General features: G+C 68.0%; 112 protein-coding genes, 1 tRNA gene and 4 pseudogenes (1 of these 117 only partly in view). 49 read left to right on the top strand and 68 right to left on the bottom strand.

The features are described 5' to 3' along the window. On the top strand, positions 1–589 hold the 3' portion of the coding sequence (locus A5705_RS08065; RefSeq protein WP_067883660.1) for a family 1 encapsulin nanocompartment shell protein. Its footprint begins 209 nt before the window's first position; the window shows 589 of its 798 coding nt (coding positions 210–798); the start codon falls outside the window, past its left edge; the stop codon is at positions 587–589. 12 nt (positions 590–601) lie between these two features. On the opposite strand, the gene A5705_RS08060 is transcribed toward A5705_RS08065, so the two are convergent. Then, the gene (locus tag A5705_RS08060; RefSeq protein ID WP_067883659.1) at positions 602–1501 is read right to left on the bottom strand and encodes a LysR family transcriptional regulator; all 900 of its coding nucleotides are present in this window, start codon (positions 1499–1501) and stop codon (positions 602–604) included. A gap of 159 nt (positions 1502–1660) precedes the next feature. Here A5705_RS08060 and A5705_RS08055 point away from each other — a divergent pair, with 159 nt between their 5' ends. Next, on the top strand, positions 1661–2401 hold the full coding sequence (locus A5705_RS08055; protein WP_067883658.1) for an SDR family NAD(P)-dependent oxidoreductase: 741 nt from the start codon (positions 1661–1663) through the stop codon (positions 2399–2401). Positions 2402–2410: 9 nt separating this feature from the next. On the opposite strand, the gene A5705_RS08050 is transcribed toward A5705_RS08055, so the two are convergent. Beyond that, positions 2411–4114 carry an MOSC and FAD-binding oxidoreductase domain-containing protein gene (locus tag A5705_RS08050; protein WP_067883657.1) on the bottom strand — a complete coding sequence of 568 codons (1704 nt, stop codon included), beginning with the start codon at positions 4112–4114 and terminating at the stop codon, positions 2411–2413. 30 nt (positions 4115–4144) lie between these two features. Then, positions 4145–5095 (bottom strand): SDR family oxidoreductase, encoded by a 951-nt coding sequence (locus A5705_RS08045; RefSeq protein WP_231982384.1) that lies wholly within the window; start codon positions 5093–5095, stop codon positions 4145–4147. Here A5705_RS08045 and A5705_RS08040 point away from each other — a divergent pair. The 8 genes from A5705_RS08040 (at position 5054) to A5705_RS08005 (ending at position 12137) form a co-directional block, all read left to right on the top strand. After that, positions 5054–5926, top strand: a complete 873-nt coding sequence (locus tag A5705_RS08040) for an alpha/beta fold hydrolase (protein ID WP_068276687.1) — start codon at positions 5054–5056, stop codon at positions 5924–5926. The genes A5705_RS08045 and A5705_RS08040 overlap by 42 nt on opposite strands. 74 nt (positions 5927–6000) lie before the next feature. Continuing rightward, positions 6001–6693, top strand: coding sequence for a TetR/AcrR family transcriptional regulator (locus A5705_RS08035; protein WP_067883654.1), 693 nt, complete (start codon positions 6001–6003; stop codon positions 6691–6693). Then, positions 6686–7342, top strand: coding sequence for a TetR/AcrR family transcriptional regulator (locus A5705_RS08030; RefSeq protein ID WP_068276764.1), 657 nt, complete (start codon positions 6686–6688; stop codon positions 7340–7342). The genes A5705_RS08035 and A5705_RS08030 overlap by 8 nt, the downstream gene beginning before the upstream one ends. 164 nt (positions 7343–7506) lie before the next feature. Then, complete coding sequence (locus A5705_RS08025) at positions 7507–8553, top strand: zinc-binding dehydrogenase (protein WP_068276684.1); 1047 nt, start codon at positions 7507–7509, stop codon at positions 8551–8553. Positions 8554–8608: 55 nt separating this feature from the next. Continuing rightward, positions 8609–9496: a DUF427 domain-containing protein gene (locus tag A5705_RS08020; protein WP_068276681.1), complete on the top strand. Its 888-nt coding sequence runs from the start codon at positions 8609–8611 to the stop codon at positions 9494–9496. A gap of 2 nt (positions 9497–9498) precedes the next feature. Further along, positions 9499–10185: a haloacid dehalogenase type II gene (locus A5705_RS08015; protein WP_068276678.1), complete on the top strand. Its 687-nt coding sequence runs from the start codon at positions 9499–9501 to the stop codon at positions 10183–10185. A 26-nt stretch (positions 10186–10211) separates the two neighbouring features. Continuing rightward, positions 10212–11666 (top strand): NAD(P)/FAD-dependent oxidoreductase, encoded by a 1455-nt coding sequence (locus A5705_RS08010; RefSeq protein WP_068276675.1) that lies wholly within the window; start codon positions 10212–10214, stop codon positions 11664–11666. Positions 11667–11669: 3 nt separating this feature from the next. Continuing rightward, positions 11670–12137 carry a cupin domain-containing protein gene (locus A5705_RS08005; protein ID WP_067883649.1) on the top strand — a complete coding sequence of 156 codons (468 nt, stop codon included), beginning with the start codon at positions 11670–11672 and terminating at the stop codon, positions 12135–12137. Here the strand turns inward: A5705_RS08005 and A5705_RS08000 are convergent. Both A5705_RS08000 and A5705_RS07995 read right to left on the bottom strand, forming a co-directional pair. After that, positions 12131–12529, bottom strand: coding sequence for a VOC family protein (locus tag A5705_RS08000; protein ID WP_067883648.1), 399 nt, complete (start codon positions 12527–12529; stop codon positions 12131–12133). The two genes, A5705_RS08005 and A5705_RS08000, sit on opposite strands and share 7 nt — an antisense overlap. A 104-nt stretch (positions 12530–12633) precedes the next feature. Continuing rightward, a complete protein-coding gene (locus A5705_RS07995) occupies positions 12634–12879 on the bottom strand; it encodes a hypothetical protein (RefSeq protein ID WP_067883647.1) in 246 nt (81 codons plus the stop codon). 299 nt (positions 12880–13178) lie between these two features. Here A5705_RS07995 and A5705_RS07990 point away from each other — a divergent pair, with 299 nt between their 5' ends. Next, positions 13179–13649, top strand: coding sequence for a hypothetical protein (locus tag A5705_RS07990; RefSeq protein ID WP_067883646.1), 471 nt, complete (start codon positions 13179–13181; stop codon positions 13647–13649). Positions 13650–13815: 166 nt separating this feature from the next. Beyond that, a pseudogene (locus A5705_RS28460) lies at positions 13816–14241 on the top strand (hypothetical protein); the annotation flags it as partial. A gap of 38 nt (positions 14242–14279) precedes the next feature. Here the strand turns inward: A5705_RS28460 and purQ are convergent. From purQ to A5705_RS07975, 3 genes and pseudogenes are all read right to left on the bottom strand, one after another. After that, a complete protein-coding gene (gene purQ, locus A5705_RS07985) occupies positions 14280–14954 on the bottom strand; it encodes a phosphoribosylformylglycinamidine synthase subunit PurQ (protein ID WP_067883645.1) in 675 nt (224 codons plus the stop codon). Continuing rightward, positions 14951–15190, bottom strand: a complete 240-nt coding sequence (gene purS, locus A5705_RS07980; RefSeq protein WP_067883644.1) for a phosphoribosylformylglycinamidine synthase subunit PurS — start codon at positions 15188–15190, stop codon at positions 14951–14953. Before purS ends, purQ begins: the two co-directional genes overlap by 4 nt. A gap of 48 nt (positions 15191–15238) precedes the next feature. Continuing rightward, positions 15239–15971: pseudogene (locus A5705_RS07975) on the bottom strand (ATPase). On the opposite strand from A5705_RS07975, the gene A5705_RS07970 reads away from it, so the two are divergent. Further along, positions 15948–16586 carry an MBL fold metallo-hydrolase gene (locus A5705_RS07970; protein WP_067883642.1) on the top strand — a complete coding sequence of 213 codons (639 nt, stop codon included), beginning with the start codon at positions 15948–15950 and terminating at the stop codon, positions 16584–16586. The pseudogene A5705_RS07975 and the gene A5705_RS07970 sit on opposite strands and share 24 nt — an antisense overlap. A gap of 64 nt (positions 16587–16650) precedes the next feature. Here A5705_RS07970 and A5705_RS07965 read toward each other — a convergent pair whose 3' ends face one another. Both A5705_RS07965 and A5705_RS07960 read right to left on the bottom strand, forming a co-directional pair. Further along, positions 16651–18327: an FAD-binding dehydrogenase gene (locus A5705_RS07965; protein ID WP_068276669.1), complete on the bottom strand. Its 1677-nt coding sequence runs from the start codon at positions 18325–18327 to the stop codon at positions 16651–16653. Positions 18328–18375: 48 nt separating this feature from the next. Next, complete coding sequence (locus A5705_RS07960) at positions 18376–19080, bottom strand: DUF2334 domain-containing protein (protein ID WP_068276666.1); 705 nt, start codon at positions 19078–19080, stop codon at positions 18376–18378. Positions 19081–19276: 196 nt separating this feature from the next. Here A5705_RS07960 and A5705_RS07955 point away from each other — a divergent pair, with 196 nt between their 5' ends. After that, complete coding sequence (locus A5705_RS07955; RefSeq protein ID WP_067883639.1) at positions 19277–20893, top strand: DHA2 family efflux MFS transporter permease subunit; 1617 nt, start codon at positions 19277–19279, stop codon at positions 20891–20893. Positions 20894–20899: 6 nt separating this feature from the next. On the opposite strand, the gene A5705_RS07950 is transcribed toward A5705_RS07955, so the two are convergent. Then, positions 20900–21463, bottom strand: coding sequence for a TetR/AcrR family transcriptional regulator (locus tag A5705_RS07950; protein ID WP_068276663.1), 564 nt, complete (start codon positions 21461–21463; stop codon positions 20900–20902). A 91-nt stretch (positions 21464–21554) separates the two neighbouring features. On the opposite strand from A5705_RS07950, the gene A5705_RS07945 reads away from it, so the two are divergent. Continuing rightward, positions 21555–22010, top strand: a complete 456-nt coding sequence (locus A5705_RS07945) for a DoxX family protein (protein WP_067883637.1) — start codon at positions 21555–21557, stop codon at positions 22008–22010. Here the strand turns inward: A5705_RS07945 and A5705_RS07940 are convergent. Both A5705_RS07940 and A5705_RS07935 read right to left on the bottom strand, forming a co-directional pair. Further along, positions 21939–24101, bottom strand: coding sequence for a S9 family peptidase (locus A5705_RS07940; protein WP_068276660.1), 2163 nt, complete (start codon positions 24099–24101; stop codon positions 21939–21941). The genes A5705_RS07945 and A5705_RS07940 overlap by 72 nt on opposite strands. Continuing rightward, complete coding sequence (locus A5705_RS07935; protein ID WP_068276655.1) at positions 24098–24991, bottom strand: phosphoribosylaminoimidazolesuccinocarboxamide synthase; 894 nt, start codon at positions 24989–24991, stop codon at positions 24098–24100. Before A5705_RS07935 ends, A5705_RS07940 begins: the two co-directional genes overlap by 4 nt. 50 nt (positions 24992–25041) lie before the next feature. On the opposite strand from A5705_RS07935, the gene A5705_RS07930 reads away from it, so the two are divergent. Beyond that, on the top strand, positions 25042–25662 hold the full coding sequence (locus A5705_RS07930) for a hypothetical protein (protein WP_067883717.1): 621 nt from the start codon (positions 25042–25044) through the stop codon (positions 25660–25662). Positions 25663–25688: 26 nt separating this feature from the next. On the opposite strand, the gene A5705_RS07925 is transcribed toward A5705_RS07930, so the two are convergent. From A5705_RS07925 to purB, 3 genes are read right to left on the bottom strand one after another with little or no spacing between them, the layout of a single operon-like run. After that, positions 25689–26678 (bottom strand): tellurite resistance/C4-dicarboxylate transporter family protein, encoded by a 990-nt coding sequence (locus A5705_RS07925; protein WP_067883634.1) that lies wholly within the window; start codon positions 26676–26678, stop codon positions 25689–25691. Next, positions 26675–27922, bottom strand: coding sequence for a cytochrome P450 (locus tag A5705_RS07920; protein ID WP_067883633.1), 1248 nt, complete (start codon positions 27920–27922; stop codon positions 26675–26677). Before A5705_RS07920 ends, A5705_RS07925 begins: the two co-directional genes overlap by 4 nt. Further along, complete coding sequence (purB, locus tag A5705_RS07915; RefSeq protein ID WP_067883632.1) at positions 27919–29337, bottom strand: adenylosuccinate lyase; 1419 nt, start codon at positions 29335–29337, stop codon at positions 27919–27921. The genes A5705_RS07920 and purB overlap by 4 nt, the downstream gene beginning before the upstream one ends. 104 nt (positions 29338–29441) lie before the next feature. Here purB and A5705_RS07910 point away from each other — a divergent pair. After that, positions 29442–30225: pseudogene (locus A5705_RS07910) on the top strand (DUF429 domain-containing protein). On the opposite strand, the gene A5705_RS07905 reads toward A5705_RS07910, so the two are convergent. Continuing rightward, entirely contained in the window at positions 30173–30796 is a 624-nt protein-coding gene (locus A5705_RS07905; protein ID WP_067883631.1) for a TetR/AcrR family transcriptional regulator, read from the bottom strand. The pseudogene A5705_RS07910 and the gene A5705_RS07905 sit on opposite strands and share 53 nt — an antisense overlap. Positions 30797–30857: 61 nt before the next feature. Between A5705_RS07905 and A5705_RS07900 the strand changes: the two genes are divergently transcribed. Both A5705_RS07900 and A5705_RS07895 read left to right on the top strand, forming a co-directional pair. After that, positions 30858–31775 (top strand): alpha/beta hydrolase-fold protein, encoded by a 918-nt coding sequence (locus tag A5705_RS07900; protein ID WP_067883630.1) that lies wholly within the window; start codon positions 30858–30860, stop codon positions 31773–31775. 70 nt (positions 31776–31845) lie between these two features. Beyond that, a complete protein-coding gene (locus tag A5705_RS07895) occupies positions 31846–33432 on the top strand; it encodes a gamma-glutamyltransferase family protein (protein WP_067883715.1) in 1587 nt (528 codons plus the stop codon). Between the two features lie 6 nt (positions 33433–33438). Here the strand turns inward: A5705_RS07895 and A5705_RS07890 are convergent, their stop codons facing one another. The 3 genes from A5705_RS07890 to purD form a co-directional block, all read right to left on the bottom strand. Next, entirely contained in the window at positions 33439–34761 is a 1323-nt protein-coding gene (locus A5705_RS07890) for a S9 family peptidase (protein ID WP_067883629.1), read from the bottom strand. Next, positions 34758–35501, bottom strand: a complete 744-nt coding sequence (locus A5705_RS07885; RefSeq protein ID WP_197517074.1) for a TetR/AcrR family transcriptional regulator — start codon at positions 35499–35501, stop codon at positions 34758–34760. The genes A5705_RS07890 and A5705_RS07885 overlap by 4 nt, the downstream gene beginning before the upstream one ends. A 111-nt stretch (positions 35502–35612) precedes the next feature. Next, complete coding sequence (gene purD / locus A5705_RS07880; RefSeq protein ID WP_067883627.1) at positions 35613–36881, bottom strand: phosphoribosylamine--glycine ligase; 1269 nt, start codon at positions 36879–36881, stop codon at positions 35613–35615. 99 nt (positions 36882–36980) lie between these two features. Here purD and A5705_RS07875 point away from each other — a divergent pair, with 99 nt between their 5' ends. Then, entirely contained in the window at positions 36981–37292 is a 312-nt protein-coding gene (locus A5705_RS07875) for an aldo/keto reductase (RefSeq protein ID WP_067883626.1), read from the top strand. A gap of 9 nt (positions 37293–37301) precedes the next feature. On the opposite strand, the gene A5705_RS07870 is transcribed toward A5705_RS07875, so the two are convergent. From A5705_RS07870 to A5705_RS07855, 4 genes are read right to left on the bottom strand one after another with little or no spacing between them, the layout of a single operon-like run. Next, the gene (locus tag A5705_RS07870; RefSeq protein ID WP_068276652.1) at positions 37302–37736 is read right to left on the bottom strand and encodes a carboxymuconolactone decarboxylase family protein; all 435 of its coding nucleotides are present in this window, start codon (positions 37734–37736) and stop codon (positions 37302–37304) included. Then, on the bottom strand, positions 37736–38593 hold the full coding sequence (locus A5705_RS07865; RefSeq protein ID WP_067883624.1) for an NAD(P)-dependent oxidoreductase: 858 nt from the start codon (positions 38591–38593) through the stop codon (positions 37736–37738). Before A5705_RS07865 ends, A5705_RS07870 begins: the two co-directional genes overlap by 1 nt. Beyond that, positions 38590–39339: an SDR family oxidoreductase gene (locus tag A5705_RS07860; RefSeq protein WP_067883623.1), complete on the bottom strand. Its 750-nt coding sequence runs from the start codon at positions 39337–39339 to the stop codon at positions 38590–38592. Before A5705_RS07860 ends, A5705_RS07865 begins: the two co-directional genes overlap by 4 nt. A 14-nt stretch (positions 39340–39353) precedes the next feature. Next, complete coding sequence (locus A5705_RS07855; protein WP_067883622.1) at positions 39354–40823, bottom strand: aldehyde dehydrogenase; 1470 nt, start codon at positions 40821–40823, stop codon at positions 39354–39356. A 212-nt stretch (positions 40824–41035) separates the two neighbouring features. On the opposite strand from A5705_RS07855, the gene A5705_RS07850 reads away from it, so the two are divergent. The 9 genes from A5705_RS07850 to A5705_RS07810 all read left to right on the top strand — a co-directional run bounded on the left by A5705_RS07850 (position 41036) and on the right by A5705_RS07810 (position 49564). Beyond that, on the top strand, positions 41036–41662 hold the full coding sequence (locus A5705_RS07850) for a TetR/AcrR family transcriptional regulator (RefSeq protein WP_067883621.1): 627 nt from the start codon (positions 41036–41038) through the stop codon (positions 41660–41662). Further along, the gene (locus tag A5705_RS07845; RefSeq protein ID WP_067883620.1) at positions 41663–42880 is read left to right on the top strand and encodes a cytochrome P450; all 1218 of its coding nucleotides are present in this window, start codon (positions 41663–41665) and stop codon (positions 42878–42880) included. After that, positions 42881–43708 (top strand): SDR family oxidoreductase, encoded by an 828-nt coding sequence (locus A5705_RS07840; protein ID WP_067883619.1) that lies wholly within the window; start codon positions 42881–42883, stop codon positions 43706–43708. Continuing rightward, complete coding sequence (locus A5705_RS07835) at positions 43705–45060, top strand: cytochrome P450 (RefSeq protein WP_068276649.1); 1356 nt, start codon at positions 43705–43707, stop codon at positions 45058–45060. The genes A5705_RS07840 and A5705_RS07835 overlap by 4 nt, the downstream gene beginning before the upstream one ends. Before the next feature lie 8 nt (positions 45061–45068). Beyond that, positions 45069–45275 carry a ferredoxin gene (locus A5705_RS07830; RefSeq protein WP_067883617.1) on the top strand — a complete coding sequence of 69 codons (207 nt, stop codon included), beginning with the start codon at positions 45069–45071 and terminating at the stop codon, positions 45273–45275. 3 nt (positions 45276–45278) lie between these two features. Next, the gene (locus tag A5705_RS07825) at positions 45279–45833 is read left to right on the top strand and encodes a hypothetical protein (RefSeq protein WP_067883616.1); all 555 of its coding nucleotides are present in this window, start codon (positions 45279–45281) and stop codon (positions 45831–45833) included. 151 nt (positions 45834–45984) lie between these two features. Next, positions 45985–47112, top strand: a complete 1128-nt coding sequence (locus A5705_RS07820; protein ID WP_068276646.1) for an NDMA-dependent alcohol dehydrogenase — start codon at positions 45985–45987, stop codon at positions 47110–47112. Between the two features lie 12 nt (positions 47113–47124). Beyond that, on the top strand, positions 47125–49122 hold the full coding sequence (locus A5705_RS07815; RefSeq protein WP_067883614.1) for an FAD-dependent oxidoreductase: 1998 nt from the start codon (positions 47125–47127) through the stop codon (positions 49120–49122). A gap of 13 nt (positions 49123–49135) precedes the next feature. Beyond that, the gene (locus A5705_RS07810; RefSeq protein ID WP_067883613.1) at positions 49136–49564 is read left to right on the top strand and encodes a ketosteroid isomerase family protein; all 429 of its coding nucleotides are present in this window, start codon (positions 49136–49138) and stop codon (positions 49562–49564) included. Positions 49565–49570: 6 nt separating this feature from the next. Here the strand turns inward: A5705_RS07810 and A5705_RS07805 are convergent, their stop codons facing one another. Both A5705_RS07805 and A5705_RS07800 read right to left on the bottom strand, forming a co-directional pair. Then, positions 49571–51001 carry a hypothetical protein gene (locus A5705_RS07805; protein WP_067883612.1) on the bottom strand — a complete coding sequence of 477 codons (1431 nt, stop codon included), beginning with the start codon at positions 50999–51001 and terminating at the stop codon, positions 49571–49573. A gap of 110 nt (positions 51002–51111) precedes the next feature. Further along, positions 51112–51759: a dihydrofolate reductase family protein gene (locus A5705_RS07800; protein WP_068276643.1), complete on the bottom strand. Its 648-nt coding sequence runs from the start codon at positions 51757–51759 to the stop codon at positions 51112–51114. Between the two features lie 97 nt (positions 51760–51856). Here A5705_RS07800 and A5705_RS07795 point away from each other — a divergent pair, with 97 nt between their 5' ends. Beyond that, positions 51857–52261: an HIT family protein gene (locus A5705_RS07795; protein ID WP_068276759.1), complete on the top strand. Its 405-nt coding sequence runs from the start codon at positions 51857–51859 to the stop codon at positions 52259–52261. Here A5705_RS07795 and A5705_RS07790 read toward each other — a convergent pair. Beyond that, positions 52233–53691, bottom strand: a pseudogene (locus tag A5705_RS07790) (sensor histidine kinase). The gene A5705_RS07795 and the pseudogene A5705_RS07790 overlap by 29 nt on opposite strands. 23 nt (positions 53692–53714) lie before the next feature. Next, a complete protein-coding gene (gene phoP, locus A5705_RS07785) occupies positions 53715–54434 on the bottom strand; it encodes a two-component system response regulator PhoP (protein ID WP_067883609.1) in 720 nt (239 codons plus the stop codon). A 157-nt stretch (positions 54435–54591) separates the two neighbouring features. Here phoP and A5705_RS07780 point away from each other — a divergent pair, with 157 nt between their 5' ends. Both A5705_RS07780 and A5705_RS07775 read left to right on the top strand, forming a co-directional pair. Further along, complete coding sequence (locus A5705_RS07780) at positions 54592–55320, top strand: hypothetical protein (protein ID WP_068276641.1); 729 nt, start codon at positions 54592–54594, stop codon at positions 55318–55320. A gap of 28 nt (positions 55321–55348) precedes the next feature. Then, positions 55349–55420: transfer RNA gene (locus A5705_RS07775), tRNA-Thr, on the top strand. Between the two features lie 628 nt (positions 55421–56048). Here the strand turns inward: A5705_RS07775 and A5705_RS07765 are convergent. The 4 genes from A5705_RS07765 to A5705_RS07755 all read right to left on the bottom strand — a co-directional run bounded on the left by A5705_RS07765 (position 56049) and on the right by A5705_RS07755 (position 59699). Next, on the bottom strand, positions 56049–56702 hold the full coding sequence (locus A5705_RS07765) for a site-specific integrase (protein WP_255382935.1): 654 nt from the start codon (positions 56700–56702) through the stop codon (positions 56049–56051). A gap of 302 nt (positions 56703–57004) precedes the next feature. Then, positions 57005–57982, bottom strand: coding sequence for a potassium channel family protein (locus A5705_RS27055; protein WP_082956352.1), 978 nt, complete (start codon positions 57980–57982; stop codon positions 57005–57007). A gap of 387 nt (positions 57983–58369) precedes the next feature. Beyond that, positions 58370–58534 (bottom strand): DUF3761 domain-containing protein, encoded by a 165-nt coding sequence (locus tag A5705_RS28455; protein WP_231964587.1) that lies wholly within the window; start codon positions 58532–58534, stop codon positions 58370–58372. A 934-nt stretch (positions 58535–59468) separates the two neighbouring features. Further along, positions 59469–59699 carry a deoxyribodipyrimidine photolyase gene (locus A5705_RS07755; RefSeq protein WP_067883605.1) on the bottom strand — a complete coding sequence of 77 codons (231 nt, stop codon included), beginning with the start codon at positions 59697–59699 and terminating at the stop codon, positions 59469–59471. Positions 59700–59860: 161 nt separating this feature from the next. On the opposite strand from A5705_RS07755, the gene A5705_RS07750 reads away from it, so the two are divergent. Next, entirely contained in the window at positions 59861–60658 is a 798-nt protein-coding gene (locus A5705_RS07750; RefSeq protein ID WP_082956350.1) for a DUF4383 domain-containing protein, read from the top strand. Positions 60659–60986: 328 nt separating this feature from the next. Here A5705_RS07750 and A5705_RS07745 read toward each other — a convergent pair whose 3' ends face one another. The 12 genes from A5705_RS07745 to A5705_RS07690 form a co-directional block, all read right to left on the bottom strand. Then, positions 60987–61748, bottom strand: a complete 762-nt coding sequence (locus A5705_RS07745) for a DUF732 domain-containing protein (protein ID WP_067883603.1) — start codon at positions 61746–61748, stop codon at positions 60987–60989. Positions 61749–61795: 47 nt separating this feature from the next. Next, positions 61796–62782 (bottom strand): alpha/beta hydrolase, encoded by a 987-nt coding sequence (locus tag A5705_RS07740; RefSeq protein ID WP_369803390.1) that lies wholly within the window; start codon positions 62780–62782, stop codon positions 61796–61798. A 30-nt stretch (positions 62783–62812) separates the two neighbouring features. Next, positions 62813–64153 (bottom strand): PE domain-containing protein, encoded by a 1341-nt coding sequence (locus A5705_RS07735; RefSeq protein ID WP_068276755.1) that lies wholly within the window; start codon positions 64151–64153, stop codon positions 62813–62815. A 141-nt stretch (positions 64154–64294) separates the two neighbouring features. Then, on the bottom strand, positions 64295–66628 hold the full coding sequence (locus A5705_RS07730) for a hypothetical protein (RefSeq protein ID WP_068276630.1): 2334 nt from the start codon (positions 66626–66628) through the stop codon (positions 64295–64297). Positions 66629–66782: 154 nt separating this feature from the next. After that, positions 66783–67562 carry an enoyl-CoA hydratase gene (locus tag A5705_RS07725; protein WP_067883601.1) on the bottom strand — a complete coding sequence of 260 codons (780 nt, stop codon included), beginning with the start codon at positions 67560–67562 and terminating at the stop codon, positions 66783–66785. 93 nt (positions 67563–67655) lie between these two features. Next, on the bottom strand, positions 67656–68576 hold the full coding sequence (locus A5705_RS28065; RefSeq protein WP_197517073.1) for an MAP_0585 family protein: 921 nt from the start codon (positions 68574–68576) through the stop codon (positions 67656–67658). A gap of 34 nt (positions 68577–68610) precedes the next feature. Next, the gene (locus tag A5705_RS07715; protein WP_067883599.1) at positions 68611–69081 is read right to left on the bottom strand and encodes a lipoprotein LpqH; all 471 of its coding nucleotides are present in this window, start codon (positions 69079–69081) and stop codon (positions 68611–68613) included. A 132-nt stretch (positions 69082–69213) separates the two neighbouring features. Then, positions 69214–69855: a S1 family peptidase gene (locus A5705_RS07710; RefSeq protein ID WP_067883598.1), complete on the bottom strand. Its 642-nt coding sequence runs from the start codon at positions 69853–69855 to the stop codon at positions 69214–69216. Between the two features lie 152 nt (positions 69856–70007). Then, positions 70008–70688 carry a rhomboid family intramembrane serine protease gene (locus A5705_RS07705; protein WP_067883597.1) on the bottom strand — a complete coding sequence of 227 codons (681 nt, stop codon included), beginning with the start codon at positions 70686–70688 and terminating at the stop codon, positions 70008–70010. A 67-nt stretch (positions 70689–70755) separates the two neighbouring features. Next, on the bottom strand, positions 70756–71007 hold the full coding sequence (locus A5705_RS07700; RefSeq protein WP_068276627.1) for a hypothetical protein: 252 nt from the start codon (positions 71005–71007) through the stop codon (positions 70756–70758). Between the two features lie 61 nt (positions 71008–71068). Then, positions 71069–71662: an HdeD family acid-resistance protein gene (locus tag A5705_RS07695; protein ID WP_067883595.1), complete on the bottom strand. Its 594-nt coding sequence runs from the start codon at positions 71660–71662 to the stop codon at positions 71069–71071. Positions 71663–71664: 2 nt separating this feature from the next. Then, positions 71665–72069: a hypothetical protein gene (locus A5705_RS07690; protein ID WP_067883594.1), complete on the bottom strand. Its 405-nt coding sequence runs from the start codon at positions 72067–72069 to the stop codon at positions 71665–71667. A 388-nt stretch (positions 72070–72457) separates the two neighbouring features. On the opposite strand from A5705_RS07690, the gene A5705_RS07685 reads away from it, so the two are divergent. Next, positions 72458–73639, top strand: a complete 1182-nt coding sequence (locus A5705_RS07685) for an AI-2E family transporter (protein ID WP_068276625.1) — start codon at positions 72458–72460, stop codon at positions 73637–73639. 37 nt (positions 73640–73676) lie between these two features. On the opposite strand, the gene dmpG is transcribed toward A5705_RS07685, so the two are convergent. Genes dmpG through A5705_RS07665 form a run of 4 tightly spaced genes read right to left on the bottom strand, consistent with a single transcriptional unit; the run spans position 73677 to position 77126 of the window. Beyond that, positions 73677–74702 (bottom strand): 4-hydroxy-2-oxovalerate aldolase, encoded by a 1026-nt coding sequence (gene dmpG, locus A5705_RS07680; protein ID WP_067883592.1) that lies wholly within the window; start codon positions 74700–74702, stop codon positions 73677–73679. A gap of 1 nt (position 74703) precedes the next feature. After that, positions 74704–75651 carry an acetaldehyde dehydrogenase (acetylating) gene (locus A5705_RS07675; RefSeq protein WP_197521247.1) on the bottom strand — a complete coding sequence of 316 codons (948 nt, stop codon included), beginning with the start codon at positions 75649–75651 and terminating at the stop codon, positions 74704–74706. A 15-nt stretch (positions 75652–75666) separates the two neighbouring features. Then, positions 75667–76476: a 2-keto-4-pentenoate hydratase gene (locus A5705_RS07670; RefSeq protein ID WP_068276622.1), complete on the bottom strand. Its 810-nt coding sequence runs from the start codon at positions 76474–76476 to the stop codon at positions 75667–75669. Continuing rightward, positions 76473–77126, bottom strand: a complete 654-nt coding sequence (locus tag A5705_RS07665; protein ID WP_231964581.1) for a TetR/AcrR family transcriptional regulator — start codon at positions 77124–77126, stop codon at positions 76473–76475. Before A5705_RS07665 ends, A5705_RS07670 begins: the two co-directional genes overlap by 4 nt. Before the next feature lie 89 nt (positions 77127–77215). On the opposite strand from A5705_RS07665, the gene A5705_RS07660 reads away from it, so the two are divergent. The 4 genes from A5705_RS07660 (at position 77216) to A5705_RS07645 (ending at position 82333) form a co-directional block, all read left to right on the top strand. Next, complete coding sequence (locus A5705_RS07660; RefSeq protein ID WP_067883590.1) at positions 77216–78763, top strand: bifunctional 3-(3-hydroxy-phenyl)propionate/3-hydroxycinnamic acid hydroxylase; 1548 nt, start codon at positions 77216–77218, stop codon at positions 78761–78763. A gap of 11 nt (positions 78764–78774) precedes the next feature. Continuing rightward, positions 78775–79620, top strand: a complete 846-nt coding sequence (locus A5705_RS07655; protein WP_068276619.1) for an alpha/beta fold hydrolase — start codon at positions 78775–78777, stop codon at positions 79618–79620. 27 nt (positions 79621–79647) lie between these two features. Then, positions 79648–80661 (top strand): VOC family protein, encoded by a 1014-nt coding sequence (locus tag A5705_RS07650; RefSeq protein ID WP_068276617.1) that lies wholly within the window; start codon positions 79648–79650, stop codon positions 80659–80661. Between the two features lie 121 nt (positions 80662–80782). Beyond that, a complete protein-coding gene (locus A5705_RS07645; RefSeq protein ID WP_082956348.1) occupies positions 80783–82333 on the top strand; it encodes a bifunctional phosphatase PAP2/diacylglycerol kinase family protein in 1551 nt (516 codons plus the stop codon). Here A5705_RS07645 and A5705_RS07640 read toward each other — a convergent pair. The 3 genes from A5705_RS07640 to A5705_RS07635 form a co-directional block, all read right to left on the bottom strand. Beyond that, positions 82298–83173: an alpha/beta fold hydrolase gene (locus A5705_RS07640; RefSeq protein WP_197521246.1), complete on the bottom strand. Its 876-nt coding sequence runs from the start codon at positions 83171–83173 to the stop codon at positions 82298–82300. The two genes, A5705_RS07645 and A5705_RS07640, sit on opposite strands and share 36 nt — an antisense overlap. A 49-nt stretch (positions 83174–83222) precedes the next feature. Beyond that, positions 83223–83369, bottom strand: coding sequence for a hypothetical protein (locus A5705_RS28060; RefSeq protein ID WP_197521245.1), 147 nt, complete (start codon positions 83367–83369; stop codon positions 83223–83225). Positions 83370–83622: 253 nt separating this feature from the next. Beyond that, entirely contained in the window at positions 83623–84768 is a 1146-nt protein-coding gene (locus tag A5705_RS07635; RefSeq protein WP_067883587.1) for a TDT family transporter, read from the bottom strand. Positions 84769–84863: 95 nt separating this feature from the next. On the opposite strand from A5705_RS07635, the gene A5705_RS07630 reads away from it, so the two are divergent. Next, positions 84864–85106, top strand: a complete 243-nt coding sequence (locus A5705_RS07630) for a hypothetical protein (protein WP_067883708.1) — start codon at positions 84864–84866, stop codon at positions 85104–85106. A 709-nt stretch (positions 85107–85815) separates the two neighbouring features. Then, on the top strand, positions 85816–87378 hold the full coding sequence (locus tag A5705_RS07625) for an LCP family protein (protein ID WP_082956347.1): 1563 nt from the start codon (positions 85816–85818) through the stop codon (positions 87376–87378). Between the two features lie 38 nt (positions 87379–87416). Here A5705_RS07625 and A5705_RS07620 read toward each other — a convergent pair whose 3' ends face one another. Next, positions 87417–88208: an SDR family NAD(P)-dependent oxidoreductase gene (locus A5705_RS07620; protein WP_068276612.1), complete on the bottom strand. Its 792-nt coding sequence runs from the start codon at positions 88206–88208 to the stop codon at positions 87417–87419. A 47-nt stretch (positions 88209–88255) separates the two neighbouring features. Here A5705_RS07620 and A5705_RS07615 point away from each other — a divergent pair, with 47 nt between their 5' ends. Beyond that, entirely contained in the window at positions 88256–89146 is an 891-nt protein-coding gene (locus A5705_RS07615; RefSeq protein ID WP_068276609.1) for an NAD(P)-dependent oxidoreductase, read from the top strand. On the opposite strand, the gene A5705_RS07610 is transcribed toward A5705_RS07615, so the two are convergent. The 4 genes from A5705_RS07610 to A5705_RS07595 all read right to left on the bottom strand — a co-directional run bounded on the left by A5705_RS07610 (position 89129) and on the right by A5705_RS07595 (position 92498). Next, positions 89129–89959 carry an SDR family oxidoreductase gene (locus tag A5705_RS07610; protein ID WP_068276746.1) on the bottom strand — a complete coding sequence of 277 codons (831 nt, stop codon included), beginning with the start codon at positions 89957–89959 and terminating at the stop codon, positions 89129–89131. The genes A5705_RS07615 and A5705_RS07610 overlap by 18 nt on opposite strands. Positions 89960–90033: 74 nt before the next feature. After that, entirely contained in the window at positions 90034–90957 is a 924-nt protein-coding gene (locus A5705_RS07605; protein WP_068276602.1) for an enoyl-CoA hydratase, read from the bottom strand. Between the two features lie 57 nt (positions 90958–91014). After that, positions 91015–91833, bottom strand: coding sequence for an iron export ABC transporter permease subunit FetB (fetB, locus tag A5705_RS07600; protein ID WP_068276599.1), 819 nt, complete (start codon positions 91831–91833; stop codon positions 91015–91017). Positions 91834–91838: 5 nt separating this feature from the next. Further along, the gene (locus A5705_RS07595; protein ID WP_068276743.1) at positions 91839–92498 is read right to left on the bottom strand and encodes a phosphate ABC transporter ATP-binding protein; all 660 of its coding nucleotides are present in this window, start codon (positions 92496–92498) and stop codon (positions 91839–91841) included. A gap of 121 nt (positions 92499–92619) precedes the next feature. Between A5705_RS07595 and A5705_RS27710 the strand changes: the two genes are divergently transcribed. From A5705_RS27710 to A5705_RS07585, 3 genes are read left to right on the top strand one after another with little or no spacing between them, the layout of a single operon-like run. Continuing rightward, entirely contained in the window at positions 92620–92784 is a 165-nt protein-coding gene (locus A5705_RS27710) for a hypothetical protein (RefSeq protein ID WP_156738578.1), read from the top strand. Then, positions 92785–94302 carry a trehalose-6-phosphate synthase gene (locus A5705_RS07590; protein WP_067883581.1) on the top strand — a complete coding sequence of 506 codons (1518 nt, stop codon included), beginning with the start codon at positions 92785–92787 and terminating at the stop codon, positions 94300–94302. A gap of 30 nt (positions 94303–94332) precedes the next feature. After that, complete coding sequence (locus A5705_RS07585) at positions 94333–94911, top strand: hypothetical protein (protein WP_068276597.1); 579 nt, start codon at positions 94333–94335, stop codon at positions 94909–94911. Between the two features lies 1 nt (position 94912). On the opposite strand, the gene A5705_RS07580 is transcribed toward A5705_RS07585, so the two are convergent. The 12 genes from A5705_RS07580 to A5705_RS07525 form a co-directional block, all read right to left on the bottom strand. After that, the gene (locus A5705_RS07580; RefSeq protein WP_067883579.1) at positions 94913–95413 is read right to left on the bottom strand and encodes a mammalian cell entry protein; all 501 of its coding nucleotides are present in this window, start codon (positions 95411–95413) and stop codon (positions 94913–94915) included. Then, positions 95413–96153 carry a mammalian cell entry protein gene (locus A5705_RS07575; protein WP_068276595.1) on the bottom strand — a complete coding sequence of 247 codons (741 nt, stop codon included), beginning with the start codon at positions 96151–96153 and terminating at the stop codon, positions 95413–95415. Before A5705_RS07575 ends, A5705_RS07580 begins: the two co-directional genes overlap by 1 nt. An 11-nt stretch (positions 96154–96164) precedes the next feature. Then, a complete protein-coding gene (locus A5705_RS07570) occupies positions 96165–97889 on the bottom strand; it encodes a virulence factor Mce family protein (protein ID WP_068276593.1) in 1725 nt (574 codons plus the stop codon). A 9-nt stretch (positions 97890–97898) separates the two neighbouring features. Continuing rightward, complete coding sequence (locus A5705_RS07565) at positions 97899–99065, bottom strand: virulence factor Mce family protein (RefSeq protein WP_067883576.1); 1167 nt, start codon at positions 99063–99065, stop codon at positions 97899–97901. Then, positions 99062–100507, bottom strand: coding sequence for a virulence factor Mce family protein (locus A5705_RS07560; protein ID WP_068276589.1), 1446 nt, complete (start codon positions 100505–100507; stop codon positions 99062–99064). The genes A5705_RS07565 and A5705_RS07560 overlap by 4 nt, the downstream gene beginning before the upstream one ends. Further along, positions 100504–101568 carry a virulence factor Mce family protein gene (locus tag A5705_RS07555; RefSeq protein WP_068276586.1) on the bottom strand — a complete coding sequence of 355 codons (1065 nt, stop codon included), beginning with the start codon at positions 101566–101568 and terminating at the stop codon, positions 100504–100506. Before A5705_RS07555 ends, A5705_RS07560 begins: the two co-directional genes overlap by 4 nt. Next, positions 101558–102610: an MCE family protein gene (locus A5705_RS07550; RefSeq protein ID WP_067883573.1), complete on the bottom strand. Its 1053-nt coding sequence runs from the start codon at positions 102608–102610 to the stop codon at positions 101558–101560. The genes A5705_RS07555 and A5705_RS07550 overlap by 11 nt, the downstream gene beginning before the upstream one ends. Beyond that, positions 102610–103812, bottom strand: coding sequence for an MCE family protein (locus A5705_RS07545; protein ID WP_068276583.1), 1203 nt, complete (start codon positions 103810–103812; stop codon positions 102610–102612). The genes A5705_RS07550 and A5705_RS07545 overlap by 1 nt, the downstream gene beginning before the upstream one ends. A gap of 19 nt (positions 103813–103831) precedes the next feature. Beyond that, positions 103832–104674 (bottom strand): ABC transporter permease, encoded by an 843-nt coding sequence (locus tag A5705_RS07540; protein WP_067883571.1) that lies wholly within the window; start codon positions 104672–104674, stop codon positions 103832–103834. Positions 104675–104690: 16 nt separating this feature from the next. Then, positions 104691–105455: an ABC transporter permease gene (locus tag A5705_RS07535; protein ID WP_067012245.1), complete on the bottom strand. Its 765-nt coding sequence runs from the start codon at positions 105453–105455 to the stop codon at positions 104691–104693. A gap of 238 nt (positions 105456–105693) precedes the next feature. Further along, positions 105694–106605, bottom strand: a complete 912-nt coding sequence (locus A5705_RS07530; RefSeq protein WP_067883570.1) for a 3-oxoacyl-ACP reductase — start codon at positions 106603–106605, stop codon at positions 105694–105696. A 13-nt stretch (positions 106606–106618) separates the two neighbouring features. Beyond that, positions 106619–106810, bottom strand: coding sequence for a ferredoxin (locus A5705_RS07525; RefSeq protein WP_067883705.1), 192 nt, complete (start codon positions 106808–106810; stop codon positions 106619–106621). 236 nt (positions 106811–107046) lie between these two features. Between A5705_RS07525 and A5705_RS07520 the strand changes: the two genes are divergently transcribed. The 5 genes from A5705_RS07520 to A5705_RS28955 all read left to right on the top strand — a co-directional run. Continuing rightward, positions 107047–108228, top strand: coding sequence for an acyl-CoA dehydrogenase (locus tag A5705_RS07520; protein WP_067883569.1), 1182 nt, complete (start codon positions 107047–107049; stop codon positions 108226–108228). 49 nt (positions 108229–108277) lie between these two features. Beyond that, the gene (locus A5705_RS07515; protein WP_067883568.1) at positions 108278–109375 is read left to right on the top strand and encodes an acyl-CoA dehydrogenase family protein; all 1098 of its coding nucleotides are present in this window, start codon (positions 108278–108280) and stop codon (positions 109373–109375) included. A 4-nt stretch (positions 109376–109379) separates the two neighbouring features. After that, positions 109380–110897 carry a long-chain-fatty-acid--CoA ligase FadD17 gene (gene fadD17 / locus A5705_RS07510; RefSeq protein ID WP_068276577.1) on the top strand — a complete coding sequence of 506 codons (1518 nt, stop codon included), beginning with the start codon at positions 109380–109382 and terminating at the stop codon, positions 110895–110897. 12 nt (positions 110898–110909) lie between these two features. Beyond that, complete coding sequence (locus A5705_RS07505) at positions 110910–111620, top strand: serine hydrolase (RefSeq protein ID WP_068276572.1); 711 nt, start codon at positions 110910–110912, stop codon at positions 111618–111620. A gap of 146 nt (positions 111621–111766) precedes the next feature. Further along, on the top strand, positions 111767–114165 hold a 2399-nt coding region (locus A5705_RS28955), incomplete at its 3' end, for a PE family protein (RefSeq protein WP_156763059.1).

Here is a 114165-nt window from a genome sequence, read left to right as displayed (position 1 = left end):
GGAGAGCAAACCCCTTGTCCGCCTGCGTGTTCCGTTCAACCTCTCGCGGTACGAGATCGACAACGTCGAACGCGGTGCGCAGGACTCCGACTGGGACCCCGTCAAGGCCGCGGCCAAGAAGCTGGCGTTCGTCGAGGACCGCGCCATCTTCGAGGGCTACGGCGCCGGGTCGATCGACGGCATCCGCGGCTGCAGCTCCAACCCGCCGTTGCAGCTGCCCGAGGATCCCCGCGACATGCCCGACGCCATCTCGCAGGCGTTGACCGGGCTGCGGCTGGCCGGCGTGGACGGCCCGTACTCGGTGCTGCTGGCCGCCGACGTGTACACCAAGGTCAGCGAGACCACCGAACACGGGTATCCCATCCGCGAGCACCTCAACCGATTGGTCGACGGGGACATCATCTGGGCGCCGGCCATCGACGGCGCCTTCGTGCTGACCACCCGGGGCGGCGACTTCGATCTGCAGCTGGGCACCGACGTCGCGATCGGATACCTCAGCCACGACGCCGAGACCGTTCAGCTGTATTTGCAGGAGACCCTGACGTTCTTGTGCTACACGGCCGAGGCGTCGGTCTGCCTGGCCCCCTAGTACCGCACGCCGTCAGCTGTCCTCCGGCAGCTCGAACGAGGCGATGAGACGGCCGATATCGCGGCGCCGCGAGTCGGCCGGCCACACCACCCAGGTACGGCGCACCAAGGGCCGTCCTACCAGCGGGGCCCACGTCACGTTGTCGGGCAACGGTTGCAGCTGGTCCTCCGGTGCAAGCGCGAAGGCATGCCCACCGCTCACGGCGGCGAACTTGACGTCGGCGATCAGCACGTGGCCATCCGGCGCCGGCGGCCCGATTTCGATGCCATGGCCGCGGAGCGCCGCCGTGAGCTCGTCGTACCACGCGGGGCTGCTCGACCGGGGAAAGCCCGTCCAGCGGAGGTCACTCAGATCGTGCAGTGCGATTCCCTCGGGACCGACCCGGTCGGCGGCAACCGCTGAATCAAGCAGGACCCCAAGGCTTTCCCGCGACACCAGTAATGCGTCGAATTCGGACCCGGTGGGACGTTCGCGCACCAGGCCGACGTCGAGTTCGTCGTTGTGCAAAGCGGCAAATTGCGCGGCCGTCGACAGGTGGCGCGGGACGACTCGCGTCTCGGGGACGTCTGCCGCGAACTTGGCGAGGACACCCGGCAACATGCGCGGAGCCAGCTCCAGCGGGATGCCCAGCCGTATGGCCCCGTCGGCTTCGCCGCGATAGCTCGCCATTGCTCGCACCGCCTGTCGGTATCGAGCGAGGACGCCGCGGGCTTCCTCGAGCAGGGCAACGCCGGCGTCGGTGGGTCGTACGCCGGTGCTGACCCGCTCCAGCAGCTGAACCCCCAGTTCGCGCTCGAGCGCGCTCACCGTCTGTGAGATCGCCGACTGGCTCACGTGTAGTCGGCGAGACGCCGCCGACATGCCGCCCTCTTCCACGACGGCCACGAAGGCACCAAGTTCTCGCAACTCCATAGCCGATGGCCGGTCCCCTGCTTCTCCCGATACCTGCTCAGCTTAGTTAATGGCCGCCATCGACAAAGCCGATAGCCACTCGGCGACGCCGGAATTAAATGGGTGCGCGGGGGCGCTATGCGCTTCGGCATGTGCAGCAATTCGTCGAGGAGAACTGGTATGGAAACAACACTTGAGGGCTCGACCGCGCTGGTCACCGGTGCCACGTCGGGCATCGGGCGCGCGGTCGCACTGCAACTCGCCGCGCTCGGCGCCGAGGTGGTGGTGCACGGGCGCAGCGCCGAACGCGGTGCCAAGACGGTCCAGGAGATCGAAAATTCCGGAGGGAAGGCACGTTTCGTTGCGGCCGACCTGGCCGAGGCCGACGACGTTCGGCGCCTGGCGGCCGCGGTGGGCCCGGTCGACATCCTGGTCAACAACGCAGGCGTGTACAAGTTCGGGACGACCGCCGACCTCGACGACGGGGTCTTCGACGAACACATGAACATCAACCTGCGCGCGCCCTATCTGCTGGTCCAGCAACTGGTGCCCGGCATGGCCGCGCGGGGCAGGGGCGTCGTCGTGAACATCAGCACCATCGCCGCCGCCGTCCCGGCGAAGATGGCCGGCGTCTATGGCGCCAGCAAGGCGGGTCTCGAGCTGCTGACGCGGGTCTGGGCGGACGAATTCGGCCCGTCCGGGGTCCGGGTGAACGCCGTGCAGGCCGGGCCGACCGAAACGTTGGGCACCGCCGCGACTCCCGGCCTCGCCGAGGGCTTCGCCACGGTCACCACGCTTGGCCGGGTGGCGCAGGCCGACGAGATCGCCAATGCCGTAACGTTTCTGGCCTCTCCGCAGGCGGGCTACATCAACGGCGCGATCCTGCCGGTGAGCGGCGGACTACTGGCGCTCGCCCCGTAGTGGGGGCCGTCACAGGTCCAACACCAGGTCGCTGCCCGGCGCGGCCGAGCAGATCAGGACCTCGGCATCGCCGGGCTGCTCCAGCGGTGCCTGCACGTAGGTCGCCGTCCCGGAGACGATGCCGGTGACGCACACGTGACACACCCCGCTGCGGCACGAGAAGCGGGTCGGCACATCGCACGCCTCGGCGAGGTCGAGAATGCTGCCGTAGTCCGGCGACCAGTCGACGGTCAGCCCGCTGCGGGCGAAGGTCACCGACGGTCCGGTGCCGGGCGGTCCGGCGGGCGGGTGCGGCACGGGGCGCTCTCCGGTTTCGAGAACGCCCGGGTTGATCGCCGGCAGGGCACCGAAGAGTTCGCTGTGGATGTTCTGGGGGTCTGAGCCGGCGGCCGTCAGGAATTCACGGATATCGGCCATGAATTGGGTCGGGCCGCAAAGGTAGACGCTGGCGTCGGGCGGCAGGCCCAGTGCCGCGATCGACTCCCCGTTGAGGCGGCCCTGGGTCTCGGTGTAGAAGACGCGCTGCCGAGCGTGCGGCAGGGAGTCGATCAGGCTCGTGACTTCGGCTGCGAACGCCTGCGTTTCGGGGTTGCGGGCGGTGTGCAGCCACCAGACGTCGCGGACGCTGTGGCCGGCGGACAGCGCGTGCAACATCGCCAGCACGGGCGTGGCCCCGATGCCCGCCGAGCAGAGGACAACCGGATTGTCGCCGTCGGTGAGATAGAAGTCGCCACGTGGTGCGGCCGCCTCGATCACCGCCCCTGGCTGGATGTGGGCGTGCAGCCACCGGCTCACCAAACCATGGTCTTCGCGCTTGACGCTCAGCCGGTAGGTCCCCGCAGCGGGATCACCCGACAGCGAGTAGCTGCGCAGCGGCGCCGGTTCGCCGGCTCCGCGAAGTCGCACGGGCAGGTATTGCCCCGGCAGCGGCGGTGGCAACGGGTCGCCGTCCTCGGACTCCAGGCGAATCGACAACACCTGGGGGCTTTCGCGGTGTATACGGGCGACCCGCAAGGTGCGAAATCCGTTCCACCGCGGTGATACTCCGGTCACCGGCGCCACGGCGGGCCCGGGTTCGGCCAGCATGTCCCGGAAGGACTGTTGCCAGCCGGGGCTGAGCGCCGGGACGTCGACGACCTTATGGAGTTGCTCGGCGTTGCGATTTGGCAGGTAGAGCAGCGCATCGACGTCGGCGACGCTGAGCTCGTGACGGCCTCGCCGGGTCCGTACGATGTCGTCGCCGGCGCAAACGGTTCCCTCGCTGATGACCCGGAAGTAAAAGCCCGGCCGATGCTGGGAGACAAACAGATTGGGCATCCTGGGTTCGTTGAGTCGCATGCCGACCCGGAAGCAGGTGACGCGCGGCTGGGTGACCTCGAATTCCGCCTGACCGATGCGGTAGCGGTCACCGATGCAGACCTCGTCGTCGGTCAGGCCGGCGATCGTGAAATTTTCACCGAAGTGGCCCGGCTCCAGGTCATCGCGACCGAGGTAGGTCCTCCAAAAGTCGTACGACTCCACCTGGTAGACCATCACCGCGCGCTGTTCACCGCCGTGGCCCCCGAGGTCGCCCTGGCCGTCACCGTCCAGGTTGAGGCGGCGCACCATGACCGGTCCCTCGACCGGGGTCTTCCAGATCCCGGTGTGGACCGTTTTGCCCCGCCATCGGACGTCCTTGGGCATGCCGACATTGACCGATACCAGCCTGCCCACTGTGTCTCCTTGCGGTCCCCTGGGAGGAGCCTAGGTCAGCGGCTCTCCGCCGTCGACCTTCAGCGTCACACCGGTCATGAAGGTGTTGGTCATGGCGAACAGGACCGCTCCGGCGATATCGTCGGTGGTTCCGATTCGCCCCACGGGGTTGCCGTCGGCGATGCGGTTGAAGTAGTCCCGCTTGCCCTCGTCCCCGAAGGCATCCCAGGCTCCGCTGTCGATGACGCCGGGCGAGATCGCGTTGACCCGCACGGGAGCGAGTTCGACGGCCAGCCAACGAGCGAGGAAGTCAACTGCACCGTTGGTGATACCGACGCCCAGGTAACCCACGTTGTGCTTGAACGCGTGAACACCCGAGAACAGCACGAGCGAACCACCCGCTTTCATCTGCGGCGCAAAGTGTTTGGCGAGCATGGTCGGCCCGATCACCTTGATGTCGAAGGAGAGCCGCAGCTGATGGCGGTCCAGGTCGGCCAGCTTTCCGCGGGCGCGTGCCGACGCGGTCGACACCACATGATCCACCGCGCCCACCCGGGCGGCCAGGGCGGCGATCGACTCGTCGTCGGTGAGGTCGACCACCTCTGCGGCGATGTCGCGGCCGGCGTATGCGCTTTCCAGCTTGGGTTTGTCCCGGCCGGCCACGACCACGCGGGCACCTTCCGATCGCGCAAGCAACGCGACGGCCCGAGCAATTCCGCTGCCACGCCCGACCACCACTACTGTTCTGTCCCGCAACGCGTTACCCACCGTGCGATCGCTCCTCGCGTGGGGACAGGAACCGATCCGGCCCCAGAATTGGGATGTCTGGCCCAGAATATGCCGATCCGGGGCGGGCGGCAACATATCGGCCCGGGCTGTTGCCCGCCGCCCGATTGAGGCATAATGGGTTGCACAACCCATAAAGTAGGTGCGTTCGAGCGCGGGCTCAGGAGGAACGTCATGGCGAGCGTTCATCATCGTTACACCACCGTCGACGGTCATCGGCTGTTCTTCCGCGAGGCCGGCGATGCGGGCGCGCCCGCGCTGGTCCTCCTGCACGGGTTCCCCACCAGTTCCTATATGTTCCGGGCCCTGATACCGGCGCTGGCCGACCGCTACCACGTGATCGCACCGGACCACCTGGGCTTCGGACTCTCGGACGCCCCACCGGTCGAAGAGTTCGACTACACCTTCGATGCACTCACCGACCTGACCGCGGGTCTGTTGCGCACGCTCGGCATCGACCGCTACGCCATCTACGTCCAGGACTACGGCGCCCCGATCGGATGGCGGCTCGCGCTGCGGGATCCGTCCGCCATCACCGCGATCATCACCCAGAACGGCAACGGTTACGACGCGGGATTCGTCGAAAGCTTCTGGAAAGTGGTGTGGGCCTACCAAAACGAGCCGACACCCGACACGGAGGCCCCGGTGCGGCAGTTCCTCACGCTGGATGCCACCCGGTGGCAGTACGTCACGGGCGTGCCCGACGAGACACTCGTCGACCCCGAAGCCTGGCATCACGACCATGCGCTGATCTCTCGCCCCGGCAACGACGAAGTCCAGCTGAAGCTGCTCCGCGACTATGCCACCAACGCGCCGCTCTATCCGCGCCTGCACGAGTACTTCCGCGCGAGCCGGGTGCCGCTGCTGGCGGTGTGGGGTCGCGGCGACGAGATCTTCGGACCGGCCGGCGCCGAGGCGTTCGCCGACGACCTACCCGACGCCGAGATCCACCTGCTCGACGGCGGGCACTTCCTGCTCGAATCGGCGCTGGACGAGGTCGCCGCGCTGATCCGCGACTTCCTCGCCAAGCTCCCCGTGGCCGCCTGACGGGCCGCGGGCGGCACCGGTATCAATGGGTTGAATAGCCCATAAGCGCGGAGTCCCCGGACTAACCTGGGACGATGGCCCATCCCGATGTTCTCGACGAGCAGCGGTTGACCGCCAAGGGGCGCGCCACCCGCGACCGGATCGTGCAGGCCGCAGCCCAGCTCATCGTCACCGAGGGCCTGTCGGCGTCGAACATGGAGAACGTGCGCAGGGCGGCTTCGGTCAGCGGCTCGCAGCTTGCGCACTACTTCACCGACAAGGGCGCGCTCATTCGGGCGGTGATCCGGCGCCAGATCGGAGTGGTGCTGGACTTCCACCGCCAGCCCAGGCTCCACGGCCTGCGTTCATTCGACGACTTCGAGCGGTGGGCCGACCTCAACCTGCGTTACCTGAGGCGCATCGGATATTTCGGCACACCCACCTACCACGCCCTCGCCGCCCAGCTGGTGAAATCCGACGACGCGACGCGCGAAACCCTGGGATGGGGCTACTGGCGGTGGGTCGAGCTGCTCGAGGAATCGATCCGGCGGATGAGAGATGACGGTGTCCTGGTCGCCGATGCCGACCCGCGCCGGCTGGCGCTGGTCATCGTCAGCGCTCACCAGGGGGGCGGGACGCTGGCCTTCACCTATCGGGCGGAGTGGCCGCATGCCGACGCGGTCCGGTTCGCGGTCAACTATTTGCGGCTGTTCGCCACCGATGCGGCCGAACGGGTCCCGCGGGCCGCCCGGCGCCCCCGTGCTCGGCGTGGGCGGCAACGTGACTGACGACGCGCCATCGCGGTTCACCCGCAAGGGTCTGGCGACGCGGGCGCGCATCGTCGAGGTCGCCGCTCGCCTCATGTTCGAGCGCGGCGTCGCCAATACCAGCATCGATCAGGTGCGGCGCGTGGCCGACGTGGGCGGCTCGCAGATGTCGCACTACTTCGCCGACAAGCGCGACCTCACCCGCCATGTCGTCGCCGCTCGCCGCGACGAGGTGCGGGCCTTCCACACTCAACCGTCGCTGGAAGGTCTCGACAGCCTCGATGCGCTGCAGGCGTGGGCCGATGCGTGCATCACCGCCGCGGACTCCGTGTACCGCGTCGGCGGTTGCGTCTACGGCGCTTTGGCCGGTGAGCTCATCGACGCCGACGACGAAGTGCACGACGATCTCTCGGCGGGCTACGACCAGTGGATCGGGCTGTTTCAGGCGGGTCTCACGGCGATGCGGCAGCGCGGCGACCTGCGCCCCGACGCCGACCCGCGGCATCTGGCCGTGTCGCTGGTTGTCGCACACCAGGGCGGCGCCATGGTCACGCACGCCACCGGAGACACCGAACCGCTGCGGGCCGCCGTCACGGCGGCCGTCGACTACGTGCGCTCCTTTGCGCCGCCGCCCCCACCGCGCAACACGCGTCGCCGAGGTAAGTCCTGACCCGGTTGCCGGCCGCCGGTCTGGACAGAATGGGTCCGCTGGCCCATAATAGTGGGTCAGATGGCCCATTCAATCTGATGTGGACGGCTCGCAGCCGACGCGCCGATGCACCGGCGCAGATCCACATGCACAGGCCAACAAGCGATCTGGGGAAGAGGCGGCAGTTGTCCATCACCGATGCACCCCAGCTGCCCACCGCTCCGGCCGTTGTTCGCGAGCGGCCCGGCGGCGATACCATGCGAGCGATCATCCTCGCGGGGTTCGGCGGACTCGACAACCTCGTCTACACCGACATCCCCAAGCCGCTGCCCCGGGACGGCGAAGTTGTCATCCAGGTCAAGGGGTTCGGCATCAACCACGCCGAGATCCACATGCGCCGGGGGGAATGGGCGGAAGCCGCCGAAGTCAGCGGCATCGAATGCGTGGGCGTCGTCGACTCCTGCCCGGGAGGCGAATTCCCGACCGGCGCCAAGGTGGCGGCCTTGATGGGCGGCCTGGGGCGAACGATCAATGGCAGCTACGCCGAGTACACGCGCGTCCGCGCGGCGAACGTCGTCCCACTCGAGTCCGACCTGACGTGGTCGCAGCTCGCCGCGCTCCCGGAAACCTATGCGACCGCTTGGACGTGCCTGTTCCGCAACCTCGAATTGACGGCGGGACAGACGCTGGTGATCCGCGGGGCCACCTCGGCGTTGGGTCAGGCGGCGCTCAAGATGGCCGTGGCCACCGGGGCGAACGTCATCGCCACCGCGCGTAGCCGCGAGCGCTTTCGGATGCTCGAGGAGTTGGGAGCTGTCCGCATCGAATTGGAGCGCCGTGACCTTGCCAGCCACATTGCCGAGGCCAAGCAGATCGATGCGGTCCTCGATTTCGTCGGCAATAGCACGATCCTCGACTCTCTCGACATGTTGCGCCGCGGTGGTTCGGCATGCCTGGCCGGGTGGCTCGGCGGGCTTGCGCCCATCGGCGATTTCAACCCGCTTGCGCGGATGGCCAGCGGGGTGAACTTCACCTTCTTCGCCAGCCCGGTCTTTGGCAATCCCGGCTTCCCGGTGTCGGATGTGCCGCTGGGCGACATCGCACAGCAGGTGGCGGATGGCAAATTCGACGCGAAACCGGCTCGCGTTTTTTCGTTCGACCAGATTCACGAGGCCCACCGGCTGGCGGAGTCGGGCGAAGCCGGCGGTAAGGTCGTCGTTGTCATGGACTGACAGCGGCGTAAAGACTTTCCTCGAGAATAGCTTTCGCCAATGAGGGGACACCACAGTGGGTTTGGCATGGCAACAAGGACCATTGGCATCCGGATCGGCGGGGCATTTCCTCGTCGAGCAGCCGCTGCCGCCGCGGCTGTTGTTCGCCGAGCCGTTGCGCCGGCGCATGCGGGTGCGCTTCGCGGACCGCTGGATCGCCGACAGCGAGGACGTCATCCTGCTGCACGAACCGGGGCGGTACCCGGTCGCCTACTTCCCCGCCGGTGATGTCGAGGCGGGAATGGTGGTCGCCGAGGATCGGGTGACTCAGCACCGCGACCTCGGCGACACCCGGTGGTTCACCGTCACGGCCGCGGAGCGAGAGGCCAATCACGCCGCCTGGCAACACACGGCACTGCCGCCGCATGCAGCGGTCCTGGACGGGCGGCTGGCCTTCGCCTGGCGCGCCATGGACGCCTTCTACGAGGAAGACGACCGCATCGTCGGGCATGCCGCCGACGCCTATCACCGCATCGACATCCGCTCCACCTCACGCCATCTCGTCGTCCGGGACGGGGAGCAGGTGGTCGCCGAAACGAAGCACCCGTTGGCACTATACGAATCGGGCTTTGCGCCGCGCTGGTACGTGCCGCGAGAGGATACCGACCAGGATTCCCTCACTCTCGTTGCGTTGCAGACCTTTTGCCCCTATAAGGGGATCTGCTCCTATTACGACGTCGGCGGCCGCAAGCGGGCCGCCTGGTCGTACGTCGACGCCTGGCCGGAGGTAGGGCCGGTGACAAATCTGGTTTCCTTCGAGCCCGATAAGATCGATGTGTATCTCGACGGCAAGCAGCTACAGCTCGAGCCCGGCCAGACCGTCATTCCGCATGGCGTTGACCGCGGGCTCGACACCGATGAGGTGCTGCTTCCGAAGCCGTCCACGCAGAGCGCCAGGGATTGACCATGCGGCCCGGAACCCCGTCGGTACTCGTATTCGACGTGAACGAGACGCTCCTCGACATCGAGTCGCTGGCGCCGCTTTTCGGGGAGAAGTTCGGCGACGAGGGGGTGCTGCGCGAATGGTTCGCCCAGCTCGTCATGTACTCGATGACCGTCACCCTGGCGGACAACTACGTGAACTTCTCGGCGCTCGCCCAGGGCGTGCTGCGGATGCTCGGTGACATCTACCACGTGGACGTCACGGACGACGACCTGCACCGCCTGAAAAGCGGCCTGCTCACGATGCCGGCACACCCGGATGCGGCCGATGCGCTTGCCGCTCTGCGCGACAACGGATTCCGCCTTGTCACCCTGACCAACTCACCGCCCAACCCGACCGGGCCGACCGCACTGCAGCATTCCGGGCTCGGCGACTTTTTCGAGGCGCAGCTGAGCGTCGACGCCCGCCGCGCCTTCAAGCCGGCCCCCGCGGTGTACCGGTACGTGTGCGAAACGCTCGGCGTCGCTCCCGCCGATTGCATGATGGTGGCCGCACACGTGTGGGACACCCTCGGCGCCCAGCATGTGGGTTTCAGCTCGGCACTGATCACCCGACCGGGCAATCCGCCGCTGCCCGTCGACGGGCTGCCCCAACCGACGCTGGTGGTGAGCGACATGCGACAGCTGGCCGCGCGCCTCATCGGCGGATAGCCGAACCACGGAGAGGACCTTCGCATATGACGGCGGACTTCGACTCGCACTACGACGTCGTCATACTGGGCGCCGGGCCGATCGGGCAGAACGTCGCCGACCGCGTCCGCGCCGCGGGTCTCAGCGTTGCGGTGGTCGAGCGCGAGCTCGTCGGGGGCGAGTGCTCGTACTGGGCCTGCGTGCCCAGTAAAGCGTTGCTGCGCCCGGTCATCGCCGTCTCGGACGCGCGCCGGGTCGACGGCGCCCGCGAGGCGGTCAGCGGTTCGATCAGCAGCGCGGGCGTCTTCGGTCGCCGCAATCGCTACGTCACCGACTGGGACGACAGCGGCCAGGCCGACTGGGTGACCGGACTCGGCGCCACCCTGGTGCGCGGGCACGGCCGGTTGGCCGGCCCGCGCCGAGTCGCCGTCAGCACCCCCGGCGGCGAGCAGCCGGTGCTGACGGCGCGGCACGCGGTGGTGGTCTGCACCGGCAGCCGGCCCGCGCTCCCCGACCTGCCCGGCATCGCCGAGGCCAAACCGTGGACGAACCGGGATGCCACCGACAGCAGCTACGTCCCGGAGCGGCTCGCCGTCGTCGGTGCGGGCGGCGTGGGCGTCGAAATGGCCACCGCCTGGCAAGGATTGGGCGCGCAGGTGACCCTGCTGGCTCGCGGCTCCGGCCTGCTGCCCCGCATGGAGCCCTTCGTGGGCGAGCTCATCGGCCGTGGACTCGCCGAGGCGGGTGTGGACGTCCGCACGGGAGCATCGGTCCGCGCGCTGCGCCGGCCCGACGGCGGGCGCGCGATCCTCGAATTGGGCGACGGATCCGAATTAGAGGTCAGTGAGGTGCTTTTCGCCACGGGCCGGGCGCCGCTCACCGACGACATCGGCCTGGAGACGATCGGGCTGCGCCCGGGCAGCTGGCTCGACGCCGACGACACCTGCCGGGTGCGAGCGGTCGAGGACGGCTGGCTCTATGCGGCGGGCGACGTCAATCACCGGGCGCTGCTGACCCATCAGGGCAAGTACCAGGGGCGCATCGCCGGAGCGGCGATCGGGGCGCGCGCGGAGGGACGGCCGTTGGACACCGCCCCGTGGGGCGCCCACGCGACCACCGCCGACCACCACGCCGTGCCGCAGGCCTTCTTCACCGACCCGGAAGCCGCCGCCGTCGGACTGACAGCCCGACAGGCCGAGGACGCCGGGCACCGGGTGCGCACGGTCGATGTCGAGATCGGCGACGTCGTGATGGGAGCCAAGCTCTACGCCGACGGGTACACGGGTCGGGCGCGCATGGTGGTCGATGCCGATCGCGGGCGCCTGCTCGGCGTCACGCTGGTCGGCCCCGGGGTCACCGAGATGCTGCACTCGGCCACGATCGCCGTCGCGGGCCAGGTGCCGCTCGATCGGCTGTGGCATGCGGTCCCCTGCTTCCCGACGGTCAGCGAACTGTGGCTGAGATTGCTCGAGGCCTATCGGGATGCGGCGGACGATAATTGACGCATGGCGACTTCAGACGGATTCCATCCAGACTTCGACGACGCGACTGTTGCGGTCACGCGCAACCGGGTGCACCACATCAGGGCGTCGGACATCAGTTCCGACACCGCACAGTCGGAGGGCCTGCGCCGCTTCGCCGCGCTGTCCGGCAAGTCGGTCGGCGCGGAGAAGCTGTGGATGGGCGAGACGCACGCGTCACCGAAGACCGTCTCGTCGAACCATCACCACGGCGAATCGGAGACCGCAATCTACGTGCGAAGCGGCAACCCGGAGTTCGTCTTCCACGACGGCGTTCACGAGGTCCGCGTCTCGACCGCGCCCGGCGATTACGTCTTCATCCCGCCGTATCTGCCGCACCGGGAAGAGAATCCCGACGCCGACTCGCCCGCGGAAGTCGTGATCGCACGCAGCACCCAGGAGGCCATCGTCGTCAATCTGCCGGAGCTGTATCCGCTGGAAGAGCCTCAGTAGACAGCGATTTCAATGAGGTTGCCGTCGACGTCGCGGCAGTAGTGCGAGGTCATCGGCCCCAGCGCGCCGATCTTGGTGACCGGCCCGGAGACGACGTCGACGCCGCACGCCGCGAGGTGGGCGCGCACCTCCTCGGGGCTCGCCCGGGTGACGAAGCACAAGTCCTCGGAGCCGGCCGCCTCGACGGAGCCGGTGACCCAGTCGGGGTCGTCGGCCAGCGCGCCCACCGGTCGCAGGTTGATCTTCTGATCCCCGAAGCACACGGCGGTTCTGCCGGACGGCCCGAAAGTCTCGCGCCGCATGCCCAGCACCCGCTCGTACCACGACGCGGTGGCATGAACGTCTTGGCAGTTCAGCACGATATGGTCGATCCGTTCCACCGTGAATCCCACGTCCAGCCCTCCCGCGGTGTGGCGTTGTCGTCACCCCACCTTCGACGGTCACCGTGCGAACGGCAAACCCGTCGACGTGTCGGCCGCGCCGTGCGCCTCCTGGGCTAGCCCATTGTCAAAATCGCCATTGCGGCCAGCGCCATTATGGTGCCGAGGGCCACCAGTATCACGGTGATCGCAGCGCGCACAATTTCGTCTTCGCTGGGTCGCCGTCGCGGCATCATGGTTCCGACGCGCCAGACAATAGCTTTGGTTCTTCCGGCCGCAGCGGTCCAGGGGCTTATCTCCGACTCGAAATCGGGATACGTACGGGTGCTGACAAGCTCGTGCGTCGGGCTCGCGGAAGTCATGCCGGGCCTCCTTGGACATGCGGGCCCACGGATCGGTGTTTTGTGGTCAAAGAAGCCACCCCCTTTTTCTCATGACCGATGGTAGAAAAGGCAGGTAACTATTCCAGTGAAGGCGGCTAACGGTATGGCACGTAACCGATTACGCCTCCGTATCGAATTGGGTTCTGATCGCCCTGGGACCGTTGCAAGCGACCAACCCCGGGCCCTTTGTTTCGCTCAGCCAATTCTCAACAATTTCTTGGCTGCCGGCTGGCTCGGCTCCAAGGATCTGCAAAGCCGCAGGCCCCACCATCTATCTCATGACGAGTGAGCCGCTCTGCGCAGACCTGGTCGAACGCTACCTGTGCACGCGCGGCAGCCGGTATTTCCGGGGCCGGCACGACGGCGAGTTCTTCTACGTCGCCAACACCCGTCCGCGGCGGCTGCACGTCCATCTGGAGATCTGCCCGACGCACGGCGACGTGTTGATGATCCGGGTGGCTCCCGCCTGCTACTTCCCGGCCGCCGACCGCCCCTGGCTGACACACTTCGCCGACACGTGGAACGGACAGAACCGCGAGGTCGTCGCGATTGTGCACGGCTCCTCGGATCCGCAGCGCATCGGCGTGGTGGCGCGCCGATCGCAGTGGATCAGAAAGGGCGCTTCGTTCGAGGATTTCGCATCCTTCGTCGACGCCGCGATAGCTGACGCGATCGACCTGTTCGGCCAGTTGGCCCCGGTCGTCGACTTACCGTCGACGGAGGATCCGATGCTGCTCGACGCCGGCTAAGACCTGGCCACCGTAACGCCACGGCGAAATCTCGGGCGGTATTTCGCAGCGGCGCTACGCTCGCCGACGTTTAGGGCCCCGACCACATTGGCAATCGATAGCGAATCGCAGGAACACGGCGACGAGCGGGCAACAAGGGCAGCGTCGCTGAGGCCCACACGCAGGAAACCAGTGGGATCCGGCCTTCACCAGACAGGTCGCCAAGGCGGCCGGTCCCGTCATCAAGCGCTGGTAGCGCGCCGAGGTGCGCAACGTTGACAATGTTCCGTCAACGGGCGGCGACCGCCCCGTCTACCCTCGCCCATTACGGCCTGTTCATCGGCCCGCTGGACGGCTTGCTGCGCCGCCCCGGGGTCATCGAGGCGAGCCGGGAAAACGCGGCGGCCGCGTTGCACTCCGGCGCGGTGGTGTTGGTGTTGCCCGGCGGCGACTACACTCCTACCGGCCCACCTTCAGCGCGAACACCATCGACGTCACCGGCCGCTTCGGCAACGACCCCGACGTCGACGAGGTCGACGCCCACGTGCGCGCCGTGATGGAGTCCGCGCTCAAGCGGCTGGCCGCCGAGCGCCGGTTCCCCGTCCTGGGCTGACACTCGAACGAATGATGCAGTGCGGCAGGGCTTTCCGCTCAGGCGGCCAGCACGGCGTCCAGCGCCGAGTAGAACAGGCCCAGCCCGTCGTCGGAGGGACCCGTCAGCGCTTCGATGGCGTGCTCGGGATGCGGCATCAGCCCGACGACGCGACCGTTGGCCGAGCTGATGCCCGCGATGTCATGCAAAGAACCGTTCGGGTTGTCGCGGTAGCGGAACACCACGCGTCCCTCGCCCTCCAGCTCGTCGAGCACTTTCGACGGCGCCACGTAGCGGCCCTCGCCGGACTTCAGCGGCACCAGCAGATCGGCGCCCCACTCGAAACGCGAGGTCCATGCCGTCGAGATCGACGCCACCTGCAGCCACACATCACGGCAGACAAAGTGCAAACCCGCATTGCGGGTCAGCGCCCCCGGCAGCAGACCGGCCTCGCAGAGCACCTGAAAGCCGTTGCAGATGCCCAGGACCGGCATGCCGCGCCCCGCGGCGTCGACCACCTCGGCCATCACCGGTGCGAACCGGGCGATCGCGCCCGCCCGCAGGTAGTCACCGTAGGAAAACCCGCCGGGCACCACCACGGCGTCGACCCCCTTCAGGTCGGCGTCCGCATGCCACAGGCCGACGGCCTCGGCGCCGACGCGACGCGCCGCGCGGGCGGCGTCCACGTCGTCGAGCGTCCCGGGGAAGGTGATGATGCCGATCCGCGCCGTCATTCCGGCTCCCGGCTGATCGTCCAGTCTTCGATCACCGTGTTGGCCAACAGCGATTCTGCGATCTCGGCGAGCTCGGAGTCACCGATTGTGTCGTCCACCTCGAGCTCGAATCGCTTGCCCTGCCTGACATCTGAGATGCCCGGGTGACCGAGCCGGCCCAGCGCACCGACAATCGCCTGACCCTGCGGGTCCAGGATCTCCGCTTTGGGCATCACATGCACGACCACCCGAGCCACCGGCGCTCCTCCTGACGGATGTGTTTCGGCACAACTGTACCGGCCGGGTCACGGGCACGAGGCGATGTAGGCCTCGCACAGGGGCGCGGTCAGTGCGTTCAGCACCGGGTCGTCCGTCATCGACGGCCAGGGCACCTGGGGTGGCCCCGACGACCACAGCGTGAGCTCGCTGACGGTGCTGCTTGCCACGTGGGCGACCAGGTAGGTATGCATGACCACCGGACCGCTGACCACGGCGGCCATCCGGTTCGGTTCGTCGCTGGTGATCGAAGGCGACTCCGCCGGTGTGCGCTGCTGGCAGGCGCGAAGCGCCCCGACCGCGCTGCCGAACACCGAAGCCGCCAGCTGGCCGCCGCGGGCCGTGTCACCCCGCCAGTGCAGGACCTCGGCCCGCAGCTGCCATTGACGGTCCGGATGCGCCACCGTCACGCGGGCCGAGACCGCGGAGCCGCGGGCGTCCTGCGGCAGCGCGGGAGAGTCGCACAGCTCCTCGAACCGGAACCGCGCCGCACCCGCCCCGGTCTGCGGGACGGCCGCTCCGGCCAGCGCCGGCCAGTTGTACACCGCGTCCAGCGGCACCGCGTGCTGCGGTATCCATGCGCTGTTCGGGATCTGGTCGCACGTGGTCGGGCAGGTCTCCGGGTCAGCGTGCGCGGGTACCACGACGATCAACGCGACCGTGAAGCCGCCGACGACCAGCATCATCGCCAGGATCACCCGCATCGGCATCACCCTCCGTCGGGGCACAATCGTAGTCATGCAACTGACGCATTTCGGCCATTCCTGCCTCCTTGCCGAGTTCGACAACACGCGTGTGCTTTTTGATCCCGGTACCTTCGCGCACGGTTTCGAGGGAATCAGCGGCCTGACCGCCATCCTCATCACTCATCAGCACCCCGACCACGTCGACGTCGGACGGCTGCCGTCGCTGCTCGAGGGCAACCCCGGCGCGGCGCTCTACGCCGACCCGCAGACCACCGCGCAGCTCGGCGAGCCCTGGCGGGCGGTACACGTCGGCGACGAGCTTGAGATCGGCGAGCTGACCGTGCGGGCCGTCGGCGGCCGGCACGCCGTGATCCATCCGGAAATCCCTGTGATAGAAAACATTTCGTTTCTGATCGGCGATGGGGGGCATGCGGCGAGGCTGATGCATCCCGGCGACGCGCTGTTCGTTCCAGGCGAGCCGGTGGACGTCCTGGCGACCCCGGCGGCGGCCCCGTGGATGAAGATCGCCGAGGCCGTCGACTACCTTCGTGCGGTGGCGCCGGCCCGGGCGGTGCCCATCCACCAGGGGATCATCGCGCCGGACGCCCGGGGCATCTACTACGGCCGGCTCAGCGAGATGACCAGCACCGATTTCCAGGTCTTACCCGAGGAAAGCGCGGTCACCTTCTAGACGCGAGCAGACGCAAAAGCCCCCGACACGCCGAGCGTTCGGGGGCTTTTGCGTCTGGTCGGCGTTAGGAAATGTCGTCGGCGGCGCCGCGGCCCGCGGCGCGGCCGGAGAAGATGCAACCGCCCAGGAACGTGCCCTCCAGCGCCCGGTAGCCGTGCACGCCGCCGCCGCCGAACCCCGCCGCCTCGCCGGCGGCATACAACCCCGTAAGCGGGGTGCCGTCGGCCTTGAGGGCCCGGCCGGCCAAGTCGGTCTCGATGCCGCCCAACGTCTTTCGCGTCAGGATGTGCAGCTTGACCGCGATCATCGGCCCGGCCTTCGGATCGGTCAACCGGTGCGGCGCGACCACCCGGCCCAGCCGGTCCCCGAGGTAGCCGCGCGCGGCGCGGATCGCGGTGATCTGTCCGTCCTTGGTGAACCTGTTGGCCACCTCGCGATCGCGGGCGGTGACCTCGGCCTCGACGGTGGCGTAGTCCAGCGGCTCCACATCGGGCAGCTTGTTCATCGCGGTCACCAGCTCGCGCAACGAGTCGGCGCTGACGAAGTCGATACCCCGGTCGACGAAGGCCTGCACCGGTCCGGGCGCTCCGGAGCTGGCCCGGTTGCGCAGCAGCTCGCGCACGCTCTGCCCGGTCAGATCGGGGTTCTGCTCCTGGCCCGAGAGCGCGAACTCCTTCTCGATGATCTTGGCGTTCAACACAAACCACGTGTAGTCGTGACCGGACTTGGTGATGTACTCCAAGGTGCCGAGGGTGTCGAAGCCCGGATACAACGGGACCGGCAACCGTTTGCCGGTCGCGTCCAGCCACAGCGATGACGGGCCCGGGATGATGCGGATGCCGTGCATCGGCCAGATCGGGTCGTAGTTGGTGATGCCCTCGGTGTAGTGCCACATCCGGTCGGGGTTGATCACCCGCGCGCCGGCCTGCTGGGCGATGGCGATCATCCTGCCGTCGACGTGCGCGGGCACCCCGCTGAGCAATTGGTCGGGGACCCGCCCCATCCGCGTGGGCCAATTCTTTCGCACCAGCTCGTGGTTCCCGCCGATGCCACCGCTGGTCACGAGCACCGCCGAGGCGCGAAACTCAAACTGGCCCAATGCGTTCCGTGACGAGGCCACGCCACGTGCGGTGGCCGACGGCTGGAGGACGGTGCCCCGGACGCCGGTCGCCGCGCCGCCCGCGCTGCCCTCTAGGATCAACTCGTCGACCCGGTGGCGGTGGGCGAAGCGCACCGTCGAGCGGTCCCGCAGCCTGCGCGCGAAGATCTCCACCAGCGCCGGCCCGGTGCCCCACGTGATGTGGAAGCGCGGCACCGAGTTGCCGTGGCCCTGTGCGCCGTAACCGCCGCGCTCGGCCCAACCCACCAGCGGAAAGATCTTGTGGCCCCGCGCACGCAGCCAGCTGCGTTTCTCCCCGGCCGCGAAATCGACGTAGGCGTGCGCCCATTGGCGCGGCCAGTAGTCCTCGGGCCGGTCGAACGCCGCCGTGCCCAGCCAATCCTGCAGGGCGAGTTCGTGGCTGTCGCGGATGCCCAGGCGGCGCTGCTCCGGGCTGTCGACGAAGAACAGGCCGCCGAACGACCAGAAGGCCTGACCGCCGAGGTTGGCACTGTTCTCCTGATCGACGATCAGCACCCGCAGACCGCGCTCCACCAATTCGCACGCGGCCACCAGGCCCGACAGCCCGGCGCCGACGATGATCGCGTCAGCGGCGAACCCCGCGGCCGAAGAATCGCTCATGTCCGACCAGGGTAATGCCCCGGCCGGCGGGCCGATCAGGCGCTCGGGTCAGGCCGCGTCGAGGATCGCGTTGTGAGACCGCCACTGGTACACCGTGGGCATGCACCCGTGCATCGAGGCCAGGTCGACGGCGTCCAGTATGGCCTGCAGCGGGCCCGGCTTGCGCAGTTGGTGCGCGGCCACCGCGACCCGCACGATGCCGCCCCGGCGCGCGATCCGCTCCGCGGACAGCACCACCATGCGGCACCACCACGGCTCCGTCAGGAAGCCCTCGCCGATCCCGAGCACCCGGGTGCGAACGGTGTTGTGCCGCACCAGGTCGGTAATCCCATGCAGATCGGCAAGCAGTCGAAAACCGTTCTGCGGCAACGCCTTGACGACACCCGGCGAGACAACCCAGCCGGGCGCCGCGAACAGCCGGGTGCGCAGGCCGAGGTGCTCGAGCACCCGGTCCGCGCCCATCAGCCGCAGGTTGGCCTCGTGGGCCCGCAGCACCGCGAACTCGCCGCGACGCTTCTTGGTGGCGGGGTCGTCGTAGCCATGCAGGACGATCGCATCCCCGCCGGCGCGACGGGCCGTGAGCCACTCGACGGTGTGCGGGTCGCGGTCGAGCCGGTAGTCACCCTTGAGCCGCGGAGCAACCAGCAACGAAACCGGAACCTTGCGGGCGTCCATTTGTGCGCAGAACGCCTCGACGTCGTCCAGGGTGCGTTCGCCGATCCCCGAGACCGAGACGATCAATTTTCCAGACACACTCGCAGTTTGACGATTCCAGGTGTCGGGACGGTGAAGGACACGCGGACAGCAGGCGTATATCGCCCCGGGCGAAGGACCCGCCCGCAGGCTGGGAAAACGGGGTAGGCGGGCGCGCGGGAACCCGCGCCGGACCGCCCGCGGCCGCCCCGGTCAGCAAACGCGTCCCGGCGCGGACGGGGACGATCGATTCGATATGCTAAGCAACGCCATGGACAAGGCCCGTTCAGCAGCGGCCGACACCGCGCCGCCCACCGCTCCTGCACAGCCGCCGGGCGCCCACGTCTATCCCGACAAGCTGGACGCCAGGCTGTTACGGGTCTCGGGAGTTTGCCTCCTGGCAACGGTGATGGCGATCCTCGATGTCACCGTCGTCGCCGTCGCGCAACGCACCTTCATCGACCAATTCGGCTCGTCCCAGGCCGTCGTCGCCTGGACGATGACCGGCTACACCCTGGCCTTGGCGACGGTGATCCCGTTGACCGGGTGGGCGGCGGACCGGTTCGGCACCAAGCGGCTGTTCATGGGATCGGTGGTGGCATTCGCGCTGGGATCGCTGCTGTGCGCAATAGCGTCAACAATACTGCAGCTCATCGTGTTTCGGGTGGTACAGGGCATCGGCGGCGGCATGCTCATGCCGCTGGGATTCATGATCATGACCCGCGAAGCGGGGCCCGCGCGCCTCGGCCGCCTGATGTCGATCCTGAGCATTCCCATGCTGCTCGCCCCCATCGGCGGCCCCATCCTGGGCGGCTGGCTCATCGACACCTCGAGCTGGCGCTGGATCTTCCTGATCAACCTGCCGATCGGGCTGTTGACGCTGATTCTGGCGGCGCTCGTGTTCCCCGGTGATCACCCGGCGCGCTCGGAAACTTTCGACGTCGTCGGTGGACTGCTGCTGTCGCCAGGGCTGGCGACGTTCCTCTTCGCGGTGTCGTCCGTCCCGCGCTGCGGGACCGTGGCCGACCGTCGGGTCTTGATCCCTGCGGCCATCGGCCTGGCGCTCATCGCCGCGTTCGTCGTGCACGCGCGACGCCGTGCCGATCACCCACTCATCGACCTGCGGCTGTTCCAGAACAAGGTGATCACCCAGGCGAACGTGACGATGCTGCTGTTCGCCACCGCCTTTTTCGGCGCCGGCCTGCTGCTGCCCAGCTACTTCCAGCAGGTGCTGCACCAGTCCCCCATGCAGGCCGGCGTGCACATGATCCCGCAGGGGCTGGGCGCCATGCTGACCATGCGGCTGACGGGGCCGCTGGTGGACAGGCAGGGACCGGGCAAGATCGTGCTGGTCGGCATCGCCCTGATCATCGCCGGCCTCGGCACCTTCGCCGTCGGGGTCGGAAAGCAGACCCCGTACCTACCCACGCTGCTGGTCGGGTTGGCGATCATGGGCCTGGGCATGGGCTGCACCATGATGCCGCTTTCCGTGGCGTCGGTGCAGGCCCTCGCGCCGCATCAGATCGCCCGCGGTACAACGCTGATGAGCGTCAGCCATCAGGTGGGCGGTTCGATGGGGACCGCGTTGATGTCGATGGTCCTGACAAACCAGTTCAACCACAGCGACGCCATAACCGCGGCGCGCAAACTCGCGACGCTGCAACAAAAAGCGGCCGCCACCGGTGTGCCGGTCGACCCGGCCGCCATCCCCCGGCAGGCGCTGGCTCCCGGCTTCTCCGGGGGCCTGCTGCACGACCTTTCGCACGCGTACACAACCGTATTCGTGATCGCGGTGGTGTTGGTGTGCTTGACCATCATCCCGGCGGCGTTCCTGCCGAAGCAGCCGGCCATTCAAACGGCCGCAGACGACTAGCGCCGCTCACCCGTCGAACAGCATGGTCGCGATCCGCGCGACGGTCTCCATCGGATCGGACCGCTTGAGATGGGTGTTGACCGCGTCATTGAGCCACAGCGTCGAAAACCCGTGCACCATCGACCATGCCGCCAGTTGCGCGGCCGCAGGGTCGGCCCGCGCGTGCGGGTCCCGCAAGGACGCGACGCCGCGGGAAAGCTCGGCACCGGCGGCGGACTCGGCGGCGGCGAGTTGGGGGTCGGCGGAGTCGAGGAGCGATTTGTCGAACATCACCCGATAGTGGCCGGGGTGTTCGAGGGCGAACCGCACGTAAGCCAGGGCCGCATCGGTGAAGCGGCCGCGAGCGTCGGTCAGGGCCTCGGTCAGCAACTGGAAGCCCTGGGCCGCCAGCGCGGTGAACACGCCGCGCCGATCGGTGAAGTGATGCGCCGGCGCGGCGTGCGACACGCCCGCGCTGCGGGCCAACTCGCGCAACGAGACCCCGTCGGCGCCCCGCTCGGCCACCAGGCGGGCGGCCTCGGCGAGGATGGCCGCGCGCAGGTCGCCGTGATGGTAGCTGGGGCGGTTCATCAGGCCAGCATAGCGACCGAACTTGACAGTGACTAGATCCCGGTTTACCTTCGAGTGGTAGAATCTTGTCACTGTCTAGATTGGATGTCGGATGGCCCCGCTGATCACGCTGCTCCTGAGCACCCTCGCCGCCCGCAGCATCGGCTGGCTCGGCTGGTTTGGGCAGGCCTATGTCAACAACTGGACCGCGGCGATCGCCGTCGGGCTGGCGGCGATGTTCGTGCTGACCGGCTGCGCGCACTTCGCGCCGGCAATGCGCCGCGACCTCATCGCGATCGTGCCGGCCCGGCTGCCCGGGCCCGGCTACCTGGTCACGATCACCGGGCTGCTCGAGCTGTTGGGCGCCGTCGGCCTGTTGGTTCCCGAGACCAGGGCGGCGGCGGCGATCTGCCTACTGGTGCTGATGCTGGCCATGTTTCCGGCCAACGTCCACGCGTCCCGGATGCCCGATCCGCCCAAGTCGATGACGACGCGGCTACCGCTGCGCACGGCCATTCAGGCCGTCTTCCTGGCCGCCGCCGTAGCGGTCGCGGTCGGCAGCGGCTAACAGCCACGCGTACTGGAACGCGGTTTCCTGCCAGGCCTTGTAGCGGCCACTCACGCCGCCGTGCCCCGCGTTCATCTGCGTCTTCAACAAGATCGGATTGCCGTCGGCGTTGGCGTGGCGCAGGGCCGCAACCCACTTGGCCGGCTCGACGTAGTAGACCCGCGTGTCGTTCAGCGATGTCATCGCCAGGATGGCCGGGTACCTCTTGGCCTCGACGTTCTCGTACGGCGAATACGACTTCATGTATGAGTAGACGTCGCTGTCGCTCAACGGGTTTCCCCATTCGTCCCATTCGGTCACGGTCAGCGGCAACGAGGGGTCGAGGATCGTGGTCAGCGGGTCGACGAAAGGGACCTGCGCGAGGATGCCGGCGAAGAGCTCGGGCGCCAAGTTGGCCACCGCGCCGACCAGCAGGCCGCCGGCGCTGCCGCCCAGCGCCACCAGCTGCTGCGGCCGGGTCAGGCCGGCTTTCACCAAATGCCTTGCCACCGCCACGAAGTCCGTGAACGTGTTCTTCTTTTCCAGCAGCTTGCCGTGCTCGTACCACAGCCGGCCCATCTCACCGCCGCCGCGGACGTGGGCGATCACGAACACCATGCCGCGGTCCAGCAGCGAAAGCCTGGCGATCGAAAAACTCGGGTCGGTGCACAGCTCGTAGGCGCCGTAGCCGTAAAGCAGTGTCGGCGCTGGCAACTCGACGCCGGCGCGATACACGATCGACACCGGTATCTTGGTGCCGTCGTCCGCCGGCGCCCAGTCGCGCCGTTCGACGTAGTCGTCGGCCCGGTAGCCGCCGAGGACGGGTTGCTCGCGCAGCAAGGTCCGCTCACCCGTGGCGAGGTCGATGTCGTAGATCTGCGCGGGAGTGACCAGAGAACCCGCCCTGATTCGCAGCTTGGGCGAATCCCAGGTCGGATTGCCGCCCAATCCGCACGACATCAGCTCGGAGTCGAACGTGATCTCTTCGGGTTCGCCGTAGTCACCGCCGGATTCTATGGGCCACAGTTGGACTCGCGGCAGCGCCGCACGCCGGTAGCTCACCGCCAGGTGGGCGGCGAAGGCGTCGACGGCGTCGAGCCGGACGTCGTCGCGATGGGGGATCAGGGTGCGCTGCCGCGCCGGATCGCTGACCGGGGCCTCGGTGAGCGTGAAGTTCACCGACCCGTCGTTGTGCAGGATCAGGAATCGGTCTTCGCCGCCGACCACGGCGTGCTCGGCCGAATATTCGATGCCCTCGCGCCTCGGCAACACCACGGTGAACGTTGCGTTCGGGTCGGCGGCGTCCGCGTAACGCATTTCGGAGGTGATCGACGACCCCGACGCGATGAACACGTACTTCTCGCTTCGGGAGAGCCCAACTCCCAGCCAAAATCGTTCGTCCGCTTCGTGATACACCAGCTCCGAGGGCTGTTCGGAGCCGAGCCGGTACCGCCAGACCTTGTCGGGACGGTGCGCGGCGTCCAGCGTCAGGTAATAGACGGTGCGGTTGTCGGCCGCCCAGGTGGCCCCCGCCGCGATGTCCGCGATCTCGTCGGAGTACGGCTCGCCGGTGCGTAAGTCCTTGAACCGCAACGTGTAGCGTTCATCGCCGACGGTGTCGACCGAGTATGCCAGCAGGTTCCCGTCCAGGCTGACCATCGCCGCACCGAGCGCGAAGAACTCGTGACCCTCTGCTTCGGCGTTCGAGTCGAGCAGGACCTGTTCGCCGGGGACTTCGGTGTTCTCGTCGAGGACCGGCGGGTTCCAGTCGTCGGGATCGGCGACCGGGCAACGACATTGAACCCGGTACTGCTTGCCTTCGAAGGTGCGGGCGTAGTACCACCAGTCGCCCTGCCGGGTCGGCACCGACAGGTCGGTCTCCTTCGTGCGCGACTTGATCTCGTCGAAGATCTGCTGCCGCAACGGCTCCAGGTGGGCCGTCATCCGGTCGACGTAGGAGTTTTCGGCCTCCAGGTAGCCGATGACCTCGGGGTCGGCCTTGTCTCGCAGCCATTCGTAGGGGTCGATGAAGACGTCACCGTGGTGTTCGCGGCGAGTGTCCACCCGCTTGGCTGTGGGCGGCACCGGCGCGCCCGACGAGGCGTCCGTCACGCGCCCGGCCCGATCCAGTCGCCGAAGCTCAACCCCGAAATGCGTTCGTAAGCCTCGATATAACGGCTGCGGGTGGCGTCGATGATGTCTTCGGGAAGCGGTGGCGGCGGTTGCGACCCGTGCCGATCCCAGCCGGATTCGGGGCTGGTCAGCCAGTTGCGCACGAACTGCTTGTCGAAACTGGTCTGCACCACTCCGGCCCGGTAGTCCTGCGCCGGCCAGTAGCGCGAGGAATCCGGCGTGAAGATCTCGTCGGCCAGCAGCAGGTTGCCGTCCGGGTCGGTGCCGAATTCGAACTTGGTGTCGGCGATGATGATTCCCCTCCTGAGCGCATGGTCGGCGGCCTGGACATAGATCTGCAGGGTGCGGTCGCGCAGCTGGTTGGCGCGCACCGCCCCCACCATCTCGATCACCCGCGCGAACGAGATGTTCTCGTCGTGGTCGCCCAGCGCCGCTTTCGTCGCCGGCGTGAACAGCGGGTTGGCGAACCTGCTGGCCTCGACCAGACCCGGCGGCAGCGCGATGCCGCAGACCTTGCCGGTCTCCTGGTAGTCCAGCAGCCCCGAGCCGGTCAGGTAACCTCGGGCCACGCATTCCACCGGGACCATCTCCAGGCGCCGCACCACCAGCGCGCGGCCGAGCACCTCGTCGGGAATGCGCGGGTCGTCGGGCGGACCGGCCAGGTGGTTGGGCGCCTCGACGAGGCCGAAGAAGAACACGCTCATCGCGGTCAGGATGCGGCCCTTGTCCGGGATCGTGCTGTCCAGGACGTAGTCGTACGCGGAGATCCGGTCGGTCGCCACCAGCAGCAGGTGCTCGTCCCCGACGCGGTAGATCTCACGGACCTTGCCGCTGGCCAGATGCTCGTAGTCGGACAGTGCGGGACGCATCGGGTCAGCCTATCGGGCGGCCCTGTGCTGGGATCGAGGCTATGACGTCGCTGCCATCGCGGATTCTGCCCTACGCCACCACGCCCGGCCGGCTGGCCGCCCAACTCTTCAGCGATTTCGCTATCTTCCTCTGGACGGTGCTGTGGCTGCTCGTCGGGACGGCCGTCTACGACGCCATCTCGACCATCGCCGAGGCCGGCCGTCAGGTGGAGATCGGCGCCAACGGGGTCGCGGGCAACCTGGCGTCGGCGGGCGAAGGCGCGCAGCACATTCCGGTGGTCGGTGATGCGGTCAGCAAGCCGCTCGCGTCTGCCAGCGCGGCCGCCCTCGACATCGCGGGGGCCGGACGCAGCCTCGACACCACGGCGGGCTGGCTGGCGGTGCTGCTGTCGCTGGCCGTCGTCGCGGTGCCGCTGCTCATCGTGGTCATCCCGTGGCTTTTCCTGCGGCTTCGCTTCTTCCGGCGCAAATGGACGGTCACCGGCCTGGCCGCGACCCCGGCCGGCGAGCAGTTGCTGGCGCTGCGGGCGTTGACCAACCGGCCGGCGCGCAAGCTCACCGCGATCAGCGCCGATCCGGTCGGCGGGTGGCGCCGCGAGGATCCCGGCACCATCCGGGCGCTGGCCGCGCTGGAACTGCGGGCGGCCGGCATCGCGCTGCGCACGGGCTGACGAGAGTGCGCGCGGGCCACTCGGCGTCAGGCGCGGTCGCCCACCAGCCGCCGCCACGAAAGCAGCAGGCCCGCGATGACGACTATCAGCCAACCGGCCAGCGCGTCCCAGAAGAAGACCAGCGAAACGCTCAGCAGCGCAGCCTGATCGAGCTCGGCGGCCATGGCGTAGCTGGCCGCGGAGTACATGCCCAGCGGGAACACCAGCGCCCACCACACGCCGGCGAAGCGCAGCATGTCGGGCCCTCGGTTGATGCGGCGCAGGCCGAGGTGGATCAGCGGCGGTATCCACAGCGTGGCCGCCACCCACGTCAGGACGGTAACCGCCAGCAACGGTCCCGCCAGCCAGGCGGGTGCCACCGCGTGGATGCCGTCACCGGCCAGCGTGGCGATGGCCAGGCCGCCCATCAGGATCCAGCTGTCGGGCTCGAAGCCTGCGCGGTCCTGCCTCTGGTCGACGGCGCGCCACAGGATCAGCCAGGTCATCAGGCCGTAGATGCAGATCGCGGCCGCCCAGACGGGCAGGGCGATCGTCAGCCACCAGCGATGGCCGGTGTGCCGAGCCAGCTGAGACATCACGATCACCAATCCGGATGTGCCCACGCTCGCCAGCTCCCAAGCGCCGCGGGCGTGGTCACGCAACGCGGTCCAGCGCCGCCCCACCATGTTCCGGGCGCTCAGCGCGATCAGCACGACCCAGCAGGCCAGCGCGACCGCACCGAGCCCGCGCAGCACCCACACGTGGGACGACAGGCGCGAGCCGACCACGGCGCAGGCGGCCACGAAGGTGAACAGCCGCAGGGTGACATCGGGATCCCGCAAATCCCAGCACGCGGGCGTTCTGTTGACGATAACCAGGAAGACCAGCGCCAGCAGCGCGACGGTGGCGAGGACACCCAGCCCGTCGCTGATGACGCGGTAGTGGTGATCGCGCGCGACGATCGACAGGATTCCGGTCGCCATCACCGCGGCGAACGCATCGGGTGACGGCTCGACATCGGCGAGCCGGATCGTCACGGCTCCTCGAGCAGCTCAACGACGAGGTGCCGGATGCCGGTATGCCGGTTGCTGCGGGTCCATTCGACGGGTTGCGCAACCCGCACGGCGGCAAAACGCGTCAGCAGCTCCTCGAACAGCACCCGCAGTTCCAGCCGGGCTAGGTTGGCCCCCAGGCAGTAGTGCACGCCCTGGCCAAAACCCAAGTGCGGGTTGGGCTTCCGGCCGATATCGAACTCGTCGGGGCGGTCGAACACGTCGGCGTCCCGGTTGGCCGACCCTTCCCAGATCTGGACCTTCTGGCCCGCCTTGATCGACCGCCCGCCGAGGGTGACGTCGCGGGTGGCGGTGCGCCGCTTCGACGGCGACGGCGACGTCCACCGCACGATCTCCTCGACCGCCGTCGGCAGCATGCCCAAATCCGAACGCAGCGCGCGCAATTGGTCCGGATGCTCGGCCAGCGCCAGCAGACCCCCGGCGACGGCGTTGCGCGTCGTCTCCGCCCCGGCGCTGAACAGCAGGCTGAAGAACAGGTACAACTCGAGGTCGGACAGGGCCGGCGCATGCGCGTCATCGACCGTCGCGTTGGCGACGACCGACAACATGTCGTCGGTCGGGTTGGCGCGCTTGGAGGCGATCAACTCCTGGCCGTAGGCGTACATCCGCGACCCGGCCTCCTCCACCGACAGTTGCGAAAGGGAAGCCTTGCGCGAGCCCCCGAAGTCGAACTGGGGCTCGATGGCCTCAAACAGCCAATGCCGTTCGGATTCCGGCACTCCCAGCAGGATGCAGATCATCTGCATCGGCAGTTCGGCGGCGATGTCGAGCAGAAAGTCGAACGGCTGGCCGGGCACCGCCGCGTCCAGCAGCCGGCGCGCCCGGGCCCGCAGGTCGTCCTCGACGAGGCCGATCATCCGCGGCGTCAGCCCCGAGCTGACGAGCCGCCGGATCTGCGAGTGCCGCGGGTCGTCCATCATGTTGAGCACCTGGCCCGCGATCGCCAGGTCCTGCAACAGCGTGCCGCCGAACGGGCGCCCGCCGCCGGTGACCGAGGAGAAGGTCACCGGATCCTTCAGCACCGCAAGCGTTTCCGTGTAGGAGGCGACGGACCAGAAGCCCTCGCCGTCGGGCGTGTTGTCGGTCGGCTCGTGCCAGTACACCGGCGCCTCGCGCCGATGGACGGCGAACAAGTCATGCGGAAATCCGTTGGCGAAGTTGTCCAGATCGGTGAAGTCGATCCCCGCAAGCGCGCCGGCGAGCGTCACAGGATCGCACCCGGGGTGTATTTCGCCGCGTCCGGGTAGCGGCTCACCAACTCCTGCACCATCGCGACCACCTCGTCGATCTGGTCGCCCGCCGCCCCGGTGAACGACTTCTTGTCGGCCAGCGCGGCGTCCAGCGCCGCCCGGTCCAGCGGCAGCCGCTCATCGGCGGCCAGGCGGTCCAGCAGGTCGGGCTCGGCGCCCCGTTCCCGCATGGCCAGCGCCGTGGCCACCGCATGCTCACGGATCACGTGATGCGCGGCCTCGCGGCCCATGCCCGCGCGCACCGCGGCGATCAGCACCTTGGTGGTGGCCAGGAACGGCAGGTAGCGATCGAGCTCTCGGGTGATCACCGCCGGGTAGGCGCCGAACTCCTCGAGCACCGTCAAGAATGTCTCGATCTGCCCGTCGATGGCAAAGAAGCCGTCCGGCAACGCGACTCGGCGCACCACGGAGCAGAACACGTCGCCCTCGTTCCACTGCGCGCCGGCCAGCTCGGCGGCCATGGACGCATAACCGCGCAGCACCACCTGCAGCCCGTTGACCCGTTCGCAACTGCGCGTGTTCATCTTGTGCGGCATCGCCGACGAGCCCACCTGCCCCGGCGCGAAACCCTCGGTGACGAGTTCGTGCCCGGCCATCAGCCGGATGGTGTGCGCCATCGACGACGGCCCGGCGCCCAGCTGCACCAGCGCCGAAAGCACGTCGTGGTCCAGCGAGCGTGGGTACACCTGGCCGACGCTGGTCAAAACGGTTGCGAAGCCCAGGAAATCGGCAACGCGCCCTTCCAGTTCGGTCAGCTTGTCGGCCCCGCCGTCCAGCAGGTCGAGCATGTCCTGCGCGGTGCCCATCGGTCCCTTGATGCCCCGCAGGGGGTAGCGGTCGATCAGCTCCCCAAGCCTGGTCAACGCGATCAGCGTCTCCTGGGCCGCCGAGGCGAACCGCTTGCCCAACGTGGTGGCCTGCGCGGCGACGTTGTGGCTGCGCCCGGCCATCACCAGATCGCGATAGGCCACCGCCCGTTCGGCGAGTCGCGCGACGACCGCTACGCCGTGGGAGAAAACCAGTTCCAGCGACCGGCGGATCTGCAGCTGCTCGACGTTTTCCGTGAGGTCGCGGCTGGTCATCCCTTTGTGCACCTGCTCGTGACCGGCGAGCGCGTTGAATTCCTCGATGCGGGCCTTCACGTCGTGGCGCAGCGCCCGTTCACGGTTCGCGATCGAGGCGAGGTCGACGTCGTCGAGCACCCGTTCGTAGTCGGCGATCGCCCCGGGGGGAACGTCCACGCCTAGTTCGGCCTGCGCCCGCAGCACTGCCAGCCACAGCCGCCGCTCCGCGACGACCTTGGCCTCGGGAGACCAGATCGCGACCATTTCCGCGCTGGCGTACCGGGTGGCCAGGACGTTCGGAATGCTCACAAACACACAGCTTACGGTTTGTCCGCGTGCGCGAAAGCGCGACCGGCGAGGCACCCGCCGAGTAGCGGCGCCGGTGGTCGCACTCTCGCGGCACAATGTGGCGGGTGTACTTCGCCGGCGTCGACCTGGCCTGGGCCGGTCGCAACCCCACCGGCGTCGCGGTCCTCGACGCCGACGGCCGGCTGGTGCATCTGAGCGCCGTGCGGGACGACGCGGCGGTGCTGGCCGCGCTGTCGCCCTACGTCCGGGGTGATTGCCTGGTCGCCTTCGACGCGCCGCTGGTGGTGACCAACCCGACGGGGCAGCGACCCGCCGAGGCCGCCCTCAACCGCGACTTTCGCCGGTTCGAAGCCGGGGCCCACCCGGCCAACACGGCCAAACCGGAGTTCGCCGACATACCGCGCGCCGCGCGGCTGGCCCGAGCGCTGCGCCTCGACATGGACCCGCGATCACCGGCCGCGCGGCGCGCCATCGAGGTCTACCCGCATCCGGCGACCGTCGTGCTCTTCCGGCTGGCCAGAACGCTGAAGTACAAGGCCAAGCCCGGGCGCGACCTCGCGCGGCTCCGCTCGGAGCTGCTCCTGCTGATGGACGGCGTCGAAAAGCTCGCGCGGGCCGGGGTGCCGATGCGCGTGGCGGGTCATGACGGCTGGGCGGAACTGCGACGGGCGGTGGTGACGGCGCGACGCAAGAGCGACCTGCGCCGCGCCGAAGATCCGGTCGACGCGGTCGTGTGCGCGTACGTGGCGCTATATTTCCAGCGCCGCCCGGAAGCCGTGACGATCTATGGCGACTTTGCCACGGGATACATCGTGACGCCGTCGCCCCCCGGCCCCTAATGGCTCAGATCGACCGGCCGCGGGTCGATGGGCGCGAGCACGTCGATGATGTCGACCACCGTCCCCATCGCGGCCGCGCGCGGATCGCCGCCTTCCACCAGGGCGGAGACCACCGAACCATCGACCGCGCAGACAAGCGTGCGCACCAGCTCGATGTGTGCGGAGCGGCCGGATCGCTCGATCGCCTCCGCCACCGCCTCGGCGCGCTGCCGCAGGCTGCGGCGCATCGTCTCACGCAACGCGGGCAGGCGCGTGCAGGCGATGTGCCGCTCGTACCGGGAGATCAGCTGCTCCACGAGCGCCGGATCGGACAGGTCCCCCACGAGCAGGTCGACCAGCACCTCGGCGGTGGTCTCGGGACCGCGCCGCCGCCGGGACAGCTCGTTGACCCGGGCCCGGAGCTGCGCGATCTCGATCATGCCGATGTGCTCGACGGCGCGCGCGATCAGGTCGTCCAGAGACGAGAAGTAGTAGGTGGTGGACGCCAGCGGCAGCCCGGCCCGCCGGGCGACCGCCCGATGCCGCACCGCTTCGAACCCGCCCTCGGCAAGCAGCTCGGCGGCGGCGCTCACAAGGGCATACCGCCGACGCTCTCCCTTTGGAGTAACCGCTGCCGTCACGAGTAGCCATCGTGCCAGCAAAAGTGGTACTGCATTGCCATTTTGGCCAAACGGCCATGGCATGATGGCGCCCATGCCCGACTTGAGCCGCCGCGCCCTGTTCGGCCTCGGCGCCAGCGCGGCCGTCGGCGCCGCCGGTGCATATGCCCTCGACATCCTGCTCGAACCCCGGACATCGCACGCCGCGCCGGTGTCGGCGGCCACCCCGCGAGCGCCGTCCGCACCCGTGCCCGCCGCGCCCGTCGAACCGGCGGCCCCGGCCCCGGCCGCCCCGACCATGGTTACGGGCTCCTTCGTGTCGGCGGCGCGCGGCGGCATCAACACCAACTGGGCGATCGCCCGTCCACCCGGGCAGACCAAGGCGCTGCGACCGGTGATCGCGCTGCACGGCAAGGGCAGCGACGCGTCGACCGTGATGGCCGGCGGCGTCGAGCAGGGGCTGGCGCAGGCCGTCAACGCCGGGCTGCCGCCGTTCGCCGTCGTCGCCGTCGACGGTGGCGGCGGTTACTGGCACAAGAGGGCATCGGGCGAGGACGCCGGGGCCATGGTGCTCGACGAGCTGATCCCGATGCTGGGCGGCCAGGATTTGGACACCTCGCGGGTGGCGTTCCTGGGCTGGTCGATGGGCGGCTACGGCGCGCTGCTGCTCGGCGGCCGACTCGGACCCGCCCGCACCGCCGCGATTTGCGCGGTGAGCCCGGCCTTGTGGCTGTCGTCCGGGGCGGCCGCGCCCGGGGCGTTCGACGGGCCCGACGACTTCGCGGCGAACTCGGTGTTCGGTATGCCGGCGCTGGCGTCGATCCCGATCCGGGTGGATTGCGGCGACAGCGACCCGTTCTACGGCGCGACGAAGCAGTTCATCGCGCAACTGCCCAACCCGCCCGCGGGCGGGTTCTCGCCCGGCGGGCACAACGCGGAGTTCTGGAGCTCGCAACTGCCGGCCGAGCTGACGTGGCTGGCGCCGCTGCTGACGGCGTAGCGACCCCTTCGAACGTCACTCCAGCGCGGCGGTGCGCGCCGACCGTCGCGCCGGCATTACGCTCGCGGAGGTGACGACGCCGCCGTTCGACTGGACCTTCCCCTACGCCTGGCCCCGAAAGCCCGTCTTGGCGGCCAACGCCGTGTGCACGTCGCAACCCCTGGCCGCCCAGGCGGGTTTGCGCATGCTGGCCGCGGGCGGCAACGCGGTGGACGCCGCGATCGCCACCGCCATCGCCCTGACCGTCGTGGAGCCGGTGTCGAACGGCATCGGCTCGGACGCCTTCGCGATCGTCTGGGACGGGCGGCGGTTGCACGGTCTCAACGCATCCGGCCGCTCCCCCGCGGCCTGGACGCCGGAGTACTTCGGCGGCAACGCGGTTCCCGCGCTCGGCTGGAACTCGGTGACCGTTCCCGGGGCCGTGTCTGCATGGGCCGAGTTGCACGCCAGGTTCGGCGGTCTGCCGTTCGAGAGGCTGTTCGAGCCGGCGATCTCGTACGGGCGCAACGGCTTTCTGGTGTCGCCGACCGTCGCGGAGCAATGGGCGGCCCAGGTGCCGCAGTTCAAGGACCAGCCCGGGTTCGCCGAGGCGTTCCTGCCCGGCGGGCGCGCCCCGAAAGCCGGTGAACTGTTTCGGTTTCCGGACCACGCCGCCACGCTCGAGCGGATCGCCGCCACCCACGGCGAGGCGTTCTACCGCGGGGACGTTGCGGCCCGACTCGAGGCGCACGCGCTGGACCACGGCGGGGCCATGCGTGCCGCCGACCTCGCCGCGCACCGCGCCGACTGGGTGGGCACGATCGACGCCCCCTACCGCGGGTACACGGTGCACGAGATACCGCCCAATGGCCAGGGGATCGTGGCGCTCATCGCGCTGGGCATCCTGGAGCACTTCGAGATGTCTTCGTGGCCGGCCGATTCCGCCGACAGCGTGCACCTGCAGATCGAAGCGGTGAAACTGGCGTTCGCCGACGCGCAGGCCCATGTCGCCGACATCGACCACATGGCGGTCGCGCCGGAACACCTGCTGGACGACGAATACCTGCGGGGGCGCGCGGCACTGATCGATCGCGAGCGGGCCCAGCCGGCGGCGGCAGGCACGCCGCGCGGCGGCACGGTGTATCTGACCGCCGCGGACGCCAACGGGGTCATGGTGTCGATGATCCAGTCCAACTACATGGGGTTCGGCTCGGGTGTGGTGGTGCCGGGCACCGGGGTGTCGCTGCAGAACAGGGGATCGAATTTCGCTGTGGCCGAGGGGCATCCGAACCGGGTCGGGCCCGGCAAGCGTCCCTACCACACGATCATCCCGGGGTTCGTCACCAGGGACGGCGCACCGGTGCTGAGCTTCGGGGTGATGGGCGGCATGATGCAGCCGCAGGGCCACGTGCAGGTGATGGTGCGCATCGCCGACCACGGCCAGAATCCGCAGGCGGCGTGCGACGGGCCCCGGTTCCGCTGGGTGCAGGGCACGCAGGTGAGTTGCGAGAGGGGGTTCCCGGCGTCGACGCTGGACGAACTCCGGCGCCGCGGCCACCATCTGGTCACCGTGGACGACTACAACGAATTCGGTAGCTGCCAGGCGATCTGGCGCCTGGATGGCGGCTACTTGGCGGTCAGCGATCCGCGCCGTGACGGTCAGGCCGCGGGTTTCTGAAGCTACTCAAATGAGCTCGGCGACCTCAACCAGTTGCCTGGCTTTGGTTTCGCCTTCTGCCTTCCCATGCTTGGCAAACTGGCCGACGAACAGATCGGCGACGGCCGGACTTGCCGGCTCGGGCATCGGACCATCGAGAAAAACGTGGTTAAGCCAGTCGAAGATCACGGCCTGGGCGTAGCTCAATCCGCCCATCTGGCAGTGGCTTGATGCGCCTTCGGCTCGGGTGAACAGGCGGATGTAGCGGTCGCAGTTGAGTTCGAGCATGAAGTCGAGCATGTCGTTGACGATGTCCGCCGAAGGCGCGGCGGCGTCGCGAATGTCGTCCTCGCTGAACAGGAACAACATGGGATGGCGGTAACGGTCCGTGAGGTCTTTGATGCTGTAGGGCCGGTAGGCCTGCACCCATTCGTGGGCGTTGCGGATACCCAGCGTCCATGCGGAGTGTTGAAAGCCCCAGCGGGCCGGGGTATTGACTTTCATAATCAGGTTGAACGCCAGATCCATGAATCTGGTGCTCTTGAGCAGCCCCTTCATTCCGGCCCGGGCGGCTGCACCGCAATCGACGATCAGCGAGTTTGGGATGCAGGCGCCGATCCGCTGGTCGAGCGCACCTCGGGTAGCCAGGTAACCACCCATCGAGTACCCGATGATGGCCAGCTTGCCCGTATCGACATCGGAGCGTGTGTGAAGATAGTCCACCGCGGCGCCTACTGGCTTTTCGTAATCGGGCCGAAAGGTCAAGCCCGGGTTGGTCTTCAGTGCTCCCCACTGTCCGGGACCCTCGAACATCAGGCAGTTCCAACCATGGGCCCGAGCAGCGGCACCAACCCACCAATAAAGCTCCTCGATCGTCGAGTCAAAGCCACCCAGCGCGATCAGCGTGGGACGCTGACCGTCGCCGGCCGAGGCGAAATAGGCCGGCAGCCGAGCTCCTTCAAACTCGATGTTCAAAATCTCGAAGGGACCGTCCATGAGGGCGATCGTCTGATGAAAGCAATCCTTGCTGCGCTGCCATAGCTGGGTGTGGCGGGCCTCGGTGTGCGCGGCATAGAACACGGCCATGCGGTAATAGTTGGCCGCGCGCTGAAAAGCGTCGTGGGCACTCGCGCGGTTGCCCAGCCGCTCTTCGGCGTGCGCGAATGCGGCGACCCGGTCTGCGGTGGCGGCCCATTCGGTGATCCAGCTGTTGAAGTTGTTGCTCGTGATTCGGCTCATGGTGTCCATGCACTCGCCGTATTCGGCCGCGCCGGCCGCCTGCAACGACAATCCGCGGACGAACTCGAAATTGAAACCACCTACGGTCTTGTTGGCGAAATCAACCTTCATCCCGTCGCTCCCGCCAGCGTCGTATCGGCTTGTCGTATAGAGGCGATCCAGCTATTCACGGCCCGAGAGTCGGCACGATATAGGGCACCTGCTGGTAGGCCCAGATAGCGCTCAATAGCTTCGATGTGCGCCCCATAAGTTGCAACGATGTCCCGCGTCCGCGACGCTTGCGGTGACCGATACGCAATCGCCATCAACTGGTGGGCAATCGCGTCCTGCAACGCCTGAACGAGGGTGACAATGATCGCGCCGGCCTGCTCGGGAAAGGCGGTGGCGAACCGCCGCTCTTTCACACCCTGATGCACGATCGAAGTCACCAACGGCGCAAGTCGTCTGGCCACAGCCACCTGGACTCGCAGGCGGAACACGACGTTCTCAGGCGCATACCAGACTGGCAGCATCGCCACAAACAAACTCTGGCGCTCAGACTTCCAGCGAACGATCTCGTCAAAGAAGCGCTTCAGCTTTTCATCCGCCCCCAACTCATGGCTATCGACGGTCGGGGCAAGCGCCTGTGCGGAGTCGCTGACGAGTCGCTCGGTGAGAGACTCGATCACCGCCGGCTTGGAATCGAAGTAGTGGTAGAAGGCGCCCTTGGAGATCTGCAGTTCATCGAGGAGATCCTGCACCGTCAGCCGCTCGTAGCCCTTCGATAGGACCAGCCGCTGGGCGGCATCCAGAATGGCGTCACGGCGCGCCGCGTGCTCTGCAACGTTGACCTTTCGCGCCAATGCACTCACCAATTCTTAGACCGACGGTTGGTTTATTAATTCATTCTGACCGTTCCCCTCGCTGTGGTCAAGGGGGTGGGAGCCGACTTCACCCAGTGACGCCGCCGCAGTGGCCGAAAACTAAACGCTGACCTTGCCCTCCGCCGCCGCCAGCGCGATGTCGCTGCGAAAGTGGCTGCCGGGCAACCGAATCGAGCGCAGAATCTCGTAAGCGTTGGCGCGTGCGGCGGACAGGTCCGCTCCGGTGCCCACCACCGACAGCACCCGACCGCCCGAGGAGACGATCGCCCCGTCGTCGCGCCGCGCGGTTCCGGCGTGCAGCACCCCGTCGGCTTCAGCGCCGACGACGACGTCTCCGACCCGGGGGCGGCCCGGATAGTTCTCGGCCGCCAGCACCACCGTCACCGCGGCGCCTTCGCGCCAGTGCAATTCGCCGAAGTCTGCCAGCTTGCCGGTGCCCGCGGCATAGAGCAGCTGTCCAAGCGGTGACTCCAGCAGCGCCAGCACTACCTGGGTCTCGGGATCGCCGAAGCGGCAATTGAATTCGACCACCGCGGGGCCGTTCGCCGTGATCGCCAGGCCGACGTAGAGCAATCCGCTGAACGGGCATCCCCGCTCGACGAGTTCGGCCGCGACGGGTTCGACAATCTGGCCGACGATTTCCCGGAAAAGCTCCTCGGGCAGCCACGACAGCGGCGCGTAGGCGCCCATGCCCCCGGTGTTGGGTCCGGTATCACCGTCGCCGACCCGCTTGAAGTCCTGCGCCGGCAGCAGCGGCACCACGGTGCGGCCGTCGACGACGCAGAACAGCGAGACCTCGGGGCCGTCCAGGAAGGACTCGAGCAGCACCGGGTGTCCCGCCTCGAGCAGTCCGGCGGCGTGGGCTCGCGCCACCTCGCGATCGGGGGTCACCACCACGCCCTTGCCGGCCGCCAGGGCGTCGTCTTTCACCACCCAGGCCGGGTCGCCCGCGGGGGGCCCGAACCGGTCCAGGGCAGCGTCCAGTGTGGCTGGGCTGTCCACGATTTCGCTGGATGCGGTCCGGACGCCGGCGGCGGCCATAACGTCTTTGGCGAACGCCTTGGAGCCCTCGATGCGCGCGGCGTCCTTGCCGGGCCCGAAGCAGACGATGCCGGCGGCCCGCACCGCGTCGGCCACGCCGAGGACCAGCGGCACCTCGGGGCCGATGACCACCAGGTCGGCCCGGACCTCGCGAGCCAGCGCGACCACCGCTTCACCCGAGGTGATGTCGACATCGTGCTGCTCGGCCAGGCGAGCGGTCCCGGCGTTGCCCGGAGCGACGGCCAGTCCCGTGACCTGCGGGTCGTTGCGAAGCGCCAGCAGCAGCGCATGCTCACGGGCACCAGATCCGATCACCAGGACGCGCACGACACGTCACTCTAGCGGGCCGTCGCGCCACGCCACATGCGCGGACGACGAAGGGGCTCAGGCCACGGATTCGTCGAACGACTCGATGGGTAACCGCTCGTGCTCACCACGGCGCACGAGACGACGGTCGCCGGCGTGGCGCTCGCGTGGGTCCAGGCGCAGCCCGCCGTCTCGTCTGTCATCATCGGGGCGCGCAGGCTCTCGCAGCTCGAGGACAATGTTCAAGCCGTCGACGTGCACCTCACCGCCGATGAACTGGACCGGCTGGACGCGCTGACCAAACCGACTTTCGGATTCCCTCACAACATGCTGGAGATGGCCCCGGGCATCATCCAGGGCGGGACCACCGTCAACGGCGTGTACGGGCCAACCTCCGAATACGTGATGCCGCAAGGCGTCCGGCCGTACTGAGTCGGCCGGTCACTCCTTGTCACCGGAATGCATCTTCAACGCGGCATCCACGTTGGCCTTCTTGTCCTCGCCGGCGCCCTTCGCCGCGGCCTTCCTGCGCTTCGCGACGACCGCGTCGACGGCGCCGTTGAGCGCCGAGCCCAGCGGGAACCCGAGATAGTGGGTGAGGAAGACCGCCATCTCCTTCAGCTCGGTCTCGTCGAGCTCCCCGTTGAGCAGCGCGGCGTTGATCTGGATCTCGGCCAGGTCGCGGTTCCCGATCGCGGTCACGGCCGTCAGGGTCATGATCCGCTTGTCGCGCATCGATAATCCGGGCCGCGTCCAGATGCTGCCGAACAGGTGGTCGACGGTCAGGTCGAAGTACGCATCGCCCTCGATGTTGGGCATCTCCCAGCCGTAGACCTCGTTCATCTTCTCGAGGCCCTTGCGCCGTCGCTCGTCCATCACGCCTCTTTCTCGTTGTGCGGCACCCCGAGTCCTGCCGCCAGTCCTTCGTAGGCCAACCGGGCCAACGGCAGGTCCACCGACACCGCCTCGCCCAGCGCCAGCGCCAGGCTCAGGTCCTTTTCTCCGAGGCCCCGGGTATGCATGAACGGTTGGTACAGGAAGTGTTCCGGCTGAAGGTCTTTCATGTCGTCGCGCACCATGATCGCCCCGGGACCGCCGGTCAGGGCGTCGGTGTGGCGCACCACCCGGCCCAGGGCCTGCAGGTCCAGCCCGGCGGCCTCGGCCAGCTTCATCGCCTCGCACGCCGCCACGTAGGAGGTGAACGTCAACATGTTGCGGGCCAGCTTCATTCGCGTCCCCGCGCCGGGCTCACCGGCGTGGATGACCACCGCGGCCCAGTGCTTGAACGCCGGCTTGATCTTCTCGTATACCTCACGATCGGCCCCCACCATGGTGGCGAGCTCGCCCTTCGCGGCGGCCGCCGCGCCACCGCTGACGGGTGCGTCGACGACATGAATGTCACGCGGTTTCAGTTCGCGGGCCAGTTCGACCGCGGTGGTGTCGCTGATGGTCGAGTGGATCGCGATCACCGTTCCCGGCTTGGCGTGCGCGGCCAGTTCGCCGACGACCTCGCGCACCTGCTCGTCGTTGAGGACGGTGATGTGGACGATGTCGGCGGCGGCGACGTCGGCGATGCTGTCGGCCAGGCCGGCACCCTTCTCGGCGAGCGGTGTCATGGCCTCGGCCCGGATGTCGTAAACCGTCACCCCGCCGGGCCATTCGGTCATCTTGGTGGCCATCGGCGCGCCCATATTGCCCAAGCCGATGAAGCCGAGCTTCAAATCCTGACTCATGACCGGATTATCTGCCCGCCGTCAACGTTGAATATCTGCCCGGTGATCCACGACGCCTCGTCGGACAGCAGGAACAGGCACATCCCGACGACGTCTTCGGGAGTTCCCATGCGGGACAACGGCAGACCCTTGACGATGTCGGCGACAATCTCCTGCGGCGTGGTGGTCCGGTTGGCCTCGGTGTCGATGGGTCCGGGGGCGATCGCGTTGATCCGGATGTTCTGGCCACCCAGTTCGCGGGACAGCTGTTGCGTCAGGCCGTTGATCCCGGCCTTGGCGAGGCCGTAGAAGTTCGAGTACAGCCAGGCGGCCGTGGACGACTGGTTGACGATCGCCCCGCCGCCGCGCTTGGCCATCTTCTTGTACACCGCGCGGGTGCACCACAGCGCGCCGTCGAGGTTGACGCTCATGAACTTCCGGTAGTAGTCCGCATCGACGGTGAGCAGGAAGTCCAGCTTCATGCCCCCGAATATCGCGGCGTTGTTGACCAGGTAGTCGATGCCGCCGAACTCGGCCAGCGTCCGGTCGGCCATCGCCTTGGCCGACGCCGGGTCGGACACGTCGACGGGGACGGCCAGCGCCGTTCCGCCGTCGGCGACGATCTGCTTGGCCACCCCCTCGGCCGCCTCGGCCTTGATGTCGGCCACCACGACCGCCGCGCCCTCGCGGGCCAGCGCCTCGGCGTACGCCCGGCCGATGCCGCCGCCCGACCCGGTGACGATGGCGACCTTGTTCTCGAATCGCATTCTTTCAAGCTCCTTCAGCTAACCGCTGTCGCGATGGTCTTGATCTCCAGGTACTCCTCGAAACCGGCCAGGCCCATCTCGCGGCCGTTCCCGGACTGCTTGTAGCCACCGAATGGCGCATCGGCCGAATACCACACGCCGCCATTGACATTGATGGTGCCGGCGCGGACGCGCGCGGCGACGCTCGCCGCCCTACCGGGGTCGGCGCCGAACACGGTGCCCGACAGTCCGTATGGCGAGTCGTTGGCGATGCGCACGGCGTCGTCGTCGCCGTCGTGCGGGATCACCGTCAGCACGGGTCCGAAGATCTCCTCCCGCGCGCAGCGGGCGTCGTTGCCCAGGCCCGCGATCAGCGTGGGCTCGATGAAGAAGCCGACGTCACGGTCGGCCGGCCGCCCACCCCCGCACGCGAACGTTCCGCCCTCGGCGATCGCCGAGTCGAGGTAGCCCTGTATCCGGTCGCGCTGGCGCGCGGAAATGACCGGCCCGCAGATGGTTCCGGGATCGGTGGGATCGCCGGCCTTGATGCCGCCCATCGTCGCGGCCGCGATGGAGACCGCTTCGTCGTACCGCGCGCGCGGCACCACCAGCCGGGTGGTGATCGCGCAGCCCTGCCCGGCGTGCATGCAGACCGAGAAGCCCGCCACTCCGACCGCACCGCCCAGGTCGGCGTCGTCGAGGACGATGAACGCCGACTTGCCGCCCAGTTCGAGGAACACCTTCTTGATGGTGGCCGCGCCGTCGGCCATCACACTGCGGCCGGTGGCGGTCGAGCCGGTGAACGAAACCATGTCCACCCGAGGGTCTTTGGCCAGCAGCGCGCCGACGCCGTGGTCGCTGGACGTGACGATGTTGATCACACCGGGCGGAAAGTCGGTGTGCTCGGCGATGAGTTCGCCCAGCACGGCGGCGCACCACGGGGTGTCGGGGGCGGGCTTCAAGACGACGGTGTTGCCGGCGGCCAGCGCGGGCCCGATCTTGGCGAGGTTGATCTGGTGGGGGAAGTTCCACGGGGTGATCGCGCCGACGACGCCGACGGCCTCACGGGCGATGGTGCGCCGGGTGGGGATGCCCATCGGCGACGCCTCGCCGAGATCCTGGTTGTATTCGTACGATTCGGCCGTATCCGCCGCGAACGCCAGGTCGTTGACCGGGCTTTCCAACTGGGCGATGCTGGTGAGCATTCGCGGTGCGCCGACCTCGGCGATGGTCAGCTCCCGCAGCTCCTCGAGGTGCTGCTGCATCGCCTCGCGCAACTGCCGCACGCACCGCACCCGCAGTTCGGTGTCGCGGGACCAGTCCGTGCCGTCGAACGCCCGCCGCGCTGCGTCGATGGCGCGGCCCATGTCGCCGGCGTCGGCGTCGGCGGCGACCCCGAGCACTTCCTCGGTTGCCGGGTTGATCGTGGGAAACGTGCCGGCACTGCCCGGCGAAGACTTCCCGTCGATGAACAGTGCGCTCGCGCCGTCGGCCAACAAGGCCATCTCCCGCTCCCGTCTGTGCGCGGCCCAACCATGCACGCCAGTTGAGTGGACACTTGTCCGATATTGTCGTACCGAACCATAGTCGCCCGGTCCTCGGCGGTGCAAGGGCCGATCTCCTCGGGCACCAACGGGGGCGCCGAAAGTTCCCAATTAAGCTGGGTATTTGCCGATCGGGCTTGCTTCCCGTCGCCGGCATCCGATAGCTTGGACATGTGTCCAGCGATGCACTGGCTGCGCTCGCATCCCACGCCGACCGCCAGACCGGAGCGACTTTGCGCAACCGCCGCCAGGAGGAGACCTTCCGCAAGGTCCTCGCGGCGGGCATCGAGACGCTGCGCGAGAAGTCCTATGCCGACCTGACGGTGCGCGCGGTGGCGGCCCGCGCCAAGGTGGCCCCCGCGACCGCCTACACCTACTTTTCGTCGAAGAACCATCTGATCGCCGAGGTCTACCTCGACCTGGTGCGCCAGGTCCCCTTCTTCACCGACGTGAACGACCCCATGCCCGCCCGGGTGGACAAGGTGCTCCGCCACCTGGCCCTGGTGGTCGCCGACGAACCCGAGGTCGGCGCGGCCTGCACGGCGGCGCTGCTGAGTGGCGGCGCCGATCCTGCCGTGTGCGCGGCGCGCGACCGGATCGGCGCGGAAATTCATCGCCGCATCGCATCGGCGATAGGTCCGGGCGCCGATCCCGCCACCGTATCCGCGCTCGAGATGGCGTTTTTCGGGGCGTTGGTGCAGGCCGCCAGCGGGCAACTCACCTACCGCGAGATCGCCGACCGCCTCGCCGACGTCGCGGGGCTCATCTTGACCGCCGCCAGCGAAGAGACAGGTAGCTAGATGACCGTGCATGTCGGCGACCACGAGCTGGTCCTTGATCCCTACGACTACCGCTTTCACGAGGATCCGTACCCGTTTTACAAGCGGCTGCGCGACGAGGCGCCGCTGTACCGCAACGACGAGCTGAAGTTCTGGGCCTTGTCGCGGCATCAGGACGTGCTGCAAGGGTTCCGCAACAGCACCACGCTGTCCAACAAGTACGGCGTCTCGCTGGATCCGGCCTCTCGCGGCCCGCACGCGTCCAAGACGATGTCGTTTCTGGCCATGGACGACCCCGCCCATCTGCGGCTGCGGACCCTGGTCTCAAAGGGGTTCACGCCCAGGCGGATTCGGGAGCTGGAGCCCCGCGTCACCGAGATCGCGATGCAGCACCTGGACACCATGCTGGACAAGGCGAACGACGGTGCCGTCGACTACGTCGACGAGTTCGCCGGCAAGCTGCCGATGGACGTCATCTCCGAGTTGATGGGCGTCCCCGAGCCGGATCGCGTCCAGGTTCGGGCCTGGGCCGACGGCGTGATGCACCGCGAGGAGGGCGTCACCGACGTCCCGCCGGAGGCAATCGAGGCGTCCCTCAACCTCATCGTCTACTACCAGGGCATGGTTGCCGAGCGGCGCAAGAGGCCCACCGACGACCTGACCACCGCACTGCTGGAGGCCGAGATCGACGGCGACCGGCTCACCGACGACGAAGTGCTCGGCTTCATGTTCCTGATGGTGATCGCCGGAAACGAGACGACCACCAAGCTGCTTGCCAATGCGGCATTTTGGGGACATAAGAACCCGGATCAGCTGACCCCGGTCTACGCCGACCTGTCCCAGGTGCCGTTGTGGGTCGAGGAGACCCTGCGCTACGACACCTCGAGCCAGATCCTGGCCCGAACGGTCTCCGGTGAGCTCACCCTGTACGACACCACCATTCCCGAAGGCGACGTGCTGCTGCTGTTGCCGGGTTCGGGCCATCGCGACGAGCGGGTCTTCGACAACCCCGACGACTACCTGATCGGGCGCGAAATCGGGCCCAAGTTATTGAGTTTCGGCAGCGGCGCGCACTTCTGCCTGGGCGCGCATCTGGCGCGGATGGAGGCCCGGGTCGCGCTGACCGAGTTGTTCAAGCGAATCCGCGGATATCAGGTGGACGAGGCCAACGCCGTCCGCGTCCACTCCAGCAATGTCCGCGGATTCGCTCACCTACCCATGAGTGTGGAGGTCCGCTGAATGCCCCGCTTTGATCCCCTGCCCGAGCGCCGGCCGGCGATCGTGGCCGGCGCCTCGTCCGGCATCGGAGAGGCCACCGCGATCGAACTCGCGGCACACGGCTTTCCGGTCGCCCTGGGCGCCCGCCGGGTCGAGAAGCTCAACGACATCGTCGGCAAGATCAACGCCGACGGCGGCGAGGCGGTCGGCTTCCACCTGGACGTCACCGACCCGAACTCGGTCAAATCCTTTGTCGCCCAGGCGGTTGAGGCGCTCGGCGACATCGAGGTGCTGGTGGCCGGCGCGGGCGACACCTACTTCGGCAAGCTCGCCGAGATCGCAGGCGAGGAGTTCGAGTCGCAGCTGCAGATCCACCTGGTCGGCGCCTTCCGGTTGGCCTCAGCCGTGCTGCCCGGCATGCTCGAGCGGCAGCGCGGCGACCTGATCTTCGTCGGCTCCGACGTGGCCCTGCGCCAGCGGCCGCACATGGGCGCCTACGGCGCGGCCAAGGCCGCGCTCGTCGCGATGGTCACCAACTTCCAGATGGAACTCGAGGGCACCGGCGTGCGGGCCTCGATCGTGCACCCCGGGCCGACGAAGACGGCGATGGGCTGGAGCCTGCCGGCCGAGAAGATCGGCCCCGCGCTGGAGGACTGGGCCAAGTGGGGCCAGGCCCGCCACGACTACTTCCTGCGCGCGGCCGATTTGGCGCGGGCCATCACGTTCGTCGCCGAAACCCCGCGCGGTGGCTTCATCGCGAACATGGAACTTCAGCCGGAAGCCCCGTTGGCCGACAAGACGGATCGCCAGAAGCTCGCGCTCGGCGAAGAGGGGATGCCAGGACAATGACCACGACCACCCAGGTGCCGCGGGTCTCCGGCGGCGAGGAGGAGCACGGCCACCTCGAGGAGTTCCGAACGGACCCAATCGGTTTGATGAAGCGTGTCCGGGAGGAGTGCGGCGACGTCGGCTGGTTTCAGCTGGTCGACAAGCACGTGATCCTGTTGTCCGGCGCGGGCGCCAACGAATTCTTCTTCCGCTCCGCCGACGAGGAGCTGGACCAGGCCGAGGCGTACCCGTTCATGACGCCGATCTTCGGCGAGGGTGTGGTGTTCGACGCCAGCCCGGAGCGGCGCAAGGAGATGCTGCACAACTCGGCGCTGCGCGGCGAGCAGATGAAGGGCCATGCCGCCACCATCGAGGGCGAGGTCAAGAAGATGATCGCCAACTGGGGACCCCAGGGCGAGATCGAGCTCCTCGACTTTTTCGCCGAGCTGACGATCTACACCTCGACCGCCTGCCTGATCGGGCTGAAGTTCCGCGAGCAGCTCGACCACCGATTCGCCGAGTACTACCACATGCTGGAGCGCGGCACCGACCCGCTGTGCTACGTCGACCCCTACCTGCCGATCGAGAGTTTCAGGCTGCGTGACGAGGCCCGCGTGAAACTGGTTGCCCTGGTGCAGGAGATCATGGACCAGCGGTTGGCCAATCCGCCGAAGGACAAGACCGACCGGGACATGCTCGACGTGCTGGTCTCGATCAAGGACGAGGACGGCAACCCCCGCTTCTCCGCCGACGAGGTCACCGGGATGTTCATCTCGCTGATGTTCGCGGGGCACCACACCAGCTCGGGCACCTCGGCGTGGACGCTGATCGAGTTGATCCGTCACCCCGATGTCTACGCCGAGGTGCTGGCCGAGCTCGAGGAGCTGTACGCCGACGGCCAGGCGGTGAGTTTCCACGCGCTGCGCTCGATTCCGAAGCTGGACAACGTCGTCAAGGAGACGCTGCGCTTGCACCCGCCGCTGATCATCCTGATGCGCGTCGCCAAGGGCGAGTTCGAGGTCGAAGGCTTCCCGATCCACGCCGGCGACTACGTCGCGGCCTCCCCGGCGATCTCGAACCGGATTGCCGAGGACTTTCCCGACCCGGACGCCTTCAGGCCCGATCGCTACAACAAGCCCGAGCAGGCCGACATCGTCAACCGGTGGACCTGGATTCCGTTCGGCGCGGGGCGACACCGCTGCGTCGGGGCCGCTTTCGCCCAGATGCAGATCAAGGCCATCTTCTCGGTCCTGTTGCGCGAGTACGAGTTCGAGATGGCCCAGCCGGCGGACAGCTACCACAATGACCACTCCAAGATGGTCGTCCAGCTCGCCCGGCCGGCGAAGGTTCGCTACCGCAAGCGCCAGAAGTAGGTCATGCCATGGGATTTCGGGTCGAAGCCGATCTGGATTTGTGTCAGGGCCACGCCATGTGCGAACTGGAGGCCCCGGACTACTTCCGGGTGCCCAAGCGGGGCAAGGTCGAGATCCTCGACCCCGAGCCGCCCGAAGACGCCCGCGATGAGGTCGAGCGCGCGGTCGCGATGTGCCCCACGCAAGCACTGTTCATCAAAGAGAAGGAAGGCTGACCCATGACAGCAAAGGCGTCACATTCACGTGCGGATCTCGAGGCATGGGTGGATCGCTGGCTGCAGGCCAACAAGGACTGCGAGAAGGCCGGCGACTGGACGCCGCTCGCCGATTTCTACGCCAAGGACGCCACCTACGGCTGGAACATCGGGCCCAAGGAGGACGTGATGTGCGTCGGCGTCGACGAGATCCGCGACATCGCCCTCGGCCTGGAGATGGAGGGCCTGGAGAACTGGGTGTACGAATACCAGAAGGTCCTCATCGACGAGAAGCAGGGCGAGATCGTCGGCTTCTGGAAGCAGATCGTCAACAAGACCGACGGCACCCAGGACGAGATCTACGGCATCGGCGGCAGCTGGTTCCGGCTGGGCGCCGACCAGCTCATCGAGTGGCAGCGTGACTTCTTCGACTTCGGTCACGTGGCGAAGATGTTCGCAAAGCTCATCGAGTCCGGCGACCTGAGCACGGGCATGCAGAACCGGATCCAGCGCAGCATCGCCGGCGAGAAGCTGCCCGGCTACTACCCGATCGGCGAGGCGCCGGTCCCCATCTGGTGATCTCCCGACCGGTTGGTGGTCCCCCCTGTTTACAGCCCGGTGACGCGCGTCATAATGGTCTGCGAATGAGAACACGTTCTAAATTGCCGTCCGGCACCGGCCGGTCCCTTTCACCGACAACCGGGTCAGGGCATGCTGATGGAGGTCCTTCATGAAAACAAAAGGCGCGCTGATCTGGGAATTCAATCAGCCGTGGTCTATCGAGGAAATCGAGATCGGCGACCCGCAGGCGCACGAGGTCAAGATCCAGATGGAAGCGGCCGGGATGTGCCATTCGGATCACCATCTAGTTACCGGCGGCATCCCGATGGCGGGTTTCCCCGTGCTGGGCGGGCACGAGGGCGCGGGCATCGTCACCGAGGTCGGTCCCGGCGTGGAGGACATCGCCCCGGGCGACCACGTGGTGCTGTCGTTCATCCCGTCCTGCGGGACGTGTCCGACCTGTCAGGCCGGCCTGCGCAACCTCTGTGACCTGGGCGCCGGGCTGCTCGGCGGGGCCGCGGTGTCCGACGGCACCTTCCGCATCCAGGCCCGCGGCCAGAACGTGTTCCCCATGACGCTGCTGGGCACCTTCTCGCCGTACATGGTCGTGCACCGCAGCTCCGTGGTGAAGATCGACCCGTCGGTGCCGTTCGAGGTGGCCGCGCTGGTCGGCTGCGGCGTCACCACCGGCTACGGTTCGGCCGTCCGCACCGCCGACATCCGGCCGGGTCAAGACGTCGCCATCGTCGGCGTCGGCGGCGTCGGCATGGCCGCGCTGCAGGGCGCCGTCAACGCGGGTGCCCGCTACATCTTCGCGATCGACCCGGTGGAATGGAAACGCGACCAGGCCCTGAAGTTCGGCGCCACCCACGTCTACCCCGACATCAACGCCGCGCTGATGGGCATGGCCGAGGTCACCTACGGCCTGATGGCCCACAAGGTGGTCGTGACGGTCGGCGAACTGCAAGGGGCCGACGTCGACGCCTACCTCAACATCACCCAAAAGGGCGGCACCTGCGTGCTGACGGCAATCGGCAGCCTGCTGGACACCAACGTGACGCTGAACCTGGCGATGCTGACCCTGATGCAGAAGAACCTGCAGGGCACCATCTTCGGCGGCGGCAACCCGCAGTACGACATTCCGCAGCTGCTGTCGATGTACAAGGCCGGCAAGCTCAACCTGGACGACATGATCACCCGCCAGTACAAGCTCGAGCAGATCAACGACGGCTACCAGGACATGCTGGACGGCAAGAACATTCGGGGCGTCATCCGCTACACCGACGCCGATCGGTAAGAGCCGCGTCGTTTGACCGGCTTCCCGCATCTGCTGGCGCCGGGACGAATCGGCGCCATGACGGTGCGCAACCGGGTGGTGATGTCTCCCATGGAGACGATGTACGGCACCCCCGACGGGCTGCCGTCACAGCGCACCCGCGACTACTTCGCGGCGCGCGCCGAGGGCGGGGTCGGCCTGATCACGGTGGGCGCCACCGGGATAGACCACCACCACCCCGAGACGCCCGGCGGTTTGCATCTGGCCACCGACGAGGCGGTCGACGCGCACCGGGCGCTGGTCGAGGCGGTGCACGAGCACGGCGCCAAGATCCAGCCGCAGATCGTGCACGCCGGACCCGACGGCCTGGGACCGGAGATCTTCGGTGTGACCTCGCTGGGGCCGTCGGTCATTCCGTCCTACCTCACCGGGCGGCCGTCGGCCGAGATCAGCAAACGGCAGCTGTGCGAGGTCTTCGACCTGTTCAAGGCCGCCGCGCGCCGCGCCGCCGAGGCGGGATACGACGGCATCGAGCTGCACGCCGCGCACGGCTACATGCTCCTGGGCTCTTTCCTTGCCCCGCAACGTAACCGGCGCACCGACGACTACCGGGGCGACTCGGCGCGCGGCCGGGTGCGGGTGGTGCTGGAGGCGCTGGCAGCGATTCGCTCCGAGGTCGGCGACGCGCTGCCCATCACGCTGCGCATCTCCGGTTACGAGCGGGTGGCGGGCGGGCGGCCCATCTACGAAACGGCGCGCCTGGCACCCGAACTCGTCGCCGCCGGGGTGAGCGCATTCCACGTCAGCGGCGGGGTGATCGACCGGCTCGTCACCGGCATGGTCAACGGCGCCGACGACGGTGACGAAGTCAACGTCGGCGCGGCGGCGGCCGTCAAGCAGGTGGTCGACGTGCCGGTGATCGCCGTCGGCCGCATCCACGACCCGGTTGCGGCCGAACGGATCCTGGCCGACGGCCGCGCCGATTTCGTCGCGATGGGGCGGCCGCTGCTGGCCGACCCCGACCTGCCGCGCAAGCTCGCCTCCGGCTTGGCGCGCCGGGTGCGCAAATGCATCTCCTGCGAAAACTGCATTGACGCAATGGAACAACGCTTTTCCGTCGATTGTGCCGTCAACCCCCGCACCGGCAAGGAGCGCGAGCTGGCCGCGCCCCGCGCCGGCCGGGCCAAGCGGGTGGTGGTGGTTGGCGGCGGACCGGCCGGGCTGGAGGCCGCCCGGGTGGCCGCCGAACGCGGCCACCGCGTGACGCTTTTCGAGCGTGGCGGCCAACTCGGCGGGGCGCTGCGCTGGGCGGCGGTGCTACACCCGGAGAACCAGCCGTTCCTGGATTACCTGCGCGACGAGATCAGGCTCAGCACGGCGAAAGTCGAGCTGAATCATGAGGTTTCGGCCGGCGACATCGTCCGGTCCGCGCCGGACGCGGTGGTGGTGGCCACCGGCGGCCACGTCGCGGTGCCCGCCATCGCCGGTGCCGACCTGCCGCACGTGTACACCGGTCCCGGCCTGCGTGAGCTGTTCGCCGGCTGGCGAGAGCGACTGGTCCGGCCCACCGCGTTTCGGCTCGCCACCCGGGCCTGGATGCCGGTGGGCCGGCGGGTCGCCATCATCGGCGGCGATCTGGTGGCCCTCGAACTCGCCGAATTCCTGGCAAACCGGCGCCGGCGGGTGTCAATCCTGGAATCCGGCAAGGACATTGCCCCCGAAGTGGGTAACAAACGCAAGACCGAGCACATGGATCGCCTCGACCGGCTCGGGGTCACGGTGCACGTGCGTGCGGCGGTCGAGCGGATCACGGAGCGCGACGTCGTCTTCACGCCCGCCGGCGGCACCCCCCGAACGCTGGCCGCCGACAGCGTCGTGATCGCCGGGACGGTCCAACCCGACACCGGTCTGTTCGACGATCTGGTCGCGGCCCTGCCCGGCGCCCGGGTGCACGCCGCCGGCGACTGCAGCGGGCTGGGCCTCATCCGCAAGGCCACCGAGGAGGGCGCGCGCGCCGCGTGCGCAATCTAGAGATAGGAGAAAAATGACCGGCACCACACAATCTCAGGCCTCCCCGGCCCTGACCGCGTCGCAATCCTCGTGGCGGTGCGTGCAGGCGCACGACCGGGCGGGCTGGCTGGCGCTGATGGCCGACGACGTGGTCGTCGAGGACCCGATCGGCAAGTCCGTCACCAATCCTGATGGCACCGGGGTGCACGGCAAGGACGGTGTTGCGGCGTTCTACGACAACAACATCGCCGCCAACCAGCTGACCATCACCTGCGAGGAGACCTTTCCGTCGAGCTCGCCCGACGAGGTCGCGCATATTCTGGTGCTGCACAGCAGGTTTGAGGGCGGCATCACCAGCAAGGTGCGCGGAGTGTTCACCTACAAGGTCAACGACGCGGGCCTGATCACCAACATGCGCGGCTTCTGGAACCTCGACATGATGGAGTTCGGCAAGGAGGAGTGAGCCCGCTCAGCCGATCAGCCCGAGGCCGGTGAGGTTGCCCTGCATGGCCCTGCGGTCTGTCAGCACCATGGTCGGGGTCTGCAGCGGGTCGCTGAGTATGGTCGCCGACTTCGGCTGCTGCCACAACAGGGCCCCGTTGCCGGCATCCACCACGCCGTAGGCGAAGATGTCCAGCGGTGTGGTGTTGTCGCATCCGATCCGGGTGATCGTGTACAGCAGGCCGTCCGCGGCGGACAGGTGCGGTAGCGCCGCGCTGCGAACCTTGTTCTCCCACACGGTATGACAGCCAGGATTGTCGACGTCCACCCTGGTCATGCCGCCGACGAACGGTGCCGTCGGGGGAACCGCGGGCGGCGCGCCCGCCGGGACCGCGGGGTAGGGGTAGCCGTAGGTGCTGGACACGAACACCGAGTTGCCCAATCCGATCGGTGCGTTTTCGCTGCCCGGGCCGCCCTGCGTCAAAACCGTTTGCTGACAGATCAATTGACCCGTGCCGGACCGGTAGACCAGGGCGTGGACCTGCGGGCTGGCGTTGTCGACGATGGTCAGGTAGTCGGCGCCCGACGCGGGACCGAAGTAGACCGGCGTGGAGCCCGTGCCCCAACTCAATTGCCCGGGCTTGCGCGCCGGGCCGCGGTCATAGGTTGCCCGCCAGAGTATTTGGGGGTTGCCGGCAATATCGAGGTTCAGCTCGTAGAGGGCGAAGGTGGTGGCCACCGCGACGCGCCCGCTCGGTGCGGACGAGATGCTGTTCGCCACCTGTTCGCCCGGGGGCAGCTGCACGGTGGCGATGCCGCCGCCCGTCTTGGCCACGCCCACGACGCCGTTCCCGGTGGCGAACCAGACGTTGCCCGCGTAGTCGGGCACCAGGCCCACCGAGCTGTCGCCGGCCGGAATCGCGCCGGACAGGTCGGTGGACTCGGTGACGATCAGCTTCCAGCACCCCAGCGGCCCCGCCCTGGCGTGCGCGATGCGCAGCAGGTGGTTGGTCCCGTCGATCATCACGACCTGGTTGTTGTTGTCGAGGTAGGCGTAGACGCCGCCGAGCAGGCTGCCCTTGGCCACTTGCAGTTTGGCCAGCGGGACGAAGATTGGGACGCGGACGCCGGGATCGATCAGAAAGATCGTCGGGGTCTGGCCGATGTCGCTGGTGCACAGCGCCAAGACCAGGCCGTCGGTGCCCTGCATGATCGTCGGGCAGGCCGCCAGCAGCGGGTACCCGAAGATCGCGTTGAGGTGGGCGCCGGGCCCGGGAAGCGGTCCGGCATCGGACGATTCGGCGTCGTTGTGCAGTGAAGCGAGCCCCAGCGGCGCCATGAACGGGTTGGGCGGTGCGAACGGCCCCCACGCGTCGGCCGCCCGCGCGTCCGCGCCCGGTCCGAGGGCGGGGGCGAGCGACACTGCGCACGCGGTCAGCAATGCCACGGGAAACCGCACAGAGGTCTCCTCCCGTGAATTGCGTACAGCGATTTTCCCGACCTCGCAGAACGAATCCGCAACACTGCGCTAACGATTGCGCGTCGGGGCGGCGTGGCAGGCGCGGTTGCCTAGCGGCGCGTAAAGCTCAGATGTATGACGCCGCTTGGGCCGGTCACCGACTCCACCGCGAACCGCTGCTCGAGACCCTCCAGTCCCTGCCACAACGGCTCCCCGCGCCCCAAGATGATGGGCACCACCGCGACGTGCAGGTGGTCGACGAGGTCGGCGGCGAGGAAGTGCCGGATGGTCGACGGTCCCCCGCCGAGGCGAATGTCGAGGCCTCCGGCGGCTTTTCGGGCGATATCGAGGGACTCGGCGGGGCTGGCGTCGATGAAATGGAAAGTGGTGCCACCGTCCATCTCGATCGGGGGCCGGGGGTGGTGGGTCAGTACGAAGACCGGGGTATGAAACGGCGGGTTGTCGCCCCACCAGCCTTTCCAGTCGTCACCCCCATCCCATGGGCCGCGCTGCGGCCCGAACTTGTGGCGTCCCATGATTTCGGCGCCGATGCCCGGCAGCCACGCCCGGGCCAGGCCATCGTCGATGCCGGTCGTCCCACCCGACTCGCCATGCATCACGCGGAAGGTCCGCGTCGCGAAGAACCACTCATGCAACCGGCCGCCGGCATGCCCGAACGGCGCATCGACGCTTTGTCCGATCCCGGTGCCGAACCCGTCGAGGGAAACCGAAAAATTGTGCACGCGCACCTGTGACATGGCGGGAGCTCCTCTGCGTCGTATGTCGTCGTCGCAGGATTGACCGTCCACACCCGCCAAACTCATCGGCAATCTGGCCGCACCTATGCTGGGCCCCATGGCTTCGATCTTCACCAAGATCATCAACCGCGAACTGCCCGGCCGTTTCGTCTACGAGGACGACGACATCGTCGCGTTCCTGACGATCGAGCCGATGACCCAAGGCCACACGCTGGTGGTGCCCCGCGCCGAGATCGATCAGTGGCAAGACGTCGACGGGGCGGTGTTCGGCCGCGTCATGGCCGTCAGCCAGCTGATCGGCAGGGCTGTGTGCAAGGCGTTCAAGACCGAACGCTCCGGGCTGATCATCGCCGGGCTCGAGGTGCCGCACCTGCACGTCCACGTCTTCCCCACCCGCAGCCTGAGCGACTTCGGTTTCGCCAACGTGGACCGCAATCCCTCACCAAAATCCCTCGACGACGCCCAGGCCAAGATCAGGGCGGCGCTGGCTCAACTGGCGTGAACCGGTTCGGCGGCGGGGACGTCGCTGACACGGGGCAGCGTGACCCGGAAACAGCATCCCTCGCCGGGTGAGGTCGTGACGGTGACGTCTCCGCCGTGCGCGCGCACCAACGAGTCGACGATAGACAGCCCCAAACCGGTGCCGCCGCTTGCGCGCGCCCGGGACGAGTCGGTGCGGTAGAACCGCTCGAACACCCGCGACGCGTCCTGCTGGCTCATGCCGGGGCCCTTGTCGGCCACCTCGATTACCGCGTCGTCGCCCTCGGTGCCGACCCGGACGGTGACGTCGGCGGTTGCCGGCGTGTGCTGCAGGGCATTGGCGACGAGATTGCTGAGCACCTGGCGAATCCGCGGTTCGTCACCGAGCACCTCCGGGGTGCCAGGGCCGTCGAGGACCTCCATCGTGATCGTGCGCTGGGGGTCGATGGCCTGACCGTCGTGGACGGCGTCGCTCGCCAGCGCCAGCAGGTCCACCCGGTGGTGTTCCAGCGGCCGCTGCACGTCCAGCCGGGCCAGCAACAGCAGGTCGTCCACGAGCAGGCCCATCCGGCTGGCTTCGCTTTCGATCCGTGACAACAACATGGACACGTCGCGCGCGGCGCCCTGCCGGTAGAGCTCCGCGAACCCGCGGATGGTGGTCAGCGGCGTGCGTAGTTCGTGGCTGGCGTCGGTGATGAACCGCCGCATCCGTTCCTCGGAACGGCGGGCCTTTTCCGCCGACGACTCCGAGGAGGCCAGCGCCTGCTGTATCTGCGTCAGCATTCCGTTGAGCGCCAACGAAAGTCGACCCACCTCTGTTCGCGGATCGCGTTCGGGAACACGGCGATCGCGCTGGCCGGCGGCGATCGCCGCGGCGGTGTGCTCGACCTCGACCAACGGCCGCAGGCTGCGGTGCACCACCACGAAACTGGCGATGCCCACCACTACCAGCACCGCCACCCCGATGCCGACCTGCAGCCACACCAGGGAGCTGACGGTGTGCTGCACGTCGGACAGGTCGATCGCGACGGTGGTGACGCCGTTGGGCCCCCGGACCGACACCGCACGCCACAGGATGTCCGAGCCGTTGATCGACGGCAGCGTCGTCGGGTTGGGGCCCACGTCGTTGTTGGCCGGCAGCGCCGGCTCGGCGTTGCGGTCGTTGATGGCCGTGAACGGGGTGCCGTCGGCGCCGATGCCCCGCACGTAGAACTTCGACGGCGGCCGGCCGGGGTCGGGGCCCTCGTAGGGGGGTGCCGACTGCCGCCGCGGGGCCTGCGCCCAACTGCGGGAGGCCTCGAGCAGCGTCTGGTCGATGCGGCCCACCAGCACGTGACGCAGGATCGAGGTCACCGCGAGCCCCGAGATGGCCAGCCCGCAGGCCACCAGAAGCAGGGTGGCGGCCACCAGACCCACCCGCAGCGGCAGTCCCCGTCGAACCTTGTCGGCCATCCTCTTATTCTTCGCTTCCGCTCTCAGCGGGGCTCTCGCAGCACGTAACCCACCCCGCGCAGCGTGTGCAGCAACCGCTTCTCCCCCGTGTCGATCTTGCGGCGCAGATACGACACGTAGGACTCGACGACGTTGACGTCGCCGCCGAAGTCGTAGCGCCACACGTGGTCGAGGATCTTCGGCTTGCTCAGCACGGTGCCCGCGTTGATCACGAAGTAGCGCAGCAGGGTGAACTCGGTCGGCGACAGTGACACCGGTTCGCCGGCCTTCCACACCTCGTGGGTCTCCTCGTCGAGTTCGATGTCGGCGAACGTCAGCCGGGCGTTGCGGGGTTCGGCCCCGCCCTTGCCGGCGCGCCGCAGGATGACCCGCAGCCGGGCCACGACCTCCTCGAGGCTGAACGGCTTCGTCACGTAGTCGTCGCCGCCGAGGGTGAGTCCGGCGATCTTGTCCTGGAGGGAGTCGCGGGCGGTCAGGAACAGCGCCGGGGCGTCGATGCCGTCCGCGCGCAGCCGGCGCAGCACCCCGAAGCCGTCCATGCCGGGCATCATCACGTCGAGGATCACCGCGTCGGGTCGCGCGTCACGGGCGCGATCCAAGGCCTGGGCCCCATTGGTCGCGGTGTAGACCTCGAAACCCTGGAACTTGAGGCTGACGGAGAGCAGTTCGACGATGTTGGCCTCGTCGTCGACCACGAGTACGCGAGCCTCCGGTTTGGCTTCGCTCGGGGTTGCCGCTGTCATGAGGTACTTCCGTCCTTTGTTTGAACGTTGCCTTCCCGATTATTGTGCGATTCCTGAAAGCTAGGTGCCAAACGTCTGCTAACAGTCTGCCAGGGATCATCGCATAAGCTTGGAACGATGGGGATTCACCTGCGGTGTCGCGAATAGACTCTGGTGCATGAACTTCGCCAAAGACATCGTGTCGCTTGCGACCGCTCCCGCGCGGGCCGGGCTTGCCGCCGCCGACGCGAGCTTGAGCGTCGCCGCCGCGGCGGTGGGAGTGGCGAAGCGCGCGCTGGGCGAGCCGAGCGGCGAGGCGCGAACCAACGCGATGGCGTCCATGTTCGGCATCGACGACGCGCTCAACCGCGCCAACCGGTTGGCCCGACTGCTGGATGACGACGCGCCGCTGGGTCGCGCCGTGGCGCCCGACGGTCCACTGGACCGGCTGCTGCGCCCGGGCGGGGTGGTCGACATGCTGACGGCGGAGGGCGGCATGCTCGACCGGCTGACCGCGGAGGGCGGCGCGCTGCAGCGGGCGCTGCAGCCCGGCGGGCTGGCCGATCAGCTGCTCGACGAAAACGGGTTGGTCGAGCGGGTGCTCTCCGAGGATGGCCTGGCGGACCGGCTGCTCGCCGAGGGCGGGCTGATCGACAAGCTGACCGCCAAGAACGGTCCGCTGGACCAGCTCGCGGGCGTCGCCGATACCCTGGCTCGGCTGACGCCCGGGATGGAAGCGCTGGAGCCGGCGATCGCCACCCTGCAGGACGCCGTCATCGGCCTCACCATGGTGGTCAACCCGCTGAGCAACATCGCCGACCGCATTCCGCTGCCCGGCCGCCGTCCCGGCCGGCGCCCGTCGTCGCGCACGGTGCGCTCAACGCGCATCATCGAAAACGACGAGTGACCGGTTAGGCTGGCACCCTATTTACCCGGCCTCCTTAGCTCAGTGGTAGAGCACTCGCCTTGTAAGCGAGCGGTCGTCAGTTCAATCCTGACAGGGGGCTCTCACTCACCACCGATATATCCGCTGGTAAAGCTAATTTGGCACCGAATATCGCTACGGCTGGGCGCGCCCTGGGCACATTTTGGGCACACAGTGAGAGTGCAACAGGGCACCCCCGGCAGCGGCCATTTAAGGCCGGTCCCGGCCGACCCCAAGGGGTAGCGTGTAGTCACGTGGCACTCAGACTCCGGTCACCGACAGAGGCGTTCTTCACCGTCGTGCACAAGGGCGGCAATCTGAAGACATGGGCCGGTACCCCGATTTTTTAAAGGTGAGTCACTCCCTATCGATCCTGACTGGGAAAACGTCAGGGTCTGCGCCCGTGGTATGCCTCGACCTGGTGGTGGACCTGTACATGTCGAGAACCAAGGCCCACATTCGGCGGGACGAGCGCAAGCGGTAGATCCGGTGAGCACCGGCATGTACTGCGTGGTGGAGTTCCCCGGAGACGACGCGGATGAGGTGCATCGAGGCACGCCGTTGTGGAAAGGCGATCAACTGGAGATAAACGGAAACGTCTATGAGCCCAACCATTGGGCCAGGGTCAGCGTGTTTCGTACGGGCTGGGCCGCTCTTCAACAAACCCCATCCGAGGATGATGGCTCAAACGGATTAATCCGGCGCGTACTTTATCGTGTGGGTCCCGCCTCCCGGGTGGCACCCTGCCAACCCGAGTCCAGCCGCTCGGCCACCGCGTCTAGGTCGGTGTCGAACAAATCGGCGTACACGTCCAAGGTCATTGCCGCGGACGAGAGCCCGAGCATCCGCTGCACGACCTTGACATTGGCGCCGGCGCTAATCGCCAGGGAAGCAGCGGTGTGCCGCAGCGCGTGCGCGGTGACCCGCGGGAACGTCGCATCGGCATTCTGACAGCGAGCTACCGCGCCCGACAGCCACGACTCCCACGCTGAGGACGGGGCGAGGTAGCCACCGGTCGCTGACGGCCACAGCAGCTCATCGTGGCGCTTCCCCTCGGCGGTCTGCGCCAGGGCGTCCACAACGAACCGGGGCAACGCCACTGTGCGGTTCTTGTTGGATCTCAGCGAGCCGACGAACGTCTGACGGCCCACCGTGACCGCGTTGCGGTGCAGGTGGATACGCCGCCGCAGGAAATCGACATCGGCCACGCGAAGCGCGGCGGCCTCGCCCCAGCGCAGTCCGACCGCGCCGAGCAGCAGCACCAGTGAGCGGTACCGGCCTCGCGGGTACTCGGCGTCAGACCCGAAATCTGCTGCACCTAAACGAATTCCAACGCCAATAACACGAAATACGTTTTCCCACAACTGATTTGACCAATGACAGGTAATACGTTCCGACCACCCCGGAGCGCCCCCAAGGATCTGGTTCCGCCCTCTACGTAAAATCGGGCTGTTTGCTGGTTAATCCGTTATGTTTCAGTGGTTTCCGTTGGTCTCGGCCGCCGTTAAAGCGGTGTCGCGCAAGATTTAACATTTGCCGTGACTGCCCACCCTCGCGCACGAGTGCCGCTTAGTCGACCGAAGATATTGACGTGGCCCCGGCCTCCACCCTTCTCGGAATAACGGCCTCACTGTATTCCCGGCAAGCTGGAAGAGTCCGCAACACCTCAGGCGGGGTCCCCATCCATCCGTGGTGCGCTATTACATTTTTCCGACTTTCGGCTCAGGCGGTTTCTCAGTCGAGCGCTGATGCTGGGCCGTTCCCGATTTTTTGGTCTAATTGCGATCGCGTTTAAGAACAATCCAACCGTCACTGCTCCAAGCACGGCTTCGGCGGTCACCATAATTCGAGTACTTGTCTCGATAGGCGCAATGTCACCATAACCGAGGGTCGTGATAGTCGCCGCACTGAAGTAAACCATGCGTACCATGTTATCCCGACTCCATTGACCGCCAAGACTGCCCACGCTGCCCGTTGCAGTATCTTTAAATGCCTCGACGTCGTGAATGTCGCTCTCAGGGGTGATACTTAACTGAGCTTTATGAGGCGGCGACGAGTTCTCCATAAACCGCTGCTGTGCCCGTGCCGCTGGTGTCGGCGCAGCACCGGGGGGACTGCTGGCGGCTCTGTAACTGTTCACTCTGTATGGCAATGTTAATGGGTCGTTGTTATGGCCCGCTGACGGTATGTCCGATTCGCGAATCTCTATCGCCGATTCGAAATCGCCGGTAGTCGGCGCTGGCGCAGGCTGGTCGGTGAAGGTGATAGTGCCGCTAATCCTTCGGGCATTTGCATCCTGCACAACCACGGTCGCGCATCCGATGTCGCTATGATCCGGTATTTTGCAATCTACGTCTTTTCCGATTGCGGTTCTTACTGCCGCTGTAAGTGCAGCGGCTACCTTGTCACGTTGCTTAAAAAAGTCTGGCTCCTGGGTGCCAGTTGTTTGAGCCAAGCCATCCCGGTCATATATATAGAACAGTGGAAACACGACAAACATCAATAGCAGGAATATTGACACCCACACCCTAGGTCGCTGCTCGGCCCAACGCCACCCCTTATGCCCGCGTTCATTTAACGAACAGAAGATCACAAGCGCGATTGTGAAGACGATAAACACAATTGCCCAGTCAGTATCGGCCATACCCGGGAAACCCCCTTCGTTCTTGGCATGTCAACGCGCACCGTAGTGGCGATTATGTGCCCTAGGTTATTTTTGTGGAACTACTTACACTGTTCCGTTCGTCGCCGAGCGGCAAACAACGAGCGTTGAGGCTATCGGTGGCAACCCCATCATGTCCCGACGGGCACATCATGAATAGGTCCGAATGAGCCATCGGTGCTGTAGGTACCGAAAACCATAGCGCCACAGTGTTACCCAGCAGCATCGTCGCTACTGGGCTTGATCTTTATTGCTCCTGACCTCCAATCTTGCTGTGTTGCAAGCCTGTTGGCCCGACTCGAACACTCCCGAGAATGATTTAGGAAGCCGGATCCCGCTAACTCGGGGCGGCAACGGGCTGATCGGTCATCAGTTGTCTGGTGAGCGGTGGGCGCTCCTGCCGCCGCTCGAAATGAGGCTGGATTGACCAGCGGCGATATTGCACGGACACCACTGGGCCACGCCGTGGTGGCCAGAGCAGGTGCCGCTGTGCGTTTGACTGTGCGAGTAGGTGCCGTCGCGACACCGGGCCATCGCGCCCGAAGCGTTCGGGTCGGGCTTTTCGACGCAGCCGGGGCTTTCCCGATCCTGGTCTGGTGGGCACAGCGGGAAGGGCACCGGCGAACCCGCTATCCCGCTCAACGATGTGATGGACGGCTCAGCGGCAGGCGACGTCCAACCTACCGGCGCTGTAGTGATCGCTGCTGCAATGACGGCGGTACGGAACAACATGCTCCCCAACCTCCCTGTTGGGTGACCCTGGTGTCTGGTGACGTCGCCCGACTCGTCGAGGGGAGCATATGCGTCTGCGATGTTACTTACGTCGGGAATTGTGAAAATTGCCCGTAGAGGTTTTGGGACAAGTTCTTAGCGAACGGCGCCTGTCCACCAGCGCAACTTGCTTCCATAGCGAAAAGGACCAGTTTCAGGCCGGCGACGCCGGTTTTATCTTAGTGATATGTTCAGGCGATCGGTGACATTGCAGTGTCGTTGATTCTCCCAAGGCATGACGAGAAACAATTCCCACCTGCGGCGACTGGTTGGTCACCGCTGCGGGTCAGTGGTGTTGCGAACAACCGCCAACGCGTTGTCAAACACCCGCTCGGTGGAGATTACCTCTTTCCTGGTCAAAACCGCCTGTGCACAATCCGCCGTCGTGCCCTTCACCTCCACTTTGACGAGCCTCTTGGCCTTTCGCCGCGTGCACATCGTAGGACTCAATACTTTCACCGACTCGACTGCAGCGATTGCATCGCTCACGTCTGGAGACCTGTTGCTGCCGAGGCCGTGAGGTGGCTAGACCACAGCTCCTCCAAGTGGTCAGCCTGCTCATAGGGGATGAGCACTCCGCTGGCCTGCCAGTGGATCACGGGAAGCTTCCGCTTCAGTTCGTCTGTCACAAGGATGTCCTCGACCGGGAGGACACATTCCCACTCCATGCCGACGGCTGGGGGCTCCGAGCGTCCGGTCAAGACTTTTTCGATGGAATGACGATGACGACGATCAGCGTCAGGATCGAGAAGAACAGCCCGAGAATGCCCCAGCCGAGGGCGCTGCGGCCCTTCATGCCGGCGATGACGGCGCACACGATGGCGGCGATGATGCTGCCGATCGCGACGAAGATGCCCTTGATCCCCCTGAGAATGAGGCCCGCGGCCTCGGGTTGTTGCGCCGCTGCCAGGACAACGTTGTGCAACATGATGCCTCCTCGGTGAACGACACAGTCGCGGTGTGCGCCGGTGTGATCGCTTAGATACCCAAACTGGCAAACCGCCAAGCCACGCGCAAGCACCCTGTGCATAGTCCCGCCGCCAGCGGGTAGCCAATCCGCCACAGGGATGCTGGGCTGGAGGTTGCGCGATGCCGGTTACGGCGGGGCATGTTCCCGGGATGATGTCGGGCTTGCGCAGGGTCGCCATGGACCCGGGGCGATTCCACAGCGGACGCTGGTTCGTGCTGGCGGAGGGCGCGCTGGTGAGCGCGTTCGGCATCGTCGGCCTGGTGTCGGCGGCCCTGCATCCGCACGCCGGGCCCACCGGTGCACCCGTTTTCGGCCTGACGGCGACCCCCTGGTACAGCGGGATGCTGCTGGCGTTCGGCCTGGCGGCCATGGCGTGTTCTGCGAATCGCCGCGCCGCGATCAGCGTCACCGCGCTGAGCGCCGTCGCCTACACCCTCTTGCTGTTCATCAGCGCCGTCGCCACGGCGCGGGACAAACCGACGCCGTTGGGGTTTCACGCCGCCGAGGTTCTGCTGCACGGTGTGCTGGGGGTGGTCAACCTCGCGCTGCTGATGTGGATGATTCCCGACGAGTTGGGAGACGAGGTATGGGCGCCGCGCCGGCGCCGCCGCGATCGGCGAGATCCCCCGGCCCCCGAGGCGGCCACCGAGCCGGTGACTGCGCCGCGGCCGATGGTCTCGCCGGCGCCCCCGCACGCCGCTGCTCCCGGCCCGCCCCCACAAAACCCGGCCACCACGAACCCGGCCACGACAGCACCGCCGGCCCACTTCGTCGAGACGGCACCGGAGGCGAAGAACCCCGCCGCGCGGACGAGCGATCCGGTGCTGCGGCGCGGGGCGCTCGTGACCATGGCGGTGCCGGCGGCTGCCGCCGTCGGCATCGTCATCTGGCTTCGCCGTCGCCGAGACCCGATTTAACAGGAACTTTCAAGGTTCCACGGACGGGCATCCGCCTAGCATTGATCTTGGTTGGTCGTAGCACTCGCCGGGCCTCGGATGCGGACGTTAGCAACGGTATCGCTTGCCGTTGGGGCTTTGATCCTCAGCGGCATCGTTGCGCATGCCGACACGGAATCGCCGACGCCCAGACCGCCGCCGGGCGCGCCGAAGTGCCTCACTTTCGACGGGCAGCCCCCGCAGCTCAACTACCTGCCGTGCGGATGGACGACGGATGGCAAGCGATGGACTCCGCCGCCACCGCCGCCGCCCGCCCCGTGACGGAACCCCCTGCCGGGTGGCCCCGGAACTACGGCTGGCCGGGGAGGGCGGGCAGACCGTCTCGGATGTTTTTCAGGTCGCCCTGAACGCCCTGCAGGTCGCCCTGCACGGCTTGCAGGTCAGACAGAGTCTTCTCGAGGCCCGGCTGCAGCTCCCCCGGGCTTGCCTGTTCGTACTGAGGGCAGTACGAGACGACAGCGCCGGCCACGAAGTTCGCGCTTTGGTTGGCGTCCCATATCGTCGATCCCTGGACATAGCGGATGGCCTCTGCGAAATCAGGCTGGTGGCTTAGGAAGTCGCACACCGCGTGCCCATGGGAAGTCACGTATTCGGGGCTGGGAACCGGCAGGCCGTCGTGCTTCAACGCGCCGATGAACGCCCTGTCGGCGATGTCGAGCTGCGGAACGAGTGCCGCCGGCGCGGCCGGGCTGGGTCGCACACTCGACGGCGGCGGGACCGGAGCCTGCTCTGCCGCCGGCTCGGGGTTGTGGGCTCCCGACATCACCACCACCGCGGCGACACCGGCGATCAGGGACAGTGGCAAGGCCGCGAGGAGACCGAACCGGCGCAACACGCGCGCGCGGCTGAAAGGCGAGTTGGCCTGGGTTGTGCGCCGCGGCGTGGTGTCTGCGACAACCTCGGTCGGGGTGGCCTGCGGGCGGTGGCCCAGGCGCTCGTCCAGCAGGTCGTCGACCTCTCGGATCGACGGCCGACCGCCCCGCTCGCCCATCGACCGGCGCTCGAGGGCGATGCGCCGCAACTCTGAGTCGATCGTCTCGCGATCGCGCATATCAATCAGTCTGCTGCCGCCAGGGCGTTCTCACAAGCCGCGGCGGGTTACCGGGCCAGCGCCCGGCGCAGCACCGCGATCGCCTCGGCATGCTCACGCTGCGAGATCGCCGCATCCTGGATCAGGGCCGAACCGTGGAAAGTCCCCGGGAACAAATGCAATTCGACGGAGACGCCGGCGGCCAGCAAGGCCTGGGCGTAGGCGATGCCCTCGTCCCGCAGTGGGTCGAAGTGCATCACCGAGACGTAAGCGGGCGGCAAGCCCGCGAGATCGGTCGCGCGTGCCGGTGCGGCGTAAACGGGAACGTCGTCGGAGCCGGCCCGCCCGGCGCCGAGGTAACAGTCCCAACTGGCCACGGCCTTCCGGCGATCCCACAGCGGGGTGTCGATGAACGCGGTCATGCTTCCGGTGGCCAGCCGGTCGTCGAGCTCGGGGACTCCGAGGAACTGAAACGCGATGTGCGGGCCGCCGCGATCCCGGGCCAGCAGCGCCAAGCCGGCGCACAGCCCGCCCCCGGCGCTGGTGCCGTGGATCGCGATGCGGTTCGGATCCACGCCGAGCTCTTCGGCGTGCTCCGCCACCCACACCAGCCCCGCGTAGACGTCTTCAAGCGGACCGGGAAACGGTGTCTCCGGGGCAAGCCGGTAGTCGACGGCAACCACCACGACGCCGAGCTCGCGCGCCAGCCGGATGTTCCCGGCGTGCTCGGTCTCGAGGTCACCCGCGACGAACCCACCGCCGTGCACGCTGTAGACGGCCGCGGGCGCGCTGCGCTCGGCCGGCCGGTAGATCCGGATCGGAACCTCCGGATCGCCGGGCCCGCCGGGGATCCGGCGATCCTCGCACTCCACGCCGGTCAGGTCCGGGGCGGGTAGCTGGGCGATCATCGCCGACAGGGATTCCCGCATCGCCACCGGATCGGCGCCGTCGATGTCGGGGAGCAGCGGCAGCATTGCGGCGATCTCGGGGTCGAACGCGTATGTCACCTTGGCCTCCCTGTTGGCCGCGGGCTTGGCCCGGAGATTCGGTGTCAACGATGGTAGTCAGGACGCGTCGGTCTCGATCTAGATCAGGCCGGTCACTTCCGTCGACAGCCCGCTGACGCTGGTGTGGGTGACCGCGTGGACCAGGTCACGGGTCACCGCGAAGGGGAAGTGGACGGTGGCCGCGGCCACCTGATCGACACCGTTTTGAACCGCGTCCACGATCGTGGTCGGATCGCCGGTGCCCAGCGCCGCCCACCCGTTCCAGGCCGCGAATTGCGGTGCCGTGATCAGGTCGCGCACGTCGACGAACAGCTTGGTCGGCAAGGTCGGGGGTCCGACGGGTATGCCGTTCCAACTGGTCATCGTCCAGCCGCCCTGCGGACTGCCCTGCACCACGACGATGCCGGTGTTGGGCAGCGGATGGGTGAGCATCAGCAAGGGATCGGGATTGTTGACGTTCATCAGCGTCCCCACCTCGATCGCGAACTCGCTGGAGAACGCGACGTCGGTGACGTGGCCGTTCGCAGGGTTGACCACGGCGTTCGTCATGGCGGTGCCGTACATCGTCTGCATCGCGTTGGTGAACCCCTGATCGAAGACGACCCCGTTGATGTGGGCGGAGCCGGGCGCGAGCATCGGCACGATCGGGAATCCGAGCGTCCACGCGAGCGGGGCGACCAGGTACATGAGGCCCTGGGGACTGATGTCCGGTGCCCCGTCGAATACGCCGGCGCTGATCTCGTTGAGCCCGGGCAATATCGGCACGTTGGTCATGCCGGCGTAGAAGGCGGTCTGCTGCACCCTGGTCAGCTGCGACATGAAGACGCCCGCGAAGTTGCCTTGCCCCCCGAGCACGGTCCCGATTGCCGTCGCCTGTTGCTGGCCCAGCGCGGTGAGTGGCAGCCCGGGCACGCCCGTGTCGATCAGGTTGGCCGCGTTGCCGATTGACTGCCCGTGCCGCACGAACTCGATGACGATCGACTGCTGGTTACCGCCGGTGCCGCCGGTCGCCGCGTTGATGATCGGGGCGAGCGCCTGGCCGAGCGGGCTGTTGTCCCAGGCCTGTTCGATCGCGCGGACCGGACCGGCCAGGGGCGCGGCGGTGGCCGCGGCCAGCGGCCCCTGCATCGACGTTGCGATGCTCGCTTCGGTTGCCACATAGGACGACGTCGCCGCGGTCAGGGCCCGCACGAATTGCTCGGAATACGCCGCCGCCCGCGCGGCCGCCGCCTGATACTCCTCGGCATGCGCGCCGAACAGCGCCGCGATGGCCTCCGACACTTCGTCCGCTCCCGCCGCCGCCAGCTCGGTCGTCGGAACGGCCGCGGCCAGATGACCGGCGGTCAGCGCCGAACCGATCTGCGTAACGTCCGCCGCGGCCGTCTCCAAGACGTCCGGCGCCACGACCAGAAATGACATCGCCCACCCCCCGGTGCTCATGCGTACCTGACATGATGAAGCTCAGCCCCCGGAAAAATACGCGTATCGACAAAAATCAGAACGAGCATCGCCGTTTGCGGTTCGGGCGGCGCGCCCAGCTCAGCGCGCGGTCACTTCGTCTCACTTCTTCCAGGGCTGCGGGTTGTGCACGATGTTGTTGTAGTACGTCGCGATGTCGTCGTCGACCCGCGTCACGGTGTCGTTGCCGAGCGTCCGGCTGAGCGCGCTCGAGAGGGCACCGTCATAGCTTTCGATGGGATTGGCATCCCGCCACGCCTGCGGCATTTCGGCGTAGGTGGCTATTCGCATGGGGCCGTTGGGATGCTGCGGATCGACGGGCCGGTAGAACTCCGGTCCCAGGCCGTTCAGGGGTTGCCCGGATGCCAGGAAGCCGTCGAGCACGAGCCGCGGCGGCATGGTGTGCGGCATGTCCGCGATCGACGGCGTGGTGGGTTGGGCGCCCACGATGTCGTGCTCCATGGCCGCACCGATGAGACCCGCTCCGCCGCCGACGATTCCGGCTCCGGGCACCGGAAGGGCACCCACTCCGAAGCTGCCGCCCTTGGTGAGAACCTCATAGGCCGATTTCTTCAGGTTGTACGCCGCCATGGCGTCGGAGTTCGACGCGTTCAACGTGCCGACGTCGACGAGACCTTTCAACCGGGCCGCGTACTTGAGACCTTCGTCGTGGTTGATCACGTCGGGAACGTGATTGCCCGCGTCGCGGGCGAATCGCCCGTCGGCTTCGATGATGTCGCGGTCGGCGGCGCCGTTGAAATAGTCCGAGGCCGTCTTGTCGGTGCTCAACACCGAGAAGATGCCCTTGGCCACCGGCCAGGTATCGTTCTCCTGGTTCTCGGCGGAATCGGGGGTGCCGAAGAATCGCGACAAGTCGTTGTGTTCGCCCGCGATGTTCGGGATGTACGGCGCCAGCCCGTGCGCGAAGGACTGCACGAGTTCCGGATTGGCCGCGCCCAAAGAGGTGGTGCCGAATCCGTTTGGCAACTCGAGCAGCTCGCCGGCGTGCCGGCCCAGATACGTCGCGTAGGAGTGCGCCGTCCTGCCCGCGATCTCCGCCTCCCCCGCGCTCGGATTCTCCGTCCAGCTGAACAACGAACCGACCGCCTTGCCGCCGTCGTCCCATCGGTTCTGCGTGACGTCGGACAAGAACTGATCGTGACCGCCACCGGTGATCAGGTCGGTCACCCGTAGGTGATCGCGCCCGGCGGAGCGGAACACGTCGCCCAGGACGGCGCGCTCGTCACCGTGCAGCAGGCTGTGGTCGACCAGCTGCCCGTGCGGAAGCTCCTCGTGCAGTTCCCGCGCGCCCCAGTCCAGCATCGCCTTGTCCAGTTCGGTTCCGTGCTGCAGCGCCGGGTTTCCGTCGCCGACGATCTTTGCGATCGACTCCATGTCGCCGGGGGACCAGCGCGACGACTCGTTGCCGGTGAGCGTGTCCTGCACGCTCTGCGGCAGCTGGGAAAACCCGCCTTTGCGCGTGTCCGACCCCTGTTTGGCTCCCACTTTCAACGGCGTCCCGGGAAAGGTGAGGCTTGGGTTGCTCATGAGCTGCAGGGAGTCGCCGACCATGTTCTTTTCGACTCCGAGGCGTTGTTCGGCGGTTTCTAGCTGGGGGACCGTCATTCCATGTTCCTGGGCCTGCAGCTGACTCAAAACCGCTGCCTGCTCAGGGTTTAACGGCGCATTCCCGGAAAGCTGCTCGGGGGTGAGGGTGGCCAGCACCCCGTTGACCCGGGCGGCCGCGCCCTTGTCTCCGCCGAGCGCGTTGTGGACGTCTCGTTCGGCCGTGTCGGGTGTCTCGGCCTCGTGGCCGTCGGCACCCCGAACGCGGGAGGGGTCGAATCCCTCCGTGGCCAGGTTGGACTGCCCGCTTCGCAGAATCTGCGAATAGCCGTCGCGGATCGAATGCATGCCTCCCACAGCCCTTTTGGTGACGTCTACCGCGCCGTTCTCACAGGAGTCGATGAATTCGTCCAGCGCTCGGCGGTCCTCGTCGGTCTTCACGTGTTGTTTCATGTCCACGGCCTGGGCGATCAAGTCGTCGAGCTCGTGCAACGAAGTTTCCAGCGCCGAGATCGTTGCCTTGCCGCCTTTTTGGGCCTCGGCGAGTGCCGCGGCGACCTCTTCGAGATGCGCCCCGATCTCGGGCAGCCGCTCGGACTGCGCCCCCAGGGCCTGCGCGGTGCGCTGCACCTCGGCGGAGTCGTTGATCGGATTGTCGCCATTTTCGTGGGTCCAGGCCGCCTCGAACCGGCGGCGCGCTTGCCCGAACGTCGCGTCGGCCTCGGCGGTGGATTTGCCCGCGCCGTGAAAGGCGCCGGCCAGCGCGGAGATCTGCGCCGGACGCCCAACTTGCAGGGTTTGATTGATCGCCCAGGGATCACCTCCCGCCGCGGCGACCAACCCGGGGATGCTTATGTACCGCAGCTGCATACCATTTGCGCCGGCGATCCTCGCGACATCGCCGCCCCCTTTCGAACTCGAGATCAGACTACTGCCGCGGAATTGCCGGTCAATTCATCCTGCGGCCGGCGCCGGCATGATCGGCGACGCCCGAATGCGAGGTGGACGGCCGTTTCGCCGCGATTCAGCTCTTGCCGGTCTTACGCGAGAGGAATGCCTGCATGTGTTGCTGCGGTTCTCCGGTCAGGAACGCCAGGCCGAACTGCTCGATGCTGTCCTCGATCGCGCCGTGCACGGTCATGTCGAACCAGCTGTTGAGTAGGCGCTTCTGTTGCCGGACCGCTTGCGGGCCGAATCCCCTGAGTTTCGCGGCGAGGTCGGCAATGTGCGCGTCCAGGGCGTCGGCCGCCACGACCTCATGGACCAAACCCCAGGAGGCGGCCGTGTCGGCGTCGATCGTCTCCCCGGTGAGCAACAGCCACGCCGCGTGCGAGGCCCCGATCAGCGCCGGCATCAACGCCGAATGGATCACCGACGGGATGCCGACCGCCACTTCGGGCATCCCGAATTTGGCGCCCGACTCGGCGATCCGTAGATCGCAGGACATCGCGACCTCCAGGCCGCCGCCCAGGCACCAGCCGGCGAGGCGGGCGATCACCGGGACCGGGCAATCGCGAATCGCTTCGCACAGGCCCGCGAGCCGGCGGATGAACACCTCTGCGCTGGACCGGTCGAGGGCGACCATCTCGTTGATGTCGGCGCCGCCGATGAACGCCTTGTCGCCGGCTCCGCGCAACACGACGACCCGCACGCCGCCGTCCTGCCCCACGTCGCCGAATGCCTCTGTCAATTCCCCGATCGCACCGGTGCCGACGATGTTCAGCGGTTTGGAGTTGACCAACTCGATGGTGACCGAACCGCCGTCGCGTCCGAGCCTGACAAACCGTCCATCCGTCGCGTTCATGAGCTACTTCTACGCCTACTCCGACCGCGGATGAAAGGCCAAAAACCGCCCCGGGGCATGCCCGGGGCGGTTTTCACAGCGGGTTGGTGGCCGTCAGTAGAGCGGAACCCAGACACCGAAGAACCAGTAACCCCATCCGCCGTACTGCCAGTTGAAGACCGGGAAAACGGTGAAGGTGTCGTAGTTGAACGGGCTGAAATCCCTACGGCCGTAGTCGATGTCGCGCGGGGGGCCGTCCCACGGGCGGTTCCAGCCGCCGGGAGGCGGCGGACCGTCCCAACCTCCGGGAGGCGGCGGCCCATACCAACCGGGCGGTGGGTGGTGCGGCGGCGGTCCGTCGTTCCAGCCCCAGCCGCGCTCCCGCGGCGGCGGCGGCGCGCCACGGCCCACGATGCTGAATTGGACGTCGCCGCCCGGGCCGCCGATCTCCGCGCTGGCGGTGACCACGTCCCGGCGCGGGATGTAAGCGGGATGGGGAGGCTGGGTGCTCGGCGGATTCAGCGCCGGACGCTCGTCCGGCCGGGGCGACGGGTTGTTCGGTTGTTGCGCCGGGGCGGTGGTCTGTCCGCCCGGGGACGGGGTCTGCCCGCCGGGTTGGGTGGTTTCATTCCTGGGCGGCTCGTTGCCCCGCGTCCACGACGGTTGCGGATTCTGGCTGGCCGGCGGCTCGTTGCCGCCGTGCGTCGCCGGCGGCTGGGTCTGGGTGGCCGGCGGCGCGGTTTGCGTGGCCGGCGGCGCGGTTTGCGTGGCCGGCGGCGCGGTTTGCGTGGCCGGCGGCTCGTTGTGCGGGCTCGGCGCTTGAGTCTGTGGCGGGTTCTGCGGAGCCGGCGGCGCGCCGCCGGGGTTGCCGCCACCACCGCCGCCGCCACCACCGCCGTGGCAGTTCGGGCACGGCGGCGGCGGGTCCAGCGGCGCGGCGTTGGCCAACACCGGGTTCAGCGTCATCGCTGAGAAGCCCAGACCCGCGGCCACCGCCGCCGCGCTGACGGCGCGTTTCACAGAGTTAGCTGACATAGCTGCGTCCCCTCTCGGGTATCGGTCGCCTCCGCTACGGGCAGGTGACGTCCATCTCGAATGGCTTGGTCACCTGCTGCGGCTGGTTCGGGTTGCTCATATCGGTGCCCGTCGCAGTTCCCTTGATCGCGTAGGACTTGCCGTTGACCGCGGCCCCGGCGTTGCTGGCCTGGTTGGGGGCGGCGTCGGAAAAACCGAGCGCGATGCCGTTGACGCTGCCCAGCCCGACGGAATGGACGATGGGCGGATTGTCGGTGCTGAGCACCGCCCCGAGCCCGGCGGTCGGGTCGCCGACGCCGATGGTTAGGACGCCGTTGGCCGTGTTACAGGTGACCTGGCCGGTGACATTCTGATTCTGACCGTCCACGATCACCTGGGTGCCAGTCGGCGCCGGCGTGGAAGTCGACGATGACGCTCCCGTGCTGGACTTGTTGCTGGAACAGCCGGCACACGCCGCGACCGCCACGGCCACGCCCGCGATGCCGACCACGATCCCACGCTTCACTACCGCTCTCCTTCGTGTCGCTGGTTCGCTAGCTTTCGACTACCGGCTCCCCATGGAGGCACATTCACGACGCCGGAACGGCGGATACCCGTTCCCGCCGTTCACAAACAACGGTTCTCGCGCGGTGGGCGCTCAGGGCAGGACGTGCAGGCCCCACCTGCCGAGCAGCGGGTTCACCAGCGCGAAGTACGTCGTGTAATCGTCACCGTCGGGTGACGACATCAACAGGCCCACGGCGCTGACGGTGCCGTCCGGGTTCTTCACGAAGCCGGGACTGCCGCTGTCGCCGTTGAGGCTGTACACGCTGGCCTCGACGACGTCGTTGGCCACGTCCTTGACGGCGCCACACGTCTCACCGGTGACAGCACCGATCTTGCAGAACGGCATGCCCACCTGAATCTGCGTGGCACTCAACACATCCCGGACCACATACTTGCCGCCGACGTGGCCGGTGGGCGCGCCGACGCTCGGGTCAAGACGGATGATCGCGGCGTCCCGGGTGTCGCCGTCGTGCTCGCTGGCGGTGATCCTCCCGAGCGGGGCCTCACCCCCGTGGGTCCATGTCGAGCCGTCGTGTTGGTCGCAATGCCCACTGGTCATCAGGTAATAGCTGCCGTCGTCGCCTTGCGCTGCGAATCCCGCTGTGCACGAGCTGTTTTCATCCTCGACCTTGATGCCCGGCGCAACGCCCGGATCGGCCAGCACGGGGTTCGCCACCGCGGTCGCGGCAATGACCGCGGCGCCGACCAGCCCCAACCCTCGCAACCAAGGCATGGTTACGCCGCCTCTCTTCTTGTGTAGGGCAGCATGCTAACAGCGCGACCATTTACCGGCATGTCGACGTCATCTGCCGTATGCCTATCCGATTCGGCGGTGGTCCCTCCGGCCGGGAGCGACGGCGATCGCGCCATCCACCGCCGCAGATGTCACGTCAACGCCCTGACCCGCCCGGCCCCCAGGAAAACCCTGCCGACCAGCGCGCCGAAGACGAAGCCACCCACATGCGCGAAGAACGCGACACCGCTGCCACCCGTCTTCGCGGACACCAGCGCGTAATTGCCCTCGAAGAACTGCAGCAAGAACCAACCGCCGAGGTAGATCCACGCCGGGACGCTGATCGGGAACCACAGCACGTAGGTGAGGACACGCGAGTCGGGAAAGAAGACGAAATATGCGCCCAGTACGGCGGCGATCGCGCCGCTGGCGCCCAACGTTGGCACGCGCGCGTCGGACGCCGCGCCGAAAAGCAGGGTCATTGCGGTCTGTGCCATCGTCGCCGCGAATCCGCCGGCGAAGTAGAACACCAGGTAGCCGAGCCGTCCGAGAGCGTTCTCGACGTTTTTGCCGAAGATCGCCAGGAAGAGCATGTTGCCGAGAATGTGATCCCAGCCGGCGTGCAAGAACATCGCGGTGATCCAGCTGAAGCCCCATGGTTCGGCTGTGGGGCAGGCGTTTTCGACGCTGCACGGATAGAACGCCGCGCGCAGGACCGCTGGGTCGCCGTTCGGCAACTCGTAGAACAAGAAGACCGCGAAGTTCGCGACAATCAGTAGGACGTTGACGATCGGAAACCGGCTGGCCCGGATGTTGTCGCCCAGGGGAATCATGCGACCCGCTTCCCTAGCGGCCGGTCACGATGCCAGGCCTACCGGCTTGCCGAGCCGCAAAAGCCGACTAGCATTGCGCGCCTTCCATCTTCGTCAGCTCCCAGTCGAGCCACGCCGTCGCATAGCGAATCCGCTTCTTTGCGCCGTCGACGGCTTCGGGCTTGAGCCCCAGCCGATCGAGGATCTGCTCGGCGACATGCCCGGAATGGTCGGACAACCCGTCCGCTCCGCAGCTGCATGACTCCTGCGAGGCACCGGAACGCCGAACAGCGCGGTGGCCCTCGATGATCTCGCGCAGCGGTCCGGTCAGATCGGGCACGGCATATCTCCATCCGGGAAAGCTACTGAGAAAAATCCCTACGGCGCAACACCTTCGGCGATCAGTGGGCACCCGCCAAGCGCCCGACCACTTGCGCGGTCTGCCCGACGGTCCTGCGCGCCTGCAACGCCCAGACGATCTGGCAGATCCCGATGACGACCAGCCACGCCCCGGCGACGATCGCCAGCATGGCTATGCTGTCGAACGGCCAGGCGAGCACGATCATCCCGGCGATCGCCGTGAGGACGCCCAAGAAGATGTGCCACCCTCGGCTCGGCAGCTCAGGGTGGCTTATCGCCAGCGCGGCTTCGGCCACGCCCTGGAAGATGAAGCCCACACCTATCCAGATCGCCAACAACAGCACGGCGTAGCCGCCACCGAAGTGGCGGAAGGCCAGCACGCCCAGCACCACCGACAGCGCCCCGCTGATGAACATCAGCACACGGCTGCTGACCGAAACACCGAGCGTCAGTGCGAAAGCGACCTGTGCGATGCCCGACACCACCAGGTACGCGCCGAACAAAACCGCCGCGACCAGGATCGACTTTCCGGGCCAGATCAAGATCACGACGCCAAGGACCAAGGCCATCAAGCCGGACGCGAGGACGGTCTTCCAGAGGTCGCGGAACAATTCGGGTGCTTGCAAGGTGGTCATGTTCAGCTCCTCACGGATTGTTTTTCGGCTTCGGCGCGAGCCAGTTCCGCTCGCACGGCGGCCCACTCGGCCGCGTCTACGCAGTAGCTCGCCAGGTTGGCGGCCACCGCCGCGTCCTCCTCGGCACTGGCCGCGGCCCGTTCGGCGTTCTTGTGTTCGAAATCGGCTTTGCGCTTCTCGAAGTCGGCACGCATCGCGGCGATCTGCCGTTCGATGGCGCCCTTGGTGTCCGACCACCAGCCCCGTGCGGCGTCTTCCGCCTCACCCGTGGTCTTCTTGAGCTCCTCGACCTCATGCTCGATGGCGGTTTCGAGCTCCCGGCGGCGCTGCACCAATGCGGCCTCGTTCCGCTCCTTGACGGCAACGGCGGAATCCTCGAGCCTTTTGACCCGGGCAGCGAGGTCCATCAGAGACTCAGACAGTGGTTTCATATCGAGACGCTCCTCTGTGCGGCTCTGTTATCCCGACACGAGAAAGCGTGCGCTCCCGCCGACCGCGGACCTAGGGCACAAAGTCCCCTGATCCGCCGAGAACGGGGCTCACGCCTCACCCGACGGTCGAGGGCGGGAACCATCGGGGACGGCGCCGAAGCATCTCTGCCGCAAGCACTTTGACCGGCCGGACGGGTGGCCTCACGAGCAGGCAGGCGGTCGGATCTGTCGGCGCAGGGGCTGGGCCGCCGCCACCTGCCCCGCCGGAAATCGCGTGTTTTGCCACCGCATGCCCGGCGCGCACGTCACCCTGTAAAGACGCCGGGCAAAAGAGCCCGGCCGGGTCGAGGAATGGGGCACGCACGTGGTCGACGACGCAGCGCCACACCACCACCTCGCCGATCGTGGCCATCATCCCCTGGTAGGGCAACCGCACGGCGACGATGAAGGGCCGATCGCCGACGCCGAGCGGCGGGCCGCGAAACTGCGGTCCGACGAGCATCACCTCGGCCGACGAGGGCAACCGTTCAACCGGCGTTCCCCGTTCATGGTGGGGTTGACGGCCTCGGCCGGCGTGGCCGTGACGTACGGCGTGGTGCTCGTGCTGGGGTCCATGTCGTCCGTACTGGTGTTGATCGGTGTGGCGATGTTTTTCGCGCTGGGCCTCGAGACCGCGGTGTCATGGCTGGTCAACCACAGGTTGCCCCGCTGGGCGGCGGTCACGATCGTGGTGACGGTGGTGTTCGCGCTCGTCGCCGGGACGCTCGCCGCAACCATTCCTCCGCTGGTGCAGGAGGCTCGCCAGCTCGTCGAGCAGCTGCCGCATTACGTGCAGCACGCCCAGGACCGCTCGTCGCTCATCGGCAGGATCAACGAGCGCGTCCACCTGCAACAGCGGATCACCGATCTGGTCAGCGGGTCCGGCCGCTTCACCGCCGCGGGGATCGTGCGGACCGGCTCGCAGGTGTTCGGCGTCGTGTCCCACGTCGGCGTCGTGGCCATGCTCACCATCTACTTCCTCGCCGACATGCGCCGCATCCGCGCCGGTTTCTACCGGCTGATGCCCAGTTCCCGGCGGCCCCGCGCCATCCTGATCGGCGACGAGGTGGTGGCAAAGTTCGGTGCCTACCTGATCGGGAACGTGCTGACTTCCGTCATCGCCGGGCTGGCCACCTTCGTCTGGTGCGCCCTGCTGCACGTCCCGTACGCGGTCCTGCTCGGTGTCGTGGTGGCCGTGTTGGACCTGTTCCCCTACGGTTCCACCGTCGGCGGATTCATCGTGGCCGCGGTTTCGCTCAGCGTTTCGATCGCCGTCGCCGTCGCGACGGTCGTCTTCTACATGGGGTTCCGGCTGGGCGAGGATTATCTGCTGACGCCCAGGATCATCGGCCGGGCGGTGCGGGTGCCGGCCGGCGTCACGGTGGTCGCTGTGCTCCTCGGTGCCGCGTGGTTGGGTGTGGTCGGGGCGCTGGTGGCGATCCCGCTCGCGGCGGCCGTGCAGCTGCTCATGCAGGAACTGCTGTTCCCGGTGCTGGACGAGGCGTGAACCGTGCGAAAGCCGTTGCGCGCGTTGGGGTGGTGAATTACGCCCGCGCTGCCTCGCGGCCGCCGGTGAGGTCAAGAGCGATGTCGACGAGCATGTCCTCCTGCCCGCCCACCATGCCGCGACGTCCCGCCTCGACGAGCAGCGTGCGCGCGTCGACGCCGAACCGCTCGGCCGCCGCCTCCGCGTGGCGCAGGAAGCTCGAGTACACGCCGGCGTAGCCGAGCGTCAGCGTTTCGCGATCGACACGCACCGGACGCTCCTGTAGCGGGCGGACGAGGTCGTCGGCGGCGTCCTCGAGGGCGTTGAGATCGCAGCCGTGCTTCCAGCCCATCCGGGTGGCGGCCGCGACGAAGACCTCCAGCGGGGCGTTGCCGGCACCGGCGCCCATGCCGGCCAGCGACGCGTCGACCCGCCGACACCCGTGCTCGACCGCGACCATCGAGTTGGCCACCCCAAGCGAGAGATTGTGGTGCGCGTGGATGCCGACTTCGGTTTCCGGAGAAAGCTTTTGGCGCACCGCGTCGACGCGCTCGGCGACGTCGCGCATGGTCATCGCGCCGCCGGAGTCGACGACGTAGACGCACCCGGCTCCATATCCCTCCATCAACCTGGCCTGGTCGGCCAGGCCCTGCGGAGTGGTCATGTGGCTCATCATCAGGAAGCCGACGGTGTCCATGCCCAGCTCGCGGGCGGCGGCGATGTGGTGCGCGGAGATGTCGGCCTCCGTGCAGTGGGTGGCTACCCGCACCACGCCGGCCCCCGCCCGATGGGCCGCGGTGAGGTCTCGGATCGTGCCGATTCCCGGCAGGATCAGCGTCGCGATCTTGGCACGGCGGATGACGCCGGCGACCGCCTCGATCCACTCCAGGTCGGTATGGCCGCCGAAGCCGTAGACGCAGCTGGAGCCGCCCAGCCCGTCGCCGTGGGCGACCTCGATGGAGTCGACCCCAGCGGCGTCCAGCGCCGCGGCGATGTCGGCTGCCTGCCGCAGGGTGTACTGGTGGCGCACCGCGTGCATTCCGTCACGCAAGGTGACGTCGCTGATGTAGAGCTGCTCGGTCATGTCATACTCCTGCGTTCGTCATCGAATGTGCGGCAATGCTTTTGGCGGTGGTCAGCGCCGCGGAGGTCATGATGTCGAGGTTTCCGGCGTAGGCGGGCAGGTAGTCCGCGGCGCCGGTCACCTGCAGCAGGGTGGTGACCCTGGTGCCGATGAATTTCCCGGTCTCGGGGATGTGCAGCGGGTTGTCGGGACCGAAGATCTCGAACTGCACCGGCTGCTTGAGCCGGTACCCGGGTACGTAGCCCTGGACTCGCTCGATCATCGCCGCGATGGACGCGTGGATCGCGGCGTGGTCGCAGTCGCCTTCCACGAGGCAGTAGACGGTGTTGCGCATCAGGATCGGGGGATCGGCCGGGTTGAGAACGATCACGGCCTTGCCCCGCTGCGCCCCGCCGACGACCCTCAGTGCTGTGGCGGTGGTCTCGGTGAACTCGTCGATATTGGCGCGGGTGCCCGGGCCGGCGGACTTCGACGACATCGACGCCACGATCTCGGCATAGGACACCGGCGCCACCCGATTCACCGCGGCCACGATCGGCACGGTGGCCTGCCCGCCACAGGTGACCATGTTGAGGTTGGGCGCGTCGATGTGTTCCTCCAGGTTCACCACCGGCACGCAGAACGGGCCGATGGCCGCCGGGGTGAGGTCGAGGACGCGTACACCGGTGTGGCGCAACGCCTCCCAGTGCTTGACGTGGGCCTCGGCGGACGTGGCGTCGAACACCAGGCGGATCTGGTCGAAGCCCGGCATGGCCAGCAGCCCGGCGACGCCCCCCGACGACGTCGGCACGCCGAGGCTCTTCGCGCGGGCCAGGCCGTCGGACTTCGGGTCGATGCCGATCATCGCGGCCATCGTCAGCGGTCCACCGTTGCGCAGGATCTTGAGCATCAGGTCGGTGCCGATGTTGCCCGACCCGATGATCGCCACGGGGAATTGTTGACTGGTCATGGGTTTCCTTTCGGTTTACTCGAAGCTCAGGTCGACCGCGCCGAGGCCGGTGATGGTGGCGGCCGCGCGGTCGCCGGCACCGACGAACGCGGCCGTGGTGTAGGAGCCGGACATCACGAACTGCCCGGCCTCGATCTCGGTGCCGTACTCGGCCAGGGCGTTGGCCAGCCAGGCGACGGCCGCGGCCGGATCACCCATCACGGCCGTACCCTGCCCGGTTTCGACGAGCGTGTCGTTGAGGTAGAGCGCCGCGGTGGTGTCGGGCAGTTGCGGCGCGTCCGAGATCGGCACCCACTCGCCCAGCACCACCGCACCGGAGCTGGCGTTGTCGGCGACGGTGTCCGCCAACGTGATTCGCCAGTCGGCGATGCGGCTGTCCACGATCTCCAGCGCCGCGGCCACCGCTTCGGTGGCCGCCATCACCTCGGCGACGGTCACCCCGGGCCCGCGCAGCGGCGCGCGCAGCAGGAAAGCCACCTCGGGTTCCACCCGCGGGGCACAGAACGCGGCGCGCGGCGCCGTCGTCCCGTCGCCCAGCACCATGCTGTCCAGGACGTAGCCGAAGTCGGGCTCGTCGACGCCCAGCAGCTTTTGCATCGGCGCGGAGGTCAGCCCGATCTTGTGGCCACGCAGCCGGGCGCCCGCGGCGAGGCGGCGCGCGAGGTTGCGGCGCTGCACCGAATATGCTTGGGCTACGTCGAGATTCGGGTAGGTCTCGGTCAGCGGCGGGATGGGTGTGCTGCTCGCCTGCGCCGCGTACAAGCGCTGCGCTGCTTCGGTCAGCCGCGGGTTGAGTTGCGGCTCTTGGGCGCCCACGTCGATCATGCGATTTCTCCGGATTCCAGTAACTCGGTCGCCGCCTGGAACACCAGGCGGACGTGCAGGTCGAACAGCTTGAGCAGATCCACCGAGTCGCCGCTCGTCTCCTTGGCGATGAAGAGTCCGTCGGCGCCGGCTATCGCATAGGTGGTCAGCAACCGCACGCTCTCCTCGTTCAGCCCCGGCGCGATGTCGCGCACGATCGCCTCGAACCGGTGGAAGGCCCTGTCACGCACCTCCAGGAACATCTCCCGCGCCCGGGGTTCGACCGGGCGGTGCTCGAGCGCCAGCATCAGGCCCAGCCGCAGGAAGTCGGGCGCGTCCACGAGCGCCTTGGCCACCTGAGCCCCGAGCTCGGTCACCCGGTCGGCGGACATCGCGCCCCCGGGCAGGTCCAGCACTTCCAGCCACCGGGCGAAACTGCGCTCGATGACGGCGGCGATCAGGTCGTCCTTGTCGGCAAAGTGCCAGTAGATGGAGGTCGGCGGCAGGCCGCTCTTCTTGCTGACCAGCGAAATCGTGGTGCCGTCGTAGCCGCGTTCGGTGGCGACCTCGGTCGCGGCGTCGAGGATCCGCTCCCGCGACTGCTCACCGTTGGCCCGGGTGCGCCTGCGCCCGCGGGGTGCGGCGGAGCCCACGTTGTCGGTGTCTGCCACGGTGCCTCCTTTTTGGGTGTTGACGGTCACGCTACAAAAGCTTACTGTATGGAGCACTACATTAACAAGCCTTGGCGGAAGGGCCAAAAATGAGTGACCAGAAAACCTATGACGTGGCGATCGTCGGCTATGGCCCGGTCGGCTGCACCGCGGCGAACCTGTTGGGCCAGATGGGCCTCAGCGTCGTCGTGGTGGAACGTGACCCCGACATCTATGCGCGGGCCCGGGCCATCTCGACCGACGAGGAGGTCGTCCGCATCTGGCAGCAGGTGGGCTTGGCCGACCGGCTCAACGCCGACATGCAGCCCGGGCGTGGGGCGAACTTCGTCGACGCCAACGGCGTGCCGTTCGTGAAGCTGCTGCCCACCCCGCGAGGCAACGGGCACCCGCCGCAGCAGTTCATCTACCAGCCCGCGCTGGAGAAGGTGCTGCGCGAAGGCGTCGACCGCTTCCCGAACGTGACCGTTCTGCTCAAGCACGAATGCCTGCGGCTGGTGCAGAAGGACGACTTCGTCGAGTTGATGCTCGCCGACCTCGAGGCCGACGAGTTCCGGCGGATCAAGGCCTCCTACGTGATCGCCGCCGACGGCGGGTCGAGCGCGACCCGCGCCCAGCTGGGCGTCGGCTTCGGCGGCCGCACGTATGGCGAGCGCTGGATCGTGATCGACACCAAGGTGCTCAACGAATGGCCCGGCCACGACCGGCTCCGGTTTCACTGCAATCCCGAGCGGCCCACCGTCGACTGCCCCACCCCGCTGGGGCACCACCGCTGGGAGTTCCCGGTGCGCGACGAGGAGGACGAGAAAGACCTGCTGCACGAGGACGCGATCTGGAAGGTGCTGCGCGGCCAGGGAATATCGCCGGAGAACGTGAAGATCCTCGGCTTCGCCTGCTACAGCCACCACGTCCGCTTCGCCGACCGGTGGCGGGTGGGCCGGGTCTTCCTGGCCGGCGACGCCGCGCACGCGATGCCGCCATGGATCGGACAGGGCATGTGTGCGGGCGTGCGCGACGTGGCGAACCTGTGCTGGAAGCTGAACGCCGTGCTGAACGGCGCGCTGCCGGAGTCGGTGCTCGACACCTATCAAGCGGAGCGGCTGCCGCACGTCAAAGAGGTGACCAACCGCGCGGTCAAGACCGGCAAGCTCATCATCCAGCGCAACAAGTTCCGCGCGGCGGCCCGCAACCACATCTTCCGCGCGGCGAGCAAGGTGCCCTACTTCCTCACCTGGCTGCGTGACCACCGCTGGATACCCGACGCGCACTACACCGAGGGCCTGCTGGCACGCAACGGCAACGGGGCCGTCGGCTGGCTGATCCCGCAGCCGAGGGTCCTCGACGAGAAGGGCGACTCGGTGCGTCTGGACGATGTGATCGGCAACCGGTGGACCGTGCTGCAGACCGGGCGCGCGTCCGAACACCCGGACTGGCGGGCCGCGGGCGTACCCGTCATGGAGGTCGCGCAGGCGGGAAGCACTCCGCGCGCCGACACCATCGTCGACAGCGAGGGAACCCTCAACGCCTGGCTGACCACGAAGGGCGCCTCGGCGGTGGTCGTTCGACCCGACGGCTTCGTCTACGCCGGCGCCGCCGACGGCCAACCGCTCCCGCCGCCGCCGGCCGGCTTCAAGTCGTAAGGAAAGAATCAGTGACCACGAACACGATCACCGAACGCACCGTCAGCGTCAGAGGAAAAGACATCTTCGTCGCCGAGACCGGCACCGGCCCGGCCGTGGTGTTGCTGCACGGCGGCGGGCCGGGCGCGTCGGGCGTCTCGAACTACTCCCGCAACATCGAGCCGCTCGCCGAGAACTTCCGGGTCATCGTCCCGGACATGCCCGGCTACGGCCGCTCCGCCAAGGGCGTCGATCGTCGAGATCCGTTCGGCTATCTCGCCGATCACATCCGGGGGATGCTCGACGAGCTCGGCGTCGACAGCGCGCACCTGGTCGGCAACTCCTATGGCGGGTCGTGCGCGTTGCGGCTGGCCCTCGACACCCCAAACCGGGTGGACAAGCTCGTGTTGATGGGTCCCGGCGGCGTCGGGACCAGCCGCGGCCTGCCCAGCGAGGGTCTTCGGAGTCTGCTGGGGTACTACGGCGGCGACGGGCCGAGCCTGGACAAGCTGCGCACATTCATCCGCTCGTACCTGGTATACGACGAGGACACCGTCCCCGAGTCGCTCATCGAGGCTCGATATCGGGCGTCGATCGATCCCGAAGTCGTCGCCAATCCGCCCCTGCAGCGCCCGGCTGGGCTGGGCACGCTGTGGCGGATGGACTTCACCCGCGACCGCAGGCTGCGGAGTCTGACAACGCCGACCCTGGTCATCTGGGGAAGAGACGACAAGGTCAACAAGCCACGCGGCGCGGCCATGCTGGCCGAGCGGATGCCCAACGCGGACGTCCTGATTACCGCCAACACCGGCCACTGGGTCCAGTGGGAGCGAGCCGGCCTGTTCAATGCGGTGACCACCGCATTTCTGAAAAAGTAACCACCACAAGAGATTACGAGGACCACGATGTCTACCACCACCAAACCCTCGGTGTTCGGCAATGTGCACCTGGGTTATGTCGTCGTCGAAAGCGACAAAATCGGCGATTGGAAGCGCTTCGGGCGCGACGCCATCGGCATGCACCTCGACGACATGGCGCCCGACACCGTTCGATTCCGCCTCGACGACAACGAGTGCCGTGTGCTCCTTCGGCGCGGCCCCGCCGAGGACGTCGTCGCGTTGGGCTGGCAGCTCGACGACCATGCGACGTTCGACGAGATCAGTCGTCGCGTCAGCGACCATGGGGTTCCCGCCGTCGAGGGTGCCGACGAAGAGGCGAAGTTGCGCGGTGTCGAGCGTTTCCTGCGGTTTCCCGGGCCCAATGGGCTCACCCAGGAGATCTACACGGCCGCCCGCACCGCGCCGCTCGCCCTGGACATACCGGGCAGCGGATTCCTCACGGGCGCAGGCGGAATGGGACATGTCGCCGTCACGACGAAGAATCCCCAGTTGGTCCGCGGTTACTACAACCACGTCTTCGACGCCCGCCTGTCGGACTACATCGACGAGACCATCAACGGCCTCAAGCTCAAAATCCGGTTCCTCCGAGTGAACGAGCGTCATCACACCATGGCGATCGCATCGACGAAGCTCCTGCCGGTCAATCCGATTCGCACCCGGGTGCAGCACGTCAACGTCCAGGTCGCCACGCTCGACGACATGGTCGCCTCCTATCAGCGGGTCAAAGAGCTCGGATTCCACATTGCGCTTTCGGTCGGCCAGCACACCAACGACAAAGAGCTGTCCTTCTACGCGATGACCCCGTCCGGCTTCGAATGGGAGGTGGGCTGGAACCCGATCGTCGTCGACGAAGCCACCTGGAGCCCCACCACCCACCAGGGGATCAGCATCTGGGGCCACAAACCGGAAGGGCAAACCGTCATCACCAAACTCAACCAGTTCGCGGCGGCCGCCCGCTCCCTGCGGCGCCGGGAAGACACCGTGGCGGCACTCAGTTCGCCCGGGATCGCCGACGACTAGCGGCGATCGCAAGCGCGGCGTAGCCGGGCGCGGCGGGTCGCCCCCATCGGCCTAGCGGCGCACCGAACATCGATGACTTTGGACTCTACGCAGCGCACTCCACGCGCCGCGACGATGACGCATGACCACTTCGCGCGGCGTGCGCGAAATCACCCGGGGCTTGGGCACTCTCGACGCTGAGGTGTTAGCGGCGATCGCGCGCACGCGAAACCCGCTGCTGGACAAGGCAATGCCGGCGCTGACACGCGCCGCCGACCACTCCAAGCTGTGGCTCGCGATCGCGGCGGCGATGACGCTGTCCGGCAATCGGTCCACTCGGCACAGCGCGGGCCGCGGCGTCGCCAGCTTGGCGGTGACGAGTCTGGTCACCAACCAGTTGGCCAAGCGGGCGTGGCGGCGCCGCCGGCCCCCGCACGACCGCGTCCCGATCGTGCGACGGCTGCGCAAATACCCGAGGTCGCATTCGCTGCCGTCCGGTCATGCCGCCAGCGCCGCCGCCTTCGCCGTCGGCGTCGGGCTCCAAAGTCCGTTGTCGGGGCTGGGTTTGGCGCTGCTGGCCGGGCTGGTCGGCTTGTCGCGCGTGGCGACCGGCGCCCACTATCCCAGCGACGTGTTGGCCGGCTTCGGGATCGGGGCCTCGATCGCCGTACTGGGCGGCCGGCTCGTCCCGCCGATCGTCGAGCACAACCTCCCGCCCGCCGACCCGCTGTGCCTCGAGGTGACGCCCCGACCCGACGGAGCCGGCCTGATCCTCGTCGTCAACCCGGCGTCGGGCAGCGGAACGGGGCGACGCGTCATCGGCGAGGTCCGAAGGAAATTGCCCGAAGCCGGCATCGTCGAACTGGCGCCCGGCGACGACCTGACACGGGTGCTCCGCGCGGCGGCCGAGCAGGCCGAGGTGCTCGGAATCGGCGGCGGCGACGGAACCGTGGCGTGCGCCGCCGCCGTCGCGGCGGACCTCGACCGCCCGCTCGCGGTGTTCCCGGCCGGTACCTTCAACCACTTCGCCAAGGACATCGGTTGTGATCGCGCGCACCAGACCATCCGCGCCCTCGCCGACGGCACCGCGTCGCGCGTCGACCTGGTGTGCTTCAACGACGAACGGATGGTCGTCAACACCGCGAGCATCGGCGCCTATCCGCGATTCGTGCGGACACGGGAACGGTTCGAGCACAAGATCGGCAAGCCGATGGCGGCCGCCTACGCGATGTTTCGCACCCTGCGCCGCGACGCTCCGGTGCGCATCCGCTACGACGGCAAGACCCTGCAGACATCGCTGTTCTTCCTGGGCAACTCGACCTACGTGCCGTCCGGGTTCGCACCGGCGCAGCGCAACCGGATGGACACCGGCCTGCTCGACGTGCGCATCCTCGAGACGGGCCGCCGGTTGAGCAGGCTGCGGATCATGACGGCGCTCATGCTCGGCCGCCTGGAACGCAGCCGCCTCTACCACGAGCATCACGTCCCCGAGTTCAGCTTCACCGCCGTCGACGGGCCGACGGCCGTCGCCCTCGACGGGGAGGTGCAGGGCAACCACGAGCAGGCCACCTTCCGCGCCCGCTACCGGGTTCTTCAAGTGTTCTGCCCGCCGCCGGGGAATCACGCGCGCCGGGCTCCCGAGGCACTTTCGCGCGCGTCAGCCGGCGTCGACGTGCCGGGCCAGAAAAGTTAGGACGGCATCGGCGAAGACGTCGTTGCGGTCGCCCGCGACCATTTGCCCCGCGCCGTGCACATCGGTGAACTCGACCTGCGGGAAGCGTGCGAGGAACTCGTCGGCGCGCTCCTGGCTGACCAGGTCGCTCACCTGACCGCGAATCAGGAGCATCGGCACCCCGTTGCGCAGCATCGCGTCGACGGCGGCGTGCATGCGGTCGGCGTCGGTGACCTCGAACGGGGGAAACGGCGCCGTGCCGCTGATGAACTGCGGATCCCAGTGCCAGTACCAGCGGTCGCCGCGGCGGCGCAGGTTGGTGGTCAGGCCGTCGAGATCGGTGGGGCGGGGCCGGTGCGGGTTGTACTCGGCGATCGCGTCGGCCACCTCTTCAAGTGAGCCGAACCCGGACTCCACGCGGTCGGACATGAAGTTGTGGATGCGGGTCGCCCCGGACTGCTCCATGTTGGGCACGATGTCGACCAGGACGACGGCGGCTGCGGTGCCCGGCGACAGCTCGCCCTCCAGGAGCATCGAGGTGAATCCGCCCAGGGACGCACCCACCAGCACCGGCCGCGGCGGCAACGTGCGCAGCACCTCCTGCACGTCGGCGGCGAAGCTGACCACGCGATAGTCGCCCTCGCTCGACCAGTCGGACTCCCCGTGCCCGCGCAGGTCGATCGTGACGGCCTGCCACCCGCGTTTGGCGACGGCCGCCGCCGCCTTGGCCCAGGAGCGGCGGGTCTGCCCGCCGCCGTGCAGAAACACCACGGCGCGCGCTTGCGGGTCGCCCAAGCGGTCGGCGACGATGCGAACACCGCCGCTCCCCCGGGTCGAGAACGTTTCAGGTGCGCTCGTCACCAGGAGATAGTAAGACCAGCTCGGGATTTTCCGGCGCGTCCCTACGGCGCTAGCCGGCCCCGAAGAATCTGGCGACCCGCCGGACGAACCTGCCGACGGGGTTTCCGGTGCGTTGCGAGTCCTTGATCCGGCCGAGCGTCCGCTTGCCCTCGACGGCGTAATCCCGGACCGTTTCGTCGCCTTCTTCTGCGCGCATGCCTTACCTCCTGCCTGTTATGTCGATGCCGGTCGCTCCGGCGGATTCGAGGGCGTGAGCCGCTCCGGCGGTTCGGCCGGCGTCAGTCGCTCGGGCGGTTCGGCCGGAGTGAGGCGCTCGGGGGTCTCTCCGGGAGTGCCCGGTTCGGTGTCGAACATGATCGGTCCTCCAATCAGCTCACAACTGCCTACCCGCCGCTTCCGGATATCAAAACGGTGCGGGACGGGCCTTTCCCGGCGGTGCCGACCAGTTCCTAGGAGAGGCGCTGCTTGCTGGCCTTGATGGGTGCGCTGCTGGGCGCCGCGTTGAGCAGATTGCCGCGCAGACTGCCCCGCGCGGTGCGGGCGGCCACCAGAAGCCAGGTGAACAGCAAACCGGCGTAGGCGATGGCCGCGGTCACCTTGAACGCGGGCAGATGCGTATGCGCGGCGAGCTGCGCGGTGCCCGTGACGAAGGTGCCCACCGGAAAGGTCAGACTCCACCAGGTGAGGGCGAACGGCATGCCCCGCCGCAGCGTGCGCACCGTCAGTGAGGTGGCCAGCGCGATCCACAGCATCGCGAATCCCCACACCGGAACCCCGTAGAGGATCGCGAACGCGTCCATGTCCTCTGCGACTTCCGGCTTGACGGCAAGCGCCGCCGCTGCCCCGAGAAGCCCTGCGGCAGTGATGGATTGGCCGAGCGGACCGAGCACGATCCATAGTGTGGGCACTCGGGCGGTGCCGGAGGTGCCGTACAGCACCAGCCGGGACCAGATCATCGCGATGATGTTCAGCGAGGCGACGAGCGACAGCCCGAACATCGCATAGCCGCCGTACAGCATGGTCTCTCGCCCGGTGCCCGCCGCCATGTGCGGGAGCAGCAATGCGCCCGTCGCGGCCGACACCATGGGCGGAACTACCGGCATCAGCCATCCGCCGAACGCCGCGTCCGGCTCCACGTCGTGTTGGGTGAACATCAGGAACGGGATGCTGACCGCGGTGAACAGCCCGCCGACCGTGCCGGCCGCCCACAGCGCCCAGTCGAGGTCGACGGCGACGCGTTCACCGATCAAATCGGCGCCGACGAGCACCGCTCCCCCGCCGACCGTCAGCAGCGCCATGGGAGCCGCACCGTAGAAGTGGGCCATCTGCGGATTACGCGCATGAGTGCGCGCGACGGTGGGGTGGCGCAGCCAGTGACCGCCCACCAGGACGATCAGCACCGTCAGCAACGCCGCGGCGATCACCCAGACCACTTGGGCGAACGCTCGCAGGCCCACGATGTGGACGGGCAGGGTGGCCCCCGCGGTGGCAACGATGCCGGTGCCCATCACCGCGGCGAACCAGTTGGGCCCGATGTTGCCCAGCACCTCGACCCGGGTGTGCGGCGACGGTGCGTCCGCGTTGACACTGGCCATAGCAAGGAGACCCTAGTGCGGCGCGTGGCGCGGCGCGTCGGTTCGTGGCCCCCTACACTCCCAACGTGACCAATCCCGTGCAGACTCGTCGCGGATTGGGCGGCGCGCCGCCGGCGGTGGTGATCGCCGTCGTGTTGTCCATCGCGGTCCTTGCCCTGCCGGTGAAACAAAGGTGTGGCGCGCCGGGCCTTTCGTGCGCGACTGCCGTGGATCCGCAGGGCAACGTCCATTACTACTACGAGGTCGAACCCGTGGGCGTGTACCTCGCTGAAATCGTCGCCGGCTCGAACATCCGCCTCTATTACACGTCCGGCGAGGACCTCGAAAAAGCCCGATAGAAATCCGGAGGCCACCATGTGGGTACAGGCGGTAGCGGGACTGCTCGTCACGGTTGCGTCGATGTCCGGCGCACCCGGTAGCGACGTGATCCTCCCCGCGGGCGCCAAAGCTTCTGCGGCACAGCGGCTTTGTGCCCGAGCGACCCGCCGCCCGATGCCGGCGATCAGGCGACCGCCGAGCAGAGGATCACCGACGGCTAAATCACGAAGCAGATCAATTGCACCCCGGATCTGCCACCCAACCCGCAATCCATCACCTGGGATCCGCCCGGGTTCGCCCCATATGTCGGGGGTTCCGGTGTCATCCGCGATGCGAATCCGCAACTGGGCGGCCAGTATCGCGCCGACTACGTCAACGGCCGATGGCACATCGAATACCCTTATTGCTGAATAGCATTCCGGACCACGCGCCCAAGGTGTCGACCATTGGCCCACAAAGCTCGAATCAGAGCGACGAGTCGGCACCGAATGCCAAGTTTGTAACGAGTTGGGCTCGTTGCGGGCACGGTCACCATCAAAACCGCTGGTAGCGGCATGGTCGCCCCGCGAAAATGCGCTGATTTCGGCGGGTGAGCCTCATTACATCGACCTGCTTGATTGGGGGGTTCGCAGCCAGCTAACGCATACTTGATGGCATGTTGCAAGCGACATCACCGCAGACCGCTATTGCGGTGACCGGTGGTGCGCTGGTATTAGGACGAGGTTTTTGATGGCACGCTCCGGCGGTGCCCGTCATCGCCATCGCGCCACGACTCGACCGTCGCGCCTCCGCAAGGCCTTGACGCGTGGGTTGATGACACTGGTGTCGGTAGGGGCCGTGCTGATGACCGGGGCCGGGTACTACGTGGCGCACGGCGCGCTGGGCGGCATCACGGTCTCCGACGCGCTGTCGCCCGAGGACCCGCGTTCCAGCGGCGACAACATGAACATCTTGCTCATCGGCCTGGACTCGCGCAAAGACCAGGACGGCAACGACCTGCCCTGGTCGATTCTGAAGCACTTGCACGCCGGCGATTCCGACGACGGCGGCTACAACACCAACACACTGATCCTGGTGCACATCGGGGCGGACAACAAGGTCGTCGCCTTCTCGATCCCCCGCGACGACTGGGTGGCGTTCAACGGCGTTCCCGGATACAACCACATCAAAATCAAAGAGGCGTACGGGCTTACCAAGCAGTACGTCGCGAACAAGCTCGCCAATCAAGGCACCAGTAGCCAGAAGGAACTCGAGACCAAAGGCCGGGAAGCGGGCAGAGCGGCGACCCTGCGCGCGGTGCGCAGCCTCACCGGCGTTCCCATCGATTATTTCGCCGAGGTCAACCTCGCCGGTTTCTACGACTTGGCCCAAACCCTGGGCGGGGTGGACGTCTGCCTGAATCACGCTGTCTACGACTCGTATTCCGGCGCCGACTTCCCGGCCGGGCGGCAACGGCTCGATGCGTCCCAGGCGCTCGCGTTCGTCCGGCAGCGACACGAGCTGGAAAACGGTGACCTGGACCGCACCCACCGGCAGCAGGCGTTCATCTCGTCGGTCATGCAGGAACTTCAGGCCTCGGGCACGTTCACCAACATCGACAAGCTCAAGAACCTGATGGCGGTGGCGCGCAAGGACGTCGTGTTGTCCTCCGGCTGGGACGAGGACCTGATCCAACGCCTGGGCACGCTGTTCTCCAGCGGTAACGTCGAATTCCGGACGCTGCCCGTGGTGCGCTACGACAACATCGACGGCCAGGACGTGAACATCATCGACCCGGCCGCGATCAAGTCGGAGGTGGCCGCGGCGATCGGCGCACCACCGCCGTCGAGCACGCCCGCCACCACCGCCGCCAAACCCAGCCCGTCAACCGTCGTCGACGTGATCAACGCCGGCAGCATGAGCGGTATGGCCACCGAGGTGTCCCGCGCCCTGAAGAAGCACGGCTACACCGCGGGCCAAGTGCGCGACCGCAATTCGGGTGAGCCGACGGCCACCACGATCGAGTACGGCGCGGGTGAGGACACCGACGCACGCAACGTGGCAACCCTGCTCGGGCTCGACGCGCCCAAGCAGCCGAGCGCCGCCGTGCAGCCCGGCCACATCCGGGTGACGGTGGACACCAACTTCTCGATGCCGGCCCAGGACGACACCACGATGGACGACGCCTCGACCTCCACGACCACGACGACCAGCAAGTCCAACACGTATTACTACAACGGCACCACCACGACCTATCCGACGCCGGATCAAGGCAAACCGATCGGCGGCGGCGGGGTGCCGTGCGTCAATTAGGCGCGCAAGCGCGCGCAGTCAATTAGCCGGCCATCCGGCTAAGCGTGCGTGCCGCCGTCGATGCGGATCTCGGTGCCGGTGATCCAGGCGCCGTCGTCGGACACCAGCATCGCGATGACTCCGGCGATGGCACTGGGCTCGGCCATCCCGGCCCCGCTGGATTCGACGGTCGTGGGCAGGATGGGCATCAGCCTGGGGAACAGTGACCAGTCGGCGTCTTTGGGGATGTATCCCCCGGTGGCATCGGTGATTCCGGACTTGATGCTGCCCGGCGCCACGCACGCCGCGCGCAGACCGTCCTTGGCGTATTCGAGTGCCAACGAATGCGTGAAGGCCTGGATTCCGCCCTTGCTCGCCGCGTAGGCCGCCATGTACGGATGGGCGAACGAGGCCGACGTCGAGCTGAAGTTCACGATCGCGCTGCGCGGATTCGCCAAGAGCGCCGGAAGCGCCTCGCGGACCACCAGGAAGGTCCCGGTCAGGTTGATGCCGACAATCCGATTCCACAGTTCGAGGCTGGTCTCGTGCGTGTGCGCGGCGCGCAGGATGCCGGCCGCGTTGACCAGCGAATCCAGCCCGTCGAGCGTTTGGACGGCCCAGCACACACCGTCGATCACCGAATCCTCGTCGCCGACGTCCATCGGCATGGTGGTGAGGCGGTCCGCGGTTCCGGCCTCGACCGCCTCGGCCTGCGTCCGCGCCAGGCCGTCCTCGGCGACGTCGGAACCCACCACGGTGGCGCCCTCGTCGAGCAACCGCAGCGCGGTGGCCTGGCCGATTCCCGACGCGGCGCCGGTCACCAGGATCCGCTTGCCCTCGAGTCGCTTCATCCTGCCGCTCCCGTCGTCCGGCCCGCCCTATAGGGCAGGGTAGATGCATGGACATCGGATTCATCGGCCTGGGGAACATGGGCCAGGGCATGGCCGCGAACCTGATCAAGGCGGGCCACCGGCTCACCGTCTACAACCGCTCCCCCGACAAGGCGGAGCCCCTCGTGCGGCAGGGCGCGACCGCGGCGCGCACCGTCGCCGAGGCGAGCCACGCCGAGGTCGTTTTCACCATGCTGTCTGATGACCGGGCGGTGGAGGCCGTCGCGCTGGGCCCCGAGGGAATCGTGGCTTCGCTGCCTGCGGGGGCCACGCACGTGTCGTCGAGCACCATCAGCGTCGCACTGTCGGAGCGGCTGGTCACCGCGCACGCCGAGGCCGGCCAGCATTACGCGGCCGCGCCGGTGTTCGGCAGGCCCGAAGCCGCCTCCGCCGCAAAGCTTTTCGTGATCGCGGCGGGCGACCCCGAGTTGCTGCGGCCGTTGTCCGCGCTGTTCGACGCGATCGGCCAGCGCACCTTCGTGGTCGCCGAGCGGCCACCGACCGCCAACCTGGTGAAGCTCAGCGGGAACTTCCTGATCGCGTCAGTCATCGAGACCGTCGGCGAGGCCGTCGCGCTGGTGCACAAGGCCGGCGTCGACAAGCAGCAGTACGTCGACATCCTCACCTCGACGTTGTTCGGCGCGCCGGCCTACCAGACCTACGGCGGGCTGATCGCGCGGGGCGAATTCGAACCCGCCGGGTTCGCGGCGGCCCTCGGCCTCAAGGATGTCCGGCTGGTGCTCGCCGCCGGCGAGCAGCTGGAGGTGCCGCTGCCGGTGGCCAGCCTGCTGCGCGATCGCTTCCTCACCCTGGTGGCAACCGGTGGCGGGCAGTTGGACTGGTCGGCGCTCGCCACGCTCGCCGCCCGGGACGCCGGAAGCTCAGACGACTCCGCGTAGCCCCTCGGCGCCGAACACGGGTTCCAGCATCGCGGAGAAGTCGGGGCCGCGCCGCAGGATGTGGCCGCCGTCGACGTTGATGCACTGCCCGGTGATCCAGCTGGCCGCGTCGGACAGCAAGAACATCGCCAGGTTCGCGACATCCTCGACCTCACCCACCCGCGGCAGCGGCGTGCAGTTTCGGTAGTCCGTGCTCAGCTCCGGTGATTCCGTAATGGGCGCAACAAGATCCGTGCGGATCAGGCCCGGGCGGACGCTGTTGACGCGCACCCACGACGGGCCGAGCTCGTCGGCGGCCAGCTGCATCATGTGGTCGACGGCCGACTTGGTGACGCCGTAGGCGCCGAACCAGCGGTGGGTGTTGCTGGCCGCGATCGACGAGATCCCGACGAACGAGCCGCCGCCGCCGCGCACCAGCTCGCGGGCCGAGTGCTTGAGCACGTACATGGTGCCGTTGACGTTGAGGTCCACCGTGCGCCGCCAGGCGTCGGAGTCGATCTGGGTGATCGGCCCGATCGTCTCCGACCCGCCCGCGCAATGCACCACCCCGTGGAGCCGGCCGTGCCACGCCGTCGCCGCGTCGACCGCGCGGGCGGCCTCAGCCTCGACGGTGATGTCGGCGGGCTCGTAGCGGATCGAGCCGTCGGCCTTGAGCACCTCGATGTCCTGGACGGCGGCCGCCAGCCGATCGGGATTGCGCCCGACGATCATGACGGAGGCGCCGGATGCCACCAGCCCGGCCGCGACCCCCTTGCCGATCCCGCTGCCACCGCCGGTCACCAGGTACGTCCGGTTGTCGAAAGTAAGCTGCACGCCGCGCCCCTTCACGCCGAAACTGAAACGGGTTCTAGCATAGGCGAGCGGTCACAGCCGTCACACGGGTCACGCTATGGCGTATCGCGGCGGGCGATCTGTGTGGGCTTGGCGCCGCGCCAGTCCTCCACGTCGGGCGGCAGGCCGACGGCGTACCTGTTCTCGTTGTGGGCGGCCCAGTGCGCGTGGCCCAGTTCGTGAATGTGGAACGCGTGCCGCAGCGCCTCGGTGAATCCCATCGCGTCGGAGGCCGCGTTGACCGAGTCCTTGACGAGGAGCGCCGCCATGGTGGGCCGGTCTGCGATGCGCCGGGCGAATTCCAGCGTCTTGTCCGCCAACTCGTCGACCGGAAACACCTTCGACACCATGCCCAGTCGGTAGGCCTCGTCGGCGTCCAGCGCATCGCCGGTCAGCAGCAGCTCCTTGGCCTTGCGGGGGCCGAATTCCCAAGGGTGGGCGTAGTATTCGACGCCCGGCATCCCCAAGCGCACGGCGACCACGTCGCTGAACTTCGCGTTGTCAGCCGCGACGATCAGGTCGCACGCCCAGATCAGCATCAGGCCGGCCGAAATCGCGTTGCCCTGCACCTGTGCGATGGTGATCTTGCGCAAATCCCGCCAGCGGCAGGTGTTCTGGAAGAAGTAGTGCCACTCCTGCAGGTAGATCTTCTCCGCGATCGGATCGCGGGTGCCGCCGTTGATGCGGAAGCTCGGAAGCTGCTGCCGCTCGGCGATCGCCAGCTCCGAGCCCAGGTCGTGCCCGGCGGAGAAGTTTCTACCGCGCGCCGCCAGGATCACCACGCGCACGGCGTCGTCGGCCTCCGCGCGCAGGAACGCCTCGTCGAGCTGGACCAGCAGGCCGCGGCTTTGCGCGTTGTGGGCCTCGGGCCGATTGAGCCAGATCCGGGCGATGCGGCCGTCGTCGAGCGTTTCATAGGTCACCAGCTCATTGGCCGCCTGGGCGCCCGCTTGTGCGCCCGCCTGGTCGGAGAGTGTCATTCCGCCCGCCTTCTGTCAGGTCCAGTGTTTACACATTACGTCCAGTGTGTAAGCGGTTCACCGCGGGGTGGTGGCCGCTCGGCGACGGGTAGCGGCGTCTTCGGATCGCCCGCCGAGCGGCAGCAGCCGGTGGTCTCGAGTGAACACCAGCCGGACCAGGCCGAGGGCGACGACGACGGTCGTGGTGGCAACCGAGCCGAGGATCAGGAACATCACCACGGCCTGCACCAGCACGGCCTGCAGCGGGTGCACGCCGGCGAGAATGAGTCCGGTCATGGCGCCCGGCAGGAACACCAGGCCCGTCGCCTTCGTGGTTTCGATCTGCGGGGAGATCGCCGACCGCAACGCGATCCGCAGGTACGGGGCCGCGGCCTGGCGGGAGGGTTGCCCGAGGGCCAGTCTGGCTTCGACCTCATCGCGTTTGTCGCGCAGCTCGTCGACCAGCCGCCGGGCCACCAGCACCGTGGCGGTCATGGAGTTGCCGACCATCATTCCCGCGATCGGGACCAGGGTGCGGGCCTGCAACGGGAACACCCGCAGCCCGAAGATCACGCTCAGGGTGATCACCGCCGCGGCCGAGAAGGCCGCGATGGTCAGCGGGGCGAGCCGGGGCACCTCCGGCGCCCGCCGGCGCGCGACGTCTCCGGCGTAGGCGACCATGCCGGCGGTCCACGCCCACGACCACCACAACGAACGGCCCGGCGCGAAGAGCAGCGTGAGCGCGCCGCCCACGAGCAGCAACTGGGCCAGCGCGCGGGCCGCCGCCCACACGAGCTGGCGCTCCAGTCCCAACCGCTGCCACAGCGAAACGGCCGCCGCGAACGCGACCAGAATCAGCGACGTCGCCAGCCCCAGCCAGCCGACCTGACCGTTCATCCCGGTCACCGCCCCTCTTCCCTCGATGCCACCGGGCCGAGCCCCAGGCTGACACCTCGCTCGATGCGTAGGACCCGGTCGGCGGCCCGCTCGACCTGCGCGGCGTCGTGGGTCACCCAAAGGGCGGGAATCCCGTCGGCGGCCAGCTCGCGCACCGCGTCCTCGATCACGACGGCCGCCTCGGCATCGACGGCCGAGGTGGGTTCGTCGAGGAGCAGCACCTGCGGTCGCGCCATCAGCGTGCGGGCCAGGCACATGCGCTGCGCCTCCCCGCCCGACAGGGCGGTCGCCTCGCGGTCCAGCCACGATCCGGCCAGCGCGACACGCTCCAGCGTTTCGGCCATCCGCGCCTCGGACGCCCCCGGGTCTGCGACGCGCAGGTTGTCGGCGACCGTTCCCGCGAACGGCGTCGGCCGCTGAAAGCACATGCCCACCCGGCGCCGCAACCACAACGGGTCCACGCCGGCAATGTCCTCGCCCCGGAAGGACACCCGCCCACTCGTCGGCACCTCCAGCCGGTTGCACACGCGAAGCAGGGTCGACTTGCCCGACCCCGACGGTCCGAATATTGCCGTCACGCCCCGCCCCGGAACGGCGGCGGTGAAGCCGTTCAGGGCCCGCACACCGTCCCGCTCGACGACAACGTCGACGAAGTCGAACACCATGTCCGCGTCCACCGCGCCTCCTCCCCGCCAGCGACATGTGTACCCGCCAGGCGGGCCGTCCGGCACCCGTTGCTGGTGAGACCGCGCGGAGCCCGGTCACACGTCGCCTACAGTTGTGTTCATGGCTACGAAATCTGATCCCGGCGAAATCGGCGATGTGGAGCCCCTGGCCGACAGCACCGCGAGCCAGGCGAGGCGGGTCGTCGCCGCGTATGCGAACGACGCCGACGAGTGCCGCGTGTTCTTGTCCATGCTCGGTATTGGACCGGCCAAGCTCGACACCTAAATGGCTCCCAGGGGCGGCAGGTCTTCGGAGAACGCGCCGGGCGCCGAGCGCTTCGGCAATTCCGACTTCGTCGTGGTTGCCAACCGGCTACCGGTCGACCTCGAGCGGCTTCCCGATGGCACCACGGCCTGGAAACGCAGCCCGGGCGGACTGGTCACGGCCTTGGAGCCGTTGCTGCGGCGCCGGCGCGGTGCGTGGGTCGGCTGGCCGGGGGTCGCCGATGACGACGACGAGCTGGATTACCAGCCCATCGTGCAGGACGACCTGCACCTGCATCCGTTGCGGCTGACCAGCGACGACGTCGCCGAGTACTACGAGGGATTCTCCAACGCCACCCTGTGGCCGCTCTACCACGACGTCATCGTCAAGCCCATCTACCACCGCGAATGGTGGGACCGCTACGTCGACGTCAACCGCCGCTTCGCCGAAGCCACGTCGCACGCGGCGGCCCGGGCCGCGACGGTGTGGGTGCAGGATTACCAGCTGCAGCTTGTCCCCAAGATGCTGCGCGAGCTGCGGCCCGACCTGACCATCGGATTCTTCCTGCACATCCCGTTCCCGCCGGTGGAGCTGTTCAGGCAGCTCCCGTGGCGCACCGAGATCGTCGAGGGCCTGCTCGGCGCGGATCTGGTGGGCTTTCATCTGCCCGGCGGCGCGCAGAACTTCCTGGTCCTGTGCCGGCAGTTGATCGGCGTCGAAACCTCCCGGGGGTCGGTGGGGGTGCGGGCGCGGTTCGGCGAGGTGCAGCTGGAGTCGCGGACGGTGCGGGTGGGCGCCTTTCCCATCTCCATCGACTCCACCGCGCTCGACCAGGCGGCCCGCGACCGCGACATCAGGCGCCGCGCGCGGGAGATCCGCGCCGAGTTGGGCAACCCCCGCAAGATCCTGCTGGGCGTCGACCGGCTCGACTACACCAAGGGCATCGACGTCCGCCTGAAGGCCTTCACCGAGCTGCTGGCCGAGGGCCGCGCCAAACGCGACGACACCGTGCTCGTTCAGCTCGCGACGCCGAGCCGCGAACGCGTGGAGAGCTATCAAATCCTGCGCAACGACATCGAACGCCAGGTCGGCCACATCAACGGCGAATACGCCGAGGTCGGTCATCCGGTGGTGCACTATCTGCATCGCCCGGTGCCTCGCGACGAACTGATCGCGTTCTTCGTGGCCAGCGACGTCATGCTGGTCACCCCGCTGCGCGACGGGATGAACCTGGTGGCCAAGGAGTACGTCGCCTGCCGCAGCGACCTGGGCGGCGCGCTGGTCCTGTCCGAATTCACCGGCGCCGCAGCGGAACTGCGGCAGGCGTACCTGGTGAACCCGCACGACCTCGAAGGCGTCAAGGACGTGATCGAGGCGGCGCTCAACCAGACGCCCGAGGAGGGCCGGCGGCGGATGCGCACGATGCGCCGCCAGGTGCTCGCCCACGACGTGGACCGCTGGGCGCGGTCATTCCTCGACGCCCTCGCGGAGTCGCATCCGCACGACGCCGGCCATGGTGTCGCGGCCGAAACGCTGTGATACTCGATGCAGCGTGAAGGGAGGGGCACTATGAAACTCCGCCGCGGGCTGGCGGCCGGCGCCGGCATCTGCTCGGCCATAGCACTGGGGGTCGCGTTGGTGTCCGGCGACCCGGCGAGCGCCATCGGACCACCGGCGGACGGCACCTACACCTTCAACGAGGCCGGCGTATCGGGGGTTTCCTGGACGATTTCCGCGCTGTGCGATCAGCCGTCCGGAACCCGGAACATGAACGACTATTCGGACCCGATCGTCTTCGCGATGAACTGCGCCCTGAACATCGTGAGCTCGACGCCCGAACGGATCAGCGCCGCGGACAAGTTGCAGAACTTCAGCGGCAGGGCCCGCATGTCCAGCATGCTGTGGACCTTCAAGGTGGACAAGTCCGATGGCGTGTCATGCCCGGGCGGCGGCACCGCGCCGACCACCGAAACCTACGCGTTCAGCGACGAGACCATGACCGGCACCCACACGATCCTGCACGGTCCGGTCTGCGGGCTGCAGTCCGACATGAAGAAGCAACCGTTTTCGCTGACGCTGGCCGGGCCGCCGCCCAGCCCTGTCGAGCGCTATCCGTTGCGCTGCAACAACATTGCGATGTGCTTCTGAGCTAGATCGGCGTGATGTAGGCGATCAGCCACTGCTTGCCGATCTTGGTGAAGTCGACCCGCAACCGGCTGCCGTCGTAGAGCGGCTGCCGTGACTTGTCGGTCACGGTGCGATTCATGTACACCATCACCGACGCCGAGTCGCGCTTTGCCGACATGACGCCCACGCCAACGACGTTGGCCTGGACGACCACCTCACGCTTCTTCGCCTCGGGGATGATCTGCGTGTTGACGCTCTTCTGAAACTCCTGGCGATAGGCCGGGGTGAGCAACGGGTACGCGGCCGACAGGCTGCGTTCGACGGTCTGGTAGTCGTAGGCGAAGACCTCGGGTATCTCCTTGGCGGCCAGCCCCGGCAGCACCGCCCGGGCCGCCGCCTCGCCGCGCGTCTGCACCCTTTCCCAATAGAACCAGCCACCCGCCGCGGACAGGCCGACGATAGCCGCCACCAGGACCGAGCCCGCCACGGCGATCAGCCACCTCTGGACGCGGGGTGACGGCATCAGTTACCCCCGTCGGGGTACTTCAGGTCGTAACCGGTCATCTTCCCCTGCTCGTCCTCGTGCACGATGACCCGCAGGCGATACGGCATGGACGGCTTGTTGGTCCCGTCGATGTCGGCGACCGTGACCCGCACCGACACCAGCACCGACGCGTTGTCGGTGACCGCGTCGATGCCCTCCAGCGCGGCGCCGTTGACCACGGCTTCCGAGGTGGCGTTGGTGGAGCGGAACAGGCCCTTGAGGTTGTCGATGTTGTTGTTGGCGCCGAGCATGCCACGCAGTGGGCCGCTGGTGCCGTTGTAGAACCGGTTCACGCTTTCGTCGATGTTGTCCTGCTTGTAGCTGAACATGTTGACCACGGTCTGCGTCGCGGTGTCGACGAAGCGCTGGTCGCGCGCCTGCTGCGCCTCGGCGTGTCGCTGCTGGATGATCAGCGCGGCCAGGCCGCCGGCCAGCGCCCCGACCGCCAGCAGCGCCGCGGCGAACGAGGTGCAGAGCACCAGGGTCCGGCGTGGCCGGCGCCGTGGCGGCGGCTTGACCGGCTGGAGGGTCTTCGCCTTCTTGGCGGCGGGCTGCAACGAGGGTTCCGCCGTCGGCGCATCAGCGAGAACCGCGGCGGGGCAACCGGACTCGCTCTTGGCGGGGCCCGCGGCGCGCGAGGCCCGCCGACGGACGCGCCGCGTCGTCGCTTGGCCTGCCGTCGCTGCGGAGTCCACTGAGGGGTCTATCAAGGGGTCCATCAAGGGGTCCGTCAAAGAGGCCTCGGATCACGCATCAGGTCCACCCAGTTCTCGGCGCTGGACGCGCCGCTCGTGCCGGGCGCGAAGATACCAGTGCCGCCCGCCGGGTCCACGAAGGCTCCGGTGTGCTGGTCATAGGTCGTGTACGCGGGGCCGCTGGCCTGCGGCTGCGGTCCGGGCGGCGGCCCCCACGGCTTCTCCGGTCCCGGGCCGGCCGGCGGGGGATTGATCCCCTCCGGAGGCGCCGGCGGGGGGAGCCACTTCGGGTACGGGAGTATCGGCGGCACCGGCGGCACCCCGGGCGGGTGCCACGACGGGTTACCCGGCGGCGGACCGCTGTCGTTGGGGGGCGGCGGATCCCATGCCGGCTGGTGGTTGGGCAGCGGGCCGGGCCCGGGCACCACGCCGGGGGGCGGCGGCCCGACGATGGGGGTGCCCGGATCCGGTTCGGCATCCGGCGGGATGTACGGGAACTTGTTGGGCGGCAATACGTTCAGCCCGTTCGTCACCGGGGTGTCGTACGGTACCGGTGGGCCGCGCCAGGGGTTGCGGCCGACGGGAACGTAACCTTTCGGGTCGCGGCAGAGCTGGATCGTCGGCGCGCGTTTGCCGGGGAACTCCTGGCACGGGTAGTTGCGGGCGCCGCGCACGGTGCTGGGATCGTTCTGGGCCGCCTTGCAGTACATGTCCTTCGGCAGCTCGCGCAGCGTCTCGTCGGCCGGCGTGCGCATCAGCGGCGGGGGCAGGAAGCCGACGGCGCACGGCGGCGGGTCGTTGAGGTCGAGCTTGAAGTCCAGCTTGGCGCCCTCGTCCTGCGGCGCGCCGCCGGCGGCCGTGGTGATCGCCGCGAACAGGGCCGGCAACACCACCAACAGCTGCTCGATCGACTTGTGGTAGATGACCCCGACGCGCCCGAGGTTGGCCAGGCTGGCGGCCAGCGCCGGGAATGACGGCCGGATGCCGGAGAACGCGGTGCTGGCCTCATCGGTGGCGCCCGGGGCGGTGGCCAGCGTGTCGCGCAGCTGCGGGTCGGCCCGGCGCACCTCGGAAGTGAACCGCGCCAACCCGTCGGACAGCGACTTGATGTCGGCGCCGGCACGGATCTGGGCCTGCAGGAACGGGCCGGCCTGATCGATCAGCTGCGATACCTGCGGGTAGCTGGCGTTGGCCTCGTCCACCAACAGTCGGGCCGACTCGATCAGGCGGGCCAGCTCGGGACCCGACCCGTTGGCCGCCATGAAGGTCTCGTGCAGGAGCTCGCGCAAGCGGGTGTCGCCGAGGCTGTTGACCAGCGACTCCGCCCGCTTCAACAGGTCGGCGACGTCCTGGCCGATCCGGGTGTTCTGCCGGTCGATCCGGGATCCGTTGTGCAGCTTCGTCGATGACGGCTCGCCCGGCGGCACGAGGTCGATGTACTGCTCACCCACCGCCGAGACGCTCTTCACGGTGGCGGTGACGTTCGACGGAATGGGAGTGCCGCTGTTCAGCCGCATTTCGGCGGTGACGCCGCTGGGGTTCAGGCCCACCGACTCCACCCGCCCGACCGCGACTCCGCGGTAGGTGACGTTGGCGTTGTTGTACAGCCCGCCACCGGCGACGAAATCGGCGCTGACGACGTACGTCCCGATCCCGAAGGTGGCGGGCAGACGCAGGTAGAAGACGGCCATCACGCTCAGCGTGATGGCGGTGATCACCGCGAAGATGCCGAGTTGGATCTTGGTGAGTTTGTCGATCATCCGCCGCCCCTACTGACCCTCGGCACCCGGAGCCGTGCCGGGCGGAATCTTGAACGGGTCGGCCGCCTGCCCGGACAGGTTGGCCAATTCACCGGTGAGGAAATCGGGCGGGTTGAGGACCTCGCTCATGTGCATCATGTTCGGGTCAAGCGCATACGAGGTGGTGAAGAACGTCTCTCCGATCCGCCGCAGGGTGAGGTCGAAGGTGGTGAACACGTTGAGGTAGTCGCCGCGCACCGACTGTTTGATGCCGAAGTTGGGGAACGGGAAGGTCAGCAGGATCTGCAGCGAGGTGACGAAGTTCTTGCGGTTGTCGCTGAGGGCCTTGACGACCGAGTACAGGCCCTTGAGGTCTTCGGCGAAGTCCACCTTGGTTTTTGCCAGGATGTGGGAGGTCACCTGCGCCAGCTTCTTGAGCGCGCCGAATGCCTCGACGATGTGGTCCCGGTTCTTGTTGAGCACCCGGAGGGCCTCGGGCAGCGTGTCCAGCGCCCGGCCCAGGTTGTCCTTGTCGCGCGCCAGGGTCGCGGAGAATCGGTTCAGCCCGTCGACCGCGTCGATGATGTCGTTGGTCTGCCGGTTGAGCCCCGCCGTCAGCTCGGCGAGGCGCGGGATCAGGTCGACGAACTGGTCCTGGCGACCGGCGACGGCTTGATAGGTCTCGTCTGTAATGTCTTCCAGCGCACCGAGATTGCCCTTGTTGACGACGACGCCCAACGCAGAGAACACCTCTTCGGTGGTCGGGTAGCGGCCCGTGTTGGCCTCGGTGATCGTGGAGCCGTCCTTGAGCCGGCCGGTCGCCGGCTTGTCCTTGGGACGCGCCAGGTCGATGTGCATCGAACCCAGCAACGACGTCTGGGCCACCGTCGCCGTCGCGTTGGCCGGCAGCACGACGTTCTTGTTCAGCGCCAGTTTCACAGCGGCGTAGAAGGATCCGTCGGCCCGCTGCTCGGCCGATATGCCCGAGACGCTGCCGACGGTGACGTCATCGACCATGACCGGCGAGTTCTGCGGCAGCGTCGCCACGTCGGGCATCTCGACGGTGATCGAGTACGCGCCGCTGCCGTGGCCGGCGGTGCCGGGCATCGCCAGCGAGTTGAGCCCATTGAACTGACAGCCGGCCAGCAGCGCACTGCCGGCAGCTAACACGCCGCCGCGCAACCAGATTCGCTTCATCCGCCACCGCCCAGGTTGGCCGCCGGCCCGCCCGGCGCCTGGCTGGGCGGGGGGCCGGGCAGCGGACCGAACGCGTTGCCCGGTCCGGGGCCCGGTGCCGGCGCGGGGTTGGCGCCGGCGGGCGGCGGCCCCGGAGGGTTGCCGGTCTGCGGGGCGGTGGGAACCAGCAGGGCCTGCAGATCGGACGGATTCTGGGCCGGCGGCGCCGGGTGCGAACCCGGAGCGGGTATCCAGGTCAGCTGGGGTTCCGGGGTGGCGGCCTTGGCCTGGGTCTCCGGGGTGTCGTAGATGATCTGGCCCTTGTACGCGGTGATCGTGTTGAGCGGGTGGAACATCACCGGCGGGAAGTTCACCGCGAGCCGGCGCAACACCGGGCCCAGCCGCTCACGACAGATCTCGGCGCGCCGGAAGTAGTCCGGCGCCCTCGGCCCGGCGGCGGTCTCGAAGGAGCCACCGCAGATGAACTGAACGGGGTTGGCGAATTCGGGTATCGACAACAGACCGTTCAGGGTGCCCTGCGCCGGGTCGTAGATGTTGTAGAAGTTCGCGATACCCGGGCCGGCCACATGCAACACCTGCTCGATGTTGTCGCTCTGGTCGCTCAACGTCTGGGCGAAGTCGTTGAGGTTGTTGACCGTATCGATGATCGTCGAGTTGTTCTCGTGCAGGAACCCCCGGATGTCGGAGAGCGCCTGGTTGAGCGTGCCCAGGGTGTTGTCCAGATGCCGCGAGCTGTCGGCCAGCACCTGCGACACCGAAGCGACGTTGCCGGCGAACTGCACGATCTGCTCGTTGCTCGCCGACAGCGCGTCGACCAGAACCTGCAGGTTCTTCACGGTGCCGAAGATGTCGTTGCGCGAATCCCCCAGCCGCCCGGCGACTTGCGAGAGTTCGCGTAACGCGTTGTGGAACGACTCGCCGTTGCCGTCGAGCGTGTCGGCGGCCTGGTTGATCGCCCTGCCCAGTGGCCCCTGCATCGATCCCGTCGTCGGGCCCAGCTGAACGGCCAGCTGGGTCAGGGACTCCTTGACCTCGTCCCATTCCACCGGCACCCCGGTGCGGTTCAGGTCGATGCTGCCGCCGTCGGGCAGGAGCGCCCCGCCGGTGTACACCGGGGTGAGCTGAATGAACCTCGCGGACACCAGGTTCGGCGAGATGATGATGGCCCGCGCATCCTTGGGGATCTTCACGTCCTTGGCCACCGACATGGTGATCTTGACGTCGGAGGGCCGCGGCTCGATCGTGTCGATCGAACCGACCGGCACGCCCAGGATGCGCACCTGGTCGCCGGGATACAGACCGACGGCCGAGGTGAAATAGCCGATGACGGTCCGGTTATTGCCTTGCGACGACAGCACATACACGCCGCCCACCAACATCGCGACCAGTGCGATGATGGTGCCGTAGCGCAGCGCCCTGCTGCGGGCGATCCGATTCGTCATGGCGACTTCGGCCTGATGATCCAGCGTTCCTGAATCAGCCCGCGCAGGTAGTCGGCGAGGCTGGCCGGCAGCTTGCCCGGCTGGTAGATGAAGTCGAACACCATCGCCACCATCGGCGCCGGCAACACGCTGAACACGTTCACGTTGAACCCGGGCCCGGAACCGACCACCTCACCCAACTCGGTGGCGTAGGTCGGCAGCCGCTTGAGCGCCTCGGTGATGTAGTCGCGGCGCTCGTTGAGGTTGGCCAGCACCTTGTTCAGCTTGCTCAGCGCCGGGCCGAACTCCTTGCGGTTGTCGGCGACGAAGCCGGAAATCTGCTGCGAGAGGCCGCCGATGCCGGAGATCAACTCGCCGATCGCGGCCCGCCGCTCGTCCAGCGCGGCGAACAACTCGTTGCCGTCGTCGACCAGCTTGTTGACCTGGTTGGCGCGCTGCGACAGCACCGCCGTCACCGACTTCGCATGCGCCAGCAGGCTTTGCAGCGCCTCGTCGCGGCGGTTGAGCGTGCGGGACAGCGACGTCACCCCGTCCAGCGCGCCGCGCAATTCGGGGGTGGCGTCGTGCAGCGTGTCGGTGAGCACGTTGAGGGCCTGTTCGAACTGGGGCTTGTTCAGGTTGTTGGCGTTGTTGCCCAGGTCCTCCAGCGCGCCGGCCAGCGTGTACGGCGTGGTCGTGCGGCTCAGCGGAATGGTGGTCGACCTGCCGGTGCCCGCCGGGGTCACCGCGATGGAACGCTCGCCGAGGATGGTGTCCGTGCGGATCGCGGCGAGCGACTGGTCGCCGACGACGATGTGCCGATCGACGCTGAAGGTCACCTTGGCGCTGTCGCCGGCCAGGCCGACGGACGACACCTTGCCGACCTTGAAGCCCGACACGTAGACGGAGTTGCCGGGGTTGATGCCGCCGGCGTCGGCGAAGTAGGCGTCGTAGATCTTGCCCTGCGGCCAGAACGGCAGGCCCGCGTACCCGAATGCGATGAGCACGACGCAGACCACCAGCACAACACCGAAGACGCCGGTGCGCAACGGGTCACGTTCGCGCCTTGCGTTACTTGACAAAAGCGCACCTCCCCTTGCTGGGATCGACCTGGCCACCGAGGGGCAGCAGGATGTCGCTGCCGGCCGGGCCGTTGATCTTGATGGTCACCGAGCAGAAATAGATGTTGAAGAACGACCCGTAGGCGCCGAGCGCGGCCAGCCGCAGGTAGTCCTCGCCGAGTTGCTCGACGTCGTTGTCCACCTCGGCCTTGCGGTTGTCGATCTCGGTGGCCAGCGGCCGGGTGTTCTCCAGGATGCCCTGCAGCGGCCGGCGCGAATTCTTCAGCAGCTCAGTCAGGTCCGTGGTCGTCGAAGCCAGCGGCGGAATGGCCCCGGCGATCGTGTCCTTGTTCTTGGCCAGCCCGGTGATCAGTTGCTGCAGCTGGTCGACGCTGGCCGAGAACTGCGCGCTCTTCTGGTCCACGGTCCCCAGCACGGTGTTGAGGTTGGTGATCGCGTCGCCGATGAGCTGGTCGCGTTGGCCCAGCGCCGACGAGAACGCGCTCGTGTCGGCCAGCACGTCGGACAACGCCCCGCCCTGGCCCTGCAACAATTGGATGACCGCGCTGCTGATGGTGTTGACCTTGTCGGCGTCCAGGCCCTTGACCAGCGGCCGCAGCCCGCCCAGCAGCGCGTCGAGATCCAGTGCGGGCTGGGTGTGTTCGGAGTTGATCGTGGAACCGGCCGGCAGCTTACGCAGCTCCCCGGGGCCCGACGTGATCTCCAGATAACGGTCGCCGACCAGGTTTTCGTACCGGATCACCGCGCGCGTCGACGAATACAGCGTGTAGCGGCTGTCCACCCCGAACTTCACGTCGATCGTGTTGTCGGGGTTGAGCTTCACGCCCGACACCGCGCCGACCGGCACGCCGGCGATGCGAACCTTCTGGCCGGGCTTCAGCTTCGACACATCGGTAAACGTTGCGTGGTAGGTGCTTTCGGGCCCGAACCGGAAGTCGCCGAAGACGATCACCAGCGACGCGCTCACCAGCACCATGGCCGCCGCGAAGATGCCTACCTTGATCAGCATCGACCGGTGCGACGGCATCCCCGCGGCCGCCATCAGAAGTCGTCCCGTTCCGCGAAGGCGCCGTGGAACAGGAACTGCAGTGTGGAGGGCGCGTCGAACTGCAGCTCGGTGAACGGCTCGTACGGGATGTTGGCGTTGTCGGTCACCAGGAAGGGCGACCGGTAGAACGACCCGCCGGTCTGCTTCGTCGGAATGTCGGGCAGCCCGCGGCAGTTCGGACCCCCGGATGCGTTGACGATCGGCAGCGACTCCGGGTACGTGTACGAGGGCGCGCCCAACACGAAGCTCGAGGACGTGAACAGGCCGGCCTTGCGGACCCCGAGCAGCGGGGCGAATTCCTTGATGCCGCGTTCGACACCGGCGAAAAAGCAGCCGAATTCCGGCGAGTAGTCGTGGGCCACCTTGATCGGGGCACGCAGCCTGTTGATGGCGTCGATGAAGTTCTGCTCGGCGGGTTCCAACGTGTCGTAGGCGTTGTTGGCCAGGCCGATCGTCGCCAGCAGCGTGTCGTTGAGATTCTTCTGTTGGTCGACCACCGTCCGGTTGATCGTCGGCAGGTTGTCGAAGACGGTGTTCAGGTCGGGGGCCGCATCGGCGTAGGTGTTGGTGACGATCCCGGCCCTGCGGAAGTCCTCCTGCAGGGCCGGCAGCTTCGGGTTAGCCTGGCGCGCCAGCGTGTTCAGCCCCGACAGCAGCGAGCCGAAGTCGTCGCCGTGGCCGCGCAGCCCCTCCGACAGGGCGCTCAGCGTCCCGTTCAGCTCCACCGGGTCGACCTTGTGCAGCAGGTCGATGAGCGACTGGAACAGGGTGTTGACCTCCAGCTGCACGGCGGAGGCCTCCACATGGGCGTCCGGGCGCAACGACGTCGGCGAAGGCGCTTGGGGCGGAAGGAATTCCACCGACTTGGCGCCGAAGATGGTGTTGCCCGCGATGTGCACCGTCGCGTTGGAGGGGACGAAGTGCATCTGGTCGCTGCTGATGGCCAGCGTCAGCCGCGCCTGGTCACCGGAGTAGTCGATGGCGGTGACCTTGCCGATCTGGATGCCCCGGTACTTGACCTTGGCGCCCTTGTCCATCACCAGGCCCGCCCGCGGCGCCGAGACGGTGACGGTGTCGGTCGAGGCGAACGCCGCGGTGTAGGAGAGGTAGGTGACGGCGGCAAAGGCCACGATCAAACTGGCCAGCAGCGCCGCTGCCAGCCGAACGGATGTGCGTCCCGGTCCGCCGTCTGCCATGTTTGTTTGCCGCTCCCCCTTAGCCGGAGAGGTTGAAGTTACCCGACGCGCCGTAGACGGCCAGCGAGATGAACAAGGTGATGACGACCACGACGATCAGCGAGGTGCGCACGGCCTGCCCGACGGCGACGCCGACGCCGACGGGCCCGCCGCTGGCGTTGTATCCGTAATAGGTGTGGACCAGCATGACCGCGATGGCCATCACGATGGCCTGCAGGAAGGACCACAACAGGTCCGAGGGGATGAGGAACGTATTGAAGTAGTGGTCGTAAAGGCCTTTCGACTGCCCGTTGATGTACACCGTGGTGAAGCGGGCGGCGAAGAACGCCGCCAGCACGGACAGCGAATACAGCGGGATGATCGCGATCAGGCCCGCGATCAGCCGGGTCGACACCAGGTAGGACACCGACTGCACCGCCATGCATTCGACGGCGTCGATCTCCTCGGACACCCGCATGGCGCCCAACTGGGCGGTGGCACCCGCGCCGATCGTGGCCGCCAGCGCGATGCCCGCGATCACCGGGGCGACGACTCGGACGTTGAGGAACGCCGACAGGAAGCCCGTCAGCGCCTCGATGCCGATGTTGCCCAGCGACGAATACCCCTGCACGGCGATGACGCCGCCGGAGGCCAGGGTCAGGAAGGCCGCGACACCAACCGTGCCGCCGATCATGACGAGAGCCCCTGCGCCCATGGTCATTTCGGCGACGTTCCGGATCGTCTCCTTGCGGTATTGGGTGATCGCCTGCGGAACGTAGCGCACGGTTTTGCCGTAGAACAGCGCCTGTTCGCCGAAGTCGTCGATGGGTCCCTGCAGCCGCGACATGAAGCGGCGAAACCGGAGGGTGGCGTCGTAGCTCATCGGGTGTTCACTCGCCTCACTTGGCCGAAATCCGCACGCCGATGGCGGTCATGACCACGTTGATGACGAACAGGCAGATGAACGCGTAGACGACGGTTTCGTTGACGGCGTTCCCGACGCCCTTGGGACCCCCCTTGACGGTCAGGCCGCGGTAGCACCCGACCAGCCCGGCCATCACGCCGAACAGCAGCGCCTTGACTTCGGCGAGCACCAACTCGCGCAGCCCGGTGAGCACGGTCAGGCCGTTGATGAACGCGCCCGGGTTGACGCCCTGGAGAAAGACGGAAAAGACGTAGCCGCCCGACAGGCCGATGGCGCACACCAGGCCGTTGAGCAACAGCGCCACCACCGTGGACGCCAGCACCCGCGGCACCACCAGCCGGTGGACGGGGTCGATGCCCAGCACCCGCATCGCGTCGATCTCTTCGCGGATGGTGCGGGCACCCAGGTCGGCGCAGATCGCGGTGGCGCCGGCGCCGGCCACGACGAGCACCGTGACCACCGGGCCCAACTGGGTGACGGTGCCGAAAGCGGTTCCCGCGCCGGACAAGTCGGCCGCGCCGATTTCGCGCAACAGGATGTTGAGGGTGAACGCCACCAGCACCGTGAACGGGATGGAGACGAGCAGCGTCGGAACCAGCGAGACCCGGGCGATCATCCACGTCTGTTCGAGGAACTCGCCAAATTGAAACGGCCGCCGAAAAGTCTCGCGGCCGGTGTCGATCATCATCTCGAAGAACCCGCCGACGGCGCGGGCGGGGACGGCAAGTTGTTCTCTCAGCCTGGCCACCCCCCTCTGCTGGTCGCGGCGAAGCCTGTGAATCGCCTTTGCATTGTCTTCGATCGCTCGCGGCCCGGTGTGAGCCGGATCATATTAACTCAGAAGAAGTACGCGGTGTCAATGAACAGCATTTCCGTATCCGAACCGTTAATTTGTCCAGGTCAGAGGTATTGACAAAACTCCAATCTGACACATGTTCTACTCGCGCGCATTCCCCCATAAAGTGCGTTTTACACGGCTATTGCTCCATCAGGCCGACGGCGGAAAAGTTCCGCTCCGGATCGCGGCCAGCAAAGTATTTTTCGAGCTCGCCGCTGAGTTGGCCGGGGTCCCATGCCGGCCCGTCCGCGGCGAACCTGTGCTCCGCGGTCGGCGCGGCAACCAGCGTCACCTGCGGGCCGTAGACGATGAACACCTGGCCGTTGACTTCGGCGGCGGCCGGCGATGCCAAGAACGTGACCAGGCTGACCACGTGCTCCGGCGACAGCGGGTCGATGCCGCCTTCGTTTTCGGGTGCCGCCCCGAAGACGTCGGCCGTCATCGCGGTGCGGGCGCGCGGGCAGATCGCGTTGGCGCACACGCCGTAACGGCCCAGCGCCCGGGCGGCGGTGAGGGTCAGCGAGATGATCCCTGCCTTGGCCGCGCCGTAGTTGGCCTGCCCCACCGGCCCCACCAGGCCGGCCTCCGAGGCGGTGTTGACGATGCGGCCGAAGACCTTCCCGCCCGCATCCTTGGCCTTGGCACGCCAGTAGGTGGCCGCGTTGCGCGTCAGCAGGAAATGTCCGCGCAGGTGCACCGCGATGACGAGATCCCATTCCTCGTCGGACATGTTGAACAGCATCCGGTCGCGGGTGATCCCGGCGTTGTTCACGACGATGTCCAGCCCGCCGAGCCCGTCGGCGGTGGCCACCAACTCGTCGGCCGTCGCGCGCTGACTGATGTCACCGGCCACTGCGACAGCCTTGACGCCGGCGGCGGTGATCTCGTCGATCACGTCGGAGGCGTCCAGCGCCGCGGCGATGTCGTTGACGACGACGTTGGCGCCGAGCCGGGCCAGGCCGAGCGCCTCGGCGCGACCCAGTCCCGCGGCGGCACCGGTCACCACCGCGACCTTTCCGGACAGATCGGCCGCGTTTGTGCTGCTAGTCAATTTATGAATACCTCTAGTCTTGGCGCACCAGCGCGGCGCGGGGGCACTCGGCGATGGCCTGTTCGGCCAGCTGCTCTCGGTCGGCGGGAATCGGGTCGACCTTCACGACCGCGTAGTCCTCGTCGTCCAGGTCGAACAGGTCGGGTGCGATTCCCATGCACACCGCGTTCCCTTCGCACCGGTCACGATCCACGATCACCCGCACGGCACCCTCCTTGAACCTGGCCTTCAACGTGAGCACTCGCCCCGTCGGTATGTAGGTCCACCTTAGGGCCCCGGTGCCTCAGGGGAAACGGTCGCTGGATTCCAAGACTAGAACGTGTTACAACCGGGGAGGCGAACGGGTAGCCGTTGGTCGGGCTGCATAGCGTGACGCGGCATTCGATCGCAATTGACGCTCAACGACGCTCAACGACGCTTAAACGACAAGGACGGCCTGCAATGCGCATCAGTTACACCCCTGAACAGGAGGAGCTGCGTCGCGAGCTGCGGTCGTACTTCACCACGCTCATGACGCCGGAGCGCCGCGAGGCCCTCAGCTCGACACAGGGCGAGATCGGGACCGGCAACGCCTACCGCGAGGTCGTCTCCCAGATGGGTAAGGACGGGTGGCTGACCCTGAGCTGGCCCGAGGAATACGGCGGGCAGGACCGTTCGCCGATGGACTCGCTGATCTTCACCGACGAGGCGGCCATCGCGGGCGCGCCGGTGCCGTTCCTGACGATCAACAGCGTGGCGCCGACCATCATGGCCTTCGGCACCGACGAACAGAAGAAGTTCTTCCTGCCCAAGATCGCGGCCGGTGACCTGCATTTCTCGATCGGCTATTCCGAGCCCGGCGCCGGCACGGACCTGGCCAACCTGCGCACCACCGCGGTGCGCGACGGCGACGACTACGTGATCAACGGCCAGAAGATGTGGACCAGCCTGATCCAGTACGCCGACTGGGTGTGGCTGGCGGTGCGCACCAACCCGGAGGCCAAGAAGCACCGCGGGATCTCGATGCTGGTGGTGCCGACCACCGCGGAGGGCTTCTCCTGGACGCCGGTGCACACGATGGCGGGCCCCGACACCAGCGCCACCTACTACACCGACGTGCGGGTGCCGGTGACCAACCTGATCGGCGAGGAGAACGGCGGGTGGAAGCTGGTGACCAACCAGCTCAACCACGAGCGGGTCGCCCTGGTGTCGGCGCAACCGATCATCGTGGCGCTGCGCGAGGTCCGGGAGTGGGCGCAAAACACCAAGGACGCCGGCGGGGCCCGGCTGATCGATTCGGAGTGGGTGCAGCTCAACCTCGCGCGCGTGCACGCCAAGGCCGAGGTTCTCAAGCTGATCAACTGGGAGCTGGCCTCGGCGCACACCGACTCCCTGGGACCCGCCGATGCCTCGGCGGCCAAGGTGTTCGGCACCGAGCTGGCGACCGAGGCGTACCGCCTGCTGATGGAGGTGCTGGGGACCGCGGCGACGGTGCGCCCGGATTCGCCGGGCGCGTTGCTGCGCGGCCGGGTCGAGCGGATGCACAGGGCATGCCTGATCCTGACCTTCGGGGGCGGCACCAACGAGGTGCAGCGCGACATCATCGGCATGGTCGCGCTGGGACTGCCCCGGGCCAACCGCTAGCGCTTCCTCAATATTCCTCATATATAGGGACTTGTAAGGACGAGAATTCATGGACTTCACCACGACAGAAGCCGCACAGGACCTCGGCGGTTTGGTCGACACCATCGTCGACGCGGTGTGCACGCCCGAACACCAGCGTGAGCTCGACAACCTCGAGCAAAGATTCGACCAGCAGCTGTGGCGCAAGCTCGTCGAAGCCGACATCTTGACCAGTGCGTCGCCGACGTCGCTGGGCGGCGACGGCTTCGGCGTTCTCGAGCAGGTGGCCATCCTGGTCGCGCTGGGCCACCAGCTGGCGGCCGTGCCCTACCTGGAGTCGGTGGTGCTGGCCGCCGGGGCGCTGGCACGGTTCGGCTCCGAGGAATTGCAGCAGGGCTGGGGCGCGCCGGCCGTGCGGGGCGAGAAGATCCTCACCGTCGCGCTCGACGGCGAAATGGGTGAGGGGCCGGTGCAGGCCACCCGCTCCGGTGACGGCTTCCGCTTGACTGGGACGCGCACCCAGGTCGGGTTCGGCCCCGTCGCCGACGCCTTCCTGGTCCCGGCCGAAACCGATTCCGGCGCCGCGGTTTTCCTGGTCGCCGCGGACGATCCGGGGGTCACGGTGACGGCGCTGCAGACCACCGGCCTGGGCAGCGTCGGGCACCTCAGACTGGACGGGACGGCGGTCGACGCGGGACGCCGGGTCGGCGACGCGGTCGTCGCCGCCTGGCTCGACACGCTCATCACCTTGGGACGCAGCGCGTTCCAGCTCGGCGTGCTCGAACGCGGTCTGCAGCTGACCGCCGAATACGCCCGCACGCGTGAGCAATTCGACCGTCCGATCGGCAGCTTCCAGGCGGTGGCGCAGCGGCTCGCCGACGGTTACATCGACGTCAAGGGCTTGCGGCTGACGCTGACCCAGGCGGCCTGGCGCGTGTCGGAGGACATCCCTGCCGAGATCGACGTGGCCAGCGCGGCGTTCTGGGCCGCCGACGCCGGACACCGCGTGGCGCACACCGTGGTGCACGTGCACGGCGGCGTGGGCGTCGACACCGACCACCCCGTGCACCGGTACTTCCTGGCCGCCAAGGAGATCGAGTTCGCGCTGCGCGGCGCCACCGGGCAGCTGCGCCGGATCGGCCGCGAACTGGCGGATACCCCTGCCTAGCTTCGTGCTTCCCCCCGACCCGACGGTCACCAAACTGCTGGTGCCGCTGGCCGAGATCGACGACCGCGGCGTGTATTTCGAAGACTCGTTCACCAGCTGGGGCGATCACCTCCGGCACGCTGCCGCGATCGCGGCGGCGCTGCGCGAACGCCTCGACCCGGCGAAGCCGCCGCACGTCGGTGTGCTGCTGGAGAACACGCCCTTCTTCTCGGCGATGCTGGTGGCCGCGGGGATGTCCGGGATCGTGCCGGTGGGGCTCAACCCGGTGCGCCGCGGCGACGCGCTGGCCCGGGACATCGCGCACGCCGACTGCCAGGTGGTGCTGGCCGATTCGAATTCCGCTGCGCCGCTGGGCGGTATCGATCACGTGAATGTCGATTCCGACACGTGGGCGGACGAGGTGGCCGAGCACCTCCCCTCGGGGAGTGTCGAGCTCGAATTCCAGTCCGCGTCGCCCGGGGACCTGTTCATGCTGATCTTCACGTCGGGCACCAGCGGCGAGCCGAAGGCGGTGAAGTGCAGCCACGGCAAGGTCGCGATCGCCGGCGTCACGATGGCGCAGCGCTTCGACCTCGGCCGAGATGACGTTTGCTATGTGTCCATGCCGTTGTTCCACTCCAACGCCGTGCTGGTCGGCTGGGCCGTGGCCGCCGCATGCCGGGGTTCAATGGCGTTGCGGCGCAAGTTCTCGGCATCGGGGTTTCTGCCGGATGTCCGCCGCTACGGTGCCACCTACGCCAACTACGTGGGCAAGCCGTTGTCGTACGTGCTCGCCACACCCGAGCGGCCCGACGATGCGGACAACCCGCTGCGGGCCGTCTACGGCAACGAAGGCGTGCCCGCCGACATCGAGCGGTTCGCCCGCAGGTTCGGGTGCGTCGTGCAGGACGGGTTCGGTTCGACCGAGGGCGGGGTGGCCATCGCCCGCACCCCCGACACGCCGCCGGGCGCGTTGGGTCCGCTGCCGGAGGGTGTTGCAATCGTCGACCCCGACACCGGCGAGCCGTGCCCGGCGGGCGTCGTCGGGGAGATCGTGAACACAGCCGGGGCGGGCCGTTTCGAGGGTTACTACAATGACGAGGCCGCCGAGGCCGAGCGAATGGCCGGCGGCATGTACCACAGCGGCGACCTCGCCTATCGGGATGAGGGTGGCTACGCGTATTTTGCTGGGCGGCTTGGTGATTGGATGCGGGTCGACGGCGAGAACCTGGGGGCCGCACCGATCGAGCGCGTGCTGCTGCGCTATCCCGACGCCGTCGAGGTCGCGGTGTACGCGGTGCCCGACCCGGTCGTCGGCGACCAGGTGATGGCGGCGCTCGTGCTCGCTCCCGGTGCGGAGTTCGATCCGGAGAAGTTCCGGGCCTTCCTGGCCGACCAGCCCGACCTCGGGCCCAAACAATGGCCGTCCTACGTCCGGATCAGCGGGGAGCTACCGCGGACGGTGACCTTCAAGGTGCTCAAGCGGCAGTTGTCGGCGCAGGGTGTCGACTGCGGTGATCCCGTGTGGCCGGTCCGCCGGTAGCGCCGGCACGACATGACATCCCCACTGCGCCAAGTGGAATCGAGCTTCGGCGAGCTTGCGGCCACCGTCCCGGCGACCATCGGCATCGCGGTTGCCCGTCCGGGCCTTGCCGAGGTTATCTCGTTGGGCCGCTGGCAATCCGGGGTCGCCTGGTCGACGATCAAGGTGCCGTTGGCCGTCGCGGCCCTGCGTGCCGACCGGGCAGGCGCCCGGGACCTCGTCGTCAAAGCCATCACGGAATCCGACAATCACGCGTCGGAGCAGTTGTGGTCTCGACTGGGCGACCCGGCGGAGGCCGCCCGCCTGGTGCAGGCCGTCGTCAACGAGTGCGGTGACACGGCCACGGTGGTCGAATCGCGACGACGCCGCCCGGGTTTCACGGCCTTCGGCCAGACGCCATGGCCGCTCGATCGCCAGGCGCGATTCGCCGCCGGGCTGCCCGGCGTCGGTGACGCGGCTGACGTCATCGAGCTGATGCAGCAGCTCACCCGCGGCCAGCGCTGGGGACTGGCCGCCAAAGGCATTGCGGCCAAAGGCGGTTGGGGTCCGGGATTGACCGGCGACACCTACCTGGTTCGGCAATTCGGCATCGTCCCAACAGAATCCGCTCACGTGGGCGTGGCGTTGGCGGCCGACGCAAAGTCATTCGAGGCCGCGGTCGACGTCCTCAACACGATGACGGACTGGCTCGTCGGCCGGCTTCCCGCGATAACCGAGCAGTGACACCCGGGAGCTTCCCGGAATCTGGACGAGATCCATTGTGGCGAACGATGAATTCCGTAGCGTCCGTATCGCGATACGCTTCCCAGTGGTTGCCCTGATGATTGCCGGCGATTGCCGGCTCGTCTAGAGGTACGGCGAGGTGCTCGATGACGTATGTGCTTGTCTCACCGGAGCTCGCGGGTTCGCTGGCCGCGGACATCGAGAGCATCGGAGCGGCCCTTGCCGACGTCAACGCGGCCGCGACCGGCCCGACCACGGGCGTGGCGCGCGCGGCCGCCGACGAGGTGTCGACGGCCATCGCGGCGCTGTTTTCCCAACAGGCCGTCGAGTACCAGAAGCTGGCCGCGCAGGCGGCCGCGTTCCACGGTCAGTTCGCGCGCTCCCTACTCACCGGCGCGGCGTCGTACGCCGCCACCGAGGCGGCGAACACGTCGCCATTGCAGACCATCGAGCAGGACGCACTCCGCCTTATCAACGCGCCAACCGAGCTGCTGCTGGGGCGCCCCCTGGTCGGCAACGGCGCAAACGGGGCACCGGGGACCGGGCAGGCCGGCGGTCCCGGCGGAATCCTGCTCGGCAACGGCGGCAATGGCGGGTCCGGCGTGCCCGGGGCGCCCGGCATGCCCGGGGGACCCGGCGGCCGGGGCGGTGACGCCGGGCTGTTCGGCAATGGCGGCGGCGGCGGGGCCGGCGGTGTCGGCGGGACCGGCGCGGCCGGAGTGGGCGGCAGCGGCCAAGCGGGCGCGATGGGAGGGACGGGCGGGGCCGGCGGTAACGGCGGTTTACTCGGCGGATCAGGGGGCGTCGGCGGTGCTGGCGGGATCGGTGGCACCGGTGGGGCCGGCGGTGCCGGCGTGGCCGGAATCGGCAGCCCCTTCATCGGCGGTGACGGCGGCGCCGGTGGTACGGGCGGTCAAGGGGGCCATGGCAACTTCGGCGGCTCCGGATCCGGCGGTGCCGGCGGCCAAGGCGGCACCGGCGGCCAAGGCGGCACCGGCGGCCAAGGTGTGGCCGGTGGCGGTCAGGGCGGTCAGGGCGCAGAGGGCGGAGCCGGCGGCGTGGGCGGCACCGGCGGGGCAGCCGGGCCGGGTGGCGGCGGCCAACAAGGTGCGGGCGGCCAGGGCGGCACCGGTGGCACGGGCGGATCGGGCGGCCAGGGCGGCACCGGCACCGACGGAGCCCAGGGTGTGGCCGGCGGGACGGGCGGGATCGGCGGTACCGGCGGCAGCGGCGGGCCGGCCGGCACCGGCGGTGCGGGCTCCACCCAAGGCGCCTCGGGCATCGCCGGTAACGGCGGGACCGGTGGCCAAGGCGGAACCGGCGGGCAAGGCGGGTCCGGCAGCCAAGGTTCGGCCGGTGGCGGCCACGGCGGTCAGGGCGCAGACGGCGGGTCCGGTGGCGTGGGCGGCACCGGCGGGGCGCCCGGTGCCGGTGGCGGCGGCCAGCAAGGTGCCGGAGGCCAAGGCGGCACCGGCGGCCAGGGCGGCCTGGGCGGCAACGGCGGCGACGGCACGAGCGCGGGCAACGGCGGGGGTGCCGGCAACGGCGGCAACGGGGGCACCGGCGGCAATGGCGGCGCGGCCGTCGGCGATGGCAGCGGCGGCAACGGCGGCACCGGCGGCGATGCGGGCGCGGGCGGCACCGGCGGCAATCCGGGCATCGGCGGCACCGCCGACGGTAGCGGCGGCAACGGCGGCGACGGCGGCGCCGGCGGCCAGGGCGCTACCGGAAGCGCGGGTATCAACGGCAGCGGCGCCGCCGGGGGCAGCGGCGGCAACGGCGGCGACGGCGGCGCAGGGGGCGAACCAGGCCAAAGCGCCAGCCTGCAAGCCGCCGAAAGCAACAACGTCTTCTTCGGCAGCGGCGGCAACGGCGGCCCCGGCGGCAGCGGCGGCAACGGCGGCACCGGCGACCAGGGCTCCAGTGGTCCCAACTCCGGTTTCGCCGGGGGTAACGGCGGCGCGGGCGGCCAGGGCGGTCACGGCGGCGCCGCCAGCCAACGGCTCACATCGACCTCGCCACAGCACGGCTTCTTCGGATCCAACGGCAACGGGGGTCCGGGCGGCGATGGCGGGACCGGCGGCAGCGGAGGCAACGGAGGCACCGGCAGCGCCAGCGTCGGCGGCGCAGGCGGGACGGGCGGCAACGGCGGGGCGGCCGGCGCGGGTGGCGCGCCCGGCAACGGCTTCCAAGCGGCAAACGGGAGCGAACGGCTGCCCGTCGGCACCGGGGGGAACGGCGGCATGGGCGGCGCCGCCGGCTTCGGCGGCCACGGCGGCCTCGGCGACACCGGCTTCAACGGCGGCCAGGGCGGCAACGGCGGCCAAGGTGGTGCCGGCGGCGCGGGCGGCGACGGCAGCGGCAGCTTCAACGGCCAAGGCGACAACGGCGGCAACGGCGGTCAGGGCGGCACCGGCGGCGGCGGCGGCACCGGTGGCACGGGCGGTGTCGGCGCCAACGGCGGCACCGGAGGCAACGCCGGCCGGGGCGGCGACGGCGCAAATGCCGGCAACGGCGGCACGGCCACCTTGGTCGGCACCGGCGT

Source organism: Mycobacterium sp. E787 (assembly GCF_001668725.1).
In the GTDB taxonomy this organism is placed as follows: domain Bacteria; phylum Actinomycetota; class Actinomycetes; order Mycobacteriales; family Mycobacteriaceae; genus Mycobacterium.
Note: the sequence above shows the minus strand (reverse complement) of the source record. Positions and strands in the feature narration are given on the sequence as shown.

Coding starts and splice junctions, on each gene's coding strand:
- A5705_RS08060 (WP_067883659.1), bottom strand. CDS start 1,501: ATGGAGTTGCGAGAACTTGGTGCCTTCGTGGCCGTCGTGGAAGAGGGC.
- A5705_RS08055 (WP_067883658.1), top strand. CDS start 1,661: ATGGAAACAACACTTGAGGGCTCGACCGCGCTGGTCACCGGTGCCACG.
- A5705_RS08040 (WP_068276687.1), top strand. CDS start 5,054: ATGGCGAGCGTTCATCATCGTTACACCACCGTCGACGGTCATCGGCTG.
- A5705_RS08045 (WP_231982384.1), bottom strand. CDS start 5,095: ATGACCGTCGACGGTGGTGTAACGATGATGAACGCTCGCCATGACGTT.
- A5705_RS08035 (WP_067883654.1), top strand. CDS start 6,001: ATGGCCCATCCCGATGTTCTCGACGAGCAGCGGTTGACCGCCAAGGGG.
- A5705_RS08015 (WP_068276678.1), top strand. CDS start 9,499: ATGCGGCCCGGAACCCCGTCGGTACTCGTATTCGACGTGAACGAGACG.
- A5705_RS08010 (WP_068276675.1), top strand. CDS start 10,212: ATGACGGCGGACTTCGACTCGCACTACGACGTCGTCATACTGGGCGCC.
- A5705_RS08005 (WP_067883649.1), top strand. CDS start 11,670: ATGGCGACTTCAGACGGATTCCATCCAGACTTCGACGACGCGACTGTT.
- A5705_RS07995 (WP_067883647.1), bottom strand. CDS start 12,879: ATGACTTCCGCGAGCCCGACGCACGAGCTTGTCAGCACCCGTACGTAT.
- A5705_RS07990 (WP_067883646.1), top strand. CDS start 13,179: ATGACGAGTGAGCCGCTCTGCGCAGACCTGGTCGAACGCTACCTGTGC.
- purQ (WP_067883645.1), bottom strand. CDS start 14,954: ATGACGGCGCGGATCGGCATCATCACCTTCCCCGGGACGCTCGACGAC.
- A5705_RS07970 (WP_067883642.1), top strand. CDS start 15,948: ATGCAACTGACGCATTTCGGCCATTCCTGCCTCCTTGCCGAGTTCGAC.
- A5705_RS07965 (WP_068276669.1), bottom strand. CDS start 18,327: ATGAGCGATTCTTCGGCCGCGGGGTTCGCCGCTGACGCGATCATCGTC.
- A5705_RS07955 (WP_067883639.1), top strand. CDS start 19,277: ATGCTAAGCAACGCCATGGACAAGGCCCGTTCAGCAGCGGCCGACACC.
- A5705_RS07950 (WP_068276663.1), bottom strand. CDS start 21,463: ATGAACCGCCCCAGCTACCATCACGGCGACCTGCGCGCGGCCATCCTC.
- A5705_RS07945 (WP_067883637.1), top strand. CDS start 21,555: ATGGCCCCGCTGATCACGCTGCTCCTGAGCACCCTCGCCGCCCGCAGC.
- A5705_RS07935 (WP_068276655.1), bottom strand. CDS start 24,991: ATGCGTCCCGCACTGTCCGACTACGAGCATCTGGCCAGCGGCAAGGTC.
- A5705_RS07900 (WP_067883630.1), top strand. CDS start 30,858: ATGATGGCGCCCATGCCCGACTTGAGCCGCCGCGCCCTGTTCGGCCTC.
- A5705_RS07890 (WP_067883629.1), bottom strand. CDS start 34,761: ATGAAGGTTGATTTCGCCAACAAGACCGTAGGTGGTTTCAATTTCGAG.
- A5705_RS07870 (WP_068276652.1), bottom strand. CDS start 37,736: ATGGACGAGCGACGGCGCAAGGGCCTCGAGAAGATGAACGAGGTCTAC.
- A5705_RS07865 (WP_067883624.1), bottom strand. CDS start 38,593: ATGAGTCAGGATTTGAAGCTCGGCTTCATCGGCTTGGGCAATATGGGC.
- A5705_RS07860 (WP_067883623.1), bottom strand. CDS start 39,339: ATGCGATTCGAGAACAAGGTCGCCATCGTCACCGGGTCGGGCGGCGGC.
- A5705_RS07855 (WP_067883622.1), bottom strand. CDS start 40,823: ATGGCCTTGTTGGCCGACGGCGCGAGCGCACTGTTCATCGACGGGAAG.
- A5705_RS07845 (WP_067883620.1), top strand. CDS start 41,663: ATGACCGTGCATGTCGGCGACCACGAGCTGGTCCTTGATCCCTACGAC.
- A5705_RS07840 (WP_067883619.1), top strand. CDS start 42,881: ATGCCCCGCTTTGATCCCCTGCCCGAGCGCCGGCCGGCGATCGTGGCC.
- A5705_RS07835 (WP_068276649.1), top strand. CDS start 43,705: ATGACCACGACCACCCAGGTGCCGCGGGTCTCCGGCGGCGAGGAGGAG.
- A5705_RS07830 (WP_067883617.1), top strand. CDS start 45,069: ATGGGATTTCGGGTCGAAGCCGATCTGGATTTGTGTCAGGGCCACGCC.
- A5705_RS07825 (WP_067883616.1), top strand. CDS start 45,279: ATGACAGCAAAGGCGTCACATTCACGTGCGGATCTCGAGGCATGGGTG.
- A5705_RS07820 (WP_068276646.1), top strand. CDS start 45,985: ATGAAAACAAAAGGCGCGCTGATCTGGGAATTCAATCAGCCGTGGTCT.
- A5705_RS07810 (WP_067883613.1), top strand. CDS start 49,136: ATGACCGGCACCACACAATCTCAGGCCTCCCCGGCCCTGACCGCGTCG.
- A5705_RS07800 (WP_068276643.1), bottom strand. CDS start 51,759: ATGTCACAGGTGCGCGTGCACAATTTTTCGGTTTCCCTCGACGGGTTC.
- A5705_RS07795 (WP_068276759.1), top strand. CDS start 51,857: ATGGCTTCGATCTTCACCAAGATCATCAACCGCGAACTGCCCGGCCGT.
- phoP (WP_067883609.1), bottom strand. CDS start 54,434: ATGACAGCGGCAACCCCGAGCGAAGCCAAACCGGAGGCTCGCGTACTC.
- A5705_RS07780 (WP_068276641.1), top strand. CDS start 54,592: ATGAACTTCGCCAAAGACATCGTGTCGCTTGCGACCGCTCCCGCGCGG.
- A5705_RS27055 (WP_082956352.1), bottom strand. CDS start 57,982: ATGGCCGATACTGACTGGGCAATTGTGTTTATCGTCTTCACAATCGCG.
- A5705_RS28455 (WP_231964587.1), bottom strand. CDS start 58,534: ATGGCCCGGTGTCGCGACGGCACCTACTCGCACAGTCAAACGCACAGC.
- A5705_RS07755 (WP_067883605.1), bottom strand. CDS start 59,699: ATGTTGCACAACGTTGTCCTGGCAGCGGCGCAACAACCCGAGGCCGCG.
- A5705_RS07750 (WP_082956350.1), top strand. CDS start 59,861: ATGCCGGTTACGGCGGGGCATGTTCCCGGGATGATGTCGGGCTTGCGC.
- A5705_RS07745 (WP_067883603.1), bottom strand. CDS start 61,748: ATGCGCGATCGCGAGACGATCGACTCAGAGTTGCGGCGCATCGCCCTC.
- A5705_RS07735 (WP_068276755.1), bottom strand. CDS start 64,153: ATGTCATTTCTGGTCGTGGCGCCGGACGTCTTGGAGACGGCCGCGGCG.
- A5705_RS07730 (WP_068276630.1), bottom strand. CDS start 66,628: ATGCAGCTGCGGTACATAAGCATCCCCGGGTTGGTCGCCGCGGCGGGA.
- A5705_RS07725 (WP_067883601.1), bottom strand. CDS start 67,562: ATGAACGCGACGGATGGACGGTTTGTCAGGCTCGGACGCGACGGCGGT.
- A5705_RS28065 (WP_197517073.1), bottom strand. CDS start 68,576: ATGTCAGCTAACTCTGTGAAACGCGCCGTCAGCGCGGCGGCGGTGGCC.
- A5705_RS07710 (WP_067883598.1), bottom strand. CDS start 69,855: ATGCCTTGGTTGCGAGGGTTGGGGCTGGTCGGCGCCGCGGTCATTGCC.
- A5705_RS07705 (WP_067883597.1), bottom strand. CDS start 70,688: ATGATTCCCCTGGGCGACAACATCCGGGCCAGCCGGTTTCCGATCGTC.
- A5705_RS07695 (WP_067883595.1), bottom strand. CDS start 71,662: ATGACCACCTTGCAAGCACCCGAATTGTTCCGCGACCTCTGGAAGACC.
- A5705_RS07690 (WP_067883594.1), bottom strand. CDS start 72,069: ATGGACCTCGCTGCCCGGGTCAAAAGGCTCGAGGATTCCGCCGTTGCC.
- dmpG (WP_067883592.1), bottom strand. CDS start 74,702: ATGACCGAGCAGCTCTACATCAGCGACGTCACCTTGCGTGACGGAATG.
- A5705_RS07675 (WP_197521247.1), bottom strand. CDS start 75,651: ATGACCAGTCAACAATTCCCCGTGGCGATCATCGGGTCGGGCAACATC.
- A5705_RS07670 (WP_068276622.1), bottom strand. CDS start 76,476: ATGATCGACGTGGGCGCCCAAGAGCCGCAACTCAACCCGCGGCTGACC.
- A5705_RS07660 (WP_067883590.1), top strand. CDS start 77,216: ATGAGTGACCAGAAAACCTATGACGTGGCGATCGTCGGCTATGGCCCG.
- A5705_RS07650 (WP_068276617.1), top strand. CDS start 79,648: ATGTCTACCACCACCAAACCCTCGGTGTTCGGCAATGTGCACCTGGGT.
- A5705_RS07645 (WP_082956348.1), top strand. CDS start 80,783: ATGACCACTTCGCGCGGCGTGCGCGAAATCACCCGGGGCTTGGGCACT.
- A5705_RS28060 (WP_197521245.1), bottom strand. CDS start 83,369: ATGCGCGCAGAAGAAGGCGACGAAACGGTCCGGGATTACGCCGTCGAG.
- A5705_RS07635 (WP_067883587.1), bottom strand. CDS start 84,768: ATGGCCAGTGTCAACGCGGACGCACCGTCGCCGCACACCCGGGTCGAG.
- A5705_RS07625 (WP_082956347.1), top strand. CDS start 85,816: ATGGCACGCTCCGGCGGTGCCCGTCATCGCCATCGCGCCACGACTCGA.
- A5705_RS07620 (WP_068276612.1), bottom strand. CDS start 88,208: ATGAAGCGACTCGAGGGCAAGCGGATCCTGGTGACCGGCGCCGCGTCG.
- A5705_RS07615 (WP_068276609.1), top strand. CDS start 88,256: ATGGACATCGGATTCATCGGCCTGGGGAACATGGGCCAGGGCATGGCC.
- A5705_RS07605 (WP_068276602.1), bottom strand. CDS start 90,957: ATGACACTCTCCGACCAGGCGGGCGCACAAGCGGGCGCCCAGGCGGCC.
- fetB (WP_068276599.1), bottom strand. CDS start 91,833: ATGAACGGTCAGGTCGGCTGGCTGGGGCTGGCGACGTCGCTGATTCTG.
- A5705_RS07595 (WP_068276743.1), bottom strand. CDS start 92,498: ATGGTGTTCGACTTCGTCGACGTTGTCGTCGAGCGGGACGGTGTGCGG.
- A5705_RS27710 (WP_156738578.1), top strand. CDS start 92,620: ATGGCTACGAAATCTGATCCCGGCGAAATCGGCGATGTGGAGCCCCTG.
- A5705_RS07590 (WP_067883581.1), top strand. CDS start 92,785: ATGGCTCCCAGGGGCGGCAGGTCTTCGGAGAACGCGCCGGGCGCCGAG.
- A5705_RS07585 (WP_068276597.1), top strand. CDS start 94,333: ATGAAACTCCGCCGCGGGCTGGCGGCCGGCGCCGGCATCTGCTCGGCC.
- A5705_RS07580 (WP_067883579.1), bottom strand. CDS start 95,413: ATGCCGTCACCCCGCGTCCAGAGGTGGCTGATCGCCGTGGCGGGCTCG.
- A5705_RS07575 (WP_068276595.1), bottom strand. CDS start 96,153: ATGGACCCCTTGATAGACCCCTCAGTGGACTCCGCAGCGACGGCAGGC.
- A5705_RS07570 (WP_068276593.1), bottom strand. CDS start 97,889: ATGATCGACAAACTCACCAAGATCCAACTCGGCATCTTCGCGGTGATC.
- A5705_RS07565 (WP_067883576.1), bottom strand. CDS start 99,065: ATGAAGCGAATCTGGTTGCGCGGCGGCGTGTTAGCTGCCGGCAGTGCG.
- A5705_RS07560 (WP_068276589.1), bottom strand. CDS start 100,507: ATGACGAATCGGATCGCCCGCAGCAGGGCGCTGCGCTACGGCACCATC.
- A5705_RS07550 (WP_067883573.1), bottom strand. CDS start 102,610: ATGGCGGCCGCGGGGATGCCGTCGCACCGGTCGATGCTGATCAAGGTA.
- A5705_RS07545 (WP_068276583.1), bottom strand. CDS start 103,812: ATGGCAGACGGCGGACCGGGACGCACATCCGTTCGGCTGGCAGCGGCG.
- A5705_RS07540 (WP_067883571.1), bottom strand. CDS start 104,674: ATGAGCTACGACGCCACCCTCCGGTTTCGCCGCTTCATGTCGCGGCTG.
- A5705_RS07520 (WP_067883569.1), top strand. CDS start 107,047: ATGCGCATCAGTTACACCCCTGAACAGGAGGAGCTGCGTCGCGAGCTG.
- A5705_RS07515 (WP_067883568.1), top strand. CDS start 108,278: ATGGACTTCACCACGACAGAAGCCGCACAGGACCTCGGCGGTTTGGTC.
- A5705_RS07505 (WP_068276572.1), top strand. CDS start 110,910: ATGACATCCCCACTGCGCCAAGTGGAATCGAGCTTCGGCGAGCTTGCG.